The 113,997-nt window shown below is 61.2% G+C and carries 106 protein-coding genes, 1 tRNA gene and 2 pseudogenes (2 of these 109 only partly in view); 68 read left to right on the top strand and 41 right to left on the bottom strand.

From position 1 onward, the window contains the following. The 3 genes in view from LY631_RS08680 to LY631_RS08670 are tightly spaced (each overlapping or abutting the next) and all read left to right on the top strand, a layout consistent with a single transcriptional unit that may run on beyond the window. Positions 1–533, top strand: partial view of a response regulator transcription factor gene (locus tag LY631_RS08680; protein WP_274424842.1) — the 3' portion only. The gene continues 142 nt to the left of window position 1, outside the view; only the last 533 of its 675 coding nucleotides appear in the window; its start codon lies beyond the left edge, outside the window; the stop codon is at positions 531–533. Further along, positions 533–1,936, top strand: a complete 1,404-nt coding sequence (locus tag LY631_RS08675; protein ID WP_274424841.1) for an ATP-binding protein — start codon at positions 533–535, stop codon at positions 1,934–1,936. The genes LY631_RS08680 and LY631_RS08675 overlap by 1 nt, the downstream gene beginning before the upstream one ends. Beyond that, on the top strand, positions 1,937–4,900 hold the full coding sequence (locus LY631_RS08670) for a bifunctional [glutamine synthetase] adenylyltransferase/[glutamine synthetase]-adenylyl-L-tyrosine phosphorylase (protein ID WP_274424840.1): 2,964 nt from the start codon (positions 1,937–1,939) through the stop codon (positions 4,898–4,900). It abuts the gene before it with no gap. Between the two features lies 1 nt (position 4,901). On the opposite strand, the gene LY631_RS08665 is transcribed toward LY631_RS08670, so the two are convergent. From LY631_RS08665 to pepN, 3 genes are all read right to left on the bottom strand, one after another. Beyond that, positions 4,902–6,089 (bottom strand): serine hydrolase, encoded by a 1,188-nt coding sequence (locus LY631_RS08665; RefSeq protein ID WP_274424839.1) that lies wholly within the window; start codon positions 6,087–6,089, stop codon positions 4,902–4,904. Positions 6,090–6,262: 173 nt separating this feature from the next. Beyond that, positions 6,263–8,584 (bottom strand): sensor histidine kinase, encoded by a 2,322-nt coding sequence (locus LY631_RS08660; protein WP_274424838.1) that lies wholly within the window; start codon positions 8,582–8,584, stop codon positions 6,263–6,265. A 374-nt stretch (positions 8,585–8,958) separates the two neighbouring features. Then, on the bottom strand, positions 8,959–11,604 hold the full coding sequence (gene pepN / locus LY631_RS08655; protein WP_274424836.1) for an aminopeptidase N: 2,646 nt from the start codon (positions 11,602–11,604) through the stop codon (positions 8,959–8,961). Between the two features lie 145 nt (positions 11,605–11,749). Between pepN and LY631_RS08650 the strand changes: the two genes are divergently transcribed. Both LY631_RS08650 and LY631_RS08645 read left to right on the top strand, forming a co-directional pair. Continuing rightward, on the top strand, positions 11,750–14,062 hold the full coding sequence (locus LY631_RS08650; protein WP_274424835.1) for a xanthine dehydrogenase family protein molybdopterin-binding subunit: 2,313 nt from the start codon (positions 11,750–11,752) through the stop codon (positions 14,060–14,062). A 201-nt stretch (positions 14,063–14,263) separates the two neighbouring features. Further along, positions 14,264–15,217: a DMT family transporter gene (locus LY631_RS08645; RefSeq protein WP_274424833.1), complete on the top strand. Its 954-nt coding sequence runs from the start codon at positions 14,264–14,266 to the stop codon at positions 15,215–15,217. Positions 15,218–15,251: 34 nt separating this feature from the next. On the opposite strand, the gene LY631_RS08640 is transcribed toward LY631_RS08645, so the two are convergent. Continuing rightward, entirely contained in the window at positions 15,252–15,710 is a 459-nt protein-coding gene (locus LY631_RS08640; protein ID WP_274424832.1) for a nuclear transport factor 2 family protein, read from the bottom strand. Positions 15,711–15,869: 159 nt separating this feature from the next. Continuing rightward, positions 15,870–16,679 carry a helix-turn-helix domain-containing protein gene (locus LY631_RS08635; RefSeq protein WP_445082865.1) on the bottom strand — a complete coding sequence of 270 codons (810 nt, stop codon included), beginning with the start codon at positions 16,677–16,679 and terminating at the stop codon, positions 15,870–15,872. A gap of 151 nt (positions 16,680–16,830) precedes the next feature. Here LY631_RS08635 and LY631_RS08630 point away from each other — a divergent pair, with 151 nt between their 5' ends. Then, positions 16,831–17,226, top strand: a complete 396-nt coding sequence (locus LY631_RS08630; protein WP_274424829.1) for a hypothetical protein — start codon at positions 16,831–16,833, stop codon at positions 17,224–17,226. A 40-nt stretch (positions 17,227–17,266) separates the two neighbouring features. Here LY631_RS08630 and LY631_RS08625 read toward each other — a convergent pair whose 3' ends face one another. Both LY631_RS08625 and LY631_RS08620 read right to left on the bottom strand, forming a co-directional pair. Beyond that, on the bottom strand, positions 17,267–18,103 hold the full coding sequence (locus LY631_RS08625) for a uracil-DNA glycosylase (RefSeq protein ID WP_274424828.1): 837 nt from the start codon (positions 18,101–18,103) through the stop codon (positions 17,267–17,269). 124 nt (positions 18,104–18,227) lie between these two features. Further along, complete coding sequence (locus tag LY631_RS08620) at positions 18,228–18,827, bottom strand: TetR/AcrR family transcriptional regulator (RefSeq protein WP_274424827.1); 600 nt, start codon at positions 18,825–18,827, stop codon at positions 18,228–18,230. A 92-nt stretch (positions 18,828–18,919) separates the two neighbouring features. Here LY631_RS08620 and LY631_RS08615 point away from each other — a divergent pair, with 92 nt between their 5' ends. Then, positions 18,920–19,432: an anthrone oxygenase family protein gene (locus tag LY631_RS08615; protein WP_274424826.1), complete on the top strand. Its 513-nt coding sequence runs from the start codon at positions 18,920–18,922 to the stop codon at positions 19,430–19,432. 43 nt (positions 19,433–19,475) lie between these two features. Here the strand turns inward: LY631_RS08615 and LY631_RS08610 are convergent, their stop codons facing one another. Then, positions 19,476–20,057 (bottom strand): hypothetical protein, encoded by a 582-nt coding sequence (locus LY631_RS08610; protein WP_274424825.1) that lies wholly within the window; start codon positions 20,055–20,057, stop codon positions 19,476–19,478. Positions 20,058–20,251: 194 nt separating this feature from the next. Here LY631_RS08610 and LY631_RS08605 point away from each other — a divergent pair, with 194 nt between their 5' ends. Then, the gene (locus LY631_RS08605) at positions 20,252–21,958 is read left to right on the top strand and encodes an electron transfer flavoprotein-ubiquinone oxidoreductase (RefSeq protein ID WP_274424824.1); all 1,707 of its coding nucleotides are present in this window, start codon (positions 20,252–20,254) and stop codon (positions 21,956–21,958) included. Positions 21,959–21,997: 39 nt separating this feature from the next. On the opposite strand, the gene LY631_RS08600 is transcribed toward LY631_RS08605, so the two are convergent. The 3 genes from LY631_RS08600 to LY631_RS08590 form a co-directional block, all read right to left on the bottom strand. Next, the gene (locus LY631_RS08600) at positions 21,998–22,999 is read right to left on the bottom strand and encodes an endonuclease/exonuclease/phosphatase family protein (protein ID WP_274424823.1); all 1,002 of its coding nucleotides are present in this window, start codon (positions 22,997–22,999) and stop codon (positions 21,998–22,000) included. 247 nt (positions 23,000–23,246) lie between these two features. Then, a complete protein-coding gene (locus tag LY631_RS08595) occupies positions 23,247–24,746 on the bottom strand; it encodes an AMP nucleosidase (protein WP_274424821.1) in 1,500 nt (499 codons plus the stop codon). A 117-nt stretch (positions 24,747–24,863) separates the two neighbouring features. After that, complete coding sequence (locus LY631_RS08590; protein ID WP_274424820.1) at positions 24,864–25,127, bottom strand: hypothetical protein; 264 nt, start codon at positions 25,125–25,127, stop codon at positions 24,864–24,866. Positions 25,128–25,277: 150 nt separating this feature from the next. Between LY631_RS08590 and LY631_RS08585 the strand changes: the two genes are divergently transcribed. Then, positions 25,278–25,979, top strand: a complete 702-nt coding sequence (locus LY631_RS08585; RefSeq protein WP_274424818.1) for a glutathione S-transferase family protein — start codon at positions 25,278–25,280, stop codon at positions 25,977–25,979. Positions 25,980–26,036: 57 nt separating this feature from the next. Here the strand turns inward: LY631_RS08585 and LY631_RS08580 are convergent, their stop codons facing one another. Beyond that, on the bottom strand, positions 26,037–26,378 hold the full coding sequence (locus tag LY631_RS08580) for a DUF2147 domain-containing protein (RefSeq protein ID WP_274424817.1): 342 nt from the start codon (positions 26,376–26,378) through the stop codon (positions 26,037–26,039). Positions 26,379–26,800: 422 nt separating this feature from the next. Between LY631_RS08580 and LY631_RS08575 the strand changes: the two genes are divergently transcribed. Next, positions 26,801–27,067, top strand: coding sequence for a sel1 repeat family protein (locus LY631_RS08575; protein WP_274425094.1), 267 nt, complete (start codon positions 26,801–26,803; stop codon positions 27,065–27,067). Between the two features lie 78 nt (positions 27,068–27,145). On the opposite strand, the gene LY631_RS08570 is transcribed toward LY631_RS08575, so the two are convergent. Then, positions 27,146–29,110 (bottom strand): acetyl/propionyl/methylcrotonyl-CoA carboxylase subunit alpha, encoded by a 1,965-nt coding sequence (locus LY631_RS08570; RefSeq protein ID WP_274424816.1) that lies wholly within the window; start codon positions 29,108–29,110, stop codon positions 27,146–27,148. Between the two features lie 109 nt (positions 29,111–29,219). Continuing rightward, positions 29,220–30,125 (bottom strand): ABC transporter substrate-binding protein, encoded by a 906-nt coding sequence (locus tag LY631_RS08565; RefSeq protein WP_274424815.1) that lies wholly within the window; start codon positions 30,123–30,125, stop codon positions 29,220–29,222. Between the two features lie 116 nt (positions 30,126–30,241). On the opposite strand from LY631_RS08565, the gene LY631_RS08560 reads away from it, so the two are divergent. The 7 genes from LY631_RS08560 (at position 30,242) to LY631_RS08530 (ending at position 35,442) form a co-directional block, all read left to right on the top strand. Then, on the top strand, positions 30,242–31,225 hold the full coding sequence (locus tag LY631_RS08560) for a FecCD family ABC transporter permease (protein ID WP_274424814.1): 984 nt from the start codon (positions 30,242–30,244) through the stop codon (positions 31,223–31,225). Then, entirely contained in the window at positions 31,222–32,268 is a 1,047-nt protein-coding gene (locus LY631_RS08555) for a FecCD family ABC transporter permease (protein ID WP_274424812.1), read from the top strand. The genes LY631_RS08560 and LY631_RS08555 overlap by 4 nt, the downstream gene beginning before the upstream one ends. Beyond that, positions 32,261–33,073, top strand: a complete 813-nt coding sequence (locus LY631_RS08550) for an ABC transporter ATP-binding protein (RefSeq protein ID WP_274424810.1) — start codon at positions 32,261–32,263, stop codon at positions 33,071–33,073. Before LY631_RS08555 ends, LY631_RS08550 begins: the two co-directional genes overlap by 8 nt. A 911-nt stretch (positions 33,074–33,984) precedes the next feature. Further along, positions 33,985–34,581 carry a DUF922 domain-containing Zn-dependent protease gene (locus tag LY631_RS08545; RefSeq protein ID WP_274424809.1) on the top strand — a complete coding sequence of 199 codons (597 nt, stop codon included), beginning with the start codon at positions 33,985–33,987 and terminating at the stop codon, positions 34,579–34,581. Between the two features lie 74 nt (positions 34,582–34,655). Next, a complete protein-coding gene (locus LY631_RS08540) occupies positions 34,656–34,904 on the top strand; it encodes a type II toxin-antitoxin system RelE family toxin (protein WP_274424808.1) in 249 nt (82 codons plus the stop codon). 11 nt (positions 34,905–34,915) lie between these two features. After that, a complete protein-coding gene (locus tag LY631_RS08535) occupies positions 34,916–35,245 on the top strand; it encodes a helix-turn-helix transcriptional regulator (protein WP_274424807.1) in 330 nt (109 codons plus the stop codon). Beyond that, positions 35,242–35,442: a DUF922 domain-containing protein gene (locus LY631_RS08530; protein WP_274424805.1), complete on the top strand. Its 201-nt coding sequence runs from the start codon at positions 35,242–35,244 to the stop codon at positions 35,440–35,442. The genes LY631_RS08535 and LY631_RS08530 overlap by 4 nt, the downstream gene beginning before the upstream one ends. 60 nt (positions 35,443–35,502) lie before the next feature. Here LY631_RS08530 and LY631_RS08525 read toward each other — a convergent pair whose 3' ends face one another. Together LY631_RS08525 and LY631_RS08520 are read right to left on the bottom strand one after the other, a co-directional pair. Beyond that, positions 35,503–37,398, bottom strand: a complete 1,896-nt coding sequence (locus LY631_RS08525) for a hypothetical protein (protein WP_274424803.1) — start codon at positions 37,396–37,398, stop codon at positions 35,503–35,505. A 107-nt stretch (positions 37,399–37,505) separates the two neighbouring features. Continuing rightward, a complete protein-coding gene (locus tag LY631_RS08520; protein ID WP_274424802.1) occupies positions 37,506–38,066 on the bottom strand; it encodes an O-acetyl-ADP-ribose deacetylase in 561 nt (186 codons plus the stop codon). Positions 38,067–38,366: 300 nt separating this feature from the next. Here LY631_RS08520 and LY631_RS08515 point away from each other — a divergent pair, with 300 nt between their 5' ends. From LY631_RS08515 to LY631_RS08505, 3 genes are read left to right on the top strand one after another with little or no spacing between them, the layout of a single operon-like run. Continuing rightward, the gene (locus tag LY631_RS08515; RefSeq protein ID WP_274424801.1) at positions 38,367–38,843 is read left to right on the top strand and encodes a hypothetical protein; all 477 of its coding nucleotides are present in this window, start codon (positions 38,367–38,369) and stop codon (positions 38,841–38,843) included. Then, entirely contained in the window at positions 38,840–39,235 is a 396-nt protein-coding gene (locus LY631_RS08510; RefSeq protein ID WP_274424800.1) for a phage holin family protein, read from the top strand. The genes LY631_RS08515 and LY631_RS08510 overlap by 4 nt, the downstream gene beginning before the upstream one ends. Continuing rightward, entirely contained in the window at positions 39,232–40,269 is a 1,038-nt protein-coding gene (locus LY631_RS08505; RefSeq protein WP_274424799.1) for a hypothetical protein, read from the top strand. The genes LY631_RS08510 and LY631_RS08505 overlap by 4 nt, the downstream gene beginning before the upstream one ends. A gap of 16 nt (positions 40,270–40,285) precedes the next feature. On the opposite strand, the gene LY631_RS08500 is transcribed toward LY631_RS08505, so the two are convergent. The 4 genes from LY631_RS08500 to LY631_RS08485 form a co-directional block, all read right to left on the bottom strand. Next, on the bottom strand, positions 40,286–41,893 hold the full coding sequence (locus LY631_RS08500; RefSeq protein ID WP_274424798.1) for a carboxyl transferase domain-containing protein: 1,608 nt from the start codon (positions 41,891–41,893) through the stop codon (positions 40,286–40,288). Then, on the bottom strand, positions 41,890–42,612 hold the full coding sequence (locus LY631_RS08495) for a flavodoxin family protein (RefSeq protein ID WP_274424797.1): 723 nt from the start codon (positions 42,610–42,612) through the stop codon (positions 41,890–41,892). The genes LY631_RS08500 and LY631_RS08495 overlap by 4 nt, the downstream gene beginning before the upstream one ends. A gap of 64 nt (positions 42,613–42,676) precedes the next feature. Continuing rightward, a complete protein-coding gene (locus tag LY631_RS08490) occupies positions 42,677–43,834 on the bottom strand; it encodes an isovaleryl-CoA dehydrogenase (protein ID WP_274424796.1) in 1,158 nt (385 codons plus the stop codon). A gap of 10 nt (positions 43,835–43,844) precedes the next feature. Beyond that, a complete protein-coding gene (locus LY631_RS08485) occupies positions 43,845–44,441 on the bottom strand; it encodes a TetR/AcrR family transcriptional regulator (protein ID WP_274424795.1) in 597 nt (198 codons plus the stop codon). 173 nt (positions 44,442–44,614) lie between these two features. Here LY631_RS08485 and LY631_RS08480 point away from each other — a divergent pair, with 173 nt between their 5' ends. The 4 genes from LY631_RS08480 to LY631_RS08465 all read left to right on the top strand — a co-directional run bounded on the left by LY631_RS08480 (position 44,615) and on the right by LY631_RS08465 (position 47,722). Then, entirely contained in the window at positions 44,615–44,854 is a 240-nt protein-coding gene (locus tag LY631_RS08480; RefSeq protein ID WP_274424794.1) for a hypothetical protein, read from the top strand. Between the two features lie 65 nt (positions 44,855–44,919). Beyond that, positions 44,920–45,318, top strand: a complete 399-nt coding sequence (locus LY631_RS08475) for a VOC family protein (protein ID WP_274424793.1) — start codon at positions 44,920–44,922, stop codon at positions 45,316–45,318. Between the two features lie 230 nt (positions 45,319–45,548). After that, positions 45,549–45,956, top strand: coding sequence for a GFA family protein (locus LY631_RS08470; protein ID WP_274424791.1), 408 nt, complete (start codon positions 45,549–45,551; stop codon positions 45,954–45,956). A gap of 227 nt (positions 45,957–46,183) precedes the next feature. Continuing rightward, on the top strand, positions 46,184–47,722 hold the full coding sequence (locus LY631_RS08465) for a C69 family dipeptidase (RefSeq protein ID WP_274424790.1): 1,539 nt from the start codon (positions 46,184–46,186) through the stop codon (positions 47,720–47,722). 4 nt (positions 47,723–47,726) lie between these two features. On the opposite strand, the gene LY631_RS08460 is transcribed toward LY631_RS08465, so the two are convergent. Further along, positions 47,727–48,080, bottom strand: a complete 354-nt coding sequence (locus tag LY631_RS08460; RefSeq protein WP_274424789.1) for a winged helix-turn-helix transcriptional regulator — start codon at positions 48,078–48,080, stop codon at positions 47,727–47,729. A 106-nt stretch (positions 48,081–48,186) separates the two neighbouring features. On the opposite strand from LY631_RS08460, the gene LY631_RS08455 reads away from it, so the two are divergent. Both LY631_RS08455 and LY631_RS08450 read left to right on the top strand, forming a co-directional pair. Further along, positions 48,187–48,906: a glutathione S-transferase family protein gene (locus tag LY631_RS08455; RefSeq protein ID WP_274424788.1), complete on the top strand. Its 720-nt coding sequence runs from the start codon at positions 48,187–48,189 to the stop codon at positions 48,904–48,906. A 251-nt stretch (positions 48,907–49,157) separates the two neighbouring features. Continuing rightward, positions 49,158–49,702: pseudogene (locus tag LY631_RS08450) on the top strand (DUF1697 domain-containing protein). A gap of 75 nt (positions 49,703–49,777) precedes the next feature. Here LY631_RS08450 and LY631_RS08445 read toward each other — a convergent pair. The 3 genes from LY631_RS08445 to LY631_RS08435 all read right to left on the bottom strand — a co-directional run bounded on the left by LY631_RS08445 (position 49,778) and on the right by LY631_RS08435 (position 52,223). Next, the gene (locus LY631_RS08445; RefSeq protein WP_274424787.1) at positions 49,778–50,233 is read right to left on the bottom strand and encodes a gamma-glutamylcyclotransferase family protein; all 456 of its coding nucleotides are present in this window, start codon (positions 50,231–50,233) and stop codon (positions 49,778–49,780) included. Between the two features lie 16 nt (positions 50,234–50,249). Further along, positions 50,250–51,362: a pyridoxal phosphate-dependent aminotransferase gene (locus LY631_RS08440; protein WP_274424786.1), complete on the bottom strand. Its 1,113-nt coding sequence runs from the start codon at positions 51,360–51,362 to the stop codon at positions 50,250–50,252. A gap of 153 nt (positions 51,363–51,515) precedes the next feature. Beyond that, complete coding sequence (locus LY631_RS08435) at positions 51,516–52,223, bottom strand: cell wall hydrolase (protein WP_274424785.1); 708 nt, start codon at positions 52,221–52,223, stop codon at positions 51,516–51,518. Between the two features lie 252 nt (positions 52,224–52,475). On the opposite strand from LY631_RS08435, the gene LY631_RS08430 reads away from it, so the two are divergent. Continuing rightward, entirely contained in the window at positions 52,476–52,940 is a 465-nt protein-coding gene (locus LY631_RS08430; RefSeq protein ID WP_274424784.1) for a CYTH domain-containing protein, read from the top strand. 242 nt (positions 52,941–53,182) lie between these two features. Continuing rightward, a complete protein-coding gene (locus tag LY631_RS08425) occupies positions 53,183–53,992 on the top strand; it encodes an ion channel (RefSeq protein WP_274424783.1) in 810 nt (269 codons plus the stop codon). A 181-nt stretch (positions 53,993–54,173) separates the two neighbouring features. Here the strand turns inward: LY631_RS08425 and LY631_RS08420 are convergent, their stop codons facing one another. Beyond that, positions 54,174–55,892: a catalase gene (locus tag LY631_RS08420; RefSeq protein ID WP_274424782.1), complete on the bottom strand. Its 1,719-nt coding sequence runs from the start codon at positions 55,890–55,892 to the stop codon at positions 54,174–54,176. Positions 55,893–56,223: 331 nt separating this feature from the next. Between LY631_RS08420 and LY631_RS08415 the strand changes: the two genes are divergently transcribed. The 5 genes and pseudogenes from LY631_RS08415 to LY631_RS20330 form a co-directional block, all read left to right on the top strand. Further along, positions 56,224–57,207: a TRAP transporter substrate-binding protein gene (locus LY631_RS08415; RefSeq protein WP_274424781.1), complete on the top strand. Its 984-nt coding sequence runs from the start codon at positions 56,224–56,226 to the stop codon at positions 57,205–57,207. 51 nt (positions 57,208–57,258) lie between these two features. Then, complete coding sequence (locus LY631_RS08410; protein ID WP_274424780.1) at positions 57,259–57,747, top strand: TRAP transporter small permease; 489 nt, start codon at positions 57,259–57,261, stop codon at positions 57,745–57,747. Between the two features lie 2 nt (positions 57,748–57,749). Beyond that, the gene (locus tag LY631_RS08405; RefSeq protein WP_274424779.1) at positions 57,750–59,021 is read left to right on the top strand and encodes a TRAP transporter large permease; all 1,272 of its coding nucleotides are present in this window, start codon (positions 57,750–57,752) and stop codon (positions 59,019–59,021) included. A 10-nt stretch (positions 59,022–59,031) separates the two neighbouring features. Continuing rightward, positions 59,032–59,805 carry an IclR family transcriptional regulator gene (locus LY631_RS08400; RefSeq protein ID WP_274424778.1) on the top strand — a complete coding sequence of 258 codons (774 nt, stop codon included), beginning with the start codon at positions 59,032–59,034 and terminating at the stop codon, positions 59,803–59,805. A gap of 92 nt (positions 59,806–59,897) precedes the next feature. Continuing rightward, positions 59,898–60,046 (top strand): annotated as a pseudogene (locus LY631_RS20330) (carbohydrate ABC transporter substrate-binding protein); the annotation flags it as partial. 122 nt (positions 60,047–60,168) lie between these two features. On the opposite strand, the gene xth reads toward LY631_RS20330, so the two are convergent. From xth to LY631_RS08385, 3 genes are all read right to left on the bottom strand, one after another. Beyond that, positions 60,169–60,945, bottom strand: coding sequence for an exodeoxyribonuclease III (gene xth, locus LY631_RS08395; protein WP_274425093.1), 777 nt, complete (start codon positions 60,943–60,945; stop codon positions 60,169–60,171). Beyond that, positions 60,942–61,577 (bottom strand): alpha/beta hydrolase family protein, encoded by a 636-nt coding sequence (locus tag LY631_RS08390; protein WP_274424777.1) that lies wholly within the window; start codon positions 61,575–61,577, stop codon positions 60,942–60,944. The genes xth and LY631_RS08390 overlap by 4 nt, the downstream gene beginning before the upstream one ends. A gap of 378 nt (positions 61,578–61,955) precedes the next feature. Beyond that, the gene (locus LY631_RS08385; RefSeq protein ID WP_274424776.1) at positions 61,956–62,966 is read right to left on the bottom strand and encodes an MBL fold metallo-hydrolase; all 1,011 of its coding nucleotides are present in this window, start codon (positions 62,964–62,966) and stop codon (positions 61,956–61,958) included. A gap of 221 nt (positions 62,967–63,187) precedes the next feature. Between LY631_RS08385 and LY631_RS20440 the strand changes: the two genes are divergently transcribed. From LY631_RS20440 to dhaL (LY631_RS08325), 13 genes are all read left to right on the top strand, one after another. Then, on the top strand, positions 63,188–63,274 hold the full coding sequence (locus LY631_RS20440) for a hypothetical protein (protein WP_445082864.1): 87 nt from the start codon (positions 63,188–63,190) through the stop codon (positions 63,272–63,274). 42 nt (positions 63,275–63,316) lie between these two features. Then, positions 63,317–64,774 carry a phospholipase D-like domain-containing protein gene (locus tag LY631_RS08380; RefSeq protein WP_274424775.1) on the top strand — a complete coding sequence of 486 codons (1,458 nt, stop codon included), beginning with the start codon at positions 63,317–63,319 and terminating at the stop codon, positions 64,772–64,774. A 562-nt stretch (positions 64,775–65,336) separates the two neighbouring features. Further along, positions 65,337–66,824 carry an ABC transporter substrate-binding protein gene (locus tag LY631_RS08375; protein ID WP_274424774.1) on the top strand — a complete coding sequence of 496 codons (1,488 nt, stop codon included), beginning with the start codon at positions 65,337–65,339 and terminating at the stop codon, positions 66,822–66,824. 69 nt (positions 66,825–66,893) lie between these two features. Beyond that, positions 66,894–67,805, top strand: a complete 912-nt coding sequence (locus LY631_RS08370) for a carbohydrate ABC transporter permease (protein WP_274424773.1) — start codon at positions 66,894–66,896, stop codon at positions 67,803–67,805. A 2-nt stretch (positions 67,806–67,807) separates the two neighbouring features. Next, positions 67,808–68,641 carry a carbohydrate ABC transporter permease gene (locus LY631_RS08365; protein ID WP_274424772.1) on the top strand — a complete coding sequence of 278 codons (834 nt, stop codon included), beginning with the start codon at positions 67,808–67,810 and terminating at the stop codon, positions 68,639–68,641. Between the two features lie 3 nt (positions 68,642–68,644). Further along, positions 68,645–68,926, top strand: coding sequence for a hypothetical protein (locus tag LY631_RS08360; protein WP_274424771.1), 282 nt, complete (start codon positions 68,645–68,647; stop codon positions 68,924–68,926). A 24-nt stretch (positions 68,927–68,950) separates the two neighbouring features. Next, on the top strand, positions 68,951–70,021 hold the full coding sequence (locus LY631_RS08355; RefSeq protein ID WP_274424770.1) for an ABC transporter ATP-binding protein: 1,071 nt from the start codon (positions 68,951–68,953) through the stop codon (positions 70,019–70,021). Further along, positions 70,014–71,126 (top strand): ABC transporter ATP-binding protein, encoded by a 1,113-nt coding sequence (locus LY631_RS08350; protein ID WP_274424768.1) that lies wholly within the window; start codon positions 70,014–70,016, stop codon positions 71,124–71,126. The genes LY631_RS08355 and LY631_RS08350 overlap by 8 nt, the downstream gene beginning before the upstream one ends. Beyond that, positions 71,116–72,075 carry a carbohydrate kinase family protein gene (locus tag LY631_RS08345; protein ID WP_274424767.1) on the top strand — a complete coding sequence of 320 codons (960 nt, stop codon included), beginning with the start codon at positions 71,116–71,118 and terminating at the stop codon, positions 72,073–72,075. Before LY631_RS08350 ends, LY631_RS08345 begins: the two co-directional genes overlap by 11 nt. Positions 72,076–72,117: 42 nt before the next feature. Next, positions 72,118–73,122, top strand: coding sequence for a dihydroxyacetone kinase subunit DhaK (locus LY631_RS08340; protein WP_274424766.1), 1,005 nt, complete (start codon positions 72,118–72,120; stop codon positions 73,120–73,122). A gap of 10 nt (positions 73,123–73,132) precedes the next feature. Further along, on the top strand, positions 73,133–73,795 hold the full coding sequence (gene dhaL / locus LY631_RS08335) for a dihydroxyacetone kinase subunit DhaL (protein WP_274424764.1): 663 nt from the start codon (positions 73,133–73,135) through the stop codon (positions 73,793–73,795). Between the two features lie 84 nt (positions 73,796–73,879). Continuing rightward, positions 73,880–75,937: a bifunctional sugar-binding transcriptional regulator/dihydroxyacetone kinase subunit DhaK gene (locus tag LY631_RS08330; RefSeq protein ID WP_274424763.1), complete on the top strand. Its 2,058-nt coding sequence runs from the start codon at positions 73,880–73,882 to the stop codon at positions 75,935–75,937. A 37-nt stretch (positions 75,938–75,974) separates the two neighbouring features. After that, positions 75,975–76,628 (top strand): dihydroxyacetone kinase subunit DhaL, encoded by a 654-nt coding sequence (dhaL, locus tag LY631_RS08325; RefSeq protein WP_274424762.1) that lies wholly within the window; start codon positions 75,975–75,977, stop codon positions 76,626–76,628. A 60-nt stretch (positions 76,629–76,688) separates the two neighbouring features. Here dhaL (LY631_RS08325) and LY631_RS08320 read toward each other — a convergent pair whose 3' ends face one another. From LY631_RS08320 to LY631_RS08305, 4 genes are all read right to left on the bottom strand, one after another. Continuing rightward, a complete protein-coding gene (locus LY631_RS08320) occupies positions 76,689–77,621 on the bottom strand; it encodes a sugar phosphate isomerase/epimerase family protein (protein WP_274424761.1) in 933 nt (310 codons plus the stop codon). A 1-nt stretch (position 77,622) separates the two neighbouring features. Further along, on the bottom strand, positions 77,623–79,134 hold the full coding sequence (locus LY631_RS08315; RefSeq protein ID WP_274424759.1) for a glycerol-3-phosphate dehydrogenase: 1,512 nt from the start codon (positions 79,132–79,134) through the stop codon (positions 77,623–77,625). A gap of 6 nt (positions 79,135–79,140) precedes the next feature. Then, entirely contained in the window at positions 79,141–80,766 is a 1,626-nt protein-coding gene (locus LY631_RS08310; RefSeq protein ID WP_274424758.1) for an FGGY-family carbohydrate kinase, read from the bottom strand. A gap of 96 nt (positions 80,767–80,862) precedes the next feature. Continuing rightward, a complete protein-coding gene (locus LY631_RS08305) occupies positions 80,863–81,828 on the bottom strand; it encodes a sugar-binding transcriptional regulator (protein WP_274424757.1) in 966 nt (321 codons plus the stop codon). Between the two features lie 663 nt (positions 81,829–82,491). Between LY631_RS08305 and LY631_RS08300 the strand changes: the two genes are divergently transcribed. The 7 genes from LY631_RS08300 to LY631_RS08270 all read left to right on the top strand — a co-directional run bounded on the left by LY631_RS08300 (position 82,492) and on the right by LY631_RS08270 (position 91,097). Beyond that, positions 82,492–83,151: a DUF2291 family protein gene (locus LY631_RS08300; protein ID WP_274424756.1), complete on the top strand. Its 660-nt coding sequence runs from the start codon at positions 82,492–82,494 to the stop codon at positions 83,149–83,151. A 2-nt stretch (positions 83,152–83,153) separates the two neighbouring features. Beyond that, positions 83,154–84,722, top strand: coding sequence for a sugar ABC transporter ATP-binding protein (locus LY631_RS08295; protein ID WP_445082863.1), 1,569 nt, complete (start codon positions 83,154–83,156; stop codon positions 84,720–84,722). Further along, positions 84,719–85,813, top strand: a complete 1,095-nt coding sequence (locus LY631_RS08290) for an ABC transporter permease (RefSeq protein WP_274424754.1) — start codon at positions 84,719–84,721, stop codon at positions 85,811–85,813. The genes LY631_RS08295 and LY631_RS08290 overlap by 4 nt, the downstream gene beginning before the upstream one ends. Positions 85,814–85,873: 60 nt before the next feature. Continuing rightward, positions 85,874–86,839, top strand: coding sequence for a D-ribose ABC transporter substrate-binding protein (locus LY631_RS08285; protein WP_274424753.1), 966 nt, complete (start codon positions 85,874–85,876; stop codon positions 86,837–86,839). 158 nt (positions 86,840–86,997) lie between these two features. Next, positions 86,998–87,840: a DeoR/GlpR family DNA-binding transcription regulator gene (locus LY631_RS08280; protein WP_274424752.1), complete on the top strand. Its 843-nt coding sequence runs from the start codon at positions 86,998–87,000 to the stop codon at positions 87,838–87,840. Positions 87,841–87,912: 72 nt separating this feature from the next. Beyond that, entirely contained in the window at positions 87,913–89,433 is a 1,521-nt protein-coding gene (locus LY631_RS08275) for an FGGY-family carbohydrate kinase (protein WP_274424751.1), read from the top strand. Then, complete coding sequence (locus LY631_RS08270) at positions 89,430–91,097, top strand: glycerol-3-phosphate dehydrogenase/oxidase (RefSeq protein WP_274424749.1); 1,668 nt, start codon at positions 89,430–89,432, stop codon at positions 91,095–91,097. Before LY631_RS08275 ends, LY631_RS08270 begins: the two co-directional genes overlap by 4 nt. 57 nt (positions 91,098–91,154) lie before the next feature. Here LY631_RS08270 and derI read toward each other — a convergent pair whose 3' ends face one another. From derI to LY631_RS08255, 3 genes are read right to left on the bottom strand one after another with little or no spacing between them, the layout of a single operon-like run. Next, positions 91,155–91,619, bottom strand: a complete 465-nt coding sequence (gene derI / locus LY631_RS08265; RefSeq protein WP_274424748.1) for a D-erythrulose-4-phosphate isomerase — start codon at positions 91,617–91,619, stop codon at positions 91,155–91,157. Positions 91,620–91,632: 13 nt separating this feature from the next. Further along, positions 91,633–92,397: a triose-phosphate isomerase gene (locus LY631_RS08260; RefSeq protein WP_274424747.1), complete on the bottom strand. Its 765-nt coding sequence runs from the start codon at positions 92,395–92,397 to the stop codon at positions 91,633–91,635. A 2-nt stretch (positions 92,398–92,399) separates the two neighbouring features. Beyond that, positions 92,400–93,167: a DeoR/GlpR family DNA-binding transcription regulator gene (locus LY631_RS08255; protein ID WP_274424746.1), complete on the bottom strand. Its 768-nt coding sequence runs from the start codon at positions 93,165–93,167 to the stop codon at positions 92,400–92,402. Between the two features lie 145 nt (positions 93,168–93,312). Here LY631_RS08255 and tkt point away from each other — a divergent pair, with 145 nt between their 5' ends. From tkt to LY631_RS08215, 8 genes are all read left to right on the top strand, one after another. Beyond that, positions 93,313–95,331: a transketolase gene (gene tkt / locus LY631_RS08250; RefSeq protein ID WP_274424745.1), complete on the top strand. Its 2,019-nt coding sequence runs from the start codon at positions 93,313–93,315 to the stop codon at positions 95,329–95,331. Then, positions 95,331–96,350 (top strand): class 1 fructose-bisphosphatase, encoded by a 1,020-nt coding sequence (locus tag LY631_RS08245; protein WP_274424743.1) that lies wholly within the window; start codon positions 95,331–95,333, stop codon positions 96,348–96,350. The genes tkt and LY631_RS08245 overlap by 1 nt, the downstream gene beginning before the upstream one ends. Before the next feature lie 6 nt (positions 96,351–96,356). Then, complete coding sequence (gene fba, locus LY631_RS08240) at positions 96,357–97,394, top strand: class II fructose-bisphosphate aldolase (protein ID WP_274424742.1); 1,038 nt, start codon at positions 96,357–96,359, stop codon at positions 97,392–97,394. A gap of 171 nt (positions 97,395–97,565) precedes the next feature. Continuing rightward, positions 97,566–98,732: an acyl-CoA dehydrogenase family protein gene (locus LY631_RS08235; RefSeq protein WP_274424741.1), complete on the top strand. Its 1,167-nt coding sequence runs from the start codon at positions 97,566–97,568 to the stop codon at positions 98,730–98,732. Positions 98,733–98,735: 3 nt separating this feature from the next. Continuing rightward, positions 98,736–100,826 carry a hybrid sensor histidine kinase/response regulator gene (locus LY631_RS08230; RefSeq protein WP_274424740.1) on the top strand — a complete coding sequence of 697 codons (2,091 nt, stop codon included), beginning with the start codon at positions 98,736–98,738 and terminating at the stop codon, positions 100,824–100,826. A gap of 130 nt (positions 100,827–100,956) precedes the next feature. Then, positions 100,957–101,217 carry a hypothetical protein gene (locus LY631_RS08225; RefSeq protein ID WP_274424739.1) on the top strand — a complete coding sequence of 87 codons (261 nt, stop codon included), beginning with the start codon at positions 100,957–100,959 and terminating at the stop codon, positions 101,215–101,217. A 166-nt stretch (positions 101,218–101,383) separates the two neighbouring features. Further along, positions 101,384–101,809: a response regulator gene (locus LY631_RS08220; RefSeq protein ID WP_274424738.1), complete on the top strand. Its 426-nt coding sequence runs from the start codon at positions 101,384–101,386 to the stop codon at positions 101,807–101,809. Beyond that, entirely contained in the window at positions 101,799–102,023 is a 225-nt protein-coding gene (locus LY631_RS08215; protein ID WP_274424737.1) for a response regulator, read from the top strand. Before LY631_RS08220 ends, LY631_RS08215 begins: the two co-directional genes overlap by 11 nt. Before the next feature lie 635 nt (positions 102,024–102,658). Here the strand turns inward: LY631_RS08215 and LY631_RS08210 are convergent. Together LY631_RS08210 and LY631_RS08205 are read right to left on the bottom strand one after the other, a co-directional pair. Further along, on the bottom strand, positions 102,659–102,817 hold the full coding sequence (locus LY631_RS08210) for a hypothetical protein (protein ID WP_274424736.1): 159 nt from the start codon (positions 102,815–102,817) through the stop codon (positions 102,659–102,661). A 404-nt stretch (positions 102,818–103,221) separates the two neighbouring features. Further along, positions 103,222–103,932 (bottom strand): GntR family transcriptional regulator, encoded by a 711-nt coding sequence (locus LY631_RS08205; RefSeq protein WP_274424735.1) that lies wholly within the window; start codon positions 103,930–103,932, stop codon positions 103,222–103,224. A 101-nt stretch (positions 103,933–104,033) separates the two neighbouring features. Here LY631_RS08205 and LY631_RS08200 point away from each other — a divergent pair, with 101 nt between their 5' ends. From LY631_RS08200 to LY631_RS08170, 7 genes are all read left to right on the top strand, one after another. Next, positions 104,034–105,002: a Bug family tripartite tricarboxylate transporter substrate binding protein gene (locus LY631_RS08200; protein WP_274424734.1), complete on the top strand. Its 969-nt coding sequence runs from the start codon at positions 104,034–104,036 to the stop codon at positions 105,000–105,002. A gap of 69 nt (positions 105,003–105,071) precedes the next feature. Further along, a complete protein-coding gene (locus tag LY631_RS08195; RefSeq protein WP_274424733.1) occupies positions 105,072–105,563 on the top strand; it encodes a tripartite tricarboxylate transporter TctB family protein in 492 nt (163 codons plus the stop codon). 4 nt (positions 105,564–105,567) lie between these two features. Next, positions 105,568–107,097: a tripartite tricarboxylate transporter permease gene (locus LY631_RS08190; protein WP_274424732.1), complete on the top strand. Its 1,530-nt coding sequence runs from the start codon at positions 105,568–105,570 to the stop codon at positions 107,095–107,097. A 3-nt stretch (positions 107,098–107,100) separates the two neighbouring features. Continuing rightward, a complete protein-coding gene (locus LY631_RS08185) occupies positions 107,101–108,240 on the top strand; it encodes a mandelate racemase/muconate lactonizing enzyme family protein (protein ID WP_274424731.1) in 1,140 nt (379 codons plus the stop codon). Then, a complete protein-coding gene (locus LY631_RS08180; protein ID WP_338000420.1) occupies positions 108,240–109,151 on the top strand; it encodes a fumarylacetoacetate hydrolase family protein in 912 nt (303 codons plus the stop codon). The genes LY631_RS08185 and LY631_RS08180 overlap by 1 nt, the downstream gene beginning before the upstream one ends. Next, positions 109,141–110,100 (top strand): hydroxyacid dehydrogenase, encoded by a 960-nt coding sequence (locus tag LY631_RS08175; RefSeq protein WP_274424729.1) that lies wholly within the window; start codon positions 109,141–109,143, stop codon positions 110,098–110,100. Before LY631_RS08180 ends, LY631_RS08175 begins: the two co-directional genes overlap by 11 nt. 32 nt (positions 110,101–110,132) lie before the next feature. Further along, a complete protein-coding gene (locus LY631_RS08170; protein ID WP_274424728.1) occupies positions 110,133–111,272 on the top strand; it encodes a mandelate racemase/muconate lactonizing enzyme family protein in 1,140 nt (379 codons plus the stop codon). A gap of 306 nt (positions 111,273–111,578) precedes the next feature. Here the strand turns inward: LY631_RS08170 and LY631_RS08165 are convergent, their stop codons facing one another. The 4 genes from LY631_RS08165 to LY631_RS08150 all read right to left on the bottom strand — a co-directional run. Then, complete coding sequence (locus LY631_RS08165; protein WP_274424727.1) at positions 111,579–111,914, bottom strand: hypothetical protein; 336 nt, start codon at positions 111,912–111,914, stop codon at positions 111,579–111,581. 145 nt (positions 111,915–112,059) lie between these two features. Beyond that, positions 112,060–112,149: transfer RNA gene (locus tag LY631_RS08160), tRNA-Ser, on the bottom strand. Between the two features lie 195 nt (positions 112,150–112,344). Further along, complete coding sequence (locus LY631_RS08155) at positions 112,345–113,628, bottom strand: O-acetylhomoserine aminocarboxypropyltransferase (protein ID WP_274424726.1); 1,284 nt, start codon at positions 113,626–113,628, stop codon at positions 112,345–112,347. 252 nt (positions 113,629–113,880) lie between these two features. After that, on the bottom strand, positions 113,881–113,997 hold the 3' portion of the coding sequence (locus tag LY631_RS08150; RefSeq protein WP_274424725.1) for a CoA-binding protein. The gene runs 405 nt beyond the window's last position; only the last 117 of its 522 coding nucleotides appear in the window; its start codon lies off the right edge, out of view; its stop codon occupies positions 113,881–113,883.

Here is a 113,997-nt window from a genome sequence, read left to right as displayed (position 1 = left end):
TCGTCGTCGACAGAATGCTGCCACGCCGCGACGGTTTGTCGGTGATCGCAGAACTCCGGGCGAGGGGAAACACCACACCTGCGCTGATCCTTTCCGCTCTCGGCGAGGTGGACGACCGCGTGACCGGTCTGCGCGCCGGCGGCGATGATTATCTCACCAAGCCTTATGCCTTTTCCGAACTGCTCGCACGCGTCGAGGTATTGAAACGACGCTCCGGTTCGAAGGACGTTGAGACGGTCTACCGGGTCGGTGATCTGGAGCTTGACCGTCTCGCCCATTCGGTCCGGCGGGGCGGGCAGGAAATTACACTGCAGCCCCGCGAATTCCGTCTTCTGGAATACCTGATGCGCCATGCGGGGCAGGTGGTCACACGCACCATGCTGCTGGAGAATGTCTGGGACTACCACTTTGACCCGCAGACGAACGTGATTGACGTCCATATTTCGCGTTTGCGCGGCAAGATCGAGAAGGGCTTCGACAAGCCCCTGCTGCACACGGTGCGCGGCGCTGGCTATGTGCTTCGGGACGAGTGATGGCCATTCCGGCAATCATGAAAACCACGGCGGCACGGCTTTCCGCACTTTACCTGCTGCTTTTCGCGATTTGCGCCGTGGCGCTGGTGTTCTACATCGAGGCGCTCAGCATGCGCATGCTGACGGAGCAGACGCGTGAGGCTATCAACGAGGAAGTGAGCGGACTGGCCCAGGCTTATCAGCGCGGCGGCTTGCCCGGGCTAGTGCGCGTCGTGCGCATTCGAGCACGCCAACCGGGCGCCAACCTGTATATTGTCGCCGACCCGACCGGACGCATTCTCTCCGGCAACGTGGATAGCCTGCAGCCCGGCGTGTTCGATACGCGCGGATGGACGGAGCGCCCGTTCACCTATCGCCGTTATGGGGAGGACAGCGACGCGGAGGACCGCTCAAATCATACCGCAATGGCGCAGGTCATCCGCCTGCCCAATCAGATGCTGCTCCTTGTCGGACGCGATCTGGGCGAGCCGGAGCAGTTTCGAACGATCATGCGGCGAACGCTGGTCGCCGCCATCGGCCTTATGGGCCTTGGCGCACTGCTCATCTGGTACTTCGTCGGACGCAGGGCGTTGAAACGGATCGACAGCGTTTCCAAAGCAAGCCGACAGATTATGGGCGGCGATCTGACCCAGCGCTTGCCCGTCTCCGGCGCGGGCGATGAATTCGACCGGCTGTCGGAAAATCTCAACGCGATGCTTGATCGCATCGCCGCGCTGAACGAGGGGCTGCGGCAGGTTTCCGACAATATCGCGCACGACCTGAGAACACCGCTGACACGCCTGCGCAATCGCGCCGAGGCGGCGCTGGCGAGCGCGGAGGGAACGGAAGACCGAAACGAGGCGCTGGAGCGGACCATCGCTGAATCCGATCAACTCATCGGCACCTTCAATGCGATTCTCATGATCTCCCGGCTGGAGGCCGGTTATTCGACCGAGGCGGTGACAAAGATAGATCTCAGCGCGACGGTTGCCGATGTCGTGGAGCTTTACGAACCCCTTGCCGAAGATCAGGGCGTCACGCTGAAAACCGAACAGGTCGACACGGTCGAGGTCGGAGGAAACCGGGAGCTTGTCGGCCAGGCCCTGTCGAACATTGTCGACAATGCGATCAAGTACACGGCCGGGACCGGTGAAAATCCAACGGTCATGGTCTCGTTGCGGCAGGAAGGCGGTGCGGCGCGGCTCTCGGTGAGCGACAACGGGCCCGGTATCCCGGTGGAGGAGCGGGAACGCGCCACCGAGCGCTTCGTCCGCTTGGAGGCGAGCCGCAGCCAGCCGGGCTCCGGTCTTGGCCTGAGTTTGGCCAAGGCGGTGATGTCGTTTCACAGCGGACGGCTGGAACTTTCCGGTAACGATGGCGGTCTGACGGTTGCGATGGTCTTCCCGACGGGCGACAATGTTTGAATGTTAGATGATCCCGCCTCGAAAAACGACGACGGCACGGCATGGTTCGGCGCTCCGGTGCGTGAGCTACGACCGCTCGATCCCGATCGGGCCGGCGAGGAGTTGGCCGAACTTTCGGAGCGAGCCGAAGGGGAAGATTGCCCGCGCGTGGCAGACCTGTTGCGCAGCGAGAGTCCGCTCGCGCGCTTTCTCGGCGCCGTGTTTGATCTCTCGCCCTACCTACGCGACTGCGCACGCAATGGGCCGCAAGCGCTTGAGGCACTGTTCGACCAGCCCGTAGAAGCCCGACTGGAAACGATAAACGAAGCGATCGCTGCCATCGCACTTGCCAAGGATGCAAGCGAGTCGGGCGTCATGCGGGACCTGCGCCGGCTGAAGCGCGAGGCGCATTTCCTCATCGCGTTGGCGGACCGGGCAGGGGCCGACGACGCGGCCGCAACCGTCGCCCGCCTGAGCACTCTGGCCGAGACCTGTGTCCGCGCGACCGTCAATTTCCTTCTGCGCGATGCGCACCGGCAGGGAAAGCTGCGCCTGCCGGACCCCGATAAGCCAGAGGCGGGCTGCGGCTGGATCGTACTGGCCATGGGCAAGCTGGGCGCGCGCGAACTGAACTTTTCCTCCGATATCGATTTGATCGTTCTTCTCGATCCGCAAGCGCCCGCCGTGCTCGACCCGCTGGAGGCGCCTGATCTCTTCGTGCGGCTGACACGGCGGCTCGTGCGCATTCTTCAGGACCGCACGGGCGATGGCTACGTCTTCCGCACGGATCTGCGCCTGAGACCGGACCCTGGGTCCACGCCACTGGCCATTCCGCTCGAAGCGGCGCTCAATTATTATGAAAGCCGTGGGCAGAACTGGGAACGCGCGGCCATGATCAAGGCCCATCCCATCGCTGGTGATTTGGAGGCCGGAAACAGCTTTCTGCGTGAGCTTCAGCCCTATGTCTGGCGCAAATATCTCGACTATGCGGCAATCGCGGACGTCCATTCCATAAAGCGCCAGATCCACGCCCACAAAGGTCATGGCGAGATCGCCGTGCTCGGACACAATATCAAACTCGGCCGCGGCGGCATCCGCGAAATCGAGTTTTTCGTCCAGACACAGCAACTCATCGCCGGCGGACGCTTTCCAGAACTGCGGGGGCGGATGACAGTTTCCATGCTGCGCGAACTTGCCGACCGGAGCTGGATCTCGGACGAAGCCGGAGAGGCTCTGATCGCTCAGTACTGGTTCCTGCGTGATGTCGAGAATGTCATCCAGATGATCGCCGACGAACAGGCGCATACGCTACCGGCGGATGAGGAGGGGCTCGAGCGCGTCGGGCGGCTTCTTGGCTATGAGGACGGCGCGGCGTTGGCCGAGGCCTTCCGGAAGGCATTGCATCTGGTCGAATCTCATTATGCAGCGCTCTTCGAGACGGCGCCGCAGCTTTCGCGCGGCATCGGCAATCTGGTCTTCACCGGCGATGTGGATGATCCCGGCACCCTCGCCACGCTCTCGGAACTCGGCTTCGAACGGCCGAGCGATATATGTCGTGTCATCCGTGGCTGGCATTTCGGCCGCTACCGCGCAACCCAGTCGGCACAGGCGCGCGGGCGGCTGACGGAACTGACGCCGGCATTGCTGGAAGCTTTCGGCAGTACGCAGCGCGCCGACGAGGCCCTCCTGCGCTTCGACGAGTTCCTGTCCGGACTGCCGGCCGGCGTTCAGCTTTTTTCACTGTTGCAATCCAACCCGCGTATTCTGGACCTGCTGGCGTCAATCATGGGGGCAGCACCGCGTCTGGCGGCAATCATCACGCGCAGGCCGCATGTCTTCGATGGTTTGCTCGATCCCGCGCTGCTTTCGGAGCTGCCCAAAAAAGCCTATTTGACGGAACGCTTGGAAACCTTTCTCGGCGGCGCCCGTGCCTTCGAGGATCTGCTGGACCGCTTGCGGATCTTTGCTGCCGAGCAGAAATTCCTGATCGGCATGCGGCTCCTGACGGGAAGCATCGACGCCGAGCGCGCCGGCAAGGCGTTTTCCGACCTGGCCGATCTCACCATCGGCGCAGCGTTCGATGCTGTCGAGGCCGAGTTCGCCCAGACCCACGGACGGGTACCCGGCGGCCGGACGGCAATCGTCGGCATGGGCAAGCTTGGCAGCCGGGAATTGACTGCCGGCTCCGACGTCGATCTCATCCTGCTTTATGACCATGCGCCGGATGCCGAGGAATCCGACGGCCGCAGGGCCCTTGCGCCATCGCATTATTACTCCCGGCTGACGCAGCGCCTGATCGCGGCGATGTCCGCGCCGACGGCCGAGGGCGTGCTTTACGAGCTGGATCTGCGCTTGCGTCCCTCCGGCAACAAGGGCCCGGTGGCGACCCACATCGAGGCCTTCCGTAAATACCAGCGATCGGACGCATGGACCTGGGAGCATATGGCGCTGACGCGTGCCCGAGTCGTGGCGGGAGACAGCAGCCTATGCGAGGAGGCACACCGGGAGATCGAGGAGATCGTCGCTCTTTCGCGAGACCGGGAGAAGGTTGCGCATGATGTAGTGGAAATGCGCGCGCTTCTGGAAACCGAAAAGCCGGCCAAAAGCGCTTGGGACCTGAAACTCGCGCCGGGCGGGATCATCGACCTGGAATTCATCGCGCAGGCTGGTGTGCTGCAAGGTTTCCACCAGAAAGGTCCGCGCCCCACCGAAACGACCGAGGTGCTGGCGGGCCTTGCGCCGGAATTCGTGGATGAGCAGACGCGTGGGGAACTCGTGGAAGCGCACCGCCTCTACAGCACGCTGACTCAGATCATCCGCCTGTGCCTGACGGGAGCTTTCGACCCCGATGATGTACCACCCGGCCTGGCCGATATCCTCCTGCGCACCGTGGACCTTCCGGAGCTAACCGTGCTCAAGGCCCATGTGGAGGAAACCGAGGGCCGGGTGAGGGGACATTTCGACCGCTTGCTGCGGAAGGGCTGAGTCAGTCACCCTCTCTCAAGATGCGCAGAATGGCCCGGTAGCGGGAGACGAGTTGCGACATGTCGAGATTTGAAACGGCGTTGTTCCACGTTGCCGAAACGCAGTATGCGTCCTCGCCGTCCGTCAGCCATGTGGTGAAGTTAAGAACGCCCGCTTCCGAGCCGCCCTTATAGGCGATTTGCTGCCAGTTTGCCGCCTCAGCCAGCCCCGGATTGATGCGGAACGCCGGCAGATCGGCAAGCTCCGCGATGAGCGTGCATAGCTCGTCGGCCGAGAGGAACCACTCGACCTCGATGCTAGGATCCGTCTCCATCTTCGATGCTTCCGGCAGTGGCCTGGAGGCGAGTTCATTCAGAACATCCCGCCGCGCCGCCTCGTCCCCTTCGATCCAAGCCTGACGGAGGTTAGCATTATCCTTTGCCTTCAGCTTGAAAAGCTCGGCCGTCGTTGGAAAGGGTGCGTTGCGCGGTGTTTCCGCGGTCACGGAGTCGCTTCCTACCAGATCGATCAGCGCATCGGTCGCCGCATTGTCGCTCATCGAGATCATCAGGCCGGCGAGCGTCGAGAGCGTTAACGGGCTTCCCTCCGGCCAGTCTTGCAGAATGCCGGTCGGAAGCGAGCGCCATTCCGGCTTGAGCGGCACCACCTGATCCCATTGCAGGTCTCCCGCCCCCACTGCATCCGCGACAGCCTTGAGGATGGCAAGCTTCGCCGCCGAACCCACGGCAAGCGGTTCGTCGGGATTATGCTCCGCTTCCGGCTCACCATTTCTGGTGACGAACACGGCAGTCTCTCCCGGCAGCGTGGCGATGTGCTGGATCTGATCCGAAAGCAGCGTGCCGGCGGCAATTGGCGGCTCGATGAATAGCCCGGCGATCCGGCCCTCCGAATCCAGTGCCAGCCGGGTCGGCACCTCAGCCTCTTCAAGGCTGATCGTAAAACTCTCTCCCGCGCCGGCAACGGATTCGAACGAGCCGAATCGCTGTTCCAGGTCGGAAACGATTGCCGAAACCTGCGCAACTGGGACCTGATCCAGGAATGCCTGCGTAAACCATTCCTCCTCGATGTCCGATGCCTCGAAAAGCCGTTGCAGAACCTTCTCGGGTTCGTCGTTTTTCTGCTGTGTGGCTGCCGGCAGCGGGGCGCCGCACACGGCAAACAGGAGCACGGCCAGGAAACCGATGCGCATTGTCAAGCATCCTCCAGGATTCGAGTTGTTCGTGAACCGGGTTGCGGGAAGGACGTAAAGCAGGTTTTACCGCAGCCAGCAACAGCTTCGGGAACGCTGAGTGAAAGGTGACGCGCTACGATCAAATTCGAGCGCGCTTCCGGAATCCTCCCAGACCGTCACCCTCGCGCGCTCTACGCCGCCGCTTCGATGCGCTCAGCAACGGGAAGGCGCACGGAGACGACGGTGCCCACGTCTTCCTTCGAGCGGATGCGCAGCCTGCCACCGTGAAGCTCGGCCAGCGAACGGGAGATCGCCAGCCCGAGTCCGGAACCAGTGTGGCTCTTTGAAAGATGATTTTCCACCTGCTCAAACGGGCGGCCGAGCTTCTTCAGCGCGCCCCCCGGAATACCGCAGCCATTGTCCCCGATGGAGATCGTCACGGCGCCGGCAACCTTTCGCGCCCGCAGAGCCACCGTTCCGCCGTCGCCGGTGAACTTCACCGCATTGGAGAGCAGATTAATGACGATCTGCTTGACCGCCCGCCGGTCCGCGAAAAGACCGATGCTTTCCGGAATATCGGTCTCCACGGCGATATTCTTCTTCTGTGCCTGAAGCCGCACGACGCGAACCGCCTCCTGGATGAGCGGCGAAAGGTCTGCGTTCTCCCGATTGACGGAGAACTGACCTGCCTCGATCTTGGACATGTCGAGAATGTCATTGATGACGCCGAGCAGGTAATTGCCGCTGGCGTAAATATCTCCGACATATTCCTCGTAGCGCTCGGATCCCAGCGCGCCGAACATCTTGGACTGCATCAGCTCCGAAAAGCCGATGATTGCGTTAAGCGGTGTCCTGAGCTCGTGGGACATATTGGCCAGGAATTCGGACTTAGCGCGGCTGGCAGCCTCCGCGCGCTCCGTCTCGCGCATGTATTTGCGGTTGAGTTCCACCAGCTCCTTGCCGCGCTCCTGCTCCGCATGGCGGGCCACACTCAGGTCGTGAATGGTCGACATCAGGCGCCGCTCGCTCTCGACCAGCTTCTCCTGGTTCTTCTTGAGTTGCGTGATATCAGTGCCGACCGCCACCGTGCCCCCGTCGCCCGTCCTGAGTTCGGTGACCTGAAGCCAGCGGCCGTCGGCAAGCTGGCGCTCGAAACGTGCTCCGCCGTCCCGGTTCGTCGTATTCCCCAGCCGCCGCTCGTAACGGACCGGGTTCATCCGTGCCTCGATATCCCTGCGACAAGCGCCGGCGACGATTTCCTCGTGGGAAAGACCCGTATCCTGCTGGTACTTCGTGTTGCACATGACCAGCCGCTCCGATGCATCCCAGAGTACGAAGGACTCGGTGATGTTCTCGATAGCGGTCCGCAGACGCAGATCGGCGGTCTCGGATTGCCGCGCGAGATCGCGCTGCTCCGTGACATCGACGGCAATTCCGATCAGGTGAATGTCCGGCGTGTCCGGATCGACGACCTGCGCGCGGGCACGCACCCAGATCCACCGCCCGTCGGCATGCCGCATACGGAATACCTGATCGATCTGGTCCGTCTCGCGCGAGACGATACGGTTGGCAACAGCGAAGAGGTCACCATCTTCGGGATGGATCAGGCTCGCCACATCCCCGAAGGAAAGCATGACGTCCGCAGCCTTGTAGCCCAGCATCTCGTACATGGAGCGCGACCAGTACATCTTGCCGCGCGCCATGTCCCAGTCCCACAGCCCGCATTTGCCGCGCACCAGCGCCAGGTCGATCCGCTGATGCGCTTCGAGATAGATGCGGTCTGCCGCCTGCGCTCGCGCGGCCTGGCTGAAATAGGCATAGAGAATGGCCATCAGCACACCAGCCGTCATGACGAAGAGCGTCACGTTGAGCGACATGGAGCGGCGCCATTCGGCAAAGATCCCGTCCATCGGCGCAAGCGCCACCGCCGCGCCGCGTCCTTCCTTGGCGATGCTGACCGCCGCGAACCATTCGGTGCCGTTGAGGTGCACTTCGTGGACGCCCGCGCGGTCACCGAACATGAACAGCGGCCGGCCACCAGTAACCAGTGTTTCGAGCGAGCGGCCTTGCAGGCGTTGCGCCTCCGGTGTCGCCGCCACGACGACGAAGGCGGGATCCGTGACCGCAAGCGTCCAGCCGCTGTCTGCCTGCCGGTCCGCGCGTGCGACTATGGCGCGCGCCTCGGGTGCTGGAGGCACGCCTTCGCTGGCCGACAATTGCAGGGATTGCGCTAAATTCTGCGCGGAAAGCCCCAGGAGTTGTTTGGTATCCTGCTCGATATCGTCTCGCCAGCTCATGAGCGCGAGGAACCGCGCCGCGGCGATCACCAGAAGAAAGATGATGACCAGAACGGGGATCGCGTGGCGCAGATAGGGCTCGACGGCCAGCAGGCGCTCATAGGCTGGAGCGGCGATAATCTTCGCATTCCCTGCTACGCCGGCCGCGCCCCTGGCGCGCCCCCATCTTGAAAATATGGCTTTCGCGGGCGTGGCCCACGCAGCAGCCCTTCCCATCTGATCCCTCGCCTTGTTGTCGCTGGCAGATCCGCCTACTCCACCCGCGAATCATAGATAAGGAATCAGAGCTGATTCACCTTGTCCAGTAGGTGGCCAAAATATGACAGAAAAGTGATTCGCTGCGGGATCCGAGGCAGCGGCGGGTGTCCGGGATCTGTCCCTGAACCTTGCGTTGAGGCGAGGAGCGTAGGGTGCGTTTTCACAAACGCCGGCTCGTTTCGTCGCGCGCACATAAATACCGTGTCATGCCAAGGCTTGACCTTGGTATCCATGCCTGAGCGATCACGAAGCGCGCCGGCGTATCCGGAAAGCCGCCCCACTCGGCGCTGTCCCGAACAGCACCGCGTTCCGGAACCGCGAAGAGCGCGATCCTATCCCAGCGTGCGCTCCACGATATCGCGCACGTCTCGCGAAAGCTTTTCCTCGCTGGAAATCCGAACGAGCGCTTTGCGCGCCTTCTCCTGCCGGGCTTTCTCCATGGACCGCCATGAGCGGAAGGCCACGGCCAGGCGCGCCGCCACCTGCGGATTATGCCCGTCCACCTGCAGAACCGTATCGGCCAGGAGGTCGTAGCCTTCACCGTCGGCCCGGTGGAAGCCGGTCTGGTTGCTGTTCGCGAATGCACCAATGAGCGAGCGCAGGCGGTTCGGATTGGTGGTCGAAAAGGTCGGATGCGCCATCAGCGAGCGCACCCTCTCGACCGTCTCCGGCCCGGGAATCGTGGCCTGGATCATGAACCACTTGTCGAGCACCAGCGCATTTCCCTTGTAGCGCGTCTCGAAATCGGCGAGTGCCTTGCCCGCCGCCTCGCTCGTCGGAAATTGATGTGCCAGAACGTTCAATGCCGCCGCGCGTTCGGTCATGTTGGTTGCGGCCGCGAACTGGCGTTCCGCGCGATCCGGCTCACCCGCACCGGCCACCAGATAGTCGAGCAGGATATTGCGCAATGCCCGCCGCCCGGCGCTTGCCGCATCGGGGCTGAAGGCGCCCTCATCCTTGAGCGCATGGTAGACATCGGCAAAAGACTTCTCTGCTTCACGCGCGATGGCGGTCCGGAGCGCTTCCCGGGCCCTGTGGACCGCGTCCGGGTCTATATTTTCACCGATTTCACGGGCAATATCGGCTTCCGCCGGGAGCGTCAGCGCGAGTGCGCGATAGGCTTCCTCCAGTGTCTCGTCCGCGGCGATCTCCGCCGGATAGTCGAGCAGCATTGCGTCGAACTCAGGCTCCCTCCCGCCACGGATACGTGAAGAAGCATCGATAAGTGATTCAAGGAAAAGCGTATTCAGCGCCTGCCAGCGCGAGAACAGGTCGCTGTCGTGCCGGGCAAGGAAGAACCGGTCTTCCTTCGCCGTTTCATGGTGGAGCGCGATGGGCGCGGAGAAGCCGCGATTGATCGAAAGAACGGGCCGTGAACTCACACCCGTGAAGCGCAGTGTCTGCTTGCGCTCCTTCAGTTGGATGACACTGTTCTCGACATCCGCACCTTCCACGCTGTCATAGGCCATATCCTGCCCGTTCGGACCGACAAGTCCGAACGCAAGCGGAATGTGAAGGGCCTTCTTGCGCGATTCCGACGGCGTCGGCGGTACCGACTGCTCCAACTCCAGTGTAAATTCCTTGGCGTCCGCATCGTACTGCGTCTTGACCGACACATTCGGCGTTCCGGCCTGATGATACCAGAGCGCGAACTGGTCGAGGTCCTTGCCTGACGCCTCTTCGAAGCAGCGCAGGAAGTCCTCGATGGTCACGGCCTGACCGTCATGCCGGTCGAAGTAGAGGTCCATGCCGGCGCGGAAGTTCTCCTCGCCCAGCATGGTGTGGATCATGCGCACGACCTCCGAGCCCTTCTCGTAGACGGTCGCCGTGTAGAAGTTGTTGATCTCGCGATAGCGCCGCGGGCGCACGGGATGTGAAAGCGGCCCCTGATCCTCCGGAAACTGCAGCGCCTTCAACGTGCGCACTTCCGAGATGCGTTTCACAGGACGCGAGCGCTGGTCGGCGGAGAATTCATGGTCGCGATAGACCGTCAGCCCTTCCTTCAGGCAAAGCTGGAACCAGTCCCGGCAAGTGATTCTGTTTCCAGTCCAATTGTGGAAATATTCGTGCGCGATGATCGCCTCGATGTTGGCGTAGTCGACGTCGGTCGCGGTCTCGGGATCGGCCAGGACGTACTTGTCGTTGAAGACGTTGAGGCCCTTGTTCTCCATCGCCCCCATGTTGAAGTCGGAAACGGCGACGATGTTGAACACGTCGAGATCGTATTCGCGCCCGAAGCGCTCCTCGTCCCAGCGCATGGAGCGCTTCAGCGCGTCCATGGCATAGGTAGCCAGCGGCTCCTTCCCGTGCTCCACATAAATGCCCAGCTTTACATTGCGTCCCGAGGCAGTCGTGAAGGTGTCGTGCACCGAGCCTAGGTCACCCGCCACCAGCGCGAAGAGGTAGGACGGTTTGGGAAAAGGGTCGTTCCAGACGGCATAGTGCCAGCCGCCATCAAGGTCGCCGCTGTCCGCTGGATTGCCGTTCGAGAGCAGCAGCGGGGCTTCGGCTTTACGCGCCTCGATGCGCACGCGATAGCTCGACAACACATCCGGCCGGTCGAAGAAATAGGTGATGCGTCGGAAACCTTCCGCCTCGCACTGGGTCGTATAGACGCCGTTGGAAACGTAAAGCCCCATCAGCGTGCTGTTCTTCGCAGGCGTAAGCCTGGTGACGATGGTAAGCTCGAACCGCTTCCCTTCGGGCGGCGCCATGAGCGTCAGCTTGTCAGGCGTCGCCTCGAAAGCAGCGTCCGCAACCGGCGTGCCGTCGACAAGGAGCTCCTTTAGCGTCAGCCCGTCGCCGTCCAGCACCAGAGGCGTGCCGGCCGCAACCCCGTCGCGGCGCTCGACTGTCAGCTTTGCCGTTGCCAGCGTCTCGTCCGGATCGAGCCGGAAGGAAAGATCCACCTCCGGAATCAGATAATCGGTCGGGCGGTAGTCTTCGAGGCGGAAGGCCTGGCCGGTATCGGTGCGCATTCATTTCTCCTGCTGGCGAATTCTGGTCCGCGCGCCGACTGGCGCAACATTTTCGAGTCTTGGCTCTTTACACGATGGAACCTGTCGACAAAACTGTTCGAAAGATGTCTTCAGTCGTCTCCAATCCAATCGCAAGGAACGCGGTATGACGGTTCTCACACCGAAATTCGGCATGGGTGCATCCGTGCTGCGCACGGAAGACGGGGCCTTTATCACAGGCAAGGGCCGCTACACGGACGATATCATGCCGGCCGGCACGCTGCACGGCTATGTGCTGCGCTCGCCGGTGGCGAAAGCGAAATTCACCATCGGCTCGGTGGACGAGGCCAAGGCCGCGCCGGGTGTCCACCTCGTCTTGACAGGCGCCGAGCTCGCGCATCTGGGCGATCTCAAATCCGCTGCCATGCCAGAGCAGCCGGATGGCACCAAGGCGCCCACGCATGACATTCCCATCCTCTGCCGCGACCGGGTGAACTATGTCGGCGATGCCGTGGCCTTCATCGTGGCCGACACGCGCGACCAGGCGCAGGATGCCGCCGAACTGATCGACGTCGACTATGAGGACGAGGAAGCGGTGGTGGGCACCGTCGAGGCGCTGTCGAGCAATGCGCCGCTGGTCTGGCCGGAAGTCGGCTCCAACCAGGCTTTCCTTTTTCACATGGGAGACAAGGACACGACGAAAGCTGCCTTCGACAAGGCGGATCGCGTGGTGAAAATCTCCTTCATCAACAATCGTCTCGTGGCCAACTACATGGAGCCGCGCGCCGCCGTCGGCGAATGGCACGACGACGAGGACCGCTATGTGCTGACCACCGGCACGCAGGGCGTGCACATGATGCAGTCGATTCTGACCGGCATCGTCTTCAACATCCCGAAGGAAAAGCTGCGCGTCATCACGCACGACGTGGGCGGCGGCTTCGGTACGAAGGCGTTCACCTACCGCGAATACGCGCTTGTGCTCGAGGCGGCGAAGCGGCTCGGCAAACCGGTCAAGTGGCTGAGCGACCGGGGCGAACATTTCATGACCGACAGCCAAGGCCGCGACAACTTCGCGACCGCGGAGATGGCGCTCGACGAGGACGGGCGTTTCCTCGGCATGCGGGTCGAGATGCTGGCCAATATGGGCGCCTATATTCACCAGTTCGGGCCATCTATCCCGACCGGCGGCGTCACCATGACGACGGGCGTCTACGACATCCAGGCGATGGATGTGACGGTCAAGGGTGTCTACACCAACACCTGCCCGGTGGACGCTTATCGCGGGGCAGGGCGGCCGGAAGCCGCCTTCCTCATCGAGAAGCTGGTGGAAGAGTGCGCGCGGCAGCTCGGCATTCCGCGCGAGGAGATCCGCCGCCGCAATTTCATCGAGCCGGAGCAGTTCCCCTACAGTACGCCGGGCGGGCGAACCTACGACCGGTGCGAGCTGGATGGCCATATGTCGCTCGCCATGGAGCGTGCCGGCTGGGCCGGCTTCGAGGAGCGGCTGGAGGAAGCGAAGAAGCGCGGCCGCATTCGCGGCATCGGCATGTCCACATATATCGAGGCCTGCGCCTTCCCGGGCTCCGAGCCGGCGCGCCTCATCCTCAATGGCGACGGCACGGTGACGCTCTCCATCGGCACCCAGTCGAATGGCCAGGGCCATGCCACCGCCTATGCCCAGTTCGTGGCCGAGAAGCTGAACATCGACGTCGACAAGGTCAAGCTGCGCCAGGGCGATACGGACGATCTGCCCTCTGGCGGCGGCACGGGCGGCTCGCGTTCCATTCCCATCGGCGGGGTTTCCGCCTCGCGGGCGGGCGAGGATCTGGCCGAGAAGATCAAAAAGATCGCCGCGGATGAACTTGAAGCCGCCGCCGCCGATATCGAGCTTGTCGACGGCGAGGCGCGCATCGTCGGCACGGATCGGTCGATGGATTTTGCCGCCATTGCCAAGGCGGCAAAGAACCCCGACGACCTGAAGGGCATGGGCGACTTCGAGCAGAAGGAGCCGACTTATCCCAACGGCACCCATATCTGCGAGGTGGAGATCGACCCGGATACGGGTGAGACCGAGATCGTCAACTATACGGTGGTGGACGATTTCGGCGCCACGGCGAACCCCGTGCTGCTGGCTGGCCAGGTCCACGGTGGCATTGCGCAGGGGATCGGGCAGGCGCTGGTCGAAGAGACGGTTTATTCCGAGGACGGTCAGCTCGTCACGGCGAGCTTCATGGATTATACCATGCCGCGTGCCGATACCCTGCCGTCTTTCCACTTCGAGACGCGCAACGTGCCTTCCAGCGCTAATGCGCTCGGCATGAAGGGCGCCGGCGAGGCCGGCACCGTCGGCGCCACGCCGGCCGCGCTCAACGCGGTGGTCGATGCGCTCTATCGCGCCTACGGCATCTCGCACATCGAAATGCCGGCGACACCGTCCCGCGTCTGGAATGCGATCGCGGAGGCCCGGGCGGCACGGTGAGCGATCTTTCAAAGGCGCCGTTCTCCCCCCTTGAGGGGGAGATGGCCGCAAAGCGGCAAGAGGAGGTCCATGGCCCCGGCCACCCGATTTCCCGAGACTGCGCCCGTCCGAGAGAAGCCCGCTCGTTCAGCCGCGTGAGACGGCTGTCCACTTCCCCCTTGGGAAGGGTGTGCGCTCGCCACCGGCTCGAAAGGTAACGTCATGGCCGTTGCCGCCAACGATCTGGATACTGAACCACGCCCGCTTTTCGGCATCACGCTCAAGATCATTTCCGTGACGATTTTCGTCGTCATGTCGTCGCTCATCAAATCGGCTGAAACGGTTCCGCCCGGACAGATCGTCTTCTTCCGCTCGTTCTTCGCGATTTTCCCCATCCTGCTCATGCTTTCCTGGCGGCGTGAACTGAAGACGGCTCTTCAAACCAGCCATCCGGTGAGTCACCTCATGCGCGGGCTTATCGGCGTGGCAGCCATGGCGGCCACTTTCTTCGGCCTCACGCGCCTGCCGCTACCCGATGCAATCACCCTCAACTATGCCCAGCCGCTTATGGTCATCGCCCTGTCCGCAATTTTTCTGGGCGAGACGGTGCGCATTTATCGCTGGAGCGCCGTCCTCATCGGCTTCTTGGGGGTCATCATCATCGCCTGGCCGAAGCTCGAGCTGCTGACCGGCGAATCCAATCTGGAAAGCGGGCAGGCCCTCGGCGTTATCGCGGCCCTGTGTGGGGCAGGCCTGTCCGCCGTTGCCATGCTGCTGGTGCGCCGCCTCGTGGCAACGGAAAAGACCGCCACCATCGTCATGTACTTTTCGCTCACGGCGACTGTGATTTCCCTGTTCACAATCCCGTTTGGCTGGACTGCCCTCTCCTGGGAAGAGACTCTAGCCCTGATCGGCGCGGGCATTTGCGGAGGCACCGCGCAGATCCTGATGACCCAGTGCTATCGCTACGCAGAACTCTCCACCATCGCGCCCTTCGAGTACACGTCGATGATCCTCGCCATTGTCGTCGGCTACTATGCCTTCGGCGATGTGCCGACACTCTATACGCTTGTCGGCGGGACAATTGTAATCGGTGCCGGGCTCTTCATCATCTGGCGCGAACGCCAGCTCGGGCTCAAGCGTGCCGCCGCACGCCGTTTCGTGCATTCGGGGTGAGAGTAGGGGCAGTGGAAGCGGTCGTCCGCCGCCCTTACGCGGTGCAGGCCTCGGCGATCGACAGGCTATTTTCGTAGAGGTGGTGACGCGTGATCCGGCCGTTCTCGACCGTAAGGCGCAGCGCGAACGGGCCCTCGAAGGACTTTCCCGTCGCGCGTACGGTTCCTGAAAGGTGCCCCATCAGGACCGCGTCCGTGCCGTCGACGAGAAAAGTGTCGACGGAGGCGCGTGCGTCCTCGGGCACGGTGTGCTCCATCAGTTCCGTAAACAGCGCCGCGCATTCGACGGCGGTGGACCGCGGGCGGATCCACGGGGCGGCGGGGTTCTCGGCGAGCTGCCAGTCGACCTTGTCGGCGAAGAGCGCGACGAGCCGCGCGGTGTCCCCGGCCAATCGCGCGGCAAGGAACTCCTGCACGACCGCCCGCGTGGCTTCGGTGACTGCATTTGCGTTGGCGACTGAACTCTTCGTGGTGGCGGTAAGATTGACGGACATGGCGCTCTCCTAGCTGCTGCGGTCGAATCCCGGCAGCGGTTCGTGTTGATGTGCTTGTTTTTGCCAGGAGAAGGGAAAGCGGTCGATTACCTCAAACGTAATGAGCGGCAGTTACACGTGCGGCTCGAACACTATCAGCCAGCCGGATACCTCAACATCTCAGCCGGCCCGCAGGTCGGCCTGCGCCTCTCTCAAAAACCGCGCCGTCGCTTCATCCGCTGGAAAGAAGCTTTCGATGGCAAGCTCGGAAAGCGTGACGTCGAGCGGTGCGCCGAAGACGGTGGTCGTAGTGATGAGGGAAAGCTCGGCCCCACGAACTCGTATTTGTAATGGCACGGCGATGCCTCCGGAACGATCGGTCCTCGGGCGAACGCTGACCTTGCCGCCCGGATAGGACGAAAGCTCCTTCTCCAGTTCGGCAAGCACGGGATCGGCCACGAGGTCGTTGAGGCCCTGTAGGCGCTCCAGAACGTGGGCACGCCATTCCGCGAGATTGAGAATGTTCGGAGCGAGCCCTTTCGGATGCAGGCTCAGGCGCAACGCGTTGACCGGTGGCTCGAGCAGTGACTTGTCTTCTACATCGGCCAAAAGCGGGGCGACAGCGCCGTTGGCGAGAAGCATTGTCCAGTGACGGTCAATCGCCAAGGCGGGATTGGGCGCATGGCCGTCGAGGACCCGCTGTACGGCGTCCATGGCCGGCTTCAGAGCCGGATCGCCGAGGGAACGCTCGGCAAAGGGCAGAGCGTAGCCTGCCGTCAGCAGCAAGCGATTGCGCTCCCTCAGCGGCACCGAAAGCGTCTCGGCCAGCTTGAGTACCATTTCACGCGAAGGTGCTGAACGGCCGCTCTCGACGAAGCTCAAGTGTCGCTGGGAAATGCCGGCTTCCAAAGCGAGGTGAAGCTGGCTGACGCGCCGACGCTGCCGCCATTCGCGCAGGAGGTCGCCCACGCTGTCTCTGGTTGTGTTCAGTTCAATTGTGTTCTGCATGGACAACGTCATAGCCCGAAGAAGTGAAAGGAACGATTACCTGGCGGGTAATCGCCATGCTGCGCGAATAACGTCATTCTCCTTCACATTCCGGCGGCAATTGCCGGCTCATTAGAGACGAAGGAGACTGAAAATGACGCTCGCTATCTCTGCCTTTCTGCGCAAGACCCTCCTTGTTGACGCGTTTGTCAGCGGCGCCGCCGCGGCCCTGATGATAACAGGTGCCGGGCTGCTCGGCCCGTTTTTGAACTTGCCGACTGCGCTTCTGTTCTGGTCCGGCCTCGCGCTCGTCCCCTTCGTCGCGCTGCTCTTCATGCTCGCTCGCCGGGAGGCAGCACCACGCCTGCTGTTGGTCGATATCGTGCTCGTCAACGCATTGTGGGTGGTTGCAAGCTTCGCCATCATGGCTGTGGGCCTTGTGACACCTAACATTCTCGGTGTGTTGTTCATCGGCGCCCAGGCGCTTGCGGTAGCCCTCTTTGCAATATTGCAATTTGCCGGCCTGCGCGCAGCCCCGAAACCCGCGTAATGCATGCGAAAGCCCCGGCCGATGGGGACCCGGCCGGGGCTTATCCGTTAACTTCCCCCAGCTTCTTCTTGATTTCCAGGAAATCCCGCCAGGCAAGCTTTTTGTGCGCCGGGTTGCGTAGGAGATAGGCAGGGTGAAGCGTCGGCATGGTCGCGATTTCCGCGCCGCCCGGCGTGGTGTGCACCGACCATTTGCCGCGCATGCGCATGATTCCCGTCTTGGTATGCAGAAGCAGTTTCGTGGACGGGTTTCCCAGAGTCACGAGGACCTTCGGCGCGGCCAGCTCGATATGCCGCTCAATGAACGGCCGGCAGATCTCGGTTTCGAGCGGAGAGGGATCGCGGTTGCCCGGCGGTCGCCACGGAATGACATTGGAAATATAGGCCGATGTCCTGTCACGTCCGATGGCCGCGAGCATCCGGTCGAGCAGACGCCCGGATCGCCCGACAAAGGGCAGGCCTTGCAAATCCTCGTCGCGGCCCGGCGCCTCGCCGACAAACATGACCTCGGCTTCGGGGTTGCCATCAGCGAAAACGAGATTCTTCGCCGTGTGCCGCAGATTGCAGCCGTCGAAATCGGCCAGAATTTCCCGTAGCGCTTCCAGACTGTCCGCCTGGCGCGCCAGCTCCCGGGCACGCGCCGCCTGAGCCTCGTCCGGAACGGCCGCGGAAGGCGGCTGTGCCGCCGGCGCGGATGCCTTCGCCGGTTGCTCCGGTGCCTTCCCGCTTGGCGCCGGCTTCGGCTGCGCCGGCTTGGGTGGCGCTTCGGCAAACCGGTTCTGCGGCTCGTCCTCCAGCGCCTCGTCGACGCCGGCATCGGCGTAGAACTGAAGCAGGTCGCGCAACTGCGCCGGATCGAGGGGAGGGTTCGGTGTCATGCCCTCAATGTCCTTCGCCCGAGCCCACAATGCAAGGGCGGAGGCGTCGGCAGTGTCTCGCGTTAACACTCAGCCGTAGGTGAGAGGCAGTTCTCCTGTAGGGCAGGACGGGTCAAATTTGTTTTTAAGCGGCGCAAAGCGTTTTGAAGGCGCCGATCGCTGCAGTCGCTCTCGAACGGATTTCCTTGTCCGAAGGCGGCGGCACTGCGCGGATAGCCCGCCTGATTTGCTGATCGCCGATCAACAGGCTCAGGAACCATTCCGTCGCCGTGCGGGCAGACGGGGCTGTAAGCGTTCCGTCCTCCAGGCCGCTGTGAACCAACGTCTCTATCAAAGGGAACACGGATTCCCGGCCAGCCGCGGCGATGGTCTCGCCCAACTCTCCGCTTTCGTCGGCCGCCGCCGCCCGATTCAGGGAAATGGCTCTCTCGCCAAGCAGCATCGAAAGCAGAACCGGGGCAACCTCTTCAAGGGTTTGCAGAGGATCGGCGCCACCGCTGATTGCCGCGTTCAGGGCTGTTGTCGTCGCCCTCGCATTGCCCTCCACCATGGTCTTGAACAAGCCCCGTTTATCGCCATACCAGCGATAGAGCGTTTCGTTAGATGCCTTGGCTTCCTTGGCGATGGCGAGCATGGACGTTCCCCCATAGCCCCGCCTTTGCAAAATCTCGTAGGCCGCTTGCTCGATCTGCCGATGCCGATCAGCCCGATTTTCTTTGCGCATCCCAATCTCCAAAACGTCTTGACCAAATGCGTACATTTATGTACGGAAAATGTAAATACGTACATATATGTACGGGTCGAATGGAGACAGCCATGGCCGCACTACTCGTTATGCTGCCGATCGCGTCTGTTGTCTTTTGCGGTGCGATTTTCGGGTTCTTCTACGCCTGGGTCTGCTCGACGATGTGGGGGCTGGACCAGGCGGACCCCCGCGTCGCAATCGAAGCCATGCAGGCGATGAATGCTTCGGTGCGCAATGCGGTGTTTTTCCCCGCCTTTTTTCTGACGCCGGTGATCCTGACCGTCACAGCGGCTGTGACCCGCTTTACCGGTCAGAGCGCCGCTGCGTTGTGGTTCCTGGCTGCGGCTATGATCTATCTGGCTTTCGGCCTTTTCCTCACAATGGCTGTGAACGTGCCTATGAACGAGACGTTGGCGGCGGTCCCCGTTCCAACCGACATTGAGACTGCTCGGGAGATTTGGGAAGGCTATTCAGGACGATGGCAATTCTGGAACCAGGTTCGAGCCATCGCCTCGGGCATCGCTCTTGTTTTCGCTGCGTTCGGATTAACGAGAATGCGGCCGATCCCGTCAAAGGCCGTATGATGCCCGAGAGCCGGAAGTCCGAGCCGGGGCACGACCCAACCCATCACGAAAACGGAATACGCGGATCCTGCACGAGGTGAAACTGGTAGGTGGGCGTGAGGTCGGTGATGAGAAGGGAGAATTGCACGGTCTGGTGTGGGTCGACGGTGCCTTCCTGGAAGAGAATCCGGTCATAGGGCTCGAAGTTGCGCTCGTGGCTGGCGAAAGCGTTGGAAGAAATCCTCCCACGCTCGGTCCGCACCTGATCGAACGAAACTCCGTCGCCATAAGTGCTCGGCTTGCCCAGTTGCTCCTGAAGCTCGAACCCGAACTCGACCCAGGCCAAGCCGCTGGCATTGAGCGTTTCGAGTTGGAGGTAGAGAACCATGCCCGTCCGGTCCGTTTCCGCCCTCGGCCGCGGCCCGACGGTGCGGATGACGAGAACCTCGGCACTCGCCGTGTAAAGCTCCTGTGTCAGGACGATCGGGTCGGAGCGCGTGCCCGTGCCGGCGATATCGAGGATCCGGAACTCGCCCATCTCATCGGAAAAGCTGTAGCCGCCTGCCACCCATGTGCCGTCATCAGCCGGCCCGGCGCCGATCAGGAGCGCTGCAGATAAAACGGCGGCGATACGAGCAAGGCACATGGCTAGATGCTCCCGCGTGGCCGGGGCCCATGGCATCGTTCCGGCCCATTGCGGTCATTCTACGCCGCCATGAGGTTTACGCGAAGGGGCCGCGCCATGAAAATTTGCACGGGGCTGTTCACGGCCCGTTACGATGCGCTATAGCCATGCGGGCGAAAGCAGGAGCGGTTCCAGACGCATCATTGGAGGTTCGGATGAGCGAACGCGAAAGCATGGAATTCGATGTTGTGATCGTCGGCGCGGGGCCGGCGGGCCTGGCGGCATCGATCAGGCTGAAGCAGCTTAATCCGGATTTGTCGGTGGTGGTTTTGGAAAAGGGCGGCGAGGTCGGCGCCCACATTCTCTCCGGCGCGGTGGTGGATCCGGTCGGTATCGACAGGCTCCTGCCTGACTGGCGCGAGGACGAAAGCCACCCTTTCAAGACGCCCGTCACGGACGATCGCTTTCTCGTGCTGGGCCCGGCCGGCTCGGTGCGCATGCCAAACTTCATGATGCCGCCGCTGATGAACAATCACGGCAACTACGTCGTCTCGCTGGGCAATGTCTGCCGCTGGCTGGCCGAGAAGGCGGAAGCTCTGGGTGTCGAGGTCTATCCGGGCTTTGCCGCCGCCGAAGTGCTTTATAACGACGAAGGCGCCGTCATGGGCGTTGCGACCGGCGACATGGGCGTCCAGCAGGACGGCAGTCACGGCCCGAGCTACGAGCCGGGCATGGAACTGCACGGCAAATACGTGTTGATCGGGGAGGGCGCGCGTGGCTCGCTCGCCAAGGAGCTGATCGCCCGCTACGGTCTTTCCGACGACCGAGAGCCACAGAAATTCGGCATCGGGCTCAAGGAGCTCTGGGAAGTGGAGCCCGAGAAGCACAGGCCGGGGCTCGTGCAGCATTCTTTCGGCTGGCCGCTGGATCGGAGTACTGGCGGCGGCTCGTTCCTCTATCATTTCGACGACAATCTGGTGGCCGTCGGGTTCGTCGTCCATCTCAACTACAAAAACCCGTACCTCGCGCCCTTCGAGGAGTTTCAGCGGTTCAAGACGCACCCGGCCATCCGCGATACCTTCGAGGGCGGAAAGCGCATCTCCTACGGCGCGCGGGCCATCACGGAAGGCGGCTATCAGTCCGTACCGAAGATGGTGTTTCCCGGCGGCCTGCTGATGGGCTGCTCGGCCGGGCTCGTCAACGTGCCGCGCATCAAGGGCTCGCACAATGCGGTGCTGTCGGGGATTCTTGCCGCTGAGCAGGTGGCCGAAGCGGTCGCCGCCGGCCGTGCCAACGACGAACTCTCCGCCTATGAGGATGCCTGGCGCGACTCGGAGATCGGCAAGGACCTCAGGAAGGTGCGTAATGTGAAGCCCCTCTGGTCGCGCTTCGGCACCTGGCTGGGCGTAGGCATCGGCGGCTTCGACATGTGGTGCAATTCGCTCTTCGGCTTTTCGCTTTTCGGCACGCTGGGCCACGGCAAGCCCGATCACGAAACGCTGGAGCCGGCTGAAAAGCACGAGCCCATCGACTATCCCAAGCCCGATGGCGTGCTGACCTTCGACCGGCTTTCATCGGTGTTCCTGTCGAACACGAACCACGAGGAAAACCAGCCGGTGCATCTGCAGGTCAAGGACGAGGATCTGCAGAAAAGCTCGGAATATGCCGTTTTCTCGGGGCCCTCGACGCGGTACTGTCCGGCCGGTGTTTATGAATGGGTCGATGCGGACGGCAATGCACTCGCCGGTGGGCCGGGCGCAGCGGAAAAGGGCGGCGCCTCGCCCGGAAACGCCCAGGCGCGCTTTGTCATCAACGCGCAGAACTGCGTTCACTGCAAAACCTGCGATATCAAGGACCCGAACCAGAACATCAACTGGGTGCCGCCGCAGGGCGGCGAGGGGCCGGTGTATCAGAACATGTGAGGGAATAGGGCAGTACGGCGGCAAGATTCCGCCTGTTGCCTACTGCCCTAACGTGGCCTGCATCACTCCTGGCTCCCCACCCTGCGGGTTCACCGCAAACTCCAGCAGAACCGGCAGGTGATCGGAGCCGACTTGCCTCAGGCGCTCCGTCCTGAGCGGCACGATGCCGCCTTTGACGAACACGTTGTCGATTGGCAGGCCCACGTTTCTGCGCAAGGCATTCGGCAGTGGCCGTGCAAGCCATGTCGGCCCGATATCTCCGATTGGCGTCAGCCCGCCCGCGGTCGCGACACGCCGGGCGATCGCGCTCCACGGTACAGCGTTGAGATCACCGCCCAGGATCGCCGTGCCGCCGAGCCGTGTCAGCGGCGGCTCCACGTGCCGGATCTGCCAGGGTTGCTCGAAGGGCCATGGCCAGCCGAGATGCAGCGCGGCGATATCGATTGCCGTGCCGCCGAACTTTACCGTCGCGATTGCAAGCGCGCCGCGGTTGTAGCACCGCGCCGTGGATGGATGCAGGAACGGTCGGCGTGAAAGGATCGCCACGCTCCCGACGGGCGAAGGGGAGTCGCAGATGATGCGGTATGGATAGGCGCTTTCGACAAGGCCCAGCTCATCCCGCCACATGCCCGAGACTTCCTCCAGCGTGATGACATCGGGCGCCACACGGCCGATGAGCGACAACACCTCCCGCGGCGAGCGGTTGTCATAGCGCAAGTTCAATTGAAGCAGCCGGTAGCGCGCGGGCTCACCCTGAGCGGTAGCCGCGTTGGCTCGTGCCTCGCTAGAGGTCGGGACGGTGACGGACGCTATGCTGGAAAGGCTAAGAACGATGGCCATGAGGCCAATCCTGCGCCAGCCGCTGTAGAGCAGAAGGGGCAGTGCAAGCACCACGACGAGTAAGGCGAGGTGCACCCGGAAATGGGCGAATGAATCGAACGCCAGATGCAGCCCGCCGAGAAACCCCAGAACCAGCGGAATGGTGGTCAGTGTTACGCAGAGTGCAAGGAGAAGCGGCAGAAGGCGGCGATTGTCGGACATGGTGCGTTTTTAACGGCTCGATTGCGGCGGGAGCAAGGTTCTTCTCACCGGAATTGACTGTTATTGCTCCGCAGCGCCGCCTCTCTCTCCGCGAACTGATGGCGGCAACCCCGGCCCGTCCCGCAAGCTCACCACCCTGTTGAGTCCGGCCCCACCTAGGGTGACCGATCAGGTGCTATGGACTTGTTTTTGAGAGACCCGTCAGCCGTTCATTTCAGCAGCGGCGGGCGGGTCGCCGTCGTTAGCACTACTGGAACGCTGTCTCGGAGAAGCTGCGCAATTTGCGCGAATGCAGGCGCTCCGGCGGCATAGCTGCAAGCTTTTCCACCGCCCGGATGCCGATCTGCAAATGCTGCGCCACTTGTCGTTTGTAGAACTCGCTCGCCATGCCCGGAAGCTTCAGTTCCCCATGCAGCGGCTTGTCGGACACGCATAGAAGCGTACCGTACGGTACCCTGAAACGGAAGCCGTTGGCCGCGATGGTTGCCGACTCCATATCCAGCGCGATCGCGCGCGACTGCGACAGCCGCTGCACCGGGCCGCGCTGCTCGCGCAGTTCCCAGTTACGGTTGTCGATGGTGGCAACCGTGCCCGTGCGCATGATGCGCTTCAATTCGTATCCTGAAAGCCCGGTCGTCTCCGCCACGGCCTCTTGCAGCGCCACCTGCACCTCGGCCAATGCCGGCAGGGGTACCCAGACCGGCAGGTCGTCGTCCAGAACGTGATCCTCGCGCACATAAGCGTGCGCCAGCACGTAGTCGCCGAGGGCCTGCGTGTGGCGCAGGCCCGCGCAGTGGCCGAGCATGAGCCATGCATGCGGCCGCAGCACGGCGATGTGGTCTGTGATGGTCTTCGCGTTGGAAGGCCCGACACCGATGTTGACCATGGTGATGCCGGAGCGGTCTGATTTCTTCAGGTGATAGGCGGGCATCTGCGGCATGCGCTGGCCGCTTGTGTCGACCGGCGCGTCCTCCCCCGCCCGCGTCACGATGTTGCCGGGCTCTACGAATTCCTCATACCCTTCGCCGCCCCTGGCCATGGCCGCGCGGGCGAATGCGCAGAACTCGTCGATATAGAACTGGTAGTTCGTGAAAAGCACGAAGTTCTGGAAGTGGCCTGGCCGCGTGGCCGTGTAGTGCGAGAGCCGGTGCAGCGAATAATCCATACGCTGCGCGGTAAAGGGTGCCAGCGGCATCGGCTCGCCGGGGGTGACCTCGTAGGTGCCGTTGACGATGTGATCGTCCATATAGTTCAGGTCCGGCACATCGAAGAGATCGCGCAGCGGCCGGGTCAGCCGGTCGGCCACCGAGGCTTCCACATAGGTGTCCTGCAGGAACGCGAAGTGCAGCGGAATAGGCGTCTCCGATTCCGCCACCGCCACGGAAATCCCGTGATTGCGTATGATGAGGTCCAACTGGTCGACCAAATAGGCGTCGAAGAGATCGGGCCGCGTGATCGTCGTCTTGTAGGTTCCCGGCGCCGGCACATGGCCGTAGGCCAGCCGCGAGTCGACATGGCCGAAGGACGGTGTGGAGACGCTCACCTCCGGATAGAAGGCGCGATAGCGTTCATCGCACTCGCCCGTCTGCGCAACATGCATGAAGGCGTCGCGGAGAAAGCGCGTATTGCGCTCATAAATCGCCTTCAGCGCGTCCACGGCTTGCCTGGCGCTGCTGAAGTTTTTTCGCTTCCACGAGTCCGGGCTGGATATGGTCTCGATCGGTTGAGGATAGATTCGCTTGTCCATATCCCTTTATAGGGATTTCGTGCGGCGTTTTCGAGACATACTGGCAAGCTGGACGACAGGATGATTCCCTGAGACCGGGAGGATTGCCGCCACCACCGAGGTTTTCACGCCAAGGGATCAACGCGCCCGCTGAAGGCTCACCATCAACACGAGTCCGGCGCCGCTCGATTTCTTGTATGTACCTTCGAGGATGTGCTCGTCGCCCGCCCGAACGGTCTCCATCGCCATCAGCGGCGCAATAAAAAGGGAAGCAACGATGAGCGCTTTTGGCAGCAGGCGCAGGGTGTCTATTGTGGTTTTCATTTTGCGCATCCGTCTTTGGCGATATCGATGTGTTTCCCGACTGTTGCCCTGAAGATACGCCAGCAGCTTTGAACGCATGCTGAGGCACCTGTTCATTCTGAGTTCAGAAACCTTACCGGACGAATCGCGATATGAGTGCACGATGGAACGGCGATCCGGCCGTTGAGTTGAAGCGTATTGGCGCGGTCACCCCCTATGTGGTTCCCCGCGTCGCGAAAGGAGAGATGAATGACGACTCAGAACAGTCTGTTCGAACTGCATTATTGGCCCACGCCCAACGGCTGGAAAGTCACCATCATGCTCGAGGAGCTTGGTGTTCCCTATGAGGTGCATTACGTCAATATTGGCCGCGGCCAGCAGTTTCGTCCGGAATTTCTGAAAATCTCGCCCAATAACCGCATGCCCGCGATCATCGATCCGGAAGGGCCGGGTGGCGAGCCCATATCGATCTTCGAGTCCGGCGCGATCCTGCAATATCTCGGCCGCAAGTTCGGCCGCTTCTATCCCTCGGACGAGCGCGCACGCGTCGAGGTCGATCAGTGGCTCTTTTGGCAGGTGGGCGGCTTGGGGCCGATGGCCGGCCAGGCCCACCACTTCCGCAAATATGCTCCGGAGGAGGTGCCCTATGCCATCGAGCGCTATACGAATGAGTGCAATCGCCTCTATGGTGTTATGAACAAGCGCCTTGCCGACCGCGAATTTCTCGCCGGCGAGTATTCGATCGCCGATATGGCCTCTGTCGGATGGGTAAAATCGCACGAGGGGCAGGGGCAGGACCTTAACGACTTCCCCAATCTCAAGCGTTGGTTCGACACGCTCATGGCCCGGCCGGCTGTCGAGCGTGGTCTCGCCGTCGGCCAGGAGCATCGGCGCAACATCGCGGATGACGACGAAGCCAAGAAGGTTCTCTTCGGTCAGCGCGCGCGCTGAAGTGGTTCTAACGCCGTCCCGGACATCTCCGGGAAGGCAACGGGCAAAGGCGGCATCCTACATCCGTGCCCAGGTCTCGTTGCGGCAGATAAGACCGCCGAGCACACACCCGCCCATGGTGAAGGAGGCGCCCTTGAGCGTTCCCTTTCCCTTATAGGTCTTGTCGTTAGCGGGGTCGGTCACCGTTCCCACATAGGCGCCGTTGCCTTGTGCCTCGAAACGGCCGATCTGTTTGCCGGCGTGCTTCCCGGTCTTCAGTGTAATACAATAAGCCGTGCCACAGGCCGCAATCTCCGCCGTGCTGCCGGAGCCCGTCTTCCACTGCCCTTCGATCGGATCGGCAAAGGCAGCAGCCGTTGTCGCCAGGAGCGCCATCGTGCTCAAAAGCATTCCGCGCATCGTATCTCCTCCCGCGCTGCAATGTTACGCAGACGTAAGAGTAATGGAAGTCGGGGCAGGTTGGAAGCGCTCTCTATCAAGCCCCGGCAGGAAGTACCGCGGCGCTTCGCCGCCTGTGCCAAGACAATCCTCTACGCAGGGGCTGAGCGGATCGGGAGTCGTGGTTAGAGAAAGGTTGCTGAGGGACTTCTCAAATATCCCTTAAAATTGCCGTAACTGGTTGATTTACCGTAACTTCTCTGGTTAACAAACCCCTCCGGTTTACGGAATATTTGAGTTTTATTTGCTTCCGATTAAGCACGCCTTTTAACAGCCATTTCAACTGTTCCTGCCATTCTCACGGACAAGGCAACACCGCCACCCAAAACAAAAAAGGCGGGCTGCTCTCAGGTGAGAAACAGGGAATTTGAACGATGGCAACGATGGCACAGAACGACTTTTACAGGACGGAAGCTGGCGCGCAGAACGCCGGCGTTCAGGCGGATGTTCTCCTGCGGCTCGGCATGATGTGCGCCACCGGCCGGGACTGCGAGTTGGATCTCGTGGCCGCGCACAAATGGTTCAACATTGCCGCCATCAAGGGCTCCAACCGCGCTGCCGAGCTGCGGGCGGAACTGGCCTCGAATATGTCGAAGACAGATATCGCCCGCGCGCTCCGCGAAGCGCGTGAATGGATGACGATGCATTGAGAGGAAGGCAATAGGGCATGGGGCGGTAGGCGATGAGCTTAAGCTGAGCTGGCGCCGCGCCTACGCGCCGTTTCTTTCTTACTGCCCATCTCCTACCTCTTCGAACCTCACCAGCACCGCACCATCATTCACCTGCGTACCTTCGCCGGCGATCTCGGCGATGATGCCGTCATGGGGTGCGGTGATGGTGTGCTCCATTTTCATGGCTTCGAGCACCAGGAGCGGTTGGCCCTTCTTGACCGCCTCCTTTGCCGCACCGCGTACCAGCTTCACGAGCCCCGGCATGGGGGCGCGAAGACTGTCTCCGCCCGCGCCGGCCTCTTCTGCAAGCGCCAGAGGATCGTGCAGGGCAAAGGTGAAGCTTTCCCCATCCTCGAAAACCGTTAAATGCCCCGGCCACACTGCCATGCGCAGATCGCCGGCGGGGGTAAGTTGCCATGTCTCGTCATCGTCGCCATCCGCCTGAACACGAAAGCGGCCGTCGCCATCGCCGGTAATGGCGTAGGTAAGCGCGCGCTCGCCGTGATGAATCGTGCGGCGATGGGTGAGGGGATGAAAATGGCCATAGGCCGGGATGGCGTCGAACGGCTCGATCGCGTCCGGCTGATGCTTTGCGCCCGAGGCGGCAAGTGCGGCCACCGCGATCGTCCGTGACTCCGGCTGGGCCGTTGTCGTCAAAGACTCCTGATGGCGCGCGATCAGCCCCGTATCGAGCCTGCCGGCGGCGAATTCCGGATTGCGGACAAGGCGGGCGAGGAAACGCGTGTTGACCGTCGAGCCGGCTACTTCCGTCGCTTCCAGCGCTTCCGCGAGCGCGGCAAGAGCTGCACCGCGGTTCTCCGCATGGGTGATCACCTTTGCGATCATCGGGTCGTAATAGGGCGTGACGGCATCGCCCTGCCGCACGCCGGCGTCGATGCGCAGTGTTGCGCCGGCGGTCTCGTCGGGAAATCGCAAATGGTGCAGCGTCCCGGTTGCCGGCAGGAAATCGCGGGTAGCGTCCTCAGCATAGACGCGCGCCTCGACGGCATGGCCGGACACCGCAATCTCCTGCTGCGTGCGCGGCAACGCCTCGCCGGCAGCCACGCGCAACTGCCACTGCACGAGATCGACTCCGGTCACCATTTCGGTGACTGGATGCTCCACCTGCAGCCGGGTGTTCATCTCCATGAACCAGAAGCGGTCGGGCTTCAGCCCCTGCGACGCATCCGCAATGAACTCGATGGTGCCGGCGCCGCAATAATCGATAGCCTTTGCCGCCTTCACCGCGGCCTGGGTCACCGCCGCGCGCATGGCCTGACTCATTCCGGGGGCGGGGGCTTCCTCGATAACCTTCTGGTGCCGTCGCTGGGCCGAGCAGTCGCGCTCGAACAGGTGCACGACGTTGCCGTGCCTGTCCCCGAAGACCTGCACCTCGATATGGCGTGGCGTCTCGATCAGCTTTTCCACGATTACGCGCTGGTCGCCGAAGGCCGCCTTGGCTTCGCGTTTTGCTGCCGCGAGCGCCTCCGCGAAACGATCGGGATTGTCGACCCGCCGCATGCCTTTGCCGCCGCCGCCCGCGCGCGCCTTGATGAGCACGGGATAGCCCACTTCCCGTGCCTTCGTAGCGAGCACCACCACCTCCTGCGCATCGCCGAAATAGCCGGGCACGACCGGCACGCCCGCTTTGTCCATCAGCTGCTTGGCGGCGTCCTTCAATCCCATTGCGCGAATGGATTTGGCCGAGGGACCTATGAAAACGAGTCCCGCCTTTTCCACCGCCTCGACAAAGTCGGGATTTTCGGAAAGGAAGCCGTAGCCGGGGTGGATTGCTTCTGCGCCGGTCGCCTTCGCCGCCTGGATGATCCGCTCGCCGTTCAGGTAACTTTCACTGGCGGCGGCTCCACCGATGTGAACGGCCTCGTCGGCCAACGTTGTATGCATGGCTTGCGCATCGGCGTCGGAATAGACGGCGACGGTAGCGATCCCCATGCGCTTGGCCGTTCGCATGACGCGAACGGCGCTTTCGCCGCGATTGGCGATCAGGATCTTCTTGAACATCCGCCCTCCAGGGTCGCGCGTATTTGTGCTTTGCAAAGCTATAGCGCACCCGGCGGAGTTGGTCATGTCCCGGCACGGCCTGACCACAGAAAGCCGCGCCGGAAAAGAGCTATTCCGAGACGCCGTAGATGCGGGCAACATCCTCGAGCATGAGCCTGGCGGCAATGATACCGCCCGCCGTGTTCCAAATCGTGTCGTCCACGACGTGCACCTTGCCGGCCTTCACGGCGTCGAGGCTCTTCCAGAGCGGGTCGTTGATGACTTCCTCGGTCAATTTTTCGCCTTCGCCATCGCCGGTATCGTAGGTGAAGTAGAAGATGCGATCGCCATCCATGTCCGGGATACTCTCCTTGCCAACACGCATGACGAACTCATCCACATCCTGATTGGCCGGGCGTTGGAAGCCGATATGCTCCAGCATGTAGCCGGAAAAGCTGTCTTTCTGATAGATGCGGATCTGCCCGGCGGTCATGCGGATGACGCTGACCTTCTCTTCGGTCGCGTCGCCCAGTTTCGCAGCCAGCTCTTCCACATCTGCGTCGAACTCGGCGAGCACCTTCTCACCTTCTTCCTGCCGACCAAGCGCTTCGGCATAGAGCGCGAAGTTTTTGCGCCAGTCGCCGCGAAGCCGCTCGGAAAAGACCGTCGCCGCGATGGCCGAAAGCTGAGGATAGATCGCCTCGTGCCGTGTCTTGTTGCCAAGAATCAGATCGGGCTGAAGAGCGGCGATCAGTTCGAGATTGACAGCGCTTTCCTTGCCGACCGGCGTGGCGTCGCCCATCTCATCCTCGATGTGATCGTACCATGGATCGCCGGTCCAGGAGTTTGCCGCACCCACCGGCTGAACGCCTAGCGTCAGCACCGCTTCCGTGCCCTCATTGGTCAAAATCACGACGCGCTGCGGATCATCCGGCACATCCGTGGTGCCCATGGCATGTGTGACTTCGGCAGCCTGCGCTGCACCACCGGCGAGAAGAAAGCCCGCCGCGGCGGCGATCGTCTTGAACGGCTTCATTCGCGTTCCCCTTTCAAGCTTATCCGGCGCGGGTCATGCAGAAAGATTACCGATGAAGTCAAGTTATAAGTTGACTTGCATTCTCATCTTATGGAAACGGGGCGGCGGAGAATGAAATGAAGCGCGCATTTCTGATACTCGGCCTGCTGGTTCCCGTGCTGGCGGCCGCCAGCCTGCAGTTCGGTGTACACTATACGTCGCCGGCCGAGGTGTGGCGCGCGCTCACGGTGGGCGGCGATGATCAGGCCGCGCTCATCGTCACCACATTGCGTGTCCCGCGCACGATCATCGCTGTTCTGGTCGGGGCGGGGCTCGGTCTTTCCGGGCTGCTGATGCAGACGGTGACGCGCAATCCGCTGGCTGAGCCGGGGCTTCTCGGCATCAACGCGGGTGCGGCTTTCGCCGCGGTGCTCATGGTGACGCTTCTGGGCATCGAGGCACCCCTGCCGCTGACGCTCGCCGCCTGTGCCGGCGCGCTGACCACCGCCACGCTCATTTACTGCATGGCCTGGCTCGGCAATGACAGTGCCTCGCCGCTGCATCTCCTTTTGGCAGGTCTCGTCATGATGGCACTGCTCACCTCCGGCGTGCAGGTTGCGCTCGTTTCAAGCGAACGGGCGATGGAGGAACTGCTGTTCTGGCTCTCCGGCGCCTTCACCAACGGGCAGGTTGCGCTTCTCCTGCCGGCCGCGCTCATCATGGGTACGATTGCCGCTTGCTGCGTATTCTCATCGCGTTTGCTGGATGTTTTGACCGCCGATGATGCGACGGCGGGAGCGCTGGGCGTGCCCGTAGTGGCTGCGCGCGGTACCGCCTTTGCGGCAGCGGCCATACTTGCGGGCATCAGTGTTGCTCTGGCGGGGTCCGTCAATTTCGTCGGCCTAGCCGCGCCGCATCTGGCACGGCGGCTGGGTGCGCGAAGCCACATCCGCCTGATACCGCTTTCCATGCTGGCAGGCGCGAGCCTGGCGCTTGCCGCCGACATCGCCTCGCGCTTCCTCATCTATCCCGCGCAGGCCCCGGTTGGCGCGGTGCTGGCCATGATCGGCGTGCCCGTGCTCCTGATGCTGTTGCGGCGGAAAGGGACGGCGGCTGCATGACGGGCGTGACGGTCATAGCCGAGCCGCGTCCCAAGACGCGCAACGGGACAGCCCTGCTCATCGGCCTCGCCGTGGTTCTCCTTCTGTCGGCGCTGCTGGGCCTGGGAATCGGCAGTTCGTCCATGACGCTTGAACGCCTGCTGCTTGCGGTCATAGGGCAGGGCGCGCAGACCGACGAACTCATCATCTGGACCCTGCGCGCGCCGCGCGTCTTGCTCAGCGGACTGGCGGGTATGACACTGGCGCTTGCGGGGCTTCTCCTGCAGCGGGCGACGCGCAACCCGCTCGCAGCGCCCTCCGTGCTCGGCATTACCGATGGCGCCGCGCTGGGCGCGGTCGGCTTCTTGTTTCTGTTCAGCAACGAATCCAACTCGCTCACCGTCAGCATCTACTGGCAGCCGCTTGCTGCCGCCTGCGGCGCGGCGGTCTTCGCCGTGCTCGTGGCCGTCTTGGCAAAGGGTGCGGCACGCGGGCCGGTGAGCCTCATTCTGCACGGCTTCGCACTCGGCAAGCTGGCGCAGGCGGGCGTGACCATGCTGATGATCGTCGGCCCCGTCTATCGCGCCAATCAGGCCGCCACCTGGCTCGCCGGCTCGGTCCACCAGGCGCGGTGGATCGATGTGGCAATCATTTCGGTTCTGCTGGCGGCCATCGTGCCTGTGGTGCTGCTTCTCGCCCGCCGGATGGACCAGCTTCTGCTCGATGATGCCAGCGCGGAGGCTTCCGGCCTGCCGGTGATGCAAACGCAAGCCCTGCTGCTCGCGCTGGCGGTCGTGCTGACGGCGGCGGCGGTGTCTTTCGTCGGCGCCATCGGCTTTGTCGGCCTGATCGCGCCGCACGCCGCGCGCCTGCTGCTGGGCACCCGCGCCCTGCCGGTCATGATCGGCACGGCGTTCATTGGCGCGGTGCTCGTGGTGCTGGCCGATGTGGTGGTGCGCTATCTGTTCGCGCCTTTCGAAGTGCCGACGGGCGCGGTGACCGCGCTGATAGGCGCGCCGTATTTCCTGTACATTCTCTTCCGATCGGGCCGCGCCCATGCATGACAACACCCTGCAAGACCACGCCGCCCTCGAAATGCGCGATGCCGCCGCCGGCTATGGCGAGCGGCTGGTCTTCGAGGGACTGGATCTCTCGGTCGCGCGCGGGCGCGTCACGGCGCTGTGCGGGCCCAATGGCTGCGGCAAGTCCACCGTGCTCAGGGCCATGCGGGCCATGCTGCCGCTCAGGGCCGGGGCGGTGCATCTCGACGGCGACCCGCTTGAGAACTGGAAGCCTCGCGCGCTTGCCCGACGCATTGCGATGCTGAGCCAAAGCCCCAGCGCGCCGGAGGAAATGACGGTGGTCGATCTCGTCCGCCTCGGCCGCTACGCCCATCGCCGCCGCTTCGGGCGGCCGGGCGCGGAAGACCGCGAGACGGTGGCCGCCGCGCTCGCCGCCACCAGCATCGAGGATCTGTCCGACCGGCCCATCGGAACGCTGTCGGGCGGGCAGATGCAGCGCGTGTGGATCGCCATGGTCATCGCGCAGGCCGCGCCGGTCATCCTGCTCGACGAGCCGACCAACCACCTCGACATCGCCCACGCGCTGGATACGCTCTCGCTGGTGCGCAAGCTCAGCCACGAGGAGGGCAAGACGGTGGTGGTCGTCCTCCACGACCTGAACCTGGCCGCCCGCTTCGCCGACGACATCGTCTTCGTCCGGGAAGGAAAGGTGGCGAGCGCCGGGCCGGTGGGCCGCGTTTTCCACGCGGAGAACATCGAGCAGGTCTTCGGTATCCACTGCCGCGTGCTGCACGACGAGGAAACCGACCGCCCCTTCTGCATTCCGCTGGCGGCAAAGGGCGGGTGAGGGACCGGGGCTGCGCGCCTTCTCTCCTTCGATTCAGTGTGGCGAAAAACCTTGTCACAGCCCATGCCCATCCGTTCCCGCGCGGTGGTCCGCCGGGTTTTGCCTTTGATCGGGAAACGGGGCGCGTGGTCCGAGCCTCTCTATTAATTTATGTGGCGCGTTCCACGCGCCCCGTCGGCCGCTGTCCCGCGGTTGGCCGGTCACTCGGGCCTCCTCTCCTGCCCGGCTGCACCCAATTAGGGGGTGGTCTCTGCCGGGCCGAAGAAGAAGACCTAGCGGCTTCTCCGCGGCTTCCGCGATGCTGTCTGGAACCCAGCATCCGTTTTTCCGAAACACTGTCTCTGACCCAGTGTCCCGGTGCCGCCGGCCTGTTGCGGGCCCTCACATGCCTGTGGCTACCGGAGCACCACAGGGGAAGGCTGCCGCCGCCCTCCCTGATCCCCGGTCCGGACCCGGTTCCCGTGAGGGCGATGGATCCGATGATAAGAGCGGCTGGGCGTTGTAGGATAAAATCAGCCGAAAAAAGCTCGAACTGTTTTCTGATATCGAGCAAAAACAACTGCTTATCTGCCGAAAAAGTGTCTGAGGCGCCATTTTTTATCCCCGCGCGGGATGCTTTATCCGGAGGCGCCGGCGCGTTTCGTCTCCGCTCAGGCATGGATACCAAGGTCGAGCCTTGGTATGACGAAGGCGGGGATGGCGGCGCTAATCTCGAAGGTTGGTGCTTGGCGGAGCCGTTCCCTCGGTCGTCATCCCAGGACTTGATCCTGGAATCCATGCCAGAGCGGTGACGATACGCGACAGCGCTTCCGGAAGCTCACCACCCGGGGGCAGCGCGGGCCTCGGGCATGGAAAGCCTTGACCTGCGGGCGGTTTGGCCGTCATTTCACGAAAAAACCAGAGGAGTGGCGATGAAGGCGGCTTTGCGGTTGGCGCTTTTTGCGGCCTGTTTTCTCCCGTTTCCGGTCGCTGCGCAGGCCGAGTGGGAGCCGGTGGAAACGGTCGAAACCTACGCCGTTTCCGGCGAGACCGGCATCGCGCTTTACGAGTCCATCGGCGAGCGCGGGCCGAAGGTCGGGATCGGGCGCGCCATCGCCTACACGGATTTCAAGCTGACCTGGACGCGCGACTACCAGCCGCGCGGCGGCGGCTGCACGCTTGCCTCGGCAAGGCCGAAGCTCATCATCACCTACCGCCTGCCCGAACTCGCCGGCGACCTGCCGCCCGCCATGCAAAAACGCTGGGACAAATTCATCGACGGGGTGGCCGCGCATGAGCGGGTGCATGGCGAGATCATCACCGACATCGCGCGCAAGATCGAGGCCATGTCGGTCGGCCTGACCATGGCCGACGACCCGGACTGTGCCAAGACGCGGGCCGAGCTACAGCGCCGCCTCGTGCCCATCGCTGCCGAACTCAAACAGCGCAACCGCGCCTTCGACCGCGAGGAGATGAGCGAAGGCGGGAACGTGCACCGGCTGGTGCTGGAGTTGGTGAATGGGGGGTGAGGCGCTTACGCAGGAATGCGCGGGAAATTTTTTGTAGCTGTTGACGACAATGTAGCTGTAAGCTACATAAGGGCATGAAGCGGATCGCCTACAGAGCCGCCGCTGCCAAGGCGCTCCGTCGTATGCCGGCCAATACAGCCAGACGGATCATGGAAAAGATCGAAGCCTATGCCGCCGATCCAGCCTCGCAGGCAAACAACGTGAAGGCCTTGAAAGGGCGCGAGGGCATCAGGCTCAGGGTCGGCGATTGGCGGGTCATCATGCATGACGGTGAAGTTCTGGACGTTCTGCGCATCGGGCCGCGTGGCGGCGTTTACGACTGATGGAGGTGAGCATGGCCGATATGATCACGATCACCCGCGAGGAATATACGAAGCTGCGCGAGGCCGCCGAGGAACTGGCCGACATCGAGGCCTATGACCGGGCGATGGCCGATCCCGGCGAAGCCATTCCCGCCGAATATGTGCGCCGCATGGTGGACGGTGAAAGTCCGCTGCACGTGTTCCGCGATCTCAGGGGCCTCACCCAATCGGCCCTTGCCGAACGCTCCGGCGTGAACCGGGTGCAGATCGCCGAGATCGAGGCGGGCAGGAAGACGGGCTCCGTGCACACGCTGCAGAAGCTGGCTGCGGCGCTAGGCGTGTCTATCGATGATTTGGTGTGACGACGGTGGCCAAGCATGAGCGGGTGCATGGCGAGATCATCACCGACATCGCGCGCAAGATCGCGGCCATGTCGGTCGGCCTGACCATGGCCGACGACCCGGATCGCTCAGAACGCGCGCCGAACTCCAGCGCCGCCTCGTCCCCATCGCCGCCGAACTCAAACAGCGCAACCGCGCCTTCGACCGCGAGGAGATGAGCGAGGGCGGCAATGTGCACCGGCTGGTGCTTGAGCTGGTGAATGGGGGGTGAGGAGACCTCACCCTTGCAGTTCTTCCTCATTAATCCGAGTCGGATTTCGCGGGAGGTGCCGCCGAATGCGTAGCGCGCGAATACCATTGGCCCTCTGGGCTTCTGCTTCCAGCTCCAAAACGACGCGGTCTACCCAAGCTAGTTCATCGCTGAGCTCTTGAGGGACAGCAGGCCGCAAGCGCGCGGAGATTGCATTCTGAATCCAGTACCAATTCTTTGGGTGCGAGCGCATCCAACTTGCAACGAAATCAGCAGGCTGAATCTCGGCGAGCACAGGGACATCTGCATAGGTGGCTCCGCCCTTAGCCGTGTGGTTAAGACGCGAATACAGCGTCTCCCCATCGGTTTCGACCAAATGGAGAATTCCAGGTCCTGCATCTTTCAACTGATCCAACATCACAGCTTTGCGCTCATCGCTAAGATAGCCAAAGATGCCTTCGAACTGCGCGCGATAAGGCTCTTCAACCCAATAGCCGTAACCCGCGTACGCACGACTAAGATCCTCTCGGTCATCCCAAGTCATCGGAGTTGGTTTCAGGCGATTGGCTGCTCTGAGGTCATCGATGTAAGCTCGGCATTCGGCAGCGATTTCAGGGGGAGATTCTGGCAGAAGATCGTTTTGCGCCATCATCAGCCGAAGTGCGAATACGTGAAGCATCTCACCCGGTTCAAGAACTTCACGGTCTCGAAATTCCTGTTCCATGCGTGTCTTTGCCGCTTCGGCAACATTGTCCGGTTGGCTCTGGAACTCAATAAAGACTCTCCACGACGGTAACTCCGTCGGGTTCGCGAAATAAACACTTGCGGCTACGGAACCGGCAATGCGTTTGGCATCATAAACGCCCTCGAAAAGTATTTCCTGAAGTAGGCCATCGGACAGGAGAGTGCTCTCAAGTTGAACCGTTTGGTAGCGATTTTGGGCAGTAACGAATGCGGGCTCCGGCAGCTCTGCTTCGCCTTCACGATTACGGCGCTCCATCTCGTAAATCAGCTGCCTGCCAACTCGATCTCGAATATCCTCAGGCTTGATCCTCATCGCACGCGCCTCAAAATCCAGTGCTGCAACTAGGCGGATGATTTCCCTTGTCGCTTCAGGATGATTGCGCTGTTCTTCCAAAAGACAATTGTACAGACGGACAGTATCCTCCATGACGTGGCGCAGAATACGCAGTGAGCCGACCTGCGATTCCTTAAAGAGACTGACAAGATCCTCGCGGAAACGGAAAAGTGGGTCATTTTCGCTGCCGTTGCCAAACTCCTTTGCAAATTCGGTGTAAGCGGCCTCGACCTCGGGAATAACTTTGATGACTTGGCCGAATATCTTCTCTTGCTGCTCCAATAATTTTTTCGGCAACTTGCCATCGTGCGCAATTACAATCACGCGGCATTTGTGGTGTTCGACGTATCGGTTAATGACACCGAGTAGGTCAGTCGGCTTGATCTTGCACCGCTCGAGATCGTCGAAGATTATTACGCGATCGGTCTCCACCTTATCCCGTATGAAAATGTTTTCGAGTTGCCAATTGAGAGCACCGATTGGAAATCCCAGAGCTGAAACATCTTTGTGAGAATCTGCATCAGCCTTCCTTTTGGCGGTTGCGGGGAACATTGAAGCGAAGACGGCGGCGAATATTTCGCTGGCACTCTGCATTCCGAATAGGCTTACGTAGTAACATCGGTCGTCCGGAATCGCCCGTTTCACTTGAAAGGTCTTGCCAATGCCCCACTCGCCGGTAATGAAAACTGCATAACCGGGGCATTCGCGCGATTCGTAGAAGGCCAGATAGTGGTCGAGCTGTGTCATGTGCCGAGAGCCCCGGCCAGCGGCGTTATCCGCGGACAGCTCCTTGCTGTTTGGCTGAGCACGGAGCTTGCCCACCATGCGTGTGGCCCATTTCTGCATGCCGCCTCCCAGATGCCCGCAAGCCTGTCGTCTTGCGGCTTGCCGTGTAACCTATTGGTTTGACATACGCATCTGCAAGCGTAACGTGCATCTGATGCAAGCTTTCCTCACAGGTCCGTAGCTGTCTTATATGCCGACCAATTGATCTTCTTGAATTTTGCAATCTCCCCCGCATACCCCCGCGTCGTCTCCTCATCAAACCCCACAAAAACAACCTCCTCCGGCGTCTCACTCCCCTCCAGAAAATCCGCCACCGTCTGCACCGCAATACGGGCGGCTTCGTCTTTCGGGTAGCCGTAGACGCCGGTGGAGATAGCGGGGAAGACTATCGTGCGGCAGGCATGGTCGCGAGCAAGCGCCAGCGAGCGGCGGTAGCAGGAGGCGAGCAGGTCCGCCTCGCCCTGGCCGCCGCCGTGCCAGACCGGGCCGACCGTGTGGATGACGTGGCGGGCGGGCAGCCGGTAGGCGTTGGTGATCTTCGCGTCGCCCGTCTCGCAGCCGTTCAGCCGGCGGCATTCTTCCAGCAGTTCGGGGCCGGCGGCGCGGTGGATCGCGCCGTCCACGCCTCCGCCGCCGAGCAGTGAGCTGTTGGCGGCGTTCACGATGGCGTCGGCTTCGATCTTCGTGATGTCGCCGGTGACGGCTGTGATGCGGTCGGTGACGGGCATGTTCGATACTCCGGCCGGTTATATTCGCATGATGACCTTCTCAGGCGCGTTTTCCAAGCATTTGCCCGGGAACATTCGGTTGGGAAGGGCGTTCGACGGCAGCGCCCAAGGCGGGCGACGGTAATCGCATTTGCATATTTTTCGGCCTTATGCGGCCGCATGGGAACAGCGGCCGGTCCCGGTCGTTAGACGTATATTTCAACGGGAGCAGTCCGAATGAACTCCATTATCTACCTGATCGGGCTTATCGTCGTGGTTCTGGCGATCCTCTCCTTCCTCGGCTTGGCATAGGAGAGCGCAATGGCGACGACACCGAGAAACGACAAGCAATCGGAAACCGGCCGCACCGCGCAGGAAACCGCGGACACAATGCGCTCGAAAGCCTCCGAACTGGGCTCCGAGGCCAAGCACGAGGCCGGCAGAAAGGCGGAAGAGGCGAAGCACCGGACATCCGAGAGTCTGCACAGCTTCGCCGAGGCGATCCGCTCGGCCAGCGACGAGCTGAAGAAGAAGGACGAGGGCCCCGCCGCACGGCTTCTCGGCGAGGCGGCCGGCGGGCTGGAAGAGCTTTCCGGCACGCTCGGGAAAAAGCGGCTGGAGGACATCGTCGACGATGTCCGCGACTTCGGCCGGCGCAACCCGACGGCCTTCGTCGCCGGTTCGGTGCTGGTCGGCATGGCGCTCGGCCGCTTTGCACGCACCGGCTTAGGCGACGCCATGGACAGCGGCCACGCCTCGCGCGGTGAAACTCAAGGAACAAGAGGAGGCGGACGATGAGTACTCGGGAAGATCCGCGCGGCATCACCACGCTTTTCTCCGATCTGGCGAACAACGCCACGCGCCTCGTGCAGTCGGAGTTCCAGCTTCTGCGTGCCGAAATGTCCGAAAAGGTAGGGCAGGTGAGGAACGGCCTGGCGGAGATGATCGCAGGCGCGATCTGTCTTCTGGCCGCGCTTCTGGTCCTGCTGCAGGCGCTGGTCGTGGCGCTGGCCGAATTGGGCCTCGGCACGGGATGGGCCTCGCTGGCCGTCGGCGTCGTGGTGGCAATCATTGGCGTGATCCTCGTGCGTATGGGCACGTCGAACATGTCCGAGTCCAATCTTATGCCCGAGCGCACGCAGAGCCAGTTGAGCAGCGATGCGCGGGCCGTGAAGGATCAGGTGAAATGACAGGCAAATCAGCAGCCGAGCTGGAGCGCGAGGCCGAGGCGGCGCGCGCCGGCATCATCCAGACCGCGGAGGCACTCCAGAACCGGATGACGCCAGGGCGGATGATGAATGACATCAACGACTACTTCAGACACTCGGACGGCGCGAAGGCCCTCGAGAACATGAAGACGCAGGTGCGGGACAATCCGCTGCCCCTGGCGCTGGTGGGCACGGGCATAGCCTGGCTCATCATGGGCGGCGGGACGAAAAGCCACGCCGACACGGCCGGCACGCACCCCCGAGGCGGGCTGTCCTCCGACGAGGTGTGGAACGGCGCACCCGGCACCGCCGCTTCGCATCGCGGTACGGGGCTTTCGGGAACCGGAGACAAGAGCTCGAAGGACAGCACCGGCGGGGCCATGCACTCCGCCACCAGCAAGGCGAGCTCGGCTTATGAATCGGCAAGCAGCAGGGTCTCCTCCGCCGCCGGATCTGCGTCCGATACGGCCAGCCATGCCGGCGAGAGGGTGAGCGATGCGGCGCGGAACGCCTCCGCTCAGGCGCGCCATGCCGGAAGCCGCGTCCAGCGCATGTTCTCCGACACGCTCAAGCAGGAGCCGCTGATCATCGGCGCGCTGGGCCTCGCCGTAGGCGCGGCCATCGCCGCCATGCTGCCGCGCACGAGGGTCGAGGAAGAGTATGTCGGCCCCTATGCCGACAAGGCGCAGGAGAGCGCAAAGGAGGCTGTGAACCGCGGCACCGAAAGCGCGAAGAACGTGGCCAACGAGGCCTATCGCGCTGGCGAACGGGAAGCCGAAAAGCAGACGCATAAGCAGACCGGTTCGGCAGGCTCTTCGTCGGGCTCCTCAACAGGCTCCTCAACAGGCTCTTCGACAGGCTCCTCAACAGGCTCTTCGACAGGCTCTTCGTCAGGCTCCTCGAGCAGCACGAGCAGCGGACCGGGGGCGGTGACGCCGCCGAAGCCGGCCGGAAGCGCGTCGGACAGGGTCGCGCCGGCGAGCCCCGCAAGCAAGGGACCGGAAAAGAAAAGCTGAGGCGGCGCCCGCCGCCTCACATCCGGAAGACGCCGAATTTCGTCTCCTCGATCTGCGCGTTGAGCGCGGCGGACAGCGAGAGGGCGAGCACCTCGCGGGTCTTTGCGGGGTCGATGATGCCGTCGTCCCACAGCCGCGCGGAGGAATAGAGCGGGTGGCCTTCGCGCTCGTATTTTTCCAGGATCGGTGCGCGGAATTCGGCTTCTTCGGCTTGCCCCCACGTGCCGCCCTTGCGCTCGATTCCCTCGCGCTTGACGATGGACAGGACCGTTGCGGCCTGCTCGCCGCCCATGACGGAGATGCGCGAATTCGGCCACATCCAGAGGAAGCGGGGCGAGAAGGCGCGGCCGCACATGCCGTAGTTCCCCGCGCCGAAGGAGCCGCCGATGATGGCCGTGATCTTGGGCACGCGGGCGGAGGCGACGGCGGTGACGAGCTTTGCGCCGTCACGAGCGATGCCGCCCGCCTCGTACTTGCGGCCGACCATGAAGCCGGTGATGTTCTGCAGGAAGAGGAGGGGGATCTTCCGCTGGCAGCACAGCTCGATGAAATGTGCGCCTTTCAGCGCGGATTCGGAGAAGAGCACGCCATTATTGGCGATGATGCCCACCGGCATTCCGTGCAGATGGGCAAAGCCGGTGACGAGTGTGGAGCCGTAGTTCTGCTTGAACTCGTCGAGTTCCGAGCCGTCGACGATCCGCGCGATCACCTCGCGCACATCGTAGGGCTGGCGGACATCGGCCGGAATGATGCCGTAGATCTCACGTGGATCGTAAAGGGGCGGAATCGGTTTCTGAAGATCGAGACCTATCGTCTTCTTCCGATTCAGGTTTTTGACGATGCGCCGCACGATGGCAAGCGCGTGTTCGTCGTCCAGTGCGTAGTGGTCGGCCACGCCGGATTCGCGCGTGTGCACCTCGGCACCGCCCAATTCCTCCGCCGTCACCACCTCGCCGGTGGCGGCCTTCACGAGCGGCGGCCCGCCAAGGAAGATAGTGGCGTTGCCCTTCACCATGACGGTCTCGTCGGACATGGCCGGCACATAGGCTCCACCCGCCGTGCAAGAGCCCATGACGCAGGCGATCTGCGGAATGCCCTCAGCCGACATGTTGGCCTGGTTATAGAAAATGCGGCCGAAATGCTCCCGGTCCGGGAAGACCTCGTCCTGTTTGGGCAGGTTCGCGCCGCCCGAATCCACCAGGTAGATGCAGGGCAGATTGTTCTCGAGCGCGATCTCCTGCGCGCGCAAATGCTTCTTCACCGTGAGAGGGTAATAGGTGCCGCCCTTCACCGTGGCATCGTTGACGACGATCATGCATTCGCGGCCCTCCACACGCCCGACCCCGGCGATGAGGCCGGCGGACGCGATGTCACCGCCATACATGTCGTAAGCCGCGAACTGGCCGATCTCAAGAAACGGCGCGCCAACGTCGAGTAGCTGGGCAAGGCGCTCGCGCGGTAAGAGCTTGTTACGGCTCGTGTGTCGAGAGCGGGCCTCGTCCGAGCCGCCGCGCTCTATCGTTCCGGCCTTCTCGGCCATGTCGGAGACCAAAGCCTTCATGCGCGCTTCGTTTTCGCGGAAGGCCTCGGAGGCGGTCGAGAGCTGCGACTTAATAACGGTCATTGCCAGTGCGAGACCTGGTTGCCGTAAGCGGGAATGCCGCCATTGTCGCGCATCATTTTGGCCAAATGCATCAGATTGAAACTCATGAAGGTTAGCGTTCGCCGTGTGTAGCTATTGTCATAGCCGACATGTTTACCGTCTTCCAGCGTGTCACCATAGGAGGGGCCGGGTCCGGCATCGCCGATCCATCCCGTGTCGGCCTGCGGCGGGATGGTGCATCCGATATGCTGCAGTGAGTAGAGGATGGTCTTGGCGACATGCTTTATGCCGTCTTCATTCCCCGTGATGATCGCGCCGCCAGTCTTTCCGAAAAACACGAACTGGTCGTCAACGGTCTGGCCGGAATGCGCGTAAAGCCGCTCGATGATGATGCGGCAGATCGAGCTTTCTTCCCCCAGCCAGATAGGCGAGCCGAGAACGAGGATGTCGGCCGCCTGCACTTTCGGCCATAGAACGTCCGGCCAGGCGTCCTTGGCCGCCCCTTGCTCGCGCATGTCGGGATAGATGCCGACAGCAATATCGAAGTCGGCTGCGCGCAGATATTCGACGGCGACACCGCAGCGCTCCATGATCTCCATGGAATCGCGCATGAGGTCTTCCGTGTGGGAAGGCCCACGCTCGGTCGGCGTCAAAGTGGTGTTGATGAAGAGCGCCTTGAGGTTGGAGAAATCGATGGTGTTCTCCGCGATCAACCTGTTCTGAGTCTCGTTGAGCGGCATTTGTGTACTCCTGTCGCAATGGCTTTGCTTCCAACGCATTGCCATTGGCTTTGTTCGTCGCTGCTCAGGCCTCCATGATCTCCCGCCCAATCAGCCAGCGGCGGATTTCGCTCGTACCGGCGCCGATCTCATAGAGCTTGGCGTCACGCAGCAGGCGACCGGTGGGGAACTCGTTGATATAGCCGTTGCCGCCCAGCAGCTGGATGGCATCGAGCGCCATCTGCGTGGCGCGCTCGGCTGCATAAAGGATGCAACCGGCGGCATCCTTGCGCGTCGTCTCGCCACGGTCGCAGGCCGCAGCGACAGCATAGGTGTAGGCGCGGGAGGCGTTCATGGCCGTATACATATCGGCAAGCTTCCCCTGTACGAGCTGGAATTCGCCGATTGGCCGGCCGAATTGCTTGCGCTCCTTCACATAGGGCACCGCGACATCGAGGCAGGCGGCGATGATGCCGAGAGGCCCGCCGGAAAGTACCACGCGCTCATAGTCGAGGCCGGACATCAGAACCTCAGCCCCCCGGCCTTCCTCGCCCAGTACGTTCTCAAGCGGCACCTCGACATTTTCGAATACCAGCTCGCCCGTGTTGGAGCCGCGCATGCCGAGCTTGTCAAGCTTCTGCGCGACGGAGAAGCCTTTCATGTCGCGCTCGATGATGAAGGCGGTGATGCCGCGCGGACCGGCGTCCGGGTCCGTCCTGGCATAGACGACCAGCGTGCCGGCGTCCGGGCCGTTGGTGATCCACATCTTGCTGCCGTTAAGGACGAAACGGTCGTTCTTCTTCTCGGCCTTCAGACGCATAGAGACGACATCCGAACCCGCGCCGGTCTCCGACATGGCCAGCGCGCCGACCGTCTCGCCGGAGCAGAGAGCAGGGAGATACTTGTGCTTCTGCTCGGGCGTGCCCCAGCGGCGGATCTGGTTGACACAAAGGTTGGAGTGCGCGCCATAGGAAAGGCCAACCGAAGCCGAGGCTCTGGATACCTCTTCCATGGCGACCACATGAGAAAGATAGCTCATGCCGGAGCCACCGAACTCCTCCTCCACTGTTACGCCTAGCAGGCCGAGATCGCCCAACTCCTTCCAGAGTCGGGCGGGGAATTCGTTGCTCTCGTCAATCTCAGCGGCGAATGGCGCGATCTTCTCCTGTGCGAAACGATGCACCATATCGCGCAACGCCTCAATCTCCTCACCAAGCCCGAAGGACATCGTATGCGTGTACATCTCTGTCTCCCTAAGCCTCCGCGCCGACAAGGCGCAGGGTCATCGTGTGATAGGTCTTCGCGACCTGTTCGACGGAAAGGCGCTCGTCCGGCCGAAACCAGACGATGACGCCCGTGATCATCTGTATGATGGCCATGGTCGTAATCGCGGTATCCTCGACGCGGAACCGGCCTGCCTCGGCGCCCGTGCGCAGGATCTGCCTGAGTTCCTTCTCATAGGCGGTGCGCAGGCGCAGAATATGGGTCAGCCGCTCGGGCGAGAGGCTGCGCAACTCCATATTGTTGACGTGGGTGGAAAGCCGCCGCGCCACGTGAAAGCGGATGTGGTTGTCCACGAAGGCGGCAAGGTGCGAAGCCGGATCGTCTCCGGCGGGCCGCGCGTCTTCCCAGGAGGCGATGAGCGCCTCCATATGCGCGCGCATAAGCGTGTCGAGCAGGTCTTCCTTGGTGGGAAAATAGCGGTACATCGCCGCCGCCTGCACGCCGACTTTATCGGCAAGCTGGCGCATGGACATCGCCTCGAAGCCGCGGTGCGCGATGAGCTCCAGGGCGGCTTCGAGGATCGCCGCCTTCGTCTTTCCTCCTTGCGAACCGACCGTGCGCGCCATTTGCATCCTCCAGGAGTAAAATTAATAGAACGACCGTTTAATTAAAGCAAGAGCTCGCTGCTTGAATGAAGATCGCAGGTTGCCTAGCATCCTCGTATGGATCGCAATGTGGAACCCGCTGGCGCCATGGACGTTGCCGCCGAGGGTTTTTCACCAGTAACGAGGAGATCGCGATGGCCACTCTGACCAAAGACGGGGTGCGGCGCATTTTGGGTCCGGTGGACAACGCGTTTTTGGCCGAACTCGCCACCACCGGCGCGAGCGAAGAGGAACTGGCCGAAGCGAATGCCTGGGTGACAAACGACGATGCGCTCGTGAACGATTTCCGCCCGTTGCCCAAGGGGCGTGTGGCGGAGCTTGTGGAGATTTTGAACCGCCGATATGGCCCCGGCACGGACGATGACGCGCTTTAGGTAAATCGGCTCAGAAGGGCTCCATCCCTTGATGCGGAGGCCGCAGGAAACAAGGAGGGCACTCGATGCCGCAGTCGACTATCCGGCGAACCATGTACAACATCGCCGCCGATGACCTCGGCGCGCTCCGGGATTTCTATTGCGCGCTCTTCGACATGGAAGCGATTTACGAGAGCGACTGGTACATCGTTCTCGTGCCGGTCGAAGGTCCACGCTTCGAACTGGGCATCATCGCGCGCAATAGCGAGGTGACGCCCAACCCCGCAACGCGGCCACACGGGGGAGGGTATCTCACCTTTGTGGTCGACGAAGTGCTCGTCGCCTTCGAGCAGGCCAAGGCCATGAACGCCGAAATCATCGAGCCCCCGACCGACCTCTTCTATGGCCAACGACGCATGCTGATGCGCGATCCGGCCGGGACCGTTCTGGATGTATCCTCGCCGTCGCCGTCTATGACGACGTGACGCCGGGCTCCTGGTCGTGCTCTACACGGTCTGGTCCGACTCATCCGCGTTGATAAGTCGCTTCGCATGTCGCCAATGGCCGCCGGCGTAGCCGATACGCTCTGGTCAATGGACAATTTGGTTGCGATAGTGGATGCACGCGGAAGCGCCGAAGCCGAGGAAGCGCGGGCCGTACAGAAGAGGTGCTAGCTGGTGATCCCCAGGTCCGGAGCCTAGCGGGGGTGATATGCATGACACAAATCATAAATGGCGGTTGTCTCTGTGGTGCCGTTACATTCCAGATTGGCGGCGAGTTCGAGAGTTTCTTCCTTTGTCACTGTGCGCGCTGCCGCAAGGACACGGGATCGGCACATGCGGCCAATTTGTTTTCATCGACAGCGACGATTACTTGGCTGTCCGGGAGTGACAGCATCAAGTCCTACAGAGTTCCTGCGACCCGGCATGAAAAAAGCTTTTGCACTGAATGCGGGTCAGCTCTACCGAGCGTTCAATCGCAAGGTGCTTTGCTGGTCGTGCCTGCCGGAAGTCTTGATAGCGTGTTAAACATGCGGCCAAATGCGCATATCTGCTTCGCGAGCCGGGCGCAGTGGGAGGTGAGATTAGAAGACCTCCCCAAAATTGATGGACTTCCGGGCTAGCCTCGATCGAGGGCGCGTTCTAGAGCAGAGCACCCACTGGCCGCCTCGTGTGGCGCGCCGGACCGGCTTGCCCGAATTCAAACTTCGGCACTCCCTGAAATGTAAAGAACGAGACAGGGCTCCGGCGGCCGTCTCCAAACCGGGAGCGGCCGGAGCGGGAACCTGCCGGCCTGCTCTCTGTTTGCGGGTGTGGGGCACGTGCCCCATTGAACAAGGGAGATTCAGACATGCAGATTCCCCGGTGCCTCGTGGCGGTGCTGGCCGCTTCCACCGCGCTCGCCGCCTCGCCGGCCCTGGCGAGCTATGGCTTCTACGTCGGCAAGAACAAGACCGAGTCGGGTGGAGTCCTGATCGGCGGAACGGGCGAAGAAGTCTCCAGCCACTGGCTCGAGATTGTGCCGGCCCAGACGCACGAGGAAGGCACGACGGTCGAGGTCGGGGTCACGGAAGATGCCAGTATCCCCGGCCGGACGACCGAAATCCCGCAGGTCTCCGAGGCCTATCGCTACCTGTCGATGTTCTATTCGGATTTCGCCGGCTTTCCCGCGCCTCTCACCAATGGCGGCATCAACGAACACCAGGTCGCCGTCCGTGATATCTGGGCCACCAACCGCTCCGAACTGATCGAGATGACGCCGAGGCCCCAGGAGGGGCCGCAGTACAGCGACCTTGCGCGCCTGGTGATGGAGCGCGCCACCACGGCGCGCGAGGGTGTCGAACTGATCGGGCAGCTCATCGAGGAGCACGGCTACTCGACCTATGGCGGCAACACCCATCTGATCGCCGATCCGAACGAAGGCTGGGTCGTATGGGAGTTTGCCGGAGGGCAGGGCCTCTGGGCCGCCGAGCGGCTCGGGCCCGACGATATCCGCGTGCTTTATCCCGGCTACATCGAGGATTTTCCGGAGGATTTCCAGGACAATCCAGAGTATATGGGCGCCGACAACATCGTGGACTTCGCCGTCGAGCAGGGCTGGTTCGACCCGGAGGGCGATGAGCCCTTCAACATCTTCGAGGTCTACGGCTCACAGGCGGAGGACGACGAGGCGCGCACCGGCGGCTTCAAATATCGGACTCAGGCCGAGATCGAACAGGATCTTGAGGAAATGGCGCCCGTTTCCGAAGACGAAATGATGGCTGCCGTCCGCGACCGCCGTATTGCCGACGACGAGGCGGGCTATGGGCAGGTCGCTAGCCTGGAGGAGGGCGTCGACCCCGACATGATCCAGATCTGGGTGGCCCCCACCGGCTCGGTCACCGCACCCTTCAATCCCTGGTGGCTGGGCGTTCAGGAGGTGCCGATGGAATACGGCGCGCACCGCTATTTGACCAAGGACGCGGCTTCCACCTTCCTGGATCCGGATTTCCAGATTCAGGAGGCGACGGACCTCGCCGGCCGCACGTTCAAGCAGGTCATGTATTTCACCTGCGAGAACCCGGAAAGTTACCTCCCGGTCGTCACCGACATGCTCGAAGGGTTCGAGGCGCAAAGCCAGGAGGATCTGGGCTGGGTCGAGGCGTCGGCACAAGGTTTGATCGATGCCGATCAGCGCGATGACGCCCGCGCGCTGCTGACGCACTACGCGACCACACGCGCGATGGAGGCGCTGGAGCTCGGACAGACCATGGCCGATGGGCTCGAGGCGCATTTGCGGATGACGTCCGGCCTGCGCCGGCCCGAGGGCAAGCAGATGAACTCTTCAGGTGGTGAGACCGTCAACTGCCTGGCCGACGCGGACCCCGACGTGCCCGCTTCGGAACAGTAAGTCTTCAGGTATGTCCGGCGGCAACGCCGCCGGACATACGCTCTCTTGTGTCGTCGGTGGATTCCCACCAGTCGCCCAGCGCGTCGATAAGCGGCACGAGTCTATGCCCTTCCGGGGTGAGGTCGTACTCGACGCGCAGCGGATAACCCTCAAATACGGTCCGCTGGACAATGCCGGCGCCTTCCAGCTTGCGCAGTTCGGCCGTCAGCATCTTGTGCGAGATCGTAGGATTATCTCGGCGCAGGTCGCTGAAGCGCTTCGTGCCGTCCTTCAGATAGTAGATCAGGAGCGTGGGCCAGCGGCCACTCAAGACCTGCATCACTTCTTCGATGGGGCAACGGGAGATAAGGTCTTTCATGGACGGCTCGTGGTTACGAAAAGGTGCGTAATTTACTTGCCTGCCGGCGCGAGTAGGGTGCGGTTCCGCTGCGCAGCGTGATCATCAGAAATCACGGAGAATAAGCATGGAACCGATTCTAATATATGGCTTCCCGGCGGGAAGCTCCATGGGGCTCGTGGCAGCCCTTGAATGGCTGGACAAACCTTACCGTCTTTGCCGGGTCGACATGCTGGGCGAGATGCGCGATCCATCCTATGCGCGTATCAACCCGCGGCATGAGACACCAGTTTTCATCACCGAAGAAGGGCAGCCGCTGACGGAAACCATGGCGATTACCGCGTGGCTGGAAGCCAGGGACTCCGAACGGCGTATAAGCTTCGATCCGCTATCGCCGGAAGCTGACCGGATGCATCAGCTGAAGGCTTTCGTGAACACCGGCTTTACCGGTGCTTTCAGCCCGCTCTGGGTGGCGATGGAAATGGAAGAGCCAAACCCCGCGATGCAGTCCGCCCTGCGGGAGTTTGGCCGCGAAGGCGTCATCGAGCGCCACGACAGGCTCGAAGACATGATCGGCGAGAGCCCCTTTCTGCTCGGTGAGCGGCCGACGCTGGCGGATGCGCTGCTCATCGGCGTGGCGCGCTGGCTCGACTTCCACGAAGTTGCCGACAAGAACAGATGGCCTAAGCTCGCGGCTCTCCGCGGCCGGCTGGAGGCCGATCCGGCGGTGATCTACGCGACGGCGCTGGAGGATGGCGACATGCGCCCGGGGACGGGCGCTTGTCTGGGGCATGTTTCGCTCTCGGAAGTTATCGAGCGGTTCGGAACGCGGGAAGAAAAGGCGTAATCTTGCGCAACGTCCGGTTCGGCTGCTGCCACACCACAATGGCGAAACCGTCACTCCGCAAGGCCGGGGTGACGGTTGCCCGGTGCCCGTGAGGCTGAGGAGCCTGCCTGCATGGCCGGTTCAGGCGCGCGGATATCGTGACGAAAGCGCGGACCACTCGCCAAAGCCATGCGTTGCACTTGCCGGGAAGTCGAGCGGCAAGGTAAGGTCGAAAACCTTTCACCTTCAGCAACGGAAATGCTCAAGCGTCGATGACCGTTCAGCCAACAACGTGGATCGCTTTGCTGAGAGCTATCGGGGCGGGGACCCATAAGCTCATGTCCATGGCACAACTTCGTGAGGCGTGCAGCGATGCCGGTTTTGAGAACGCAGAACGGTCCTTGCCACGGGCAACGTCATCTTCTCTGCCCCCGCGCACACCGAAGAGATCAGGGACAAGATCGCTGATATCATTCTATCCCATGGCCTGACGAACAATGTCTTCTTGCGGCGGCCGGCCGAACTGGGAGAGGTCTTGAAAAGGAATCCTTTTCCCGAGGCCGCAGCTCAACGAGCCAGCCAGATGCTGGTTCTGTTCCTGGAACGCGACGCGGATGCGCGTGCGGCCGGCGCGCTGGAGCAATATCAAGGGCCTGAGAAGATCAAGGTCCTCGGCCGGGAAGTTTACATTGATTATGTCGATGGTATCAGCCGGTCAAAGCTGACAGGGGCTGTGCTTGAAAAGCAGTTGGGCCAGCCGGGCACCGCTCGAAACTGGAACACGATCCACAAGCTTTATGCCAATTCGCAGCACTGAGCGGGGAACGGTTTCTCCGAACCGATGGCCTTCATGGCAGGCGGCTTGCAGCCCAATCCTCTGCCTCCGGGTATATCATGCCGGATTGGCTGCCGCCTCGATCAAATCGATATAGTGCGGAGGCAGGCGGTGCTGCCGGGCTCCGGTGATGACGAAGTCCAGATACCACTCGGAGGGTTTCAGGCTGGTGTTGATTCGCGAGGGAAGAGCGATATAGGTGACCACCTCACGCGGTGCGCCGCCGATGAACACGGAAAAGCGATCCTCGCGGCTGTATTCCTGTCCCGCGCCTTCGACGAGATCCAGATTCGGGAGCTCATTCTCGTCCAGTTCGTAGACGACACCAAACACTCGCGAATCGGGTGCTGCGGCAATTGTGGCCTTGCCCGATCCGTCCCTGCCGATTTTGCTGAAGCTGAACGACCACCCCTCCGCGCAGGCGACCTCCAGTGGCCTTGCCGACACACACCGCCCCCGCAAGCGCTCGGTGGACATGTTCGACCCGTAGGCGAAATACTGAATTACGGCCATGACCGGGTCTCCATAATCAGCGCCCCCGCGCCGCCTCCAGCGCCGGCGCCAACTCGGCCTCGAAAACGTCGATTTCGTCGTCCGGGGCGACGCTGACCCGGATACAGCGGTCAAGACCGGGGGCTATCGGCTTGCGCACGAAGACGTCGCGCTCGCCGAGCGCCTTGAGCACGTTCATCGCGTATTCTCCATCCTGGCCGCAGTCGATCGTGACGAAATTGGTGGCCGAGGGCAGGGCGGATAGGCCTTGCGCCCCGGCAATGGCGGCGAGGCGGCGGCGGGAGGCATCGACGGACCCGACGACCCACTCCAAATGCGCCTGGTCCTTCAGCGCGGCAAGCGCGGCAGCCTGGGTCATGCGGGTCATGCCGAAATGGTTGCGGATCTTGTCGAAGGCGCGGATTGCTTCCCGTTCGCCGATACAGTAGCCGCAGCGCAGGCCCGCAAGGCCGTAGACTTTCGAGAACGTGCGCATGCGCAAGACATTCGGCCGCGAACGGTCCAGCGGCGGAAGGGCCGAGGCCGGAGCGGTTTCGCCATAAGCCTCGTCCAGCACCAGCATGGTGGTCTCGGGCAGCGCGTCGGTGAAGCCCTGGATGTCATTTGCCTCCCACCACGTCCCCATGGGATTGTCGGGATTGGAGAGGTAGACGAGGGGTGCGGCCTCGCGCTTCACCGCATCAAGAAGACCTTCGAGGCTTTCCCGGTCGTCCTCATAGGGCACGGTGACCAGCCGTCCGCCGAAGCCCGAAACATGATAGTTGAAGGTGGGATAGGCCCCGAGCGAGGTGACGACCGGCGCGCCCTCGGGCACGTATTGGCGCACGACGAGACCAAGCAGGCCGTCGATGCCTTCACCGATTACGATGTTTTCCGGCGCCACGCCATGATGCACCGAAAGCGTCTGTTTGAGATCGTAATTCTCCGCGTCACCATACTTCCACATCTCGGGTGCTGCCGCACGCATGGCCTCTATGACCGCAGGGGAAGGACCGAAACCGTTCTCATTGGCACCGAGCCGCGCGCGAAAGGGCCGACCGCGATTTCGCTCCTGCGTTTCCGGCCCGACGAAGGGAACCGTCGCCGGCAGGCTTTCGATAAGTGGCGTGAGGGAAGGGCGCTTCCGCATGGCAACCTCATGAAAAATGTCGAGGTTGCCATAGCAGTGAATGCCAGAATGTTCAAAGTTGACGATCTGGCAACGCGGCCGGTAATCGTCTGTTTAAGGGGTATCCCCGCCGGCCGACCATTCCGCCCTCGGCGGGTTCCCCGCGACGAACCGTTACATGGAAGCGGTATAATAGAAGATGTGCCGGCCGACCTTGCCAGTGCGCTCCAGCTTGTTTGCCCACCGGGGATGAACAAAATCGGCATGATAGTGGGTCGAACGCCCGACCGGGTGCTCCCGCTCGCGACAGGCCTGATCGCATTCGAAAATCTTCGTTGCGATGATCTGAGCCTTCTTGAACGCGTCAAACTCCTTGACCCTCTTCGGGATGTCGTCACAGGCAAATGAAAACTGGCAGGCATTCTTCATGTGGTCGTTCTGATAGACCACATCACAGATCGTGTCCGGATAGAAGGCGCTGTCGACCCTGTTAAGCACCACGCGAGCCACGGCTTTTTGCCCCTCGACCGGTTCGCCGCGCGCTTCAAAATAGACCGCCTCGGCCAGACAGGTAACCTCCTGTTTGTAGGACAGGTATATGGGCTTGTTCTCCGGCCGGGGAGAAGGGCGCGGCACCGCGTGGGCGATACTCGAGCCGGCAAAAAATACTATGCAGAAAACGCTCATTGCGAGCTTCGCGCCCGCGTTCTTTCGGATCATGACCCCAACCCGTGCTTTGTTGATTTTGCCGTGTAGTGGGCGACAAATCGGGCAGCAGCTTGAAAAGGTTGCGTCCAGAAAGTGAAAATTTTTGGCAGACGATGAGGCAGAGCGAAAAACCCGCACGAAAAAGCCCGCCAGGGGAGGAACTGGCGGGCTCAATCTAACTGCGGTGTGGGAGGAGGATACACCGCATCATGTCGGTCTTAAAACCGGGAGGATTAGTCGACCGACGCGCGGACATATATGGCGGGGCCGAAAACCCGGCAAGCCCATACACTGCGTTTTTGCTATGCAGTTTTGTCGCAGGCACTGAGGCGTGCCTCGGCTTTGTTGTCTTGCCCCTGAGAGAAGCGGTTTGACAATCGCCAGCCGAGACACACCTCATTACTGGCATATTATTGGAGGCGACGGTTGCATCTCGAAATTGAACGCAAATTCTTGATCGCGCATGAGGGCTGGCGATCATCAGTGCAGGAGGAACTCCATCTGCGCGACGGTTTGATCGCAGATGACGCGGGCCGCAAAGTTCGAGTGCGGATCTGCAATGGTTCTGGATCGCTTACCATAAAGGGGCGTCGGCAAGGATTAGCTCGCAGCGAGTTTACCTACGACTTGCCGTTGCACGAAGCCGAGGGCTTGCTACGGACCGTGTGTGAGGGGCGAGTGGTCGAGAAGGTTCGGTACCTCGTTCCGCACGAGGGGTTCACCTGGTCAGTGGATGTATACGGAGGCGTACTCGCGGGAGTGGTAATCGCCGAGGTCGAGCTCCAGTTCGAAAGCCAGGAGTTTGGCCGGCCAGATTGGATCGGCCAAGAAGTAACGGGAGATCCTCAATACAGTAAGATAAACCTGCTGGCGGCCCGTCGCGGAGAGTGAGCCTTCACACGCCCTGGAGCGAGCTTAAAACCTTCGCGTTGAAATGTTCAAGGAGATGCGCTTCTGGAAACTGAACGAAATCTGTAGGGCCCCGACCCGAAAGAGGGTCCCCACAAATCGGTCCCTGCCGGACCTGCTCGGACGACTGATCCTGCAATTGTTGCAAAGCGGACCGACAGCCCGCGCGCACGGCAACGCCGATTATTCGGAACTCCTCTCGCTACGGTGCATTGAAGACTGCGATGCATTCTTCCTCAGACACTGCTGGCAGTAAACGGGAGGCGAATGCGCTGGACCGCCTGCGAGGGCGTTTGCGCGTGCTCTATCATAGTGATTCAAAAGGCGCGTTGCGGTTCCAACTCGCCATAATGGTCGTCGATCTTCTGATTATCGCATTTTTCGTTGCCAGCCCGGTGCTGCGCGAGCGGCCATCCTTCCTCTGGATCGACTATTCCATCGCGGCGATACTCACCGCGGACATATTGGCTCGTGCTCTTGCAGCCAACGACGTTTTGCGCTGGCTGCGGCGGTCCACAACTATCGTCGATATTTTCATTCTGGCCACGCTGCTCGCTCCGCTTTGGCTGGCCAATCTCGGGTTCTTGCGTGTCCTGCGGCTATGGTCGCTTTCGCGCAGCGGTTTTCTATGGCGCCCGCTTGTTCGGCGTGGCTACGGCCCGTGGCGCGAGGTCATCCAATCGGCTCTCAACTTGATCACCTTCCTCTTTGTGGTGACCGGCTTCATTTACACGTTCTTCTTCAGGGAAGGCTCAGGCATCACCGGCTATGTCGACGCACTTTACTACACCGTCACGAGCATGACGACGACCGGTTATGGTGACATCCTCCTGCCGGGCATGTGGGGTAAGCTAACCTCGGTCGTCGTCATGATCGCCGGCATCTCGCTTTTCATCCGTCTGGCTCAGGCGCTCTTTCGACCCTACAAGGTCCGCTATCCGTGCCCGCAATGCGGACTGCAGCGCCATGATCCCGATGCAATTCATTGCAAGGCTTGCGGCTACCAGTTGAAAATTCCCGATGCCGACGACTAGAAAGAGCCGCACGGCGATACTTAGTTCGCCCCTGCTGTTTTTCTGCCGTCGACCTTCTGCACAACTGGAACCGACCGGGGGAGTGTGACCACATCGTCATGGATGTGGGTTAATCCCGGTTTGAAGGACAGGTCAGTGCCCTGGTCGGAACGTGCCCGGCCAGGAGTGTCGCCAACAACGGCTACTCGGCGGCACGATCGCTCATGCCCCTCTGGGCGGAAGGCAGTTTCCCCGAAATGACGTCATCCGCCGACACCTGCAGGTTCTTCACAGAGCTCGTCCACTGGCCCCATACCAAGTTATCGATTTCGTCGCCATTGTTGCCCAGGTGCTCGAGCCGTCGCTGCTCTTCATCCGTAAGCACCTGTTTCGGCAAAGGGGGAAGATGGCGAACGTCATCCGCGGTGATGCCAATCATGTCGCCGACGCGCTTGCCGTATTCATCGTGGACAAGGAACAGGTGCCAGATCATCCGCTCTTGAACGTCGCGCTCGCACTGCCCGAGAAGGGTGCCCATGTTGAGAACGAGATCATCCCGCTCCCAATCCATCATGGTGCAATAGCGCCCGCGTGCCTGGACGTAGTCATTGTGCCGTTCGATCACACTGCGCGTTAAACGACCCCTGATTTCTGGCGGATTGTTAGGCCGCTCGCGACCCGCCTCCTCCAGCCCGCCATGTATGGAGGGCTCGTAGTTGACGTGCGGGTTTTGCCCATGCGCGATTTCGCGCCGATAGGACATCGTGCCGCCCGACAGGTTGGTTGCGACATTGGCGTTCTTTGCCTGGTTGACCGGCAGCTGGAGGTAGTTGGTGCCGACCCGATACCGCTGAGTGTCCGAATAGGAAAAGGTACGGCCGACCAGCATCTTGTCGTCCGAAAAATCGAGACCGTCGACCAGCACACCGGTTCCCATCGCGATCTGCTCGTTCTCGTTGAAGACGTCGTCCACGTTTCGATTGAGGGTCATGGTGCCGATATGGCGCAGGGGAAAGTCCTTCTCCGGCCAGATTTTCGTGTCGTCGAGCGGGTCCCAGTCCAGCTCGGGATGGTCGTGGTCCTCCATGATCTGCACATACATGTCCCACTGCGGATGGTCGCCACGCTCGATCGCCTCATAAAGATCTTTCGAGGCAGAGCCGAGATCCTTGCCCTGCACGCGCCCGGCTTCCTCGGCGGTGAGGCTCGCGATGCCCTGGCGTGGATGGAAGTGGTATTTCACCAGCACCGTGTCGCCCTGCGCGTTCACCATCTTGTAGGTGTTCACGCCGAACCCCTCCATGTGACGGTAGCTCGCCGGGATGCCGCGCGGTGAGAACAGGTGCGTCAGCATGTGCATCGACTCTGGAGTCTGCGACATGAAGTCGAATATCCGGTTCGGCTCCTGGCGGAACGTCACGGGATCCGGTTTCAACGAGTGGATCACATCGGGAAACTTGATTGCATCGCGGATGAAGAAGACCGCGAGATTGTTGCCCACCAGGTCCCAGTTGCCGTCTTCCGTATAGAACTTCACCGCAAACCCGCGCGGGTCGCGCGCGACTTCCGAGGAGTCGCGCCCCCCTATGACTGTTGAGAAGCGGATGGCGAGCGGCGTCTTCTTACCTGGTTCCTGGAAGAGCCTTGCGCGGGTGTATTTGGAGGCAGGCTCATCACCAATTTTACCTGTGGCCTCGAATTCCCCGTAGCAGACGAACCCCCGCGCATGCACCACCCGTTCGGGTATGCGCTCGCGGTCGAAGTGCGTTATCTTCTCGAGGAACGGGTAGTTCTCCAGCGTCGCCGGTCCTCGGCTGCCAACCGTGCGCTGGGACTGATTGTTCGTAATCGGATGTCCCTGCCTGTTGGTGAGAGTCCGTTCCGGTGCGCCTTGCTTCGGTGTTTTCTCTTTCTTGGTCATCTCTGACTCCTCAATTCCAGGCCCAGGGCGGCTGGACGTCGGCGTGTATTGACCTGTCGCAGGATAAAACTGCTAACTAGCGCTGGTGTTCGCATCCGCAAGTGGCAGGCACGCAGAATGAACGCCGAACAGGCCGCTCCGTGTGTGGCGCCGGAGCTCGTTTTTACCACCCGCCACAGCGGTGATGAGCACATTTCCCCTGCAGATTGGTCATTTCTCCTCCTAGCGCACCGTTTATTGACACTGCTGGTGCGTCGCTATATGAAAAACAATTATCATATACAAAAATCATCGCTGCGGGACGAGGTTTGCAGCGAAGGGAGAGATTTCTATGAAACTGCTGTTCACCGCTTCGGCGGTTGCAATCTCTGCTGCGTTCATGGCAGCTCCGGCCCAGGCTCAATCCGTCGTCCGGTTCGCGCACATGAATTCGCCGGAGCACTTCGTGCACGTAGCGGCGCAGGAAATGGCCGAAGCCGTCGTCGAGCGCACAGATGGCGACGTGACAATCGAGCTGTTCCCCAGCGGCCAACTCGGTGAGAATGGCGCGGTTACCGAACAGATGTCGTTCGGAGCCGATCTGATGGGGCAGGTGGGTATTGGCATGCTTGCCGACTACGCCCCCGATTATTCCATCGTGCTGTACCCCTTCATGTATTCGGACTTCGAAGGAGCCAAGCGCCTGCTCGGCAGCGACCTGATCAAAGAACTCGAAGCCAAGGTCGCCGAGAACAACATCAAGGTAATGTGCTACGCGCATTTCGGTGTGCGCGACCTCTACACGCGTGACGTGGAGGTCCGTTCGCCCGCCGACTCCGAGGGCCTCAGCATCCGCGTGCAGCCGGTCACGATCTACACCGAGATGGTCCGCGTAGTGTTCGGTGGTGCCGCTACGCCGATGCCCTGGCCCGACGTGTACAGCGCGCTGGCGCAGGGTGTGATCGACGCCGCCGAAGCACCGCCCTCCGCGATTATCGATCAGAAGCACTACGAGAATGCCAAGTTCCTGATCCAGACCAACCACATGATGGACATCGTCCCGATCACCGTCAGCGCGTCTTGGTTCAACAACCTCTCTGAGGGGAACCAGGCTATTTTCCAGGAAGAGGCCAGTGCAGCCTGCGACCGCATGTCCGAAGCTTCCATCGCCAGCTACGAGCGGGGCATCGAACAGCTTGCCGCCGAAGGCATGGTCATCATCTCCGATGTGGATCGCGCCGCATTCGCCGACCGAGCTGCAGGCATCGCTGAAGCTTTCCCCGAGTGGAGTGAAGGGCTCTACGAGCGCGCCAAGGCAGTCGTCGACGGCGAATAATGAACGCTGCTGGCCCGGCAACTTCCGGGCCGGCCCTAAGGAGAGAAATGGGTGACGGCGTTTACGCGGTTCTTTGACATTGCGTTGCGCGGATTGGACCGGCTGCTGATTGTTCTGGCGGTCGCTTGCCTGGTGATCCTTGTCGGCGTCGTCTTCGCCGCGGTCATCATGCGCTATGTCCTAAACACGCCCATGCTGTTTTCCTTCGACTTGTCGACCGTACTCTTTGCCTGGATCGTTTTCGTCGGGCTCATCATCGCCGATCGCGATGAAAGCCACATGGGGCTCGACCTTATCTCGGGTCTCTCCAGCCGCGCGCTTCAGAATATTCTGATCGCCATTCGCTACCTCCTTGTCCTGGCTCTTAGCGCCTATCTGGCCTGGATCGGCTACCTGCTGTTTCAGCGCACGGGCGCGCAGATCTCCTCACTGCGCATCTCGGCGCGCTGGCTTTATGCAGCCATGCCCGTAGGCTTCGGCCTGCTCACCCTGTCCTATCTCGGGCGCATCGTGCGCCATCTTGCGAACTGGAGCCGCTGACCATGCTCTGGCTCATCGCAGTCCTCTTCGCCGTTTTCCTGCTGCTCGGCGTTCCGGTCGGCTTTATCCTCCTTAGCCTCTCGGTGGCCTATGTGCTGCTTGAGCCCGCCGTCATGGACGTCGTGCTGGCCCAGCGGATCGTGCAGGGCACACAAAGCTTTCCGCTCCTGGCCGTGCCACTCTTTATCCTGACCGGTGAATTGATGAATATTTCCGGCATCAGCCGGAGGGTGCTGGATTTCGCCTCGGCGGCGACCCGACGGGTCTGGGGTGGCGTGGCGCAGACGAATATTCTGCTGTCCACGTTGCTTGCGGGAATGTCCGGCTCGGCCAATGGTGATGCCGCCATGCAGGCCAAGATCCTGGTGCCTGAGATGACCAAGCGTGGCTATCCGCTCGGGTTCTCCAGTGCGATCACTGCAATGTCGTCGCTGATCGCGCCGATGATCCCTCCCGGGATCGGACTCATTCTCTTTGGTTTTGTTACCAACACCTCGATCGGCGCTCTGTTCGCCGGTGCCATCCTGCCGGGTCTGTTGCTGGCCGCGGTCATGATGGCGCAAACCTATCTCACCACCCGCCGCAACAAGTGGGACCCGCCAACGCGACCGCAGCCTGATGATCCGTCGCTCCTGCGCAGCTTCATCGGCGCGCTACCCGCCATCCTGCTGCCGGTGTTCATCATCGTAGGGATCCGCGGCGGCGTTTTCACCCCGGCAGAAGCGGCGGGTGTTGCCGTGGTCTACACGCTCGTCTGCGTCTTGGCCTACCGGGAAGCCTCATGGAAGCAGATCTGGATAGCACTGCGCTCCACCGTCTCGACTACTGCCGCGATCATCCTAGTCCTTGCCGCCTCGGCCGCCTTCAGCTGGGTGCTGACCTTCGAGCGGGTGCCCCAGACCATCGCCGAGGGCCTGCTCTCATTTACGAATGATCCGCTCCTGCTGCTCCTGCTCGTTGCTGTCTTCCTACTCATCGCGGGAGCGTTAATCGAGGGCACGGCACTGATCCTGATCCTTGGGCCGATCTTCCTGCCCGTCACCAACGCTCTTGGAATTGATCCCGTACAGTACGGGGTGGTTTTCGTGCTGATGGCGCACCTCGGCGGCGTGACGCCGCCCGTGGGCACAATAATGTTCACCACCTGCACCGTCACCAAGACACCGCTGACCGAATTCATGCGAGCTGTTTGGCCCATGATCCTTGCATATCTTCTTTTCGCTCTGTGCTTGATTGGCATTCCCGTACTCAGCACTGGATTGGCGTACCTGTAGGGGAGGGAGTATGAGCGAGTTTCACGAAACAGATGCGGTCGGCGGCCAGCCGAGCTATTCGGCGCCGGCCGTGGACAAGGCTTTCGAAATCATCGATCTCGTCGCCGGTGAAGTGTCGGGCCTGACCGTCACCGACATTGCGGTGCGGCTCGGACGCTCCACCAGTCAGGTCTACCGCATCGTGGTGTCCCTGCATCGCCTGGGCGTGCTGCGACGCGACGAGATTACGGACCGCTATAGCCTCTCGCTCAAGCTCTACGAGATCGCAACAAGGCACCCGCCCCTGCAGCGGCTAATCCACCAAGCCACTCCCATCCTCCAGCACCTGGCCGCAGAAACGGATCAGTCATGCCACCTTGCAACCATTGCCGGCACGTCGCTAGTGATCCTGGCGCAAGCCGATAGTCCCATGCCGATGCACTACACCGTCAAGCTTGGCTCCCGATTTCCAGCCATGGAGACGAGTTCTGGAGTGGCCATCGCCGCCTTTGCTTCCCCTTCGCGTCAGAATGCGCTGCTCGAAGAATTTGCGCGGGCTGAACGAGAAGCCTTCGAGGAACGCTTCGGAGCGATCCGGCGCGACGGTTTTGAGCAGCGGGAAAGCGATGTCACCGCAGGGGTCATCAACCTGACGAAACCCGTTCTCGACGCGGCAGGAGAGCCTCTGGGTGCCATCACCGTCCCTTTTCTACCGCAAAAGCGGATGCGCCTTGCGGCCGAAGCGGTGCTGGACAAGGTCATCGCCGCCGCAGAGGAACTTACGACCATAATGCAGAACTCGTGAGCGGCTGAACTGCAGCTCCTTCATCGATCCCTTGGGACTGAATTGACGACGCTAAAAGGCATGACTGGCGCCACCCTCGCGGCGTAGATCCAATGGTTGCGACATCTCAAGAATGGCGGCGGAAGACCGGCATTGGTCGTATGGGAGCAGTCTAGTCTCCAGGAGTTCGAGAGCTCTCGTCAAGGACCTCGCCCGCAACTACGACCTCATCGTCATCGACCGTCGTTACGTTGAGCAGATTGCGGCAGGTGCGTAAGCCTAGTGAATGAAAGCTTCCCAGGGCCTGGCACCCGTAAACGGACGGACTGCATTGGCCCGAGGCTGCTGCCAGGCAGCAATGCGCCGTCCTTGTGATCGTACGCTCTACGCTTGACCCAGCGTGATCCATACGGGCGCATGATCGCTGGCACCCTCCAGCCCTCTTATCTCACGATCGACACCAGCTTCCACCAATTGGCCGCGCAAGTTCCGGCTGAGAAGCAGGTGGTCTAGACGCAACCCGGCGTCGCGCTGCCACCGCATGCGCCTGTAGTGCCAAAAGGTGTAGATGCGCTCGTTCGGATGCATGTGCCGCAATGCATCCGTCCAGCTGCGCCCGACGATCCTCCTGAAAGCAGCGCGGCTTTCGGGCTGGATCAGCGCATCATCGTCCCACGAACTGGTCGGATAGATATCGAGATCGGTCGGCGCGACGTTGAAGTCGCCGGCGAGCACCACCGGCGCGCCGCTTTTGCGCAGGGACGCTGCATGTTTACGCAGGCGCTCCAGCCAGGCGAGCTTGTAATCGAATTTGGGACCCGGCTGCGGGTTGCCGTTTGGCGCGTAGATGGAAGCTATCAGCACGCCGGCAACCGCCGCCTCTATGTACCGGGCCTGTTCATCTGAAGGATCGCCGGGAAGCCGCGTTCGCGTAAGCACCGGCTCGCCCACACGCGAGAGGATCGCGACGCCGTTCCAGCTGCGCTGACCCTTCCAAGCCGCATCATAGCCTGCTCCGGCTATAGCCTCTTGTGGAAAGGCGTTCTGTTCCGCCTTCAGTTCCTGAAGGCAAGCGACATCCGGTTGGGCTTTCTTCAGCCAGGCAAGCAGGTTCGCCAGCCGCTTGTTCACTCCATTTATGTTGAACGTGGCGATCTTCATGTGACGATAATGCGCCGCGACCATGTTTCGGCTGTCCGGGCAACAGAGTTCAGGTGGTCAGCCGTGGAAAATCCGGACACCTTCTTGCGTGGTTTCAGGTCATGATCGCCGTCATTCAGCCACAGGATTTCGATCTGGTCGGACAGATCGTAGGACGAGACCTCGCCCTGCGTCCCGAACGGGTCGCGCGTCCCCTGGCAGATCAGGGTTGGTGTCTTCAACTCAGCAAGATGAGCCGTGCGCAGTTGCTGCGGCTTTGCAGGCGGGTGAAAAGGATAGCCCAGACACAGCAAGCCTGCGATCCGGCCATCAGCAAAATGCGCGTCGGCTATCATGGACGCGACACGCCCGCCCATCGACTTGCCGCCGATGATCAGCGGCCCAGTTGCACCCAATTCATCGACGGCTTTTCGGTACTCGTCCTGAAGCAACTCTGCCTTGGGCGGCGGCTTGCGTACTCCCTGCCTGCGAGAAGCCATGTAAAGGAACTCGAACCGGGCGACACAAAAGCCCACACCAACCAAGACACCCGTGATGCCATTCATAGCTGCCGAATCCATCGGCGCACCTGCGCCGTGCGCTAGCAATATGGTGGCAAAGGCATCTTCTGGACCATCACGAAGGATTGGCATCTGGGTCTCCCTGAAGAAGGACACGCGCGTGGAGGGCATGAAGTCAAGCGCCCTTGTTCCCCATGCCTGCAAATCATTTCCAGGCCGTTCTCGTGAACTGCGACGGACGATGCAAGCCGTGATGCCGTCAACGAGGAACTCGTAATTGATGCCAGTCCAATTTTCAGGCGAGTCTGCTTTGGGTCGTCAGCTGAACCGCTTTCTGTGTACTTGCGCTCCTGCGGACCGCTTTCGCCCCATAGCGCAGAGATCGTGTCGGGCAAGCGGCTTCTGGCCGGCGGACGCAGGTAGCGAGGCACTTCCTCGCGTCGCAGACCGTTTACACCATAAATCAGCCCTCGCCAGCGAAGTCCGTGGATAGAAGGGCGCGATTGGTTTTCAATGCTGGTTCGCCGAGCGCCAACAGGGAGATCTGAAGGCTTGTTCAAACTCCTCGTGTAGTTCAGCCTCGCGATCAAAATAACGCGCAGAGAGATGGATCTGTTGGGCTGAATGTACACCAGCACGTCGGGCGATCTCCCCCGCCTGCCGCGCGGTCAGATGTTTCTTGGCGGCTGCGAGATCTCGATCTTCTTCCAGGAACCCGCCCTCGATGTACAGCCGATCAGCACCCCGTGCCAGGCGGCATAGGCGGGCGATGTTCTCACTATGGTAGGCAAGATCTGTTGCGTAGACGATCCGCTGCCCTCTGGCGCGCTGGAGTACACCCGCTTCGAGCAACTCGCCCAGCGAAACCGATCTGCCTTCGGTGGGCATGAATTCCGTTTCTGCGTCAGCATGGACGCGTACTGCCTTCTTAGCTTCGCTGAGCCACGGACCGACTGGGAGTCCTAAATCGTCCAGTCGTGCCTTGTGGACATTGATCCGGACCCTTTCCTGGAACGCGAAGGCGAGGCTTGCGATGCCATGATCAAGTGTCGCTGCCTCGACGTGAAACTCAGCGTCATCAAGTGGCAGCTCCCCGTGATCCGCGGACTGCTCCTCCCGGGCGAATGCGTTGCGGGCCTTAAAGGTACTCCGGGCAAGAAAACCGTCCTCCGTCCAATCGGAAGCCACAATCGAGAAGTTGGGAGAGCTCTCATCGAGCAGGTTCCAGGTGTAGCCGTGCAGCTTGGCTTCTACAGCGTCTCCGATCCCGGGTGGACCGACGAGGGATAGCTGTTTCTCCCGGTAGAGACACAGCCGGAGCAGCCGGTCGAAGCCGAAGAAGTGGTCCACATGCATATGCGATACAAAGACGTGGGTCGTTCGGAGGATCTCGCGGGCGGAGAGCGGTGACAGGTCTCCGAGGTCGAACAGGATGGATCGAGCGCCGAACCTGAAATCAAGCAACAGGGCCGGGTCGGAGTAAGGCTCGTTCACAAGTCGCGGCTGGACCAGAAGTGTCATCGAATAAGAAAACCGAAATGCCTGCACGACAAATCACAGTCAGCCGGTGAAGTTCCTTGACGTCGTCCCTTTGGAAAGCGGGCGGTGGCGCAGGTGTGCCAAGATCCCGGAAACGGGCATAGCCGGCGCACAGCGCAAGTCGATGGTACCCGAAGATCCTGTTCACGAAACAATCCTGCCTGCCCCGCGTTCGACGAAAACAGGTTTAACGGAGAGGAAACATGCTCAAGTTCATCGGCGGCACCATAGGTTTCATCTTTCTCGTGGGGGTGCTGGTCGTCGTCGGCATTCTAATGCTGATATTCTGATGTTGTTCAACGGCGTGGCGGGACAGGCACAAGCCTAGCCAGATGTCGCAACTAGCCAAGATATTGCGACCGGGTAAGAACTGCTGGCGCATAGAACGTGCCAGCCGTCTGGCGCTCATCGTCGACGCGGAAGACTATTTCAAGGCGGTCAAGGAGGCGATCCTGCACGCCCACCACTCCGTCTATCTGATCGGTTGGGATTTCGATACGCGCATCAAGTTCGAGCCCGAGGGCAAGACTCTGGAAGGGCCGAACAAGCTTGGCCCCTTTCTGCAGTGGATCGACAAGAACCGGCCTGAGGTGGAGGTCTTTGTCTTGAAGTGGGACCTCGGGGCGGTACAGGCACTGGGGCGTGGAACGACGCCCCTTGCCATTCTCAACTGGCTGACGAGCAAACGAATCCACTTCAAGCTCGACGGAGCTCATCCGAGAGCATCAGTGCATCACCAGAAGATAGTTGTCGTTGACGATGTAATCGCATTTTGCGGCGGCATAGACATGACGGCTGACAGGTGGGATACACGGGAACACCGCGACAAGGATCCACGACGCCGACGGCCGAGCGGCCGACGATACGGCCCGTGGCATGATGCATCGATCGTAGTCGATGGAGATGTTCCCAAGGCACTAGGTGAGTTGGCTCGTGAACGGTGGCGGTGGGCTGGCGGTGAGGAACTGATACCTCCGGAGGGTTGCTCCACCATTTGGCCGCAGTCGATCCAGCCTACCTTCCGCGACATCGATGTGGGGATTGCACGGACAATCCCTCAGTACGAGGGGCGCAAAGAGGTTCGGGAGATCGAGCGCCTCTATCTCGATGCTATCGCGTCGGCCAAGGAGGTGCTTTACTGCGAAAGCCAGTACTTCGCCTCTCGCCGCATCGCTGAAGCGATGGCCGAGCGGCTGAGGGAGACGAACGGCCCCGAGATTATCATCGTCAATCCGGAATCCGCCGACGGCTTCCTTGAATCGGTGACGATGGACACGGCACGATACCGATTGCTGAAGCTCATCCACAAAGCTGACAAGCATGACCGGTTCCGTATCTATACGCCAGTCACGGAGAATGGCGAACCGATCTATGTCCACGCGAAGATCACGATCGCCGATGACCGGTTGCTGCGCGTTGGCTCATCCAATTTCAACAACCGATCGATGGGCTTCGACACGGAATGCGACCTCGTCGTCGAGGCGGCCGGCCCGCCGCGCGCTGCCCAGGCGATCCGCGCTGCGATTACGGGGGTTCGAAACGATCTGGTAGCGGAGCATCTTGGGATCACGGTCGAAGAGATGAGGGAGGCGATGGACCGCGGAGGTAGCCTGGTTGCAGCAATCGACGCACTTCGCGGCAGCGGCCGCACGCTTGTTCCCTACGAACCGGACGAGCCGGCAGACATTGAAGAGGCGCTCGCGGAGAACGATTTGCTTGATCCCGAGCAGCCGCCGTCCTGGACGAAAAGAGCCTTGCAGAAGTTCTTGCTGCAGGGCTTTTTCCGGTGACGCGCGCTTCTCGCAGAAGAGCACCTCACATTCTTGCAAGGACGTGCAATTTCAAGACGTTGCCGGCGCGCAATCATCCATGCATGTCCAGCGGTGCGTCAGGCTTTTCATCGGCTAGGAATTTCGACTGCACCCATTCGGAAAATTGACCTTGGATGATGCCGTTGTCCCGTGTGCAGTTCGAGCGCCCTGTTTCAACGTACGCAGCTTCCCCCGCGTAGCAGCCGGCCGGTTTGGACGCGGAGACCCGAGACATCCGTTCTCAGTCTCATACACGATCCATTCCTGCCAGAAAGTTGCAAGCGTCCTGCTGCTCACCCTTGGCCTCACGCCACTCTGACTGGTCGAGTCAGCCTCCCTTCAGTCCTTAGATAGATGCTACGGATGCGGTGTGCGTCGCCGCACGCTTTCGCATACTCACAATTGAGACTTGACAAATGTCGATCTTCGTTCGATTTTTGTCAAATACCTGATCTTCAGCGGCGATAACGTTGGTTGGAGGAGACCGCGCGAACTGGCAGCCCCTGTGTCCAGATCGTCTAGTTCTAAGGGAGGAGTTTCAGTGACAGAGCACAACAATTGTTCCGGGCGCCGTCTCGTCGTTCCGCGCCGCACCTTTTTGAAGGGCAGCGCCGCGCTGGGGCTTTCGGGCGCCGTTTCCGCCCCCTTCATCAACAGGCTTTGCGCCCAGGAGGAGCATCCGCTCGCCGGGCAGTCGATCGAGATGAACATTCTCGGCATCGCCGGCTGGCTACCGTCCTCGCTTGGCGTCGAAATGTCGCCGCTCTTTGCCGAATACGCCAAGGAGAAATACGGCTACGATGTCAGCTTCGGTTTCGCCGAGGCGCCGTTTGCGGACCTGTTCCAGAAGGCGGCCACCTCGCTGGCCACGCGCAGCCAGGAATACAACATCATCATTTCCGACAGCCAGTGGCTCGGTGCACTGGCGCAGCCCGGCTGGATCCTGCAGCTCGACGACGTCATCGCCAACAATCCGAACCTACAACTCGAGTGGTATTCGCAGACCGTCGTCGACACCTACATGGCCTATCCCGACGGCTCCAACAACCGCTGGGGCCTGCCGCAGGAGGGTGACACCATCGCGCTCTTCGTGCGCAAGGACCTGCTGGAGAACGAGGACGAGCGCACCGCTTTCCAGGAAAAGTACGGCCAGCCTCTGCCGCAGACCTTTGAAGATTTCGAAGACCTGACCATGGAGGAGTTCGAAAAGATCGCCGACTTCTTCACCCGCCCCGACCGGGAGCTGTGGGGGACCGCCTCGCAATACAGCCGGGTCTATGACTTTTGCACCTGCTTCCTTTACCCCTTCATGTGGAGCCAGGGCGGCGAGGTCTGGAATCCGGAAACGGGACAGGTAGAGGGCATCCTCAACTCCGAGATCAACGCCACGGCGATGGAGCAGTACAAGGGTTTCCTCAAGTACCAGCCGTCGGGCGCGCTGAATTACGGCATTGCCGAGATCATCGACGTGTTCACCCAGGGAAAGGTCTTCTCGGCCTTCCAGTGGGCTGCCGTCGGCCTCGCCATGATCACCGAGGAGAACCGCGACCAGGTTCTCGTCGTGCCGCCGCCCAAGCACGGCACGGGCGCCGAAGCCAAGCGCGTCTACACTATGGGCGGGCAGCCCTGGGTGTTGAACGCCTTCAACGACGACACCAAGATGCGCGTCGCCATCGACTTCCTCAACTGGTGGTACCTGCCGGAGACGACGCTCGAATTCGCCAAGCGCGGCGGCAACCCCACGGACAAGGCGACGTTGTCGAACCCCGAGTTCAACAACATCAATCCGTGGAACAGGGCCTACAAGTACATGCTTGAGCCCGGTCGCTCGCGCGACTTCTGGCACCACCCGCGCTACTCGGAGATGCTTGCTGTCCAGCAGGAGGGCTTTACCTCCTACCTGACGGGAACCACCGCCTCCGCGAAGCAGGCGCTGGATTATATTGCCTGCCAGCAGCAGCAGATTCTTTACGACGACGGTACGGCGTCCGAACGGCCTTCGGATGCCTGCGCAAGCACCTCGCTCTAAGGATCCCCAGCACCTGTTCCGCTCCCGGCCCAACCGGGAGCGGGCTGATGCTAAGTATCTGGTCTGCTCATGTCCAAAGCGTCTTTCCTGCGCGTCTTCGATGACAGGCGGTTTCTGACAGTCGCGCTGCTGGTTCCGGTGTTGGCTTTCTTCCTGGTCTTCAACACGATCCCGGTGCTGTGGCTTCTCGGCCTCTCCTTCCACAAGTTCTCGCTGATCAGCGGCATGCCGCCGGAGTTCATCGGTTTCCGCAACTTCGTCGACATTTACTACAACAAGAACAACATCTGGTCCGACCTGCACCGGACCTTCGTGTTCGTTGGCGTCGGCGTGGCTATCCAGACGACGCTTGGCGTGCTGTTGGGTCTTCTCTTCTGGGGTTCGAAGGCCATGCCGGGCCGGCGCGTGGCGCTGACGCTCCTCTTTACGCCGATGGTGCTGACGCCGATCGCCACGGGCACCTTCTTCCGCTTCATCTATGATCCGACCTTCGGCGTACTCAACGCTATGGTGCAGGGCATTTTCGGCACCGGACGGATCGACTTCCTGGGCGATCCGCAGATCGCCTTCTGGGCGGTGCTGGCGGTCGACTGCTGGATGTGGACCCCCTTCATGACGCTGATGACGCTGGCCGCGCTCGGTTCCGTGCCGAAAGCGGAGTTGGAGGCGGCAGAGATCGACCGGCTGCCCTGGCACAAGCGCCTGACGCTGGTCGTCTGGCACCACGGCAAGTTCATCCTTATGCTCGGCATCCTCCTGCGCACCATCGATTCCTTCAAGACGCTTGATCTCGTCATTCCGATGACCAAGGGCGGGCCTGGCCAGACCACGCGACTTGTCGCCGTTGAACTCAACAAGCAAAGCTTCGAGAGCTTCAATATGGGTTGGTCGTCGGCCTATTCGGTGCTGCTTCTGCTCATCTCGATCGCCATGACCTCGATCTTCATCTATGTCCTGTCGCGCCGCAGGAGGAGGACCTGACCATGACCACCGCCTGGAAAAGCCGCGCCTATTACGCCGCCCTCTGGCTGGTCGCGCTGATTTTCTTCTCGCCGGTCGCCTGGATCATCCTGTCGTCCTTCAAGTCGCGCTCCGACATGCTGGCGACGCCACCCAAGCTGATCTTCTCGCCGACGCTGGCCAATTATGTGGACCTGTTCACCAACACGCGTTCCTTTTGGCTGCAGCTTTCCAATTCGCTGCTGATGTCGCTAGCGGCGGTGGTGATCGCGGTGTTCGTCTCGTTTCTCGCTGCCTTCTGCTTCTCGCGCTTCAGGCCCAAGGCGACGGACTTCCTAATGTTCCTGCTCCTGTCGATCCGCATGCTGCCGGGGCCGGCGGTGATCCTGCCGGTGTTCCTGATGTATGTGGCCTTCGGCTGGAAGGACAATCACATCGCGCTGACGCTGTTCTACGCCATGTTCTCGATCCCCTTTTCGGTGTGGATCCTCAAAGGCTTCCTGGACGGGGTGTCGCAGCGCTTCGACGAGACGGGCCGCGTCTATGGCGGCTCCTGGTTCCACATCATCTTTAAGGTGGTGCTGCCGCAGGTGAAGCCGGGGCTGATCGCCGCCTTCATCTTCAACCTGATCTTCGTGTGGAACGAGTATCTGTTCAACTTCATTATCGGCGGCGTGTCGACCCAGAACATTCCCTATGCGCTGGCGGTCGGGGCCTATTCGGATGGCGGGCTGAACTGGACCTTCATCGCCTCGCTGACGTCGATCTACATCATCCCACCGGTGGTATTTATCTACCTGTTCCAGAAGTATCTGCTGGTCGGCATGACCTTCGGTACCGTGCGCGGGGAGGTCTAGACGATGCAGAAAGTGCCTTTCGCCGAACGCGCCGAGATGGTGCTGATCTTCACCATGCTCGGCGGCATCGTGCTGGTGGCGCAGCGCTGGTCGATCGACGTCTACCGCTTCGGCCTCGTCGTACTGGTCGCCGCGACGTTCCTGCAGATCGCCGTGGGCAACGTGCCGAAGCATCTGGGCTTTGCCGGCACGGCCGTTCGCACGCTGATCATCCTGGCGGTGATCGTCGCCTTGTTCTGTCTCGGCATCTTCCTGGTGCCCTTTCTCGCACAATTGGGGCGTTAAATGCCGGCGGTCGAGTTTCAATCCGTGACCAAGACCTTCGGCCGGGACAAGGCCGTGGACGATCTGTCGCTCACCATCGAGCCTGGACGGTTCACGGTGCTCTGCGGTCCGCCGAAGAGCGGGAAGTCGACGCTGTTCCGCCTGCTGGTCGGGCTGGAGAAGGCGGACGGCGGACGCATCCTGGCCGACGGGGTGGACATCACCGATCTGCCGCCGGGAGGACGTAATTTCGGCTACGTGCCGCAGAGCTTCGCGCTCTATCCGCACATGACCGTGTTCGAGAACATCGCCTATCCGCTGCGCCTTGCACGCGCGCCTTCCGCCGAGGTGGCCAAACGCGTCGACCGCTCGGCGGCCATGTTGTCGATCGGGCATCTCATGAAGAAGACGCCGGACCAGCTCTCGGGCGGCGAGAAGCAGCGCGTCGCCGTTGCTCGTGGCCTGCTCACCAGCGCCACGGTCTTCGTACTCGACGATCCGCTGGTCGGTCTCGACTACAAGCTGCGCGAACGGCTGATGGACGACTTGAAGCATCTTTGCGAGGAGTTGCAGGCGACCTTCTTTTACGCCACGGCCGATTCGCTCGAGGCGCTCACCATGGCGCAGGATCTGGTGGTGATCGATGACGGACGCGTGGTGGAGAAGGATGACGTCCTTGATCTCTATCGCGAACCGCGTTTCGCGCGCAGCGTCGAGCTGATCGGTTTCCCCAAGGCCAATGTCTGGGACGGCACCGCGCGCGACGGGGTCGTAGAGACGGGCGGACTACGCTTTGGGCTCCCTTCGGATGTGCCCGAAGGAACGGTGCGACTCGCCTTGCGCCCCGAGGACGTGCGGCTCGACGGCGCGGGTGAGGTGGGCGCCAAGGCCATTGTCCGCATCGTCGAGCATCTGGGGTCCGAGATCGTCGTCTATCTCGAAAGCGATGGCATGCCGATGACGGCGGCCTTCCCTTCCGCCCATGCGGCGCTGCCGGAGATCGACGCCGAGGTCAGGATCGCGATCGACCCGCAGCGCATCATGGTCTTCGACGCCGCCACCGGCGAGCGGATCGGGCGCGCTCAGCCGCAAAGGGAGGCCGTGGACCATGGTTAAGGTCGTCATCGACAACGTCACCAAGAAGTTCGGTGACTTCACCGCCGTCGATTGCCTGAGCACCACCTTCGAGGATGGCGCCGTCACCTGCCTGCTCGGGCCCTCCGGCTGCGGCAAGACCACTTTGATGCGCATGATCGTCGGGCTTGAGACGCCGACCTCGGGGCGCATCCTCTTCGGCGACAAGGATATGGGCGGCCTGCCACCGCGCAAGCGCAGCGTCGGCATGGTTTTCCAGTATCCGGTCATGTACCCCACGCTCTCGGTAGAGGAGAACATCGCGCTGCCGCTCAACCAGGACCGCAGCATCGATGCCGCGGAACGGCGACGGCGGATCGACGAGGTGCTCGACGTTCTCGACATGCGCGACCGCGGGGGCGCCTTCATCGGTGAGCTGGATGCGGGCAGCCGGCAGAAGGTCGCCGTCGGCCGCGCCGTGGCGCGGCGCTCGGATATCGTGCTCTTCGACGAGCCGACCACCAACGTCGAGGTTCAGGCCAAGCTTGCCCTGATCCGCGCCTTCAAGCTGGTCACCAGCCGCCTGAAGCAGACGATCATCTACGTCACACACGACCAGACCGAGGCCATGACGTTGGCCGATCACGTGGCGCTGATGCGTGACGGGCGGATCATCCAGTACGACACGCCGCAGCATCTTTACGCGCTGCCCGCGACGGAGTTCGCCGGCTGGTTCCTCGGCAATCCCGGCATGAACTTCGTGCCGGCGCGACGGGAAGGGGACGGGGTGACCAGTGCGCTGGGCGGTGGCGTGTACACCCCCGAACGTCCGCTGGATGGTGCGGCCGAGATCAAGGTCGGCGTTCGCCCCGAACATGTGCGCGTCTCGGCGCGCCCGCGGCCGGGCGCGGTGGCAGGCAGGCTGAAGGACATGAATGTCGGCATCGCCGGGCGCTCGATCATCCGCATTGCGCTCGAGGACTTCGAGATCAAGGCCAAGGTTGACGGCCTCGACGGCGTGCGGCCTGGCGATGCGGTTTACGTTTCGGCCGATCCCGAGTGGACGAGCGTCTTCGCAAACGGCACGCGGGTCGGGGCTGAAATGAAAGAAGGCGCTGAGGGGAGGAGCACAGTCGATGGCGCATGATGTATCGGTTATCGGGTTGTACATCCTCGACGTGCTCGGCCGCCCGGTAAACGCGATTCCCGAGGGGGGGAATGTCGAATTCATCGACGAGATCCGGCTGACGGTCGCCGGCACGGCCGGCGGAACCGTGGTGGATTGTGCCAAGCTCGGCCTCGGCTGCCTAGCGGTCGGGGCGGTGGGCAACGACGAGAAGGCGGACTGGATGCTGTCGACCATGCGCGGGCATGGCATCGATGTCTCCGCCATGCAGCGGCTTGAAGGTGTGCCGACCTCGGCGACGATCCTGAACGTGCGCGCCAATGGAGAACGGCCGGCGCTGCATGCGCGCGGCGCGTCCGATCATTTCGACGTGCCGGCTGATGCCTACGGTTTCGTCCTGGACGCACCGATCGTACATCTGGGCGGCACGGGACTCCTGCGCCGGCTCGATGGCGAGCCGAGCCGCGTGCTCCTGCAGGAAGCGAAGAAGCGCGGGCGTACCGTCACCTTCGACCTCATCGCGGCTGATGCCGGGACGGCGGCGATCGTCGAGCCGCTGCTGCCGCACATCGACTATTTCATGCCTTCCATCGAGGAGGCGATGGTGATGTCGGGGCGCGGGACCGCAGGTGAAGCAGCCGACCATTTCCTCGACAAGGGGGCGACCTGCTGTGTCTTCACCCTGGGCGGCGAGGGGGCGTTTTACGCCCATGCCGACGGGACACGCTTCACCATACCCGCCTACCGGATCGAGGTGATCGATACGACGGGCTGCGGCGACGCCTTCGATGCTGGGTTCATCACCGCGCTGAAACACGAGATGAACCCCGAGGATGCCGTGCGCTTCGCGCAGGCCGCCGCCGGGCTCGTGGCGAGCGGACTGGGCTCCGACGCGGGGATCCGATCGTTCGAGCACACGCTGGAATGCATGAACACCTGGCCGGTGCAGAGGACCGGGGCGGAAGTCTAGGAACGTAACGCGACGAACAGGCTACGGCGAGCGAGGACAGGGATGGCGACCAAGAAGATCATCAATCGTGGCGATGATGCCGTTGACGAAATGCTGGATGGCGTGATCGCTGCTCACGGCGATGTCGTGATGCAGCTTGCCGAGAATCCCCGCGCCCTGGTCGCGCGGGAGGGGCCGCGAAAGGGCAAGGTCGGCCTGGTGATCGGCGGCGGCTCCGGCCACGAGCCTACCTTTCTCGGCTTTGTCGGCAAGGGGCTCGCCGACGCTGCGGCAATTGGCAACGTCTTTGCCTCGCCTCCGCCGGACCCGGTGCTGGCCTGCACCAAGGCGGTCGATGGCGGCGCCGGCGTGCTTTACATGTACGGCAACTATGCCGGCGACGTGATGAACTTCGACATGGCCGCCGAAATGGCCGCCATGGAGGACATCGAGGTCCGAACGGTGCTTTCAACCGACGACATCGCCTCCGCCCCGGTGAGCGAGCGTGAAAAGCGCCGCGGGGTCGCCGGCAATTTCTTCATCTTCAAGGCAGGGGGTGCCGCCTGCGACATGATGCTGCCGCTCGACGAGTGCGAGCGGATTGCCCGCAAGGCGAACGACCACACCTATACGATCGGGGTCGCGCTCTCGCCCTGTTCGCTGCCGCAGACGCGCAAATGGAATTTCGAGATGGGCGAGAACGACATGGAGATCGGCATGGGCATCCATGGCGAGCCCGGCATGATGCGCGAGTCGCTGCAGACGGCGGACGAGATCACCGACCGCATCATGGATTCGATCTTCGAGGAAATGGCGCCCCAAAAGGGCGACCGGGTCGCGGTGCTCGTCAATTCTCTCGGCTCCACGCCGCTGATGGAGCTCTATATAATGAACCGCCGCGTTCATCAGCGGCTGGGGGAGGCGGGGCTTTCCGCGCACAAGACCTGGGTCGGCGGTTACTGCACCTCGCTGGAAATGGCCGGGGCATCGATCACGCTCATGCATCTCGACGACGAATTGACCCGGATGGTCGATCACCCCTGCGCCTGCGCGATGTTCAACGGCTGAGGAGGCGGCAATGAGCACATTCGACAGCGCACGTTTGATCGCCATGTTCGAGGCCGTCGCCACACGTATCGAGACCGAGAAGGACCACCTGTGCGCGCTAGACGGCCATATCGGCGACGCCGATCACGGCATTGCTATGGCGCAGGGCTTCAACGCCGTGCGTGCCGCCGTGACTGATCTCGATCCCGGTGCGGTGGCGCCGAGCGACGTGTTCAACACGGCCGCAAAGGCGTTTCTAAACGCTGTCGGTGCCTCGTCCGGTCCCCTTTACGCCACCGCCTACATGCGCGCCGGCGCGGCATTGAAGGGCAAGGAGGTCGCGACGGAGGACGACATGGCGCAGGCCTTCCAGGCGATGGCACAAGGCATTGAGGATCGCGGCAAGGCCGTCGTCGGCGAAAAGACGATGGTGGATGCCTGGCGGCCGTCGGCCGACGCGCTTGCCGAGGCACGCGAAGGCGGAGCCAGTCTCGCCATCGCCTTGCAGGCGGCGAGCACGGCCGCTGCGAAGGGGGCTGAGGCGACGGCCGACATGATCGCAGGCAAAGGACGTTCCTCCCGCCTCGGCGAGCGCGCACGCGGCCATGTCGATCCGGGCGCGGCCTCGGCTGCGATCATTATCGAGGTGATGGCGGAGAGCCTTTCCGGCGCAGGTGGCCCAGGAGCCCCCTGAGCCGCGCACCGCTTGCTCCGCACTGTACACCGCGATACGACATTGCGGGTTCCGGCAGGGCCGGCATAGGATGCAGGTGCGCGAATGGCTAAGGCAGTAAACGGGAAGGGCGGCACGACACAGTCGATTCCGTTGCGCTATGGCGACGATCCCTATGTGTGGGCCTGCTGGCTCTACTATGAGGATCAGCTTACCCAGGGCGAGATCGCCGAGACGATGGGCATCTCGCGCGCCACGGTCAACGCCTATCTGGCCGAGGCGCGCGAGCGCGGCATCGTCAACATCACCATTGATCCGGAGCGGCTTTCCGCGCTCACCATCGCCCAGGAGCTGAAGCGCCATTTCGGTCTCGACGACTGCCTCGTCATACCCAGCGACGGCGGCGCTCATCCGCTGATCGAGCGTCTCGGGACCGCTGGCGCACGCGTCCTCAACCAGACGGTGCGCTCCGCCGACACGATCGCTGTCGCCTGGGGTCGCACTGTGATGGCAGTCGCCGAGCGTGCCCGGCGCGGCGACCTTCAAGACGTTTCCGTCATCCAGGCGACGGGCGGCACCACGGCGACCTTCGAATACACGCCCGAGGCTTGCGCGGCATGCCTTTCCGCCGCGCTGAATGCACGCTGCGTCAACCTGACGGCGCCGGCGCTCGTCTCTTCGGCCGAAGTTCGCGACCTCCTCTTGCAGGAGCCGGTGGTTGCGGGGCAGCTTGCGGCGCTGGCGCGAGCGAACCGGCTTCTCTTCGGCATTTCCTCCCTGCGTCCCAACTCGACCATCCATACAAGCGGCTTCTTCGATTCGGTCGCCACCCAACTCTACCTGGAGAAGAACGCCGTGGGCGTTATTGCCGGCCGTTTCATCGACGACCACGGGCGGCCGGTCTCCGGACCGCTCGACGAGCGCACCATCGGCATCACGCTGGACGGGTTCGAGGGCATCGAGACCAAGATCGCAGTGGTCGGCGGCATCGACAAGGTGGCCGCGATCCTGGGCGCTCTGCGCGGCGGCTATATCGATGTACTCGTCACCGACGCGGCAACCGGCCGCGGCATCCTCAAGGCCGACGGCGTGGCGGAGTTGGACCGCAAGCTTGCGCCCCAGCGCGGTCCGGAGGCCGGCGTCGTCAACGTCCGCAGTGCGGTCAAGAAGTTTGTCAACAAGCCTGTGGACGTGATCGAGGAGATGCTTGATGGCATCGTCCATGCCCATGAACGCTATCTGAGGCCGATCGACGGCCATCGTCGCGCACTCGTGGCCCAGCGCGGGCCGCGCGAGGGCAAGGTGGGGCTCGTCATCGGCGGCGGCTCCGGGCACGAGCCGTGCTTTCTCGGTTATGTCGGAAAGGGAATGGCGGACGCGGCGGCCATCGGCAACATCTTTTCGGCCCCTCCACCGGATCCGATCTCACAATGCGCTAAGGCAGCCTCGGGTGGTAAGGGCGTGCTCTTCGTCTACGGCAATTATACCGGCGACATCATGAATTTCCAGATGGCCGCAGATCTCGCCAAGGCAGAAGGCATCGAGGTGCGCACCGTCATCACCACGGACGACATTGCCTCCTCACCCGTCGAGGACCGCGAGGGCCGGCGTGGCGTGGCCGGCAATTTCTTCACTTTCAAGATCGCCGGCGCAGCATGCGATCGCATGTGGCCGCTTGAGGCCTGTGAAGCGGTTACCAGCAAGACCAACCGGCGGACCTATACAGTCGGCGTTGCGCTCGAGCCATGCTCGTTGCCGCAGACGCGCACGCACAATTTCGAGATCGGGCCGGACGAGATGGAGATCGGAATCGGCATTCACGGCGAGCCGGGGGTCGCCCGCGACCGGCTGCGACCCGCCGACGAGGTCGTGGATGCAGTCATGGACCGCATCTTTTCTGAGATGCAGGCCGGAAGTGGCGACCGCGTTGCCGTATTGGTCAATTCGCTCGGCGCCACTCCCCTGATGGAACTTTACATTCTCTACCGGCGCGTACGCCAGCGGCTGGAGGCCAAATGCATAGCAGTCCACGCCAGTTGGACCGGTCACTATTGCACATCTCTGGATATGGCTGGCGCTTCTATCACCGTGCTGCATCTGGACGACCAACTCGCGGAGTTGCTGGACCATCCCTGCGATACCGCATTCCTCTCCATAAAGTAGCTGATAGAATGGCGAGGGGAGAAACGGGAGGAATATCATGTCGAGGAATCAGGCTCGCGAACTGGTCTCAATGTTCTACGCGATTTCCGAGGCGATCGAGGCCGAAAGAGGTTCCCTGACCCGTCTCGACGGGGTTATCGGCGATGCCGATCACGGTATTACGATGTCCACCGGTTTTCTCGCCGTGAATTCCGCACTTTCAAAGCTGGACATGGAGAACTGCACTCCATCGGACGTGTTTTTTACTGCGGCCAATGCCTTTCTCAACGCGGTCGGTGCCTCGACTGGACCACTTTACGCGACTGCCTTTCTGTGCGCCGCAACGGCAGTGCGGCAGCACGATTGTGTCGACGGTCGTTTCCTGTGTTCGATCTTTGCGGCAATCGCGGAGGGAATCAGGGAGCGCGGAAAGGGAGCGCGTGGCGACAAAACGATGCTTGACGCGTGGCTGCCGGCCGCCGAAGCCGCCCACGCTGCCTATGAGCGCGGCGCTTCGGTCGACCAGATCGCGCGCGAAGCAGCAGAGGCGGGGGCCGCTGGGGCGGCCGCCACGCGGGCGATGATCGCATCAAAAGGGCGGGCCGCTCGCCTCGGCGAGCGCTCGCTCGGTCACATCGATCCGGGCGCGGCTTCGGCAAGAATTATCATCGAAACCATCGGTGTTCATTTTAAGAAATCGATCCAGCAATGAATTGCGAGAGCGGTGTCAGACAGTCGTTCGCTTCGGCGTCGAAGGGAAATTGTTCAGCCTCTAAACCTTGAGATCGGAAGCACCCGAATCGATGTGAGGTGCCCAGAAGGCCACGCTTTCGGCGATCTGCGGTATCACTTCCCGGTCGTTCGGCTCTCGCTCCTTGAACGATAGCTCAAGGCAAATTTCGTTGTTCTCCGCACCGCCTTCGGCAAACGCTGCAAGCAGCGGCTCAGGCTGGATTCGCCCCTTGGCATTGAACTCGGAAGTAAAGGGCCGGTGCCCGCCCTTGTCCAGAAGCGATTGTTTTACGTGAATGATCGGGCTGACTTTCGGCACTGACCGCGCCCAGGCATAGGGGTCGAAATCGTCGGGATTGGGCGACGTGACGTCGCCGTGATCAATGTCTGCCATCATCCACATGGGTATGGCCATGTCAGCTGCCGATAGGCGATCCTGCAAAGCCATGCAGGATTGAATCGTCTCGCCGAATTCCCGGCCGATGCTCATCGGCTCCCAGAAGAGGAAGCAAAGCCCGGCGTCTTTTGCGTGTTCGGCGACCTCGGCCCAGCAGTCGATGGCGATCCGGATCAGTTCCTCGCGCCGTGCGGGGTCGTCGTAGTCGCGATAGGTGAAGATTGCGAACTGGGTGCCAATGGAGGTGCCGCCCAGGTCGGCGATAATGTCGGCGAAGGTCTTGAACCAATCAACATAATAGCGGCGGACCTCCCGGTCCGGGTGTCCGAAATGGTTGAGCCGGCCGTAAGGTCCCGTCATTCCCGAGGTGATCCGCACGCCGGTTCGATCAAGCGCACGATTCATGTCACGCATCAGCCGGCGGATGAGACGAGGCGGCCAGGATGGGTTGATGAACTCGTGCGTGAGCTGCAAATCCCGCACGCGTAGGGCATGCGCGACCGTATCGATAAGATCGTCCGGCTCGGCAAAGCGGTTCACCAGCGGATTGGTGTTGAGGGAAAGTGTAAGAGGCATCTCAGGCGGCCTCCCGCATTTCGGCACTGAACCAGGTGGCAAACTCGGCCTGTTGTGCTTCGGTGAGGTGCAGGCGATGCTTTGTTCGCCGCCAGAGCACATCCTCCGCGGTTGTTGCCCACTCCTGGTCCATCAGATAGCGCACCTCGGCCTCATAAAGATCACCCCCGAAGTGTCGGCCAAGTCCGTCGACTGACGTTGCCTCTCCCACGATCCGGGAGAGGCGGGTTCCGTAAAGGCGCGTATAGTGTTGCAGCAGCGAGCGGGGCATCCAGGGGTACTCTGCCTTTACCTTGGCCTGGAAGCTTTCGAAATCGGCGTTTTCCATGTCGCCGCCGGGAAGCGGTGTGGAGTGCGTCCAGTCCTTGCCCATTTCGGGGAAGAAGGTCCGCAGCTTGCCGAGGCCCCGTTCGGCCAGTTCGCGGAAGGTCGTAATTTTACCGCCGAAAACGTTGAGGAGGGGCGCGCCATCGTTTTCGTCGATATCGAAGACATAGTCCCGCGTGACGGCGGACGGGTTGCCCTGGCCATCGTCGAAAAGCGGCCGCACGCCGGAGAATGCGGAAAGGACATCCTCGCGGCGCAGCTTTTCCTTGAAGTAACGGTTGACCGCAGACATCAGATACTCGATCTCGGCTTCATCGGCGCTCACCTGTCCAGCCTCACCCTCATAGGCGACGTCCGTGGTTCCGATTAGCGCCTTGTCTCCCTCGTAAGGATTGATGAAGATGACGCGTTTGTCGTGGTTCTGGACGAGATACGCGTTTGCGCCTTCCCAGAATTTAGGCACGACGATGTGACTGCCCTTCACCAGGCGGACATTGCGGGACGAAGTTGAGCCGGCCACCCGCTGGATGACATCGTTGACCCAGGGACCCGCGGCGTTGACGAGCACCTTGGCGCGGAATTCGCGGGTCTCGCCGGTGCGTTCGTTGCGCGTGGTCACGCTCCAGGCGCCGTTCTCGCGCCGCGCCGAGATGCAGGGCGTTCGGGTCAGCACGGTCGCCCCGCGTGCAGCCGCGTCGATCGCGTTAAGCACCACAAGCCGTGCATCGTCCACCCAGCAGTCCGAATATTCGAAGGCGCGCGAGTACTTGTTGAGGATCGGTGCGCCCTCCGGCGCCCGCTGCAGGTCGAGCGTCCGCGTGCCGGGAAGCTTTTTCCGCCCGCCGAGATGGTCATAGAGGAACAGGCCGAGCCGCACGAGCCAGGCGGGTCTGTCATCGGGCGAATGGGGCAGGACGAAACGCAGCGGCCAGATAATGTGGGGCGCGGCGTTCATGAGAACCTCGCGCTCGATCAGGGCCTCGCGCACGAGCCGGAACTCATAGTATTCAAGATAGCGCAAGCCGCCATGCACCAGCTTTCCGGAGCGCGAAGAGGTTCCTTCGCCGAGATCGTCCTTTTCGCATAGAATGACGGAAAGCCCGCGCCCGGCGGCATCGCGTGCAATGCCGGCCCCGTTGACGCCGCCCCCGATGACGAAAAGATCGACTGTGTCCTGTTCCTTCATCTGCGCTTAAGCCCCCTGCGCTCTTTTCGCTGCGTCGAGCGTCATTCCCGTCTTCTCTTCGTGTGTTTCGGTGCCAAGCGACGCGCGATGCGCGGCAAGGCTGTCCCAGACCGGAGAGAGCGCCTGACGCGCCGAAACGTAGGCCGGAAACAGCCCGTCATAGACTTGCACGAGCTCCGGATCGGGCGGTTCCGCCTGCTCGAGGAGCGGCTTCACCCATTCGTCGATGCACGCGTTCATATCCGGGTAGATACCCGTCGCCACCGCCGCCATCATTGCACAACCGGCAGCTCCGGCTTCTTCGCGGGCCGAAACGCGAACCGGTGCGCCGACGGATGCGGCCAGAACGGAGCGAAGAGCGGCTGACCGGGCCGCGCCACCAGTCAGGCGCAGCTCGGCCGGCATCGGGCCCATCGCCGCGTAACAATCGCGTGCCGCCATTCCGAGGCCCTCGATGACTCCGCGCAGGAGATCAGGGAAACGGTGTTGCGCGGACAGCCCGATAAAGCCGGCCCGAGCATCCGCGTTGACGAATGGTCCTCGTTCGCCGGCTTCCGAAACATAGGGATGGTAGAGCAGGGCACCGGGATGCGAGCGGCTCATCCAGCCTTCGATGCGATCGACGAGATCCTTGTAGGAGTGCTCGTGCCCGGTTTCGCTCATCAGATCCGCGGCCACCCGAAGCACCCAATCGATGTTGAGCGTGGCGGCCATGTTCGTTTGAACCTGGGTGACGAGCCCGGGTACGGGAAGGCAGATGGTGTAGCCGGTCCGCTGCGCATTGAGGCGTACGGCGTCTGCAGGGACGGCCCGCATGTGCACACCGGTTGAACCCACAGTCGAGCAGGCGGCGTTTTCGTCACCGGTATGGACGCCAGCGCCCAGCGCGGTCATGACCATATCCACATAGCCGAGACAGACCGGTGTGCCTGGGCGCAAGCCGTTCGCTTCGGCCGCGTCTGCGGTGAGCGGATGCGTCGTCTGCGTGCCTTCGATGATTTCCGGAAGCAGCTTACGACGGCCCTTCAGGCCGAGCGCTCTGATCGCTCCGTCATCATAGGCGCGGGTGCGAAAATTCCCGAAGGTGAAGGAGGCCTCAGAAGGGTCGGTGGCCCGCACACCGGTCAGGTTCAGATAGAGCCAGTCCTTGCAATGCAAAGCGACTTCCGCGCGGTCGAGAAGCTCAGGCACCGTCGCATCCATATGTGCCATTTGCGCGCCCTGCTGACACGTGTTCAATCCCGTACCGGTGGCTTCGAACCGTGCCTGGTCGGCCGGATCCTCGGCAAGGCGGCGCACGGTCGGCGCTGCGCGCGCATCGAGCCAAAGCCAGGCGTCTCCGACCGGCCTGTTGTCGGCGCCAACCAGCCAGGTGCCGTCACCCTGTCCCGTCACTGCGATCGCGACGGTGCGGCGCGCGAGGCTGTCTAGCTTATCGCACAGTTGGCGTAGTGCGGAGGCACAGTCCGCCCAGGTTTGTTCCAGAGATTGGCTGGCTGACCCGTCCAGCCCGGTTTGGTAGTGATTCAGGACCGAGGCGTCGGCGACCTGGCGCCCGCTCAGGTCGAAAGCAACCGCCTTGATAACCGACGTTCCGGCGTCGATGCCGATAAGGATGTCCGGTTCAGCCATTGGCACTGCTCCTCAGCCATGCTGGGAAAGATGAGGTCGCCCGCGCGGCTGAGCTGTTGAGACGTTTTGTCAATTCATCCTCCCTGAGACGGCGTCCTATTCGGCGTTCGTGCGGAGCAGGGCATGCGCCGTCTTTTCTTCGGTGATCAGCCCTGAAAGAAGGCCGCTTCGCAGTATCGAAAGTATTGCCTGTTCCTTGCCCGCGCCGCCGGCAATAGCGACTGCGCGCCGTCTTGAAATCACGTCGAAATCGGGCGCCAGTGTGCGCGCGCTTAACGAGGTGCGGACCGGTTGGCCATCCCGGTTGAAAAAGTGCCCCAGAATTTCGCCGACGCCGCCCTTGTCCTGCACCTCGGCGATTTCCTCGAGCTCGATCATGCGTGAGGCAACCAATTGAGCATCGGGCCTTGCGGTGCCGATACCGACAAGGAAAAGATCGGCGTTCGCGGCCAAATCGAAAACTTCGCGCACACCCCGCTGCGCGAGCAGGATCTCGCGATCTTCGGCGGAATTCGCAAAAAAGGGCACCGGCATGACGTAGACCTCTGCCGCGGTCTTCTCGGTCAGACGATGCATGACATCGTGGGGATTGGCCGCGTAATTGCGCGTCAATCCGCCCATGAGTGAGACAAAACGTGTATTCGTTGCAGGCACGACGGGCAGGGCGGAGACCGCAGCAGCAAGCGTTCTGCCGTGACCGATCCCGATCAGCCGTGGTTCTTCCTTCTCGACTTCCTGCTGAATATAGGACGAACCTGCGACGCCCAGCGCTTTGACCGGCAAGCCCGCCTCATGCAGATCGGGCACCACCTTGCATTCGTCCAGAGCGAAGACATCGCAAATACGCTCTTCGAGTTCCAGACATTCAACGATCTCACCAGTGACCGTAATACGGACTGCGCCTTGCTGGTTCGCGGAGGCGATGAGGCGGTGGGCCTTTACCGTTGAGACACCTAGCCGGGCCGCGACCTGGGCCTGCGTCATTCCCGCGGCGTAATGTAGCCATGCCGCCCGGATCGGAAGACTGTCATTGGGGTCGCGCAGGTTGAGCGGCTTTTCCATGTGACCTTCAGAGAGGGTGAAAAAAAATTCAGTGTTAGAAAAGTAGTTCAAATCACATGAAACTGTCAATAAAATCACATAACATTCGCGCGAGGCAGGAAACCTGCCGAGGAGCGAGCCTTGACGGACTTAGCCTCGCGGCCATCCGCGGTACGGAGCAGATAGTGGCCGTTATGGAAGAGGTTTTATATGAAGTATTCCCTATGCTTCGCCCGAATCCTGCCATTTTCGGGCATTTCTCTCCCATAGACTTTTCGGAAGAGCGCACGCAATCGAGGAGCGTATAACAGTGACCCTCGCGTCGGCATTCAAGGAGACAGGCGATAGCCATCAGTGTTGGCGTTGATTCAATGATTGACATCGTCACAGAAATCTAACACTATCGTCACACAAGATATCACAAACTTAACATTGGGAGGCATGAGCGTTCCGCTTCACTGACGGAATTACCTACCGGGGAGAAGAGGCGCTCGGATGCGTGGGAGGAGACCATGATCCAGTCGTTTCATTGCCTGTATACCGCTACGCGTCAGAGCCTGAGTTGGCTGGGCGTGGCTTTCAGGTCGGAATGGTCCTGTGACGGACCATCAGGACAGCGTCGGATCTCCCCCGCAGTTCTAATCTCCCCCACGATCCAAGAATTAAGGCGATAGGCGCGTCTCAATGAGTTCTCAATCCGACATCGCACATTCTGTGCGCCGCAACGGCTCAGGAGTGAAGTCTGCAATCGGTGCTCTGGCCGTCATTGGGCTCGTGGTGACAATGGCACTGGATACAAAAGTCGTCGTCATCGGGTCCGAGGAAGACGTTCAGGAAGGAACCTTCTCGCCAGAGCGCTTTGGCCAGGAAATGTTCCCCGAAATCAGGCAAAGCGTCGTAAGTCGCGCGGTCGAGGCGCCGACACTGGCCGCGGCTATTTCGGACGATGCGGCGGCTGCCGGCAAGGAATACGGGGTGGGAGGCGGAATTGGCCCCGTAGTCCCGGTGAAGTTCACCGGAGTGGCTGGCGAGGCGCGCTCCGGGGTCTACACCGTCAACGTCGAGGGTGTGCCGGAGGAGACCACCATCCGTGTTCAGACGGGGCCGGCCATTAACGGAACGGATCTGCGCGACGCGACCGGCGAGATCACCTTTGGCGAGTTTACCAACCAGATCGAATACCAGGATGCCGGCGCGGGCATTAACAATGAGATGAAGCGTCAGGTTCTGGCCGACATCGATACCGAGAATCTCACTGGCAAGACCATCACGGTGACCGGTGTCTTCAAGCTGATCAATCCCAGCAACTGGCTCGTCACGCCCGTTGAAATGAGCGTCCAATGACACTGCACGAGATGCAAATCGCTTCCGAGCAGTCGTCCTCGATCGTGCTTTCGGCGCGCAACATCGCCAAATCGTTCGGCAATGTGCATGCGTTGAAGGGGGTGAACTTCGACGTTCACCATGGTCAGGTCACTACGCTGTTCGGCGAGAACGGCGCCGGAAAGTCCACCTTGATGAAGGTCCTGTCCGGGGTCATGCAGCCGAGCTCAGGCCAGATCGTGCTGGATGGAAACCCGGTTGCTTTCCACTCGGCTTCGGACGCGCGCGATCTCGGCGTGTCGATCATCCACCAGGAACTCAGTCTCGCCCCCAACATGAACGTGCGCGACAACATCTTCATGGGCCGCGAAATCATCGGGGCAGGCGGTGTCGACTACGCAGAGGAAGAAAAGCAGTCCAGAGCGCTGATGCGCGAGTTGGAGGAGGATATTGATCCACTGACCCTGGTGGAGGACCTCCGACTTGGCCAGCAGCAACTGGTCGAGATCGCCCGCGCGCTCTCAGTCGATTCACGCATTCTCATTATGGACGAGCCCACTTCGGCGCTGAGCGCATCCGAGGTCGAGGTGCTTTTCAAGGTCGTACGGGATCTGAAGAACCGCGGCGTTTCCATCGTCTATATCTCGCACCATCTCGAAGAGGCTTTGCAGATCACCGATCACGCGGTGGTCCTGCGCGACGGCGAAGTGACGGCAAGCGCACCGCGCGGCGACATCAGCCTGGAATGGATCGTCCAGAATATGGTCGGCGAGAATTTCGATCTGGGATCACCGCCCGAAGGGTACGCGATGGGCGATACGGCGCTCTCGGTCCGTGATCTCACGGTTCCCGACATGGTCAGGAAGGATCGCAACGTCGTTGATGGTGTCTCTCTGGAAGTCCGCGCGGGCGAAATCGTGTGCATCTACGGCCTGATGGGCGCCGGGCGCACCGAGATGCTGGAATGCATCGCGGGACGTCTGCCCAATGCATCCGGTTCGGTGAACCTCCTGGGTCAGGAGGTTTCTTCCCTCTCGATCGCCGAACGGATCGAAGAAGGACTGGTGCTCGTTCCCGAGGACCGGCAAAGGGACGGGCTGGTACAGACGATGTCAGTCGGCAAGAACCTTTCGCTGGCCAATATCCAGGCTTTCACCCGCGCATCGATCATATCGCGCCGTCGCGAACGGAATATCATCGAAGGCGCCATCAAGAACGTGACGATCAAGACTTCCGGCAGTGATGCCGAGATCGGATCGCTGTCGGGCGGCAATCAGCAGAAGGTCGTAATCGGCAAGATGCTCGCCACGGATCCGAAAGTCGTTCTGCTCGACGAGCCGAGCCGCGGGATCGATATCGGCGCGAAAGCCGAAGTTTTTCGTTTGCTCGCGGAAGGCGCGCGAAAGGGGTTGGCCGTTGTCTTTTCCACCTCGGAGGTGGGCGAATGTTTCAGCGTCGCTCACCGGATCATTGTCATGCGGCGTGGTCGAATATCGGCGGAATTTTCCAACGACGTGACCAAAGAAGAAATCATGGCAGCTTCGGGCGAGGCCGTAAGCGCCATAAGACCATCTACCGGAGTCACCCTATGAGCGACACAACAACAGCTCCGAACCAGGCTCAAGGCGACGTCGCGAGCGCTGATTTCGACCTGGTGAAACTGCTTCTGGAGGGGCGGGCTTTCTTTGCGCTGATCGCGATAATAATCGCGTTTTCTTTGCTTTCGCCGGTCTACTTCTCGCTCAACAATTTTCTCATCATGTCCTCGCACGTGGCCATATTCGGCCTGCTGGCGCTTGGCATGATGCTCGTTATCCTCACAGGCGGAATCGATCTGTCGGTCGGCTCGACCCTGGCGCTTTCCGGTGTTGTTGCCGGATTCCTGATGCAGGGTGTGTCTTTGGAAATGTTCGGCGTCGTTCTCTATCCGCCAGTCTGGGTCGTGGTGATCCTGACCTGCGGGGTTGGAGCGTTCGTTGGATTGATAAACGGCGTTTTGGTGGCCTTTTTCAAGGTGCCCGCCTTCGTCGCCACTCTTGGCCTTCTCTATGTGGCGCGCGGCGTCGCGCTGCTGATGACCAACGGGCTGACCTACAACAATCTGGATGGGAGCCCGGAGCTCGGCAATACAGGATTTGAATGGCTCGGATTCAATCGTCTTCTCGGCGTACCCATCGGAGTGATCGTCCTGGCTCTCGTGGCAATCGCTTGCAGCCTCATGCTCAACCGCAGCGCCCTGGGCCGCTGGATTTATTCTACGGGGGGTAACGAGCGCGCGGCTGAGCTCTCCGGCGTTCAGGTTAAGCGCGTGAAAGTCACCGTCTACATTCTATCCGGCATTTGTTCGGCCATTGCGGGTCTCGTCCTGAGCTCCCAGTTGACTTCCGCCGGTCCGACTGCGGGCGAAACATACGAGCTAACTGCCATCGCAGCCGTGGTGATCGGCGGCGCAGCGTTGACGGGCGGCCGGGGCACGGTACGCGGCACCCTTCTAGGCGCATTCGTGATCGGCTTTCTGTCTGACGGCCTCGTCATCATCGGGGTGTCTTCGTACTGGCAGACGGTTTTCACCGGCGCAGTCATAGTGCTGGCGGTTCTGCTCAACTCCATTCAGTACCGAGGCGGACGCCGTAAAGGCCCCGCCAAACTGAGTTCTCCGCAAAAAGGGACAGCTTCCGAGTGATCCGATTGCGGAAGTCCGCCGGATAGCCGGCTTTTTCAACCAAAGGGAGTGAGACCAACCATGCTTACCAGAAGAGCTACTTTGTTGTTCGGGGCCGTCCTCGCAGCGACCCCATTTTTCTCCGGAAGCGCTTGGGCGCAGGATCAGGGGCTGATTTCAATCATCGTCACCGATCCGTCCAATCCCTACTGGTACACAGAGGGTGAAGTCGCCAGGAAGACGGCCGAGGAACTCGGCTATGAAGCGAATGTAAGCGCTCACAAGGGTGACACTAACACCGAGAGCCAGTTGATCGACACCGCCATCACCAATCAGGCGAAGGCCATCATTCTGGACCCGGCCAATGCCGACGGATCGGTCGGTGCAGTTCGCAAAGCTGTTGAGGCGGACATCCCGGTTTTCCTCGTGAACGCTGAGATCAATCAGAGTGGGCTGGCCGTTGCACAGCTCGTTTCGAACAACGCACAGGGCGCGGCGCTCGGCGCTCAGCAGTGGGTCGAGGTTGTCGGCGACGAGGCTAAATACGTCGAGTTCTTCGGCAACCCTGCCGACAACAATGCGGCGACGCGCTCGAACGGCTACGAAACCGTTCTCAGCCAGTATCCGGGCCTTGAGAAGGTTGCCGAGGAAGTGGCCAACTGGGACCGCACTCAGGGCAACAACAAAATGCAATCGATCATCCAGGCGAATCCTGAGATTGATGCCGTTATCAGCGGCAATGACGAGATGGCCCTGGGTGCGATTGCCGCGTTGAAAGAGGCGGACATGCTCGACAATGTTGTTGTCGGCGGCTTCGACGGATCGCCCGATGCCGTAGAGGCCATCAAGGCCGGCGAAATGGCATATTCGGTTCTTCAGCCGGTTGCCGTCTTCGCCGAGGAAGCGGTTCGGCAGGCCGACTATTACATCAAGAATGGCGAGCCCCAGGTCGAGCAAGAGAAACAGCTTTTCGACTGCGTGCTCATCACGCCGGATAACGTCGATCAGTACGTCGCGCCGTTCACGCTGGCAAGCATGAGCAACTAAGCGCGGGCTTTCGCAAGCGATTGCACCGCTGCCCCGGCAAGTTCCGCTACCTGCCGGGGCAGTCAAGACAACGGCTCGTATGTGGCAGTTTACTGTTCCATTCAGGCGGGGTACATCGCTGCTACCGTGCGAATCTTTTCTCATCGCGGTTGTGTCTGATGAACGAGAATAGTGCACTCCCCGCAATGAACCGGCTTATGGCCGAGGAGGTGCCGAGCGATTCCCGGCAGGCGCGTCAGTTGGCTCGCCGACAGACGATCGCCGAGACAGTCATGGCCGAGGGATCTATGCGCATCGAGGATCTGACGGAGCGTTTTGGCATTAGCCTGATGACCGCGCATAGGGATCTGGACGACCTTGTTGATCGCGGTTTGCTACGGAAAATGCGGGGCCTGGTATCAGCGGCTCCAACAAGTCTCATCGAGGCTAGCGACGTTTATCGTTCTGTGCGTCAATCCGCGGAAAAGGCCGCTATGGCGGCGGCGGCATTCGAATTTGTCGAGTCCGGCCAGGCGATTTTCATGGACGATTCGACCTCGGTCCTCCAGATCGCCAGCCTAATCCCGGAAAAAACTCCCCTAACGGTGATCACAAACTCGCTCACGCTCATGAATGAACTCAAGGGGACGCGCGATCTTTCGCTCCTCGGCCTCGGAGGCCAATTCCACAATTGGTGCAATGCTTTCATTGGTCGCATGACTACGAACGAGATTTCGCAGCTACGGGCCGACACACTCTTCCTCTCCATGGCTGCAATCACAGACGATATCGTTTTTCATCAGTCCCCCGAAATGGTCGATACCAAACGCGCGATGTTCGATTCTTCTGCCAAGCGCATTCTTCTCGCCGACCATTCTAAATTCGAGCGGCGTGCGCTTTACGGCATGGCTTCTCTGGATGAGTTCGATGCGGTGATCGTGGATGACAGGACGCCGGAGCGACATCTCGACCGGATGCGCGCAAAAGGTGTCAACGTCATCGTCGCCTCAGTCACTCAGTAACGACCTTCCGCACGCGCAGCGCGGTGGTGAGCCGGGCTGTCATTCCGAAACGATCTGACGAAGGAGCAGGGCATGCCCAGCCTGCTTGGATTAGATAGCGGACTCACGGTCACGAAAGCTGTGCTTTTCGATACCGATGGCACCGAGATCGCCGTTGCCCGGCGACGGGTGCCGCAGGACATTCCTCGGCCACGGCATGTCGAGCGTGACATGGATAACCTCTGGGCGGCAACGGCCGAGGCGATTGCTGAAGTGATCGAGAGAAGCGGACGTCCGCCGAGCGACATTGCCGCTATTGCCGCGACCGCGCACGGGGACGGCATTTATCTGCTCGATGCGGAACGCAGACCATTAGGACCGGGAATTCTGTCTCTCGACAGCCGCGCCGAAGGCATCGTTTCCGAATGGTCGCGGACGGACCTGTTTGAGCGTGCGCTCGCGCTGACCGGCCAGACGCCCCATGCTGCCGCGCCTTCAGCCTTGCTGGCCTGGATTGCCCGGGAGGAACCGGTTCGCTTCGAGCGGATCGCTCATATCCTGGCCTGCAAAGATTGGCTGCGTTTTTGTCTCACTGGCACCGTCGGTACGGATCGCACCGAAGGCAGCACGGCCTTCACGGATTTGAGAACGCAGGAATATACAAGCGATTCATTGGAGCTGTTCGGTCTTGGCGCTTTATCGCAGACTCTGCCTTCCATTGAGCCGCCGGCGTCCATCATCGGCCACGTGACGGAAGCTGTGGCAAAACAGACTGGGCTCGAATCAGGCACGCCCGTGGCGGCAGGGCTGCACGATGTTACCGCTTCCGCACTCGGTATCGGCGGCCATCGCGCGGGAGTGGTGGATTTGGTGGCAGGGACCTACTCGATCAATGAGATCGTGTCGGATAGCCCCAACACCGATCCGCGCTGGTTCTGCCGCAGCGGCATTCTGCCCGGCACCTGGAACAGCATGTCGATCTCTCCGGCCTCGACCACAAATTACGATTGGTTTCTGGAGACGCTCTGCCGTGGCGAGGCAGAGAGCGAAGAGGCTTCCATACATGAAAGAATCGGACCGGAAATTCGTGAGGCCATGAAGCGGCATTCAACCGTGCTGTTTCACCCGTTCCTTTTCGGCTCGCCGCACGCAACCGGTGCCAGCGCTGCTTTCCTCGGTCTGCACGCCTGGCAAGACCGTGGCGAGCTGCTGCGTGCGGTTCTGGAAGGGATTGCCTTCAATCACCGTTACCACGTGGACGCGTTGGGGGAAGGCTTTCAGTTCCATGCTGCGCGCTTGACCGGCGGGGTGTCGCGCAATCCGGATTTCGCGCAGATGATGGCTGACGTGCTCGGAATGCCTGTTTCCACGAGTGAAACGGGGGAGGCGGCCGCATGGGGCGCTGCTCTCTGCGCAGGTGCGGCTGTGGGTATGTTCGAAACGCCCTTTGACGATCCGCGCGATATCGATGCGCTGACGCAATGTTACGAGCCCGACATGGACCGCAATGCGGAATACGATCGCCGTTATCGTGTCTATCTCGAAGCGGTCGACGCTCTTCGGCCGATCTGGAAAAAGCTTGAGTCGCTTGGATCGGAGACACTCGCACAATGAGCAATTCCGATATCCGGTCGTTCGACGTCGTCATTCTCGGGGGCGGCATCAATGGTGCCGGGCTGTTTCGCGATCTCTGCGAACAGGGCATCAATTGCCTGCTGGTTGACAAAAATGATTTCGGTTCCGGGACGAGCGCTGCGCCCTCGCGCCTCATTCATGGCGGCCTCAAATACCTGGAAACAGGCGAGTTCGGTCTGGTGGCCCAATCGACACTCGAGCGCAATCTACTGCTCCGCAACGCCCCGCATCTGGTTCGGCCGCTGCCAACGGTCATCCCCATCTTCTCCTGGACGAAGGGAATAGGCGCTGCGTTGCGCACATTCTTCGGGTCGAAGACCGCGCCGCGCAGCCGGGGTGTTGCACTCGTAAAAGTCGGGCTTGCGCTTTATGATTTCTACGGCAGCCGAGGCAAGATGATGCCGCGCCACCGTCTCTGGAGGCGGGTGGACGCGCTGAAGAAACTGCCTGCCTTGACGCCGCGCATCGTGGCCGCCGGCAACTATTACGACGCAAAGGTGATCGCACCGGAGCGCCTGGTTTGGGAGCTGATCCGCGACGGCCTTGCGGCGAACCCGCAGTCGGAAGCCTGGAATGCCACAAGCCTTCAGGGGCAGAAGGACGGAGTGCTGGCGTTTGCGGGACCGGATAAAGTAACCCGATCCGTCAGGGCGAGATTGGTCGCCAACGCGGCAGGACCATGGATTGATCGGGTCAATCGCCTTCTCGGCATCTCCGGCAAGCTTATCGGCGGGACCAAGGGATCTCACATCATTCTGGATCACGATGCGCTCGTGCGCCAGCTCGCCGGCCGCATGATCTACTTCGAGGCGGATGATGGCCGTATTTGTCTGGTTTACGAATATCTTGGCCGCGTTCTGGTCGGCTCGACCGATATTCCCGCCGACGATCCTGACAATGTCCGGTGTGAGGATGACGAGGTTGAGTACTTCCTCGAAAGTTTGCGCGGACTGCTGCCCGGCCTGACCTTCGAGCGCTCCCAGATCGTGTACGCCTATAGCGGGATACGTCCGCTGCCGGCTTCGGACAGCGCGGCACCGGGGCTGATCAGCCGCGATCATTCCGCGCCCGTTGCGGAACCGGAACGCGACCGCTCCTTTCCGGTTTTCTCACTGGTCGGCGGCAAATGGACGACGTTTCGCGGATTTGCCGAGGAAGTGGCGGATTCGGTTCTGGAGCGTCTCGGCCGCAAACGCCGGATCTCCACCCGTGAGCTTCCCATCGGTGGCGGGCGTGAATATCCCATGTCGGAGGTGGATCGCCGGCATCTGGTGGCCACGCTTGCCGGTAAAATCGGGGTATCGGAAGAACGTGTCGAAACGCTGCTCCAACGCTACGGCACCACTGCCGCGCAGATTCTTCGGGAAGAGGCGGCTGCTCCAGCGCTGAGATTCCTGGAGGATACGCCCGATGTAAGCCACTCCGAGATAGCCTGGATCGCGCAGAACGAGGCGGTTGTCCATCTCGCCGACATTGTCTTTCGCCGCACGACACTCGCGGTAACGGGGCGGCTTACAACGCGTGACCTGGAAAGCATTTCACAGATTGCAGGGCTCGTCCTCGGTTGGTCGGAGCCACGCCGGCGAGCGGAGTTGGAGGAAACGCTTGATACGCTGCGTACGCGCAATCTCTCGCCGCTATAAATGAAAAAAAGGCGCGGCCGTGAGACCGCGCCGCGTTTGCCGTCACTCCACATCCGTTCAGGCGCGTTGGTTATACTTCGCGTCGAGCGCGTCGATTGCCTTCACGTTATCGGCAGAGCGACCGTTTGGATCGTATGTGCAGGCGAGATAGGCATCGGCGATGGACTTGGCGAGTTCCGGGCCGATGACGCGGGAGCCCATGGTGATGACCTGTGCGTTGTTTGAAAGCGCCGCCCGCTCCGCCGAGTAGGTGTCGTGAGTTTGTGCCGCCCGGATGCCTGGCACTTTGTTGGCCGACAGGCAAACCCCGATACCGGTTCCGCAGCACAGGATAGCCCGATCATACGTGCCGTCCAGAACGCCCTGACAGACACGATCCGAAAGGTTGGCGTAATACTCCTTCTCGTCCGAAGGCGGGTTGCTTACTTCGAAAACCTCATACGTGTCCTTGTTGGACAGGTGATCGGCAATGGTCTTGGCGAGCGGAGCGCCCGCGCTGTCTCCTGCGATTGCAATCTTCATGGTCATGTCCTTCTTAGATAATCCGGGCGCAACGTTCCAGAATCGCGAGGTAACCCTCGGCGGTCCAGGCGGAGCGCCCGATGAAAAGCCCGTCGATGTGTTTCTGAGTGATGAGCTCACTGCAGTTTTCGAGGTTTACCCCGCCGCCATAGAGACACGGCAGAGGTCTCCCCATGACGGTTTCCGCTACCTCGATGATGAGCGCATGCCGCTCGTCTGCGTAATCGGGCGAGGCCGGCGTTCCGTGCTCGCCAATCGCCCAGACCGGCTCATAAGCCAGCAAAACGGGTTTGGCCTTCTGTTCGTCATCGAGCCGGCCCAGCGCTGCTTCGATCTGGGCTTTCAAAACCGTATCCGCCCGACCGGCCTCCTTGTCTTCGGCCGTTTCGCCGATGCAAACGAGGGGGATGAGCCCGTGCTTCACCGCGGCCTCGGTTTTAAGACCCACAGTCTCATTCGTTTCGCCGAAATGTGCTCGCCGCTCCGAGTGCCCGAGTTCCACCATGTCCAGGCCGCAATCCGTCAGCATCCCGGCCGATATTTCACCCGTCCAGGCGCCGGACTCGGCCCAATGCATATTCTGAGCGCCGACCTTGAAGTCGGTTTCGGCAAGAGCTGCTTTAACTTCACGTACGGCAGTGAAAGGCGGAATTACAAAACGCTGTATGCGCGGATCGCGTGCGACTCGGCGTACGCTTTCGGCAAATGCCATCGCCGCGTGCAGGGTTTTTGTCATTTTCCAGCTTGTGCCGATCCAAGCCTGAGGCGACTCCGACATGCTTACTCCTCTTCCGCGAAATAAAGTTTGATACCCTGGTCCATGAGCGCCCGAGCTTTTGCTTCGGGCAGAGCCCGCGTCGTCACGACGCCGTCGAAGACATCCAGGTTGGACATCAGGTGAAGCGCGGTGCGCCCGAACTTTTCATGATCGACCATGAGATAACGGCGCGCCGAGGAGGCGATCATCCTGCGTTTTACCTCGAGCACTTCCTGGTCCTGGTGAAATGCTGTCCGGCCGTCGATGGCGGAGCTCGACAGGAGCACGACATCCGCGCGCAGGTTTTCCAGCGCCGAAAGGGTCAGTACACCGAAAAAGCCGTTGAACTTGCGGGAATATGTGCCGCCGAGCGTGATTAACTCTATTCCCGAAACGCCGGATAGCCCGCCGATGACCGCAAGGTTGTTGGTGATGACCGAAAGAGGGCGCTTTTCGACGAGAAAGGGCACGAGGTTTTGCGAAGTCGAGCCATCATCGACCATCACGCTCATGCCCGGCTCAAGAAACTGCGCCGCCCGATATGCAATCCGCCTCTTTTCTTCTGCCGCCATACGGGCGCGGTAACGGAAATCGCTTTCGAACTGTCCGCTCGCTTCGATGGTCGCGCCGCCGCGCATCTTGCGCAGAAGCCCCTCCTGCTCGAGCTCGTCGAGGTCCCGATGGATCGTCATCTTGGAAACACCAAAGCGCTGGGACAACTCCTCCAGAGAGGCAGACCCCACCTCGACCAGCATTTCCACGATATCGTGCCGACGATCTTCCGGTTTCACTCGCAGCGCCTTTCCGCATTCCGGTACATAAGATATAACACTGAGAACGTGAGATGCAACATATCGCGTGTGATTTTGCGATTTGATATTGTGGTTTTTATCATAACTCCTTAACATTGGCACAAATTGTTTGGGGAGATAGATAATGACCGAACATAGCCGCGCGCTCGCTCGGGCCAGCAGCAACGCCGGGCAATTCGCGCTTGCCAATTGCATACGCGCTCTGTCGATCGATGCCGTTGAAGCGGCCCAGTCCGGTCATCCCGGCGCTCCGATGGGGCTGGCCGAAGCCGCGACCGTTCTTTGGACCAGGCACTTGAAGTTCGATGCCTCTCGGCCCGATTGGCCGGACCGCGACCGCTTCGTGCTCTCGAACGGTCATGGCTCGATGCTGCTTTACAGTCTGCTTTATCTGACCGGGTTCGAAGATATGCCGCTCGGGGAACTCGAGGCGTTCCGCCAATGGGGTTCAAAGACGGCCGGACATCCTGAATACGGTCACGCCACCGGCGTGGACATCACAACGGGACCGCTGGGGCAGGGCCTAGCCGGCGCGGTCGGCATGGCAATGGCCGAACGCTCGCTTGCATCGCAGTTCGGTGATGAAATCGTCGATCATCGCACCTGGGTCTTTTGCGGTGATGGATGCCTCATGGAGGGCATCAGCCAGGAGGCGATTAGCCTCGCGGGGCACCACAGGCTCGGAAAGCTGATCGTCATGTATGATGACAACGGGATATCGATCGACGGTGATACGGCCAAAGCCTTCACGGAAGACACGCATGGTCGCTTCGAAGCAGCGGGTTGGCAGATGTTGGCGTGTGACGGTCACGACGTTGAGGAGATTGATCGCGCAATCGAAACGGCAAAGGCCGACACATCCCGACCGACGCTGATTGCCTTGAAAACGGTAATTGGTCTGGGTGCGCCAAACAAGGCAGGCGAAGCTTCGGTGCACGGCGCGCCGCTGGGTGCGGATGAGCGCGTTTTGGCGCGCGAGGCGCTGGGCCTGTCTGCTAATGACTTCGAAATCACCGAGGATCTGCTTTCCACCTGGCGGGAAGCCGGAAGGCGCGGTGCGTCCGCGCGGGAAGCCTGGGAAGGGCGCGTTGCCGCTCTCAACCCCGATCGTCGCAGCGAATTCGAACGCCGGCAAAAGGGTGAAGTGCCAGCCGAGCTCGATACGGCTGTCGCCGGAGCGAAGGCCAGGCTCTTTGCCGAGCCACAAAAGGTGGCCACGAGAAAAGCCAGCCAGATGGCGCTGGAAACGCTGACGGAAGTCTGCCCCGAAATGATCGGCGGGTCGGCCGATCTCACCGGATCGAACCTTACGCGCGTCGCGGCGATGAAAACCGACTTCCAGCCCGATACCCCGGAAGGGCGCTACATCTCCTACGGTGTTCGGGAGTTCGGAATGGCCGCGGTCATGAACGGCATGAGCGTTCACGGCGGCATCATTCCCTATGGCGGGACGTTCCTCGTTTTCTCCGACTATGCGCGCAATGGCATACGGCTTTCCGCCCTGATGAAGATCGGGACCATCTACGTCATGACTCACGACAGCATCGGACTGGGTGAGGACGGTCCGACGCACCAGCCGGTCGAGCATCTGGCGAGTCTGCGCGCCATGCCCAATCTGAATGTCTTTCGGCCGGCCGACGCGGTGGAAACGCTTGAGTGCTGGGATCTCGCGGTGCGCAGTCGCAAGACGCCTTCGCTCCTCGCCCTCTCGCGCCAGGGCGTTCCGCAACTGCGTAAGGACGGAGAAGAAAACCTCTCGGCTCGCGGGGCCTATGTCCTGCAGGAACCAGAGGGTCCGCGTGACATAACCATTCTCGCGACGGGGACCGAGGTTTCGCTTGCAGTCGATGCCGCGCGCAATCTCCGCGAACAGGGCGTGCGAGCGGCAGTCGTTTCCATGCCATGCTGGGAACTGTTCGAAGCGCAGTCCACCGAGTACAGAGAGCGTGTCCTTGGCACGGCTCCGCGTGTTGCCGTCGAGGCGGCAAGCAAGTTCGGCTGGACCCGATATGTGGCTTCTGAATCGGATGTCATCGGGATGGAGGATTTTGGTGCATCGGCGCCGGCCGGAATTCTCTACGAAAAATTCGGGATAACCGTCGACGCGGTCGTAAGCCGGGCATTCGCACTGGTGAAAGGTTGATGCCGATGGCCGGTCTTGCGGCTCTTGAACTGGCCGGTGACCATCCCGTTAAGGCGCCGTCTCTATCTCAATTCCTGTCGGAATGGGCGGGCGCGGATGACGGTCGCTGTGCGCTCACCGGTGTCATTTCTAGTATCGCCGAGGCTGCCGTTCCGCTTGCTCTGCGTCTGGCGTTGGCGCGGCTGCCGGGCGATCCGGCTGCACCTCTAGCGGAGAACGAGAGCGGCGACGTCCAGAAGGCGTTGGATCTGGCCGCGCACACGCACATTCTCGATGCTTTGGACAGGGCGCGGGTTGCCCGGCTGGTTTCAGAGGAGGCCAGGGATCCGATCGTCTTGAACGGATCAGGTTTGTTGGATGTGGCCATCGATCCGATCGACGGATCGGGCAGCATTGGCACTGGGGCGCCGCTTGGCCTTTTGTTTGCCGTTTTTCCGAAGGGGGAGACGTTTCTCCGGCCGGGCCGCGAAATCGTTGCGGCTGGCTATGTCTCCTTTGGGCACAGCGTCGATCTCGGCTTCAGCGTTGGTGACGGTGTGATGCTTGCAACGCTCGATCCCCGCGACGGCAGCTTCAAAATGGCAGGCCGTGCCGCCGTCATTCCGGAAAGAACCAGCACGATCGCCTATAACGCTTCGAACCACCGGCATTTTCCTGCCGGGCTGCGCCGCTATATCGATGACTGCCTTGCCGGTCGCAAGGGATCGCGCGGCCAGGACTTCAATATGCGCTGGATCGCAGCCGCAGTTGGCGACCTTCACCGAATTCTGCTGAAGGGCGGCGTGTTCCTCTATCCGGCCGATGCTCGCCCGGGGTACGAAAAAGGGCATCTGCGCCTTCTATACGAGGCCTTCCCGATCGCTTTTCTGATGGAGCAGGCAGGTGGCGCCGCAACGGATGGAGACGGGCCCATCCTCGACCGCACGCCCGCCGAGATTCACGAAAAAACTCCGCTGGTCTTCGGCTCCGCAGCGGAGGTGGTTACGCTTCAAAGCTATCTGGATTCCCAAGGAGACTGATCACAAATGGCACGTATCACGCTGCGCCAACTTCTCGATCACGCCGCCGAAAACGGTTATGGCGTGCCCGCCTTCAACATTAGTAACATGGAACAGGGACTGGCCATTATGGCCGCCGCGGACAAGGCCGGCGCTCCGGTGATCCTGCAGATGAGCCGTGGCGCGCGAACCTACGCCAACGACATTGTGCTGTCCCGGCTCATTGATGGATTGGTCGAACTCTACCCGCATATTCCGGTCTGCGTGCATCTCGACCATGGAAACAACCTGGCCACCTGCGTCACGGCGATCCAGCACGGCTTCACGTCTGTCATGATGGACGGCTCCCTCACGGAGGACGGAAAGACGCCCGCCGACTACGCCTATAACGTGGAGATAACATCTCGCGTTGTGGAAATGGCCCATGCGGCCGGCGTTTCCGTCGAGGGCGAATTGGGTGTCCTGGGATCACTCGAAACCGGCATGGGCGATCAGGAGGATGGCCACGGCGCGACCGGCAAGCTTTCCCACGACCAGCTCCTCACAAACCCTGATGAGGCGGAGCGCTTCGTGGCCGAAACAGGTGTCGATGCCCTGGCGGTGGCCATGGGGACGAGCCACGGTGCGTACAAATTCAGCCGCAAACCTGACGGCGAGGTCCTTGCCATGAACGTGATCGAGGAGATTCACAATCGGCTGCCCGACACGCATCTCGTCATGCACGGATCGTCTTCCGTCCCGCAGGATCTTTGCGAAATCATCAATGCTCATGGTGGTGAGATAAAACCCACCTGGGGTGTCCCGATGGAGGAGATCAAGCGCGGGATTCAACACGGCGTGCGCAAGATCAACGTCGACACCGATATCCGCCTGGCCATCACGGCCGCCGTCCGGCGCACCCTCGGTGAGGCGCCGGCCGAGTTCGACCCGCGCAAATATCTGATGCTGGCCCGGGAAGCGGTAACCAAGCTCTGCGTGGAAAAATTCGAGGGTTTCGGGACGGCAGGGCAGGCCGAAAAAATTCGAGCGGTGCCATTGGGCGACATGGCGAAGCGGTATCTCTGAGGCTCTCTAACCGCCGATCACTGCAGCCCCAGAAGGCTACTCTCACAAGAGAATACGGAACCTTCAGAAGGCTTGTTACGTTTGCTAGTTTAAGCGCGAGCTAGGTCATTACTAGAGTCGCAGAAAAATGGCTGCGGGGGATTTCTGCATGGAATTATTGGAGAATCTGTAGTGGAGCGGCTGCCGTCCAGAATTGAACGGCTGCGCCAAGTCGCCGCCGACACGGCGGCGCAGGTTCTCGCAAAGGAACGCGAGGCAGTCGATCGAGATGGCCATTGGCCCGAACGCGGCCTAAGAACACTTGCCGAAGCCGGGCTCATGGCGCTGCATGTCCCAGAACGGCTCGGGGGGCACGGCCAGGGGCTCTTGGCGTTGGCAGTGGTCACTGAGGAACTCGGCAAGCGTTGTAGCTCCACGGCCATGTGCTTCGGAATGCATAGCGTGGCCACCAAGGTGTTGGCGAGCAAGGCGACGCCTCATCACGAGGAACATTTCCTTCGCCCGATTGCGGAGGGAAAGCACATCACCTCGCTGGCTCTCAGCGAGCCGGGTACGGGTGCCTTCTTCTTCCTTCCGCGCACCCAGTTTACCTTCGAGGGCGAAGAGGTCGTCCTTGAGGGGGAGAAGAGCTTTGTTACGAGCGGCGGGCATGCCGACTCATACGTGATGTCAGCCGTCCCGCCAGGCTCTGAGCTCGACCCCGGAACCTTCACCTGCTTTGTGGTGGAAGGGCGAGAACCCGGTCTTCAATGGCTGCCGGATTGGCAAGGGTTCGGCATGCGTGGGAACAGTTCGCGCGGCGTGCGCCTTGAGCAGGTGCGGATCCCGAAGGAGGACATGCTCGGGTCGGAAGGCGACGAGATCTGGTACGTCTTCGAGGTCGTCGCCCCGTTCTTCATCGTAGGCATGTCAGCTGTCTACCTTGGCATTGCGCAAGCAGCTCTGGATAAGACGATCTCTCACCTGAAAGAACGCGTCCACGCCCACACGGGGGAAAGCTTGAGCACGGTTCCGGTCATCTCCCAGCAGGTCGCGGAGATGTGGATGAAAATCGAACGCTCCAGACGACTTATCCATCATGCAGCATCGATCGGCGACGCGGGGGATCCGCAGACGTCTCTGGCGCTTTTCGCAGCAAAGGCGGATATTGCGGAAACAGTTACAGCCGTAACTCAGCAGGCAATGATTCTCGGTGGCGGTCGTGCGTATGGCCGCGACGGAGCAATCGGCCAGTTGGTTCGCGATGCCCAGGCATCACACATCATGGCGCCTACAAGCCAGCTCCTGAAAAGCTGGCTCGGCCGGTCTCTCCTGGGGCTCCCCCCGCTCGGAACATGAGGAATGCGGGTGGGTCACAGCTTTCACGTGTTATTCGTTGGCGACCCGGCGGAAGCGGCCCGGCTCAGGGCAGCTTTGCCCACGGATACGGGCGACTCCAGCATCGAGGCCGTAGATGGAGAGGCCGCGGAGGAGGACGCGTTTGTCGAGCAGGTCAGGGCAAAGCCTCCAGACGCGGTAGTGATAGGTTCCGGGGTCTCCAACCCGCTGAAGAACGCGCGCCTTCTCCGGCAACTCAGCCCGCGCTCGCAAATTGTCTTCCTTCTTCCGCCGGACCGCGTAGACCGGTTTCGCGAAAGCCTTCCTTTCGTGCCCCACCTCGGCGCCACCTGGACGGTGAGCATCGATGCCACCGATGAACGGATGGCTTCGGTTGTTCACGAGGCGGTAAATACATCGCGCGAACGCGCGGACACAGCAAGCCTATTCGGGCGCATCAACCTCCAGCTCACATCCAGCGCGCAGCGCACGGAGAGCGACGTGCGCAGGTCGCAACTGGCACTGTCGGAGCGATACCTGGCAACGCTTCTCAGCCAGTCGCCAGATGCGTTCCTGGCGGTCGACAGTCTGGGCGCTCTTGTCGCCTGGAATGAAGCGGCGAAGCAACTGTTTGCTGTCTACTCCGATGAAATGATGGGGCTTCCCGCTGCAGAGTTGTTCCCGAACGAGTACAGTGCCGAGATTGAGCGGCTGATCGAGGCCGCCAAGCGCGATGAAATCGTTCGGCAGTGCGAACTTCCCCTAAGGATCGAGGCTGGTGAGGTGCGCGTTCACGGGGAGGTCAGTCTCGCACCCGTTCACGACGAAGACGGCCGGATTGTCAGCGTCTCGATTACGGCACGGGACGTAACGGCCCGCAAGCGCGCTGAAGAGGATCTGCGGCAACTGAACGAGAGCCTAGAACAACGTGTCGCGCAAGCTATTGCAGATCGCGAGGAAGCGGAAGAGGCATTGCGGCAGGCGCAGAAGATGGAGGCGCTAGGGCAGCTTACCGGAGGGATTGCTCACGATTTCAACAACATGCTTGCTGTCGTGATCGGCTCGCTCGACCTTTTGACACGCCGAATCGGCGCGGAGCCGAGGGCCCGGCGCTACGTGGACGCGGCGATGGAGGGCGCCAGACGGGCAGCCACATTGACTCAGCGCCTCCTCGCCTTTGCTCGCCAGCAGCCTCTGAAGCCCGAGCAGATCGACGTAAACAGACTTGTGGCAGACATGTCGGATCTGCTCCGCCGTTCCCTGGGTCCTGAGGTGCGTCTTGAGACAGTACTCGCGGGAGGCTTATGGAAAATCCATGCCGACCACAATCAGCTTGAGAGCGCGCTGCTCAACCTGGCCGTAAACGCGCGCGATGCCATGCCTGAAGGGGGAAGGTTAACGATCGAAACCCTGAACAGCTTTCTCGATACACGATACGCCGCCGCTCATATCGGCGTACCTGCCGGTCAATATGTGATGATCGCCGTAACCGATACCGGAACGGGGATGACGGCCGAAGTCGCGGCGAAGGTGTTCGATCCCTTCTTCACGACCAAAGAGGCGGGCAAGGGCACAGGGTTGGGATTGAGCCAAGTTTACGGCTTCGTGAAGCAATCAGGCGGGCACATCAAAGTGTACTCGGAAATTGACCAAGGCACGACGGTGAAGATCTATCTGCCACGGTACTTCTCGACCGAAGAGGAGGAAATAGAAGAGGAGAGCACTTCAGTTCTTCCCACGGGAGAGTATCAGGAGGTAATTCTGGTCGTAGAAGACGAGCCCTCCGTACGTCAGTTCAGCGTGGACGCGCTGACGGATCTCGGTTACCGCGTGCTCGAGGCGGATAGCGCCAAAGCTGCTCTCACGGTTCTTGACGCTCATCCGGAAGTCTCATTGCTCTTCACCGATATCGTCATGCCGGACGTGAATGGCCGCAAGCTGGCTGAAGAGGCGCAACGTCGCCGGCCGGACCTGAAGGTGCTGTTCACGACAGGATACACCCGCAACGCCATTGTACATAACGGCGTGCTCGATCCCGGCGTTGAGCTTATCGTGAAGCCGTATACGATCGACGAGCTCGCGGCAAAGGTGCGCGTTATCATGGATGCGACTTGAACGGGGACAGCGCTACCTAGTCTACAGCGCCGCCGCTCCGATGACGAAATCTCGGCAAAGGCGGCAAGCATGGTTCCGGCAATTATGGCGGAAACGGGGGGCGCGGCGCCCTTCGGAGATCAGGTTATCAATGGGAGCACAAGAGTTTCAGGGAGCGTTTCTGGCGGCGATGGCGGCTCCGGCGGAACTGGTGGAGAAGACGGATCCAGTGGCGGTAACGGTGGAAATGGCGGACAGCATGGGCGTTGACGCCCATCTGGTTACCGGGGGAACTGTATCCAACAACACTGCCGGAAGCCGGCGGCGTGGCCGGAGGGAGCGAGCTTCGACTAAAATCCATCATTGCGGGAAGGCGGTGGATTGCAACGCTGCCGAAGTGGTAGCCGGGTAGCACATGTGAGATAAGCGGCGCGCGGGCCTTCGAGTGGCTGGGCTCAGGGAACATTGTTGATCCATTTGCAGAATGGGGAACCAGGTAGTCCGTGGAAAGTTCATTCTGATCGGGGTTAACAGGGGCGCCATGGGTAACATGATAATCACACGCAAGGATGCAGCCCGTGGCTGCATCTAAACTCTGGCATGAAGTCGATACCGACGAACACGTGGTGCTCCTGGCGGAGGATGAATTTTTCATCCGGTTTGACATCGCCGATGAACTCAGACAGCGGGGGTGCCAGGTGATAGAGGCCGGGAGCGCCGATGAGGCAATCGACGTCCTGAGGTCCACGGCTCGCATAGACATTGTCGTGACGGATTTATGGATGCCTGGCAAACACGATGGTTTCGATGTGGCGCGGACCGTAAGAGAGGAGCGACCGGGTGTGAGTGTTGTCGTGATATCGGCCCATCTCAAGCCAGCCGACGAGCACAAGCACCTTTTCGATCTATTCTTTCCGAAGCCGACTCCGAGTGAGCGGCTGGCAAGGGCGATAGTGGAAATGATTGACGCAGGCCCTGCAAGGCGGACGGCTGATGGAGCATGAAACCGCAGCCGAGACGATTCTCGTCGTCGACGGCGACGTGATAACTCGAACTGTGATCGCCGAGTATCTGCGCCACTGCGGCTACCGCGTGGTCGAGGCAGGCACCGGAACGGAGGCCATGCAGGCGCTCCAGCATCCGGACTTTACCATTGACATCGTTCTATCCGACGTGGAGCTTCCTGGCGAAACCAGCGGTTTCGACCTGTCACACTGATTCGCAAATCCATGCCCCAGGTGAAGATTCTGCTCGCCAGTGCCGTAGAACGCATTGCCGATACGGCCGGAGATCTGTGTGAGGAAGGCCCTCATCTAGCAAAACCTTACGATCACAGGTTGATCGTAGATCACATCAAGCGGCTGCGCGCGAGATAGAACGATCTACTGCGCCGTAGGGCAGCCGGGGCGGCGGGGTTGGTGAGGCTCAAACGTATGTCGCGATCACAAAGAGGATAGAGGCGATGATAATGACCACCACCATTATCGACCAAACGGTCAAACCTCGCTCGGTCTCGCGCGCTTCTTCGACTTTCCGGGCGTCAGCCTCCTCGAGGCTTGTTTGAACGCCCTGCGGGTCGCTTTGCGAAGATTTCTTAGGAAATGAAGACAGGGGGCTACTCCAAACTGTACGGGAGCGCTCAAATCTTCTGGCGGACCGAACGAGCTCTCGGTCGCTGGTTATCACCTAATTGCCCCAGCGGTCTAGGAACCATAGCACATTTGCAGTCTGGCGTCGAAGCGTTTTCCTAGACGCACTGCAAGATGAGGTGGCTGGTGCCATCATGGCGGTAGCACTCTAAATGGCAGCGGCGCCACGACCTCGCCTTCAAACAGGCCCGGTGCAGGCCAGCGCTAATCATCCGCATCGCCATCCTGGTCATCACCTTCATAGGCGAGATTTTCGTGCAGGTCTGTTGGCCGGTCCCTCGACCCGAAAAAGAACTCCCATAGGATGCACACCCCCAGGGCGACTGCCAGCATGAACGAGGCGAAATACAAGATATCTTCCATGCGAGCCTCATAGCCCGCCGGAAATGACCTGTACACCCCGGAGAACTCCCAGTGTAACTGGGTGGTTCTCCCCCGTGCTCACCAGCTGAAAACCGAGAGGAAAGACGATGCGCGTCGTTTTTGACGTCGATGGAAGTCGCCGCGCATGAGGCGCTTGCACGCCAGACCTACAAGGACAGCGCCGGTGCTCTGACCTGGTGCGTCGGCATGACGAACGCCACCAGCCACCGCGTCGAGCATTATATCGGCAAGCCGCAATCGGTCCAGCATTGCATGGGCATGTATGCGTGGGCGCTGACGAACTATGCCGCCCCGATAATCCGTCGATTTGCAGTGCGCGTGAGCAAAATCATCAGTATGCGCCGAAAAACGTTATTCACAAGTCGAGGAGGCCGTAACGTCCATTACAGCGGCGTTTTTAGCGGCCGGCGTATTCGCCCCAAATCATCGGAGCAAGTCAGTAGATAATTCGTCGCTTCTTCAATATCCGCTACTACTTCAGCTTCTGCCGTCGTGCCGTCTCCTGCCTCTATCGCTGCGACGATCTTTTCGTGATGGTCGGTTCCCTTGAGCGAGATCACGTAGTCGGGGATTACGTATGCCAGAATGGGACCCGTCCGCAGCCACAAATTCTCTATCATTTCATACAGGAGTGGAATCTCAGCGCCGCTGTAGACGGTAAAATGGAAATTGCGGTGCACGTCCAGATAGCTGTCGAGACGGCGTTTGTGGATAAGGTCTCGCATCGTCTCCAGCTGTAGACGTAGTGATGAGACCGTCTCCAGGTTTGAGCGATAAGCCGCTTCTCTCGCCGCTCTTCCTTCCAGTTCGGTACGAACACACATGATTTCACGGAGCGTCCCCGTCGCGACGTCAGGCACGACTGCGGCGTTGCGGGGGCCGGCCTCCAGTACACCCTGGGCAACCAGATGATTAACTGCGTCACGGACCGGAGTTACTGACGTGCCAAACATCTCCGCGAGCGAACGCAAGGTCAAAGTTTCTCCGGGCTCGAATCGACCGGCGAGCAGTGCATGCTTAATTTGACTGCGCACCCGATCCCAGAGGGGCGCGCTGTCTATTTTTTTGAATGCTTTCGCTGAGACCGCCGCCATGAACTCTCTCCTTTAGCTCGCGAGAATAGCACCCAAGATAGAGATTTGACAAACCTCTTATATCATGCTTGTTATAACAAACAACAAAGGGAGGAAGGTACATGATCACCAAAACGATTCTATCTGTCGCGGCAGCTGCACTCATGGCCGCAGCCACCACTGCACCCGCAGGCGCGCAAGACTATCCGAGCAAGGAGGTCCGCTGGATTATTCCTTGGAATGCTGGCGGCTCGAATGACATCATGGCTCGCTTCCTGCAGCCGCTCCTTGCGGAGCAGGGCGTGTCTGTGGTGATCGAGAACTTACCTGGCGGCACTGGTGCGGTGGGCATGGGCGAAGTCGCAACGTCGCAGCCTGACGGCTACACGATCGGCAACGGCACGAGCTCGACTCTGGCAATCATCGCACAAAAAAAGGCGCCGCTCGAAAACAGCGACTTCACCAATGTGATCCGCGTTTCGGTGGACCCGCTGATCCTTGTGGTACCGGGAAACAGCGAATATGAGACGCTTGACGCATTTCTCGCGCATATGAAGGAGAATCCGGGTGAAGTGTCAATCGGCACGCCTGGCACTAACAACCTGAACCACATATTTGCCGCCATGACCGCACGTGGGGCTGGGGTGGAGTATCGCCACGTGCCCTTTCCGGGTGGCTCCCGTGTGATCGCCGAGCTCATGGGTAACCAAGTCGAGGCCGGGGTACTCAAACCCTCCGAGACCATCGAGCAGATCAAAGCGGGCGAACTCAAGGCTCTTGGAGCATTCTCCAAGGAGCGGCTTGAGGTGCTGCCCGAGGTGCCGACTTTTGGAGAGGCAGGAGTAGATGTCTTTCCTTACGGGCCGGTGGTACAGATGGCTTACATTCAGGCTCCCGCGGGGCTCGACCCTGCCGTCGAGGAAAAGCTGGCCGATGCATTCGAAGCGGCTCTGACAAGTGATAAGTTCAAGGCTTTTGCAGTGCAGAACGGCTTCGTGATCGATCCAATCCGAGGCGAGGAACTGGACAAGGAAGTGAATGGCGTCGCAGCCGCTATCGCTGAAGTGGCCAATCAGGTCTTCTCTGAATAGTTCTTCACACCAGCCTCGTGTCATGCCCGCGGTAGCCGCTGGGCCTGACACGTTGGGAGATTTCACGCCGTGCCGACACTGCACTTCATTGCCAGCCTCGCCGTGAGCCTGTTTCTGATCGGTCTTTCCGCACTTCTCGCGGGTCCGGCTTTCGACTTGGTGAGCATCGGACCGCGAGGCGGACTTCAGGCGGGGGCGCTGCCTCAGTTCGTGGTCGTGATGGTGGTCATGCTGGCCGTGCTATCGGTCGTCAGCGACTTTCGGAGATGGCGGGCTTCGCGTCACGGCGGCGTGGAATCGGAAGAGGCTTTCGCGCCAGGGAGGCAGGTGGCGCTGGTCGGCGGCGGCGTAATGATGCTCTTAGCCGCCTATGTCTTTGCTTGGCGCCCGCTGCCTTTTCCCCTGACCACAGCAGTCTTTGTAACTCTGGTGAGCTTGGTCATCGCGCCTCGCGGTGCGCGCACACGGCGCGGGATGTTCACAATAGTCCTCACCTCAGTGCTCTTCTCGATCGGTGTGTGGCTGGTATTCACGTATCTTCTCAAAGTGCCGTTGCGATAGTCTGATGGAAATCATTTCAAATCTGACAGTTGCCTTCGGCAACGAGCTTACCAGCCCGGCATCTCTCGCGCTGATCCTCTTTGGCGTGATGGTTGGCTTCACGTTTGGTGCAACACCTGGGCTAACCGCTACCATGGGTGTAGCGCTGTTCATCCCTCTGACTTTCCCGCTGCCCGCCGACATGGCCATCAGCATGATGATTGCGCTCTATTGTGGATCGATGGCTGGCGGGGCGATCCCGGCCATCCTCATCAATATACCCGGAACGCCATCTGCGGTCGTGACCACCATCGACGGCTATCCGATGACAAGAAATGGCCGAGCGGTGGAGGCTTACGGCTGGGCACTGGTGGGGTCGGTCGTCGGCGGTATAGTGGCCTGGGTCGCGCTGGTTTCGCTTGCTCCGGCATTGGCGCGACTGGCGCTGAAGCTTGGCTCGGCCGAATACGCAGCCGTAGCGTTTCTGGGACTTGCGATCATTTCTTCGGTCGTCCCGGCACCTTTGATCAAGGGTGTGCTCGCCACCGTAATCGGTGTTGGTTTGTCGGTGGTGGGGTTCGACCAGATCACCGGGGAGGGGCGATGGACTTTTGGCAGTCTGCAGCTCACGCGCGGCATCGGCATAATGCCGGCACTCATCGGGCTGCTCGTCATTCCCGAATTGATGATGACGCTTTTTCAGCGCGACGCGAAGGTCGTGGCGCCGAAATCCGTCAAGGGCATGTTTCCCACAGCTACTGCTTTTGCGGGGCAGTTTGTAAACATGTTGCGCTCCTCGGTAATCGGCGTGGTGACCGGGATCGTCCCCGCACTCGGTGGCAGCGTAGGTGCGCTAATCGCCTACGACCAAGCCAAGCGATTTTCTAAGAATAGGGCAGAGTTCGGCAAGGGAGCGCCGGGCGGTGTGATTGCGTCGGAGAGCGCCAACAATGGCGTGACCGGCGGCTCCTTGATTCCCCTTCTTACACTCGGCATCCCCGGAGATACGGTGACAGCAATGCTTCTCGGCGGCCTCATGATCCATGGCTTGCAACCTGGGCCGCGGCTGTTCGAGACGAGTGGCGATATTGTCTGGAATATTCTTGCTGCAGTGCTGTTGGCCAATATGGCAATTATTGTGGTGGGGGCAATAGGATTCCGCTTCTTCATCCGGGTGCTCGACGTTCCCAAGCACCTGCTTGCGCCTGCGCTGTTCGTGCTAGCTGTCGTGGGGACCTACGCACTGTCGAACAACTGGTTCGACGTCGTGATTATGCTCGGCCTGGGTGTCTTCGGCTTCATAGCAACGCTCGCCGCTATCCCTGTCTACCCGATGGTCATTGGCGTCATTCTCGGCCCGTTGCTGGAGAGCGAAACCCGAAGAGCGCTGGTAATCAGCGGGGGCGACTGGATGACCTTCCTGACGCGCCCGGTATCGGCGGTGCTCGTCATTCTCGCCGTCACGATCCTTGTCCTGCCAACGCTTATGAAACTCAGGCAGATACGCGCTGATCGGTCAGCCTCTGCCCATGCAAACGTTCCAACCGAGGAGTAAAGAGTGAAGATCAAGAAAGTAGCCTGTCACTGGCTGAGCGCGCCGGTCGAACGTCCATTCACCTCCTCGCGTGGCTGGCTGTACACAACCCGCAATACCTGCCTGGTGGAAATAGAAACAGACGACGGAACAGTGGGTTGGGGCGAATGCTATGGTCCTTCGGCGGTGGCGCGCGCTTTCATCGAAAGCCAGCTCGCCAGCCAGATCATCGGCCGCGACCCCTTCGATGTCGAAGTGATCTGGGAGCATCTTTACAATAGAATCAAAGACTACGGCCAGACGGGCATGGCCATCGCTGCAATCAGCGGGATCGACATCGCGCTCTGGGACATCATTGGAAAGACCTGTGGCAAACCCGTTCACAAGCTGATCGGGGGCGCCTTTCGCACCGAGGTGCAGGCCTATGCGACGGGGCTCTACTTTATCGATATGGACCGGGTAACCGAGGAGGCGGTCGAGGAAGCAGCAAAGTTTGTGGAACAGGGATTCCGCGCGATCAAGATGAAGATCGGTCTGGGATCGCTCCAGAAGGATATTGACCGTGTTGCTGCAGTTCGCGAGGCCATCGGGCCCGATGTGCGGCTGATGGTGGATGCGAACCACTGCTATTCTGTACCAAATGCCATTCGCCTCGGTCGCAGACTAGAAGAGCTGCACATTGACTGGTTCGAGGAGCCGATTTCCCCTGAGGATGTAGATGGGTATGTGGAGGTCTCCCGCGCTCTCGACATCGCCGTGGCCGGAGGCGAAAACGACTTTACCCGCTGGGGCTTCCGCGACAAGATTGTTCGCAAGGCGATGGACATCGTGCAGCCGGACGTGTGTGCAGCAGGAGGTCTGACCGAATGCAAGAAGATTGCCGCGCTCGCGTCCACCCACGGTGTAGAATGCGTGCCGCACGCGTGGGGATCGGCAGTAGGTCTATCGGCGACCATCCATTTCCTCGCCTCATTGCCGGATCAACCGCCATGCCTCGTGCCCCAGCCGGTATTGTTGGAGTTCGAGCAGGAGGAAAATCCCTTCAGAGACTTCCTGGCCGTCGATCCCATCGTGCAGAAGGGCGGCATGGTGCCGGTGCCGGATGGTCCGGGACTTGGCATCGACGTTGATCGGGAAATCATTGCGCAGTACCGGGTAACATAATGCGTTTCGTTACCTTCAATCATGACGGGTTCACCCGTGCCGGTGCACTTCTAGACAGTGCGGCATCAGGCAAAAGCGAGGTTCTTGATCTCTCTCACGAAACCTTCTCCCACTGCCTGAAGGGGACAGATCCGCACCTTTTGGCAATGATTGAGACCGGATTGGCGCATATCGCCAGGCGGATAATGTCGAGAAGCGATGTGGAGGCAGGCGCAAGGCTGCCACTCGCAGAGGTCAGTTTGCTGGCGCCCCTGCCAAACCCGCCGCGAATCGTGGGGGCAGCGCACAATTATCGCTGTGCTTTGCGCGAGAGGGGTCTGCCTCTCCCCGATGCGCCTGTCCTTTTCGAGAAGCTCCCTACGAGTGTAATCGGCCCGGACGTGCCGGTGGTATTGCCAGAGGGTGCCGGCGGCGTGACCTATGAAGCTGAGCTGGCGGTCGTCATTGGTCAGCGTGCGGAGAAAGTAGCACCTGAAACGGCATTGGAGCATGTGGCGGGCTACACCCTGTTCAACGACGTGAGCGCAAGCGAGGTGATCAAGGCCGACGGTCATTTTGAGAGGGGAAAGAACTTTCGGACCTTCGGCCCAATGGGGCCGTGGCTGGCAACGCCGGAAGAAGTCGATCTTGCGACAGGTCCTCGGCTGACGTTGTCAATTGACGGAGAAATGCGGCAGGACGGGTCAACCGCAGATTTGGTGTTCGGCATCGCCGAGTTGATTTCTCTGCTGTCTTACGAAACGCCGCTCGCTTCAGGCACAGTGATTGCCACCGGAACGCCTGCTGGTGTCGCACCCGTGCAAACGCCACCAACGTGGCTGAAACCGGGCACGGTGATGACCGTCGCCATGGAAGGGTTCGGGCAACTCAGTAATCCTGTTGAAAGTGAGGCCGCCTTCCATGGCAGATGACGTCGTCCTGCTTACCAACCCGATACACCCGGAGGGGGAAGCGATACTCAAAGAGCATGCAGAGCTGGTTGTTGCACCCGACACCGAGCCGGATACGTTGCGACGCTTCGCGCGGGACGCCACCGGGATCGTCGTGCGGGCCAAACTGCCCGATGATATCGCCGACCATGCGCCGAGACTGAAGGGTATGGTGCGACACGGCGTCGGTTTGGACTTCATTCCCGTTGCTCAAGCGACAGCTAAGAAGATCGCAGTGGCAAATCTTCCCGGAAGCAACACGAATGCGGTAGCCGAATTCGTGGTGGCAGCCCTTCTGAACCTGAAGCGCCGGCACGCGCGCTTTGATGCGATGTTGCGGGACGAAGGATGGGATCGCGCGCGGGGGGCGGCCGGCCAAACCGCCGAAATAAGCGCTGAGACACTGGGTATCGTGGGGGTGGGGGCCATCGGTTCACGGGTGGCGCAGATAGCTGCGAACGGCTTTGGGATGAGGGTAATTGGCACTTCGCGACGCAGCGGCCAGATGCCGGGCAACGTGGAAGAGGTCGCGCTGGACAGGCTTTTTGCAGAGGCCGATGTGGTTGTTCTGAGTTGCGCGCTCACCGATGAAACGCGCGGCCTTGCGAATGCTCAACGCATCGCACTGATGAAACCTGGATCAGTCTTGATCAATGTTTCGCGCGGAGCAGTTGTCGAAACCCCATCCCTGGTGGAAGCGTTGGAGAGCGGCCGGCTGGCTGGCGCAGCACTCGATGTCTTCGAAATACAGCCGCTGAGTGAAGATGATCCGCTGCTTCGTTGTCCTAACCTGCTGCTATCTCCTCATGTTGCCGCAATAACGGCCACAAGCATGCGTGCGATGAGCGTGGGAGCAGCCGAGGAGATGCGCCTTATTCTCTCCGGGCAGCCACCCCTGAACTTCGTCAATCCCGAGATTCGCGACAGCTGAAGCCACGTACTGCCGAAGGAGGGCGGTGCCCCATGCGTATTACTGAGATTAAGGCCGTTCCGGTCTCCTTTCGTGTTCCCGAAGGACAAAATGTCACGCTCGGCATAGGTCGAGCGGTAAAGCGCGACGCAGTGCTGGTTAAGGTGACGACTGACGAAGGGATTATCGGTTGGGGCGAGGCACATCATGGGCGCTGCCCCGGTGCGATTGCGAAGTTGATCGACACGACCATGTCGGATCTTGTCCTCGGAATGGATCCGCTCGACGTGCACGGTGTCTGGGCGAAGGTTTACAAGATGCAGCTCTCGAGCCACGGAATGGGAGCGGCGGCTGCCATGGCACAATCAGGTATAGACATTGCGCTATGGGATATTCGCGGCAAGGTGTCTGGATGGCCTCTCTATCGACTGCTAGGGGGTGGCAATCGTCCGATTGCCGCTTACGGAGGAGGCATAGCGCTTGGTTGGCAAGCGCCGGAAAGTCTGGCTGAAGAGGCGCTGGCTTATGTCGCGCAGGGAAACCGCGCGCTGAAGCTTCGCGTGGGAGATGCCCCAGTCATCGACGTGGCTAGGGTCCGGGCAGTACGAGAGGCTGTGGGCGATAGCGTGGACATTCTGGTCGACGCCAACACTGGCTATTCACTTGATGATGTACGTCGTGTCATGCCTGCTTATGAGGAACTCGGCGTTGGCTGGCTCGAGGAGCCCTTTCCGCCACAGGATTATCGCAATTACCAGATTGCTGCTGGACTGGGCCGCGTACCCTTGGCAGCTGGCGAGAATCATTTCACCAGGTTCGAATTTACCCGCATGATCGAAGACAGAGCGGTAAGATTTGCTCAGCCGGATCTTTCAAAGGCGGGAGGCATTAGCGAGTGCACACGTATCGCCATCCTGTGTTCGTCGTGGAAGATGAGCTTCAATCCCCACACGTCAGCCACCGGGATCAACATGGCGGCGACAATCCATCTCTTGGCTGCAGTGGACAATCCAGGATATTTCGAAGGCGATTTAGCTCGACACAATCCATTCCGGGACGAGGTATGCGGTTCACCCTATGAACTTGATGAGGATGGGTGCGTCCGTCCCAAGGATGGACCCGGGTTAGGAGTGGAAGTGGACGAGAAATTCATAGCCGCGCATCCTTTAATCGAAGGTCCCTGCTACGTGTAGTCACAGGAAAACGATGCGACAATGGTTCCCAGTAAACGGCAGAAGAGACGCTTTTTTGGTCGACCTGAACAATCCATATCCTAAGCGGCGGCTGTTTTGGCCGGGGTTACAGCACAACGATCAAGAGCGGCAAAAAATCCTTTCGCTACTCGAGCAGGAGTGAGAAGTTGTGTCCCCGCGGCCGTGAGAACCGTTGAGGCGTGGGCGAGACAGTTGCGGCCTATCCCGTGTTCGCTTCTGATATGGCGGATCACCGGCTTGACCGCAGATCGTTGCATCTGACGTTTGTCTTTGAGGCGGGCGTAGCTACAGGGCCCGGAGCGGGGCTGTCAGGAGCGTGCTCCGGCGCTGCCGGCCCAGCGGTCTCGGCATTTGGGACGGGCGCGTTCTCCCGTTTCGGTGATTCCCCCACGCCTTCCGAACCGGAACCCTGGTCCGGCGTAAGCTTTCGACATACTGCGCCTTCAGCATTTCTGCGTTGTCGACGATGACGGGATTGCCGTCGGCTACCTTGTCGATCTCGCGGCGATCCTGAGCGATAGCGACCGGGCGAAGCGGTCTTCGGCTTGCCGCCATTCCGTGACCGTGGTCCCTTGCCGCCGATTGCAGGAGAAGGCTGATGCCCTTTGCCGGGCGATTCATTGAACGATACTTCGGACGCTACATCGAGCGATACATCCGACCGTGATTCCATCGTCGCGAACCTTATTTTGCCAGGTTCCGGCGGAAAAATCATCAGCGGTTTGGCCGCAGATTGGCGGAGAGTCGATTCGCTTCCGAAATCCGGTGGCGGAGAGGAAGGGATTCGAACCCTCGAGACGGTTGCCCGTCTACTCCCTTAGCAGGGGAGCGCCTTCGACCACTCGGCCACCTCTCCGCGGGCTCGGATAAACGGGAAAAGCGTAGAAGACAAGGCTCTGGTCGCAGTTTTTGTCAGGAATCTGTCTGCCGCGCCATATCGGCGCGGTTCCTCGACGGTACGAAGAAAGCGGCGGTGCATTTTGCACTGCCGCAGGAGAGCTGTTCTTATCGCTCCCGAAGCCTGCCATGCAGGCGAGAAACAATACTCACTTCAAAGCTTCGCCAGTATCTGCTCCAGATCGGCGATGATGTCCTCGACGTCCTCGATGCCGATGGAAAGCCGCACCACATCCGGCCCCGCGCCGGCCGCCGTCTTCTGCTCGTCGGAGAGCTGGCGATGGGTGGTGGAGGCTGGATGGATAATGAGTGACTTGGTGTCGCCGATGTTGGCAAGGTGAGAGAAGAGCTCCACGCCCTCGACCACTTTCACGCCGGCATCGAAGCCGCCTTTCAGCCCGAAGGTGAAGACGGCGCCAGCGCCCTTAGGCGAGTATTTTTGCATCAGCGCGTGGTTCGCATCGTCCGGCAGGCCCGGATAGGAGACCCAGGCGACGGCAGGGTGCTTCTGCAGCCATTCGGCCACCTTGAGCGCGTTGTCGCAATGGCGCTGCATGCGCAGCGACATGGTCTCGATGCCGGTGAGGATCAGGAACGCATTGAAGGGCGAGATGGCGGGGCCGAAATCCCGCAGCCCCAGAACGCGCGCGGCGATCGCAAAGGCGAAATTGCCAAAGGTCTCGTGCAGAACCATGCCGCCGTATTCGGGCCGGGGCTCTGACAGCATCGGATAGTTGCCGGACTTCGACCAGTCGAACGTGCCACAGTCGACCAGCACGCCGCCGACCGAATTGCCGTGCCCGCCCATGAACTTCGTGAGCGAGTGGACAATGATGTCCGCCCCGTGCTCGGCCGGGCGGAGGAGATAGGGCGTGGCCATCGTGTTATCGACGATAAACGGCAGCCCGTGCCGGTGCGCCACCTCGGCGATGGCTCCCAGGTCGACGAACGAGCCGCCGGGATTGGCCAGGCTTTCGACGAAAATGGCGCGGGTGTTCTCGTCGATCTGGCTCTCGAAAGCAGAGATATCGTCCGGATCGGCCCAGCGCACTTCCCAATTGAAGTTCTTGAAGGCGTGGCCGAATTGGTTGATCGAGCCGCCATAAAGCTTTTTCGCAGCGATGAAGTTGCAACCCGGCTGCATCAGCGTGTGGAAGACGAGAAGCTGCGCGCCGTGTCCCGACGCGGTGGCGAGCGCCGCCGTCCCGCCCTCGAGCGCCGCGACGCGCTCCTCAAGTACCGCCGCCGTGGGATTCATGATGCGGCTGTAGATGTTGCCGAAGGCCTTCAGGCCGAAGAGTGAGGCGGCGTGGTCGGCGTCTTCGAAGACGTAGGAGGTTGTCTGATAAATCGGCGTGGCGCGGGCGCCGGTTGCAGGATCCGGTTGGGCGCCGGCATGGACGGCAAGTGTGTTCAAACCGGGTGTGCGCTCGTTCATCGTTTCCTCCATTCGACCGTTCTTTCCCGCATCAATACAGACCCGCTACGCCAAGGCAAAGAAGATTTGTCTAATTTCGGGTGGACAGAAGGAAGATCGTGCGCGTGCGCGGGCAACTCGTTCAACGGCGGGAATGAGATTGCTCGACCAGAGTGGCTCGCCAACCGTAACGCAGTAGACCGGCGTTTGCCTCACCGCTTTCAAGGCGAAGGTGCAGACTGAAGGGAAATGAGGATAAACCCCAACCCATCATTACTTCTGCCGAATACCGAAACTCTGAAAGCCCTTGCGCAGAACCGGTTTTTTCGACGAGATGACGCGGCTGTTAACGCCGTTCCAGCCGATCTCGCGGGAGAGCCGCCCGTATTC

The sequence above is a fragment of the Chelativorans sp. YIM 93263 genome, assembly GCF_028767125.1.
GTDB lineage: Bacteria > Pseudomonadota > Alphaproteobacteria > Rhizobiales > Rhizobiaceae > Chelativorans.
The sequence above is the reverse complement of the archived record's forward strand: the minus strand, read 5'-3'. Positions and strand labels throughout refer to the sequence as shown.

Coding starts and splice junctions, on each gene's coding strand:
- LY631_RS08675 (WP_274424841.1), top strand. CDS start 533: ATGGCCATTCCGGCAATCATGAAAACCACGGCGGCACGGCTTTCCGCA.
- LY631_RS08670 (WP_274424840.1), top strand. CDS start 1,937: ATGTTAGATGATCCCGCCTCGAAAAACGACGACGGCACGGCATGGTTC.
- LY631_RS08665 (WP_274424839.1), bottom strand. CDS start 6,089: ATGCGCATCGGTTTCCTGGCCGTGCTCCTGTTTGCCGTGTGCGGCGCC.
- LY631_RS08660 (WP_274424838.1), bottom strand. CDS start 8,584: ATGGGAAGGGCTGCTGCGTGGGCCACGCCCGCGAAAGCCATATTTTCA.
- pepN (WP_274424836.1), bottom strand. CDS start 11,604: ATGCGCACCGATACCGGCCAGGCCTTCCGCCTCGAAGACTACCGCCCG.
- LY631_RS08650 (WP_274424835.1), top strand. CDS start 11,750: ATGACGGTTCTCACACCGAAATTCGGCATGGGTGCATCCGTGCTGCGC.
- LY631_RS08645 (WP_274424833.1), top strand. CDS start 14,264: ATGGCCGTTGCCGCCAACGATCTGGATACTGAACCACGCCCGCTTTTC.
- LY631_RS08640 (WP_274424832.1), bottom strand. CDS start 15,710: ATGTCCGTCAATCTTACCGCCACCACGAAGAGTTCAGTCGCCAACGCA.
- LY631_RS08630 (WP_274424829.1), top strand. CDS start 16,831: ATGACGCTCGCTATCTCTGCCTTTCTGCGCAAGACCCTCCTTGTTGAC.
- LY631_RS08625 (WP_274424828.1), bottom strand. CDS start 18,103: ATGACACCGAACCCTCCCCTCGATCCGGCGCAGTTGCGCGACCTGCTT.
- LY631_RS08620 (WP_274424827.1), bottom strand. CDS start 18,827: ATGCGCAAAGAAAATCGGGCTGATCGGCATCGGCAGATCGAGCAAGCG.
- LY631_RS08615 (WP_274424826.1), top strand. CDS start 18,920: ATGGCCGCACTACTCGTTATGCTGCCGATCGCGTCTGTTGTCTTTTGC.
- LY631_RS08610 (WP_274424825.1), bottom strand. CDS start 20,057: ATGTGCCTTGCTCGTATCGCCGCCGTTTTATCTGCAGCGCTCCTGATC.
- LY631_RS08605 (WP_274424824.1), top strand. CDS start 20,252: ATGAGCGAACGCGAAAGCATGGAATTCGATGTTGTGATCGTCGGCGCG.
- LY631_RS08600 (WP_274424823.1), bottom strand. CDS start 22,999: ATGTCCGACAATCGCCGCCTTCTGCCGCTTCTCCTTGCACTCTGCGTA.
- LY631_RS08595 (WP_274424821.1), bottom strand. CDS start 24,746: ATGGACAAGCGAATCTATCCTCAACCGATCGAGACCATATCCAGCCCG.
- LY631_RS08590 (WP_274424820.1), bottom strand. CDS start 25,127: ATGCGTTCAAAGCTGCTGGCGTATCTTCAGGGCAACAGTCGGGAAACA.
- LY631_RS08585 (WP_274424818.1), top strand. CDS start 25,278: ATGACGACTCAGAACAGTCTGTTCGAACTGCATTATTGGCCCACGCCC.
- LY631_RS08580 (WP_274424817.1), bottom strand. CDS start 26,378: ATGCGCGGAATGCTTTTGAGCACGATGGCGCTCCTGGCGACAACGGCT.
- LY631_RS08575 (WP_274425094.1), top strand. CDS start 26,801: ATGGCACAGAACGACTTTTACAGGACGGAAGCTGGCGCGCAGAACGCC.
- LY631_RS08570 (WP_274424816.1), bottom strand. CDS start 29,110: ATGTTCAAGAAGATCCTGATCGCCAATCGCGGCGAAAGCGCCGTTCGC.
- LY631_RS08565 (WP_274424815.1), bottom strand. CDS start 30,125: ATGAAGCCGTTCAAGACGATCGCCGCCGCGGCGGGCTTTCTTCTCGCC.
- LY631_RS08560 (WP_274424814.1), top strand. CDS start 30,242: ATGAAGCGCGCATTTCTGATACTCGGCCTGCTGGTTCCCGTGCTGGCG.
- LY631_RS08555 (WP_274424812.1), top strand. CDS start 31,222: ATGACGGGCGTGACGGTCATAGCCGAGCCGCGTCCCAAGACGCGCAAC.
- LY631_RS08550 (WP_274424810.1), top strand. CDS start 32,261: ATGCATGACAACACCCTGCAAGACCACGCCGCCCTCGAAATGCGCGAT.
- LY631_RS08545 (WP_274424809.1), top strand. CDS start 33,985: ATGAAGGCGGCTTTGCGGTTGGCGCTTTTTGCGGCCTGTTTTCTCCCG.
- LY631_RS08540 (WP_274424808.1), top strand. CDS start 34,656: ATGAAGCGGATCGCCTACAGAGCCGCCGCTGCCAAGGCGCTCCGTCGT.
- LY631_RS08535 (WP_274424807.1), top strand. CDS start 34,916: ATGGCCGATATGATCACGATCACCCGCGAGGAATATACGAAGCTGCGC.
- LY631_RS08525 (WP_274424803.1), bottom strand. CDS start 37,398: ATGCAGAAATGGGCCACACGCATGGTGGGCAAGCTCCGTGCTCAGCCA.
- LY631_RS08520 (WP_274424802.1), bottom strand. CDS start 38,066: ATGCCCGTCACCGACCGCATCACAGCCGTCACCGGCGACATCACGAAG.
- LY631_RS08515 (WP_274424801.1), top strand. CDS start 38,367: ATGGCGACGACACCGAGAAACGACAAGCAATCGGAAACCGGCCGCACC.
- LY631_RS08510 (WP_274424800.1), top strand. CDS start 38,840: ATGAGTACTCGGGAAGATCCGCGCGGCATCACCACGCTTTTCTCCGAT.
- LY631_RS08505 (WP_274424799.1), top strand. CDS start 39,232: ATGACAGGCAAATCAGCAGCCGAGCTGGAGCGCGAGGCCGAGGCGGCG.
- LY631_RS08500 (WP_274424798.1), bottom strand. CDS start 41,893: ATGACCGTTATTAAGTCGCAGCTCTCGACCGCCTCCGAGGCCTTCCGC.
- LY631_RS08495 (WP_274424797.1), bottom strand. CDS start 42,612: ATGCCGCTCAACGAGACTCAGAACAGGTTGATCGCGGAGAACACCATC.
- LY631_RS08490 (WP_274424796.1), bottom strand. CDS start 43,834: ATGTACACGCATACGATGTCCTTCGGGCTTGGTGAGGAGATTGAGGCG.
- LY631_RS08485 (WP_274424795.1), bottom strand. CDS start 44,441: ATGGCGCGCACGGTCGGTTCGCAAGGAGGAAAGACGAAGGCGGCGATC.
- LY631_RS08480 (WP_274424794.1), top strand. CDS start 44,615: ATGGCCACTCTGACCAAAGACGGGGTGCGGCGCATTTTGGGTCCGGTG.
- LY631_RS08475 (WP_274424793.1), top strand. CDS start 44,920: ATGCCGCAGTCGACTATCCGGCGAACCATGTACAACATCGCCGCCGAT.
- LY631_RS08470 (WP_274424791.1), top strand. CDS start 45,549: ATGACACAAATCATAAATGGCGGTTGTCTCTGTGGTGCCGTTACATTC.
- LY631_RS08465 (WP_274424790.1), top strand. CDS start 46,184: ATGCAGATTCCCCGGTGCCTCGTGGCGGTGCTGGCCGCTTCCACCGCG.
- LY631_RS08460 (WP_274424789.1), bottom strand. CDS start 48,080: ATGAAAGACCTTATCTCCCGTTGCCCCATCGAAGAAGTGATGCAGGTC.
- LY631_RS08455 (WP_274424788.1), top strand. CDS start 48,187: ATGGAACCGATTCTAATATATGGCTTCCCGGCGGGAAGCTCCATGGGG.
- LY631_RS08445 (WP_274424787.1), bottom strand. CDS start 50,233: ATGGCCGTAATTCAGTATTTCGCCTACGGGTCGAACATGTCCACCGAG.
- LY631_RS08440 (WP_274424786.1), bottom strand. CDS start 51,362: ATGCGGAAGCGCCCTTCCCTCACGCCACTTATCGAAAGCCTGCCGGCG.
- LY631_RS08425 (WP_274424783.1), top strand. CDS start 53,183: ATGCATTCTTCCTCAGACACTGCTGGCAGTAAACGGGAGGCGAATGCG.
- LY631_RS08420 (WP_274424782.1), bottom strand. CDS start 55,892: ATGACCAAGAAAGAGAAAACACCGAAGCAAGGCGCACCGGAACGGACT.
- LY631_RS08415 (WP_274424781.1), top strand. CDS start 56,224: ATGAAACTGCTGTTCACCGCTTCGGCGGTTGCAATCTCTGCTGCGTTC.
- LY631_RS08405 (WP_274424779.1), top strand. CDS start 57,750: ATGCTCTGGCTCATCGCAGTCCTCTTCGCCGTTTTCCTGCTGCTCGGC.
- LY631_RS08400 (WP_274424778.1), top strand. CDS start 59,032: ATGAGCGAGTTTCACGAAACAGATGCGGTCGGCGGCCAGCCGAGCTAT.
- xth (WP_274425093.1), bottom strand. CDS start 60,945: ATGAAGATCGCCACGTTCAACATAAATGGAGTGAACAAGCGGCTGGCG.
- LY631_RS08390 (WP_274424777.1), bottom strand. CDS start 61,577: ATGCCAATCCTTCGTGATGGTCCAGAAGATGCCTTTGCCACCATATTG.
- LY631_RS08385 (WP_274424776.1), bottom strand. CDS start 62,966: ATGACACTTCTGGTCCAGCCGCGACTTGTGAACGAGCCTTACTCCGAC.
- LY631_RS20440 (WP_445082864.1), top strand. CDS start 63,188: ATGCTCAAGTTCATCGGCGGCACCATAGGTTTCATCTTTCTCGTGGGG.
- LY631_RS08380 (WP_274424775.1), top strand. CDS start 63,317: ATGTCGCAACTAGCCAAGATATTGCGACCGGGTAAGAACTGCTGGCGC.
- LY631_RS08370 (WP_274424773.1), top strand. CDS start 66,894: ATGTCCAAAGCGTCTTTCCTGCGCGTCTTCGATGACAGGCGGTTTCTG.
- LY631_RS08365 (WP_274424772.1), top strand. CDS start 67,808: ATGACCACCGCCTGGAAAAGCCGCGCCTATTACGCCGCCCTCTGGCTG.
- LY631_RS08360 (WP_274424771.1), top strand. CDS start 68,645: ATGCAGAAAGTGCCTTTCGCCGAACGCGCCGAGATGGTGCTGATCTTC.
- LY631_RS08350 (WP_274424768.1), top strand. CDS start 70,014: ATGGTTAAGGTCGTCATCGACAACGTCACCAAGAAGTTCGGTGACTTC.
- LY631_RS08345 (WP_274424767.1), top strand. CDS start 71,116: ATGGCGCATGATGTATCGGTTATCGGGTTGTACATCCTCGACGTGCTC.
- LY631_RS08340 (WP_274424766.1), top strand. CDS start 72,118: ATGGCGACCAAGAAGATCATCAATCGTGGCGATGATGCCGTTGACGAA.
- dhaL (WP_274424764.1), top strand. CDS start 73,133: ATGAGCACATTCGACAGCGCACGTTTGATCGCCATGTTCGAGGCCGTC.
- LY631_RS08330 (WP_274424763.1), top strand. CDS start 73,880: ATGGCTAAGGCAGTAAACGGGAAGGGCGGCACGACACAGTCGATTCCG.
- dhaL (WP_274424762.1), top strand. CDS start 75,975: ATGTCGAGGAATCAGGCTCGCGAACTGGTCTCAATGTTCTACGCGATT.
- LY631_RS08320 (WP_274424761.1), bottom strand. CDS start 77,621: ATGCCTCTTACACTTTCCCTCAACACCAATCCGCTGGTGAACCGCTTT.
- LY631_RS08315 (WP_274424759.1), bottom strand. CDS start 79,134: ATGAAGGAACAGGACACAGTCGATCTTTTCGTCATCGGGGGCGGCGTC.
- LY631_RS08310 (WP_274424758.1), bottom strand. CDS start 80,766: ATGGCTGAACCGGACATCCTTATCGGCATCGACGCCGGAACGTCGGTT.
- LY631_RS08305 (WP_274424757.1), bottom strand. CDS start 81,828: ATGGAAAAGCCGCTCAACCTGCGCGACCCCAATGACAGTCTTCCGATC.
- LY631_RS08300 (WP_274424756.1), top strand. CDS start 82,492: ATGAGTTCTCAATCCGACATCGCACATTCTGTGCGCCGCAACGGCTCA.
- LY631_RS08290 (WP_274424754.1), top strand. CDS start 84,719: ATGAGCGACACAACAACAGCTCCGAACCAGGCTCAAGGCGACGTCGCG.
- LY631_RS08285 (WP_274424753.1), top strand. CDS start 85,874: ATGCTTACCAGAAGAGCTACTTTGTTGTTCGGGGCCGTCCTCGCAGCG.
- LY631_RS08280 (WP_274424752.1), top strand. CDS start 86,998: ATGAACGAGAATAGTGCACTCCCCGCAATGAACCGGCTTATGGCCGAG.
- LY631_RS08275 (WP_274424751.1), top strand. CDS start 87,913: ATGCCCAGCCTGCTTGGATTAGATAGCGGACTCACGGTCACGAAAGCT.
- LY631_RS08270 (WP_274424749.1), top strand. CDS start 89,430: ATGAGCAATTCCGATATCCGGTCGTTCGACGTCGTCATTCTCGGGGGC.
- derI (WP_274424748.1), bottom strand. CDS start 91,619: ATGAAGATTGCAATCGCAGGAGACAGCGCGGGCGCTCCGCTCGCCAAG.
- LY631_RS08260 (WP_274424747.1), bottom strand. CDS start 92,397: ATGTCGGAGTCGCCTCAGGCTTGGATCGGCACAAGCTGGAAAATGACA.
- tkt (WP_274424745.1), top strand. CDS start 93,313: ATGACCGAACATAGCCGCGCGCTCGCTCGGGCCAGCAGCAACGCCGGG.
- LY631_RS08245 (WP_274424743.1), top strand. CDS start 95,331: ATGCCGATGGCCGGTCTTGCGGCTCTTGAACTGGCCGGTGACCATCCC.
- fba (WP_274424742.1), top strand. CDS start 96,357: ATGGCACGTATCACGCTGCGCCAACTTCTCGATCACGCCGCCGAAAAC.
- LY631_RS08230 (WP_274424740.1), top strand. CDS start 98,736: ATGCGGGTGGGTCACAGCTTTCACGTGTTATTCGTTGGCGACCCGGCG.
- LY631_RS08225 (WP_274424739.1), top strand. CDS start 100,957: ATGGGAGCACAAGAGTTTCAGGGAGCGTTTCTGGCGGCGATGGCGGCT.
- LY631_RS08215 (WP_274424737.1), top strand. CDS start 101,799: ATGGAGCATGAAACCGCAGCCGAGACGATTCTCGTCGTCGACGGCGAC.
- LY631_RS08210 (WP_274424736.1), bottom strand. CDS start 102,817: ATGGAAGATATCTTGTATTTCGCCTCGTTCATGCTGGCAGTCGCCCTG.
- LY631_RS08205 (WP_274424735.1), bottom strand. CDS start 103,932: ATGGCGGCGGTCTCAGCGAAAGCATTCAAAAAAATAGACAGCGCGCCC.
- LY631_RS08200 (WP_274424734.1), top strand. CDS start 104,034: ATGATCACCAAAACGATTCTATCTGTCGCGGCAGCTGCACTCATGGCC.
- LY631_RS08190 (WP_274424732.1), top strand. CDS start 105,568: ATGGAAATCATTTCAAATCTGACAGTTGCCTTCGGCAACGAGCTTACC.
- LY631_RS08180 (WP_338000420.1), top strand. CDS start 108,240: ATGCGTTTCGTTACCTTCAATCATGACGGGTTCACCCGTGCCGGTGCA.
- LY631_RS08175 (WP_274424729.1), top strand. CDS start 109,141: ATGGCAGATGACGTCGTCCTGCTTACCAACCCGATACACCCGGAGGGG.
- LY631_RS08170 (WP_274424728.1), top strand. CDS start 110,133: ATGCGTATTACTGAGATTAAGGCCGTTCCGGTCTCCTTTCGTGTTCCC.
- LY631_RS08165 (WP_274424727.1), bottom strand. CDS start 111,914: ATGAATCGCCCGGCAAAGGGCATCAGCCTTCTCCTGCAATCGGCGGCA.
- LY631_RS08155 (WP_274424726.1), bottom strand. CDS start 113,628: ATGAACGAGCGCACACCCGGTTTGAACACACTTGCCGTCCATGCCGGC.